Annotated in this window: 97 protein-coding genes and 5 pseudogenes (1 of these 102 running past the window's edge); 60 read left to right on the forward strand and 42 right to left on the reverse strand. The window is 67.0% G+C overall.

The features are described from left to right. A partial coding sequence (locus tag WS69_RS09095) for a transposase (RefSeq protein WP_147299358.1) occupies positions 1 to 123 on the forward strand: 123 nt, incomplete at its 5' end. Between the two features lie 195 nt (positions 124 to 318). On the opposite strand, the gene aceA is transcribed toward WS69_RS09095, so the two are convergent. The 3 genes from aceA to WS69_RS09110 form a co-directional block, all read right to left on the reverse strand. After that, positions 319 to 1,626: an isocitrate lyase gene (aceA, locus tag WS69_RS09100; RefSeq protein WP_059470460.1), complete on the reverse strand. Its 1,308-nt coding sequence runs from the start codon at positions 1,624 to 1,626 to the stop codon at positions 319 to 321. A gap of 394 nt (positions 1,627 to 2,020) precedes the next feature. Beyond that, positions 2,021 to 3,556, reverse strand: a complete 1,536-nt coding sequence (locus tag WS69_RS09105) for a DEAD/DEAH box helicase (protein WP_059470461.1) — start codon at positions 3,554 to 3,556, stop codon at positions 2,021 to 2,023. Positions 3,557 to 3,989: 433 nt separating this feature from the next. Beyond that, complete coding sequence (locus tag WS69_RS09110; protein ID WP_010104699.1) at positions 3,990 to 4,259, reverse strand: acyl-CoA-binding protein; 270 nt, start codon at positions 4,257 to 4,259, stop codon at positions 3,990 to 3,992. 158 nt (positions 4,260 to 4,417) lie between these two features. Here WS69_RS09110 and tsaB point away from each other — a divergent pair, with 158 nt between their 5' ends. From tsaB to WS69_RS09130, 4 genes are read left to right on the forward strand one after another with little or no spacing between them, the layout of a single operon-like run. Next, a complete protein-coding gene (tsaB, locus tag WS69_RS09115) occupies positions 4,418 to 5,188 on the forward strand; it encodes a tRNA (adenosine(37)-N6)-threonylcarbamoyltransferase complex dimerization subunit type 1 TsaB (RefSeq protein WP_059470462.1) in 771 nt (256 codons plus the stop codon). Then, the gene (gene rimI, locus WS69_RS09120) at positions 5,185 to 5,682 is read left to right on the forward strand and encodes a ribosomal protein S18-alanine N-acetyltransferase (protein ID WP_059470463.1); all 498 of its coding nucleotides are present in this window, start codon (positions 5,185 to 5,187) and stop codon (positions 5,680 to 5,682) included. The genes tsaB and rimI overlap by 4 nt, the downstream gene beginning before the upstream one ends. Further along, positions 5,669 to 6,952 (forward strand): uracil-DNA glycosylase, encoded by a 1,284-nt coding sequence (locus WS69_RS33140; protein ID WP_059470464.1) that lies wholly within the window; start codon positions 5,669 to 5,671, stop codon positions 6,950 to 6,952. Before rimI ends, WS69_RS33140 begins: the two co-directional genes overlap by 14 nt. Then, positions 6,949 to 7,926: a DUF1853 family protein gene (locus tag WS69_RS09130; RefSeq protein ID WP_059470465.1), complete on the forward strand. Its 978-nt coding sequence runs from the start codon at positions 6,949 to 6,951 to the stop codon at positions 7,924 to 7,926. The genes WS69_RS33140 and WS69_RS09130 overlap by 4 nt, the downstream gene beginning before the upstream one ends. A gap of 346 nt (positions 7,927 to 8,272) precedes the next feature. Here WS69_RS09130 and thiD read toward each other — a convergent pair whose 3' ends face one another. Both thiD and lplT read right to left on the reverse strand, forming a co-directional pair. Beyond that, complete coding sequence (thiD, locus tag WS69_RS09135) at positions 8,273 to 9,082, reverse strand: bifunctional hydroxymethylpyrimidine kinase/phosphomethylpyrimidine kinase (RefSeq protein WP_059470466.1); 810 nt, start codon at positions 9,080 to 9,082, stop codon at positions 8,273 to 8,275. A gap of 76 nt (positions 9,083 to 9,158) precedes the next feature. Beyond that, complete coding sequence (lplT, locus tag WS69_RS09140) at positions 9,159 to 10,466, reverse strand: lysophospholipid transporter LplT (protein ID WP_059470467.1); 1,308 nt, start codon at positions 10,464 to 10,466, stop codon at positions 9,159 to 9,161. A 211-nt stretch (positions 10,467 to 10,677) separates the two neighbouring features. Here lplT and alr point away from each other — a divergent pair, with 211 nt between their 5' ends. The 3 genes from alr to WS69_RS09155 all read left to right on the forward strand — a co-directional run bounded on the left by alr (position 10,678) and on the right by WS69_RS09155 (position 13,568). Next, positions 10,678 to 11,748, forward strand: a complete 1,071-nt coding sequence (gene alr, locus WS69_RS09145) for an alanine racemase (RefSeq protein WP_059470468.1) — start codon at positions 10,678 to 10,680, stop codon at positions 11,746 to 11,748. Positions 11,749 to 11,758: 10 nt separating this feature from the next. After that, positions 11,759 to 13,138, forward strand: a complete 1,380-nt coding sequence (gene radA / locus WS69_RS09150; RefSeq protein WP_059470469.1) for a DNA repair protein RadA — start codon at positions 11,759 to 11,761, stop codon at positions 13,136 to 13,138. Positions 13,139 to 13,301: 163 nt separating this feature from the next. Next, positions 13,302 to 13,568 carry a DUF2866 domain-containing protein gene (locus WS69_RS09155; RefSeq protein WP_059470470.1) on the forward strand — a complete coding sequence of 89 codons (267 nt, stop codon included), beginning with the start codon at positions 13,302 to 13,304 and terminating at the stop codon, positions 13,566 to 13,568. 50 nt (positions 13,569 to 13,618) lie between these two features. Here WS69_RS09155 and WS69_RS09160 read toward each other — a convergent pair whose 3' ends face one another. Beyond that, positions 13,619 to 15,556: an ATP-binding cassette domain-containing protein gene (locus tag WS69_RS09160; RefSeq protein WP_059470471.1), complete on the reverse strand. Its 1,938-nt coding sequence runs from the start codon at positions 15,554 to 15,556 to the stop codon at positions 13,619 to 13,621. 146 nt (positions 15,557 to 15,702) lie between these two features. Between WS69_RS09160 and WS69_RS09165 the strand changes: the two genes are divergently transcribed. Then, complete coding sequence (locus tag WS69_RS09165) at positions 15,703 to 16,182, forward strand: glutathione peroxidase (protein WP_059470472.1); 480 nt, start codon at positions 15,703 to 15,705, stop codon at positions 16,180 to 16,182. A 302-nt stretch (positions 16,183 to 16,484) separates the two neighbouring features. Here the strand turns inward: WS69_RS09165 and WS69_RS09170 are convergent, their stop codons facing one another. From WS69_RS09170 to dapC, 7 genes are all read right to left on the reverse strand, one after another. Then, a complete protein-coding gene (locus tag WS69_RS09170; RefSeq protein WP_059470473.1) occupies positions 16,485 to 16,751 on the reverse strand; it encodes a YciI family protein in 267 nt (88 codons plus the stop codon). A 96-nt stretch (positions 16,752 to 16,847) separates the two neighbouring features. Continuing rightward, positions 16,848 to 18,287: a cardiolipin synthase gene (cls, locus tag WS69_RS09175; protein WP_059470474.1), complete on the reverse strand. Its 1,440-nt coding sequence runs from the start codon at positions 18,285 to 18,287 to the stop codon at positions 16,848 to 16,850. Positions 18,288 to 18,424: 137 nt separating this feature from the next. Continuing rightward, the gene (prmB, locus tag WS69_RS09180) at positions 18,425 to 19,348 is read right to left on the reverse strand and encodes a 50S ribosomal protein L3 N(5)-glutamine methyltransferase (RefSeq protein WP_059470475.1); all 924 of its coding nucleotides are present in this window, start codon (positions 19,346 to 19,348) and stop codon (positions 18,425 to 18,427) included. A 13-nt stretch (positions 19,349 to 19,361) separates the two neighbouring features. Next, positions 19,362 to 20,501: a succinyl-diaminopimelate desuccinylase gene (gene dapE, locus WS69_RS09185; RefSeq protein ID WP_059470476.1), complete on the reverse strand. Its 1,140-nt coding sequence runs from the start codon at positions 20,499 to 20,501 to the stop codon at positions 19,362 to 19,364. Positions 20,502 to 20,583: 82 nt separating this feature from the next. Next, positions 20,584 to 20,952 carry an ArsC family reductase gene (locus WS69_RS09190; RefSeq protein WP_059470477.1) on the reverse strand — a complete coding sequence of 123 codons (369 nt, stop codon included), beginning with the start codon at positions 20,950 to 20,952 and terminating at the stop codon, positions 20,584 to 20,586. After that, the gene (dapD, locus tag WS69_RS09195; RefSeq protein WP_059470478.1) at positions 20,952 to 21,779 is read right to left on the reverse strand and encodes a 2,3,4,5-tetrahydropyridine-2,6-dicarboxylate N-succinyltransferase; all 828 of its coding nucleotides are present in this window, start codon (positions 21,777 to 21,779) and stop codon (positions 20,952 to 20,954) included. Before dapD ends, WS69_RS09190 begins: the two co-directional genes overlap by 1 nt. 56 nt (positions 21,780 to 21,835) lie before the next feature. After that, positions 21,836 to 23,074, reverse strand: coding sequence for a succinyldiaminopimelate transaminase (dapC, locus tag WS69_RS09200; RefSeq protein WP_059470479.1), 1,239 nt, complete (start codon positions 23,072 to 23,074; stop codon positions 21,836 to 21,838). Between the two features lie 261 nt (positions 23,075 to 23,335). On the opposite strand from dapC, the gene WS69_RS09205 reads away from it, so the two are divergent. From WS69_RS09205 to def, 5 genes are all read left to right on the forward strand, one after another. Continuing rightward, a complete protein-coding gene (locus tag WS69_RS09205; RefSeq protein ID WP_082716065.1) occupies positions 23,336 to 24,283 on the forward strand; it encodes a DMT family transporter in 948 nt (315 codons plus the stop codon). A gap of 148 nt (positions 24,284 to 24,431) precedes the next feature. Further along, positions 24,432 to 27,944 carry a chromosome segregation protein SMC gene (gene smc, locus WS69_RS09210; protein WP_059470481.1) on the forward strand — a complete coding sequence of 1,171 codons (3,513 nt, stop codon included), beginning with the start codon at positions 24,432 to 24,434 and terminating at the stop codon, positions 27,942 to 27,944. Between the two features lie 81 nt (positions 27,945 to 28,025). Further along, on the forward strand, positions 28,026 to 29,276 hold the full coding sequence (locus tag WS69_RS09215; protein WP_059470482.1) for a cell division protein ZipA C-terminal FtsZ-binding domain-containing protein: 1,251 nt from the start codon (positions 28,026 to 28,028) through the stop codon (positions 29,274 to 29,276). Positions 29,277 to 29,680: 404 nt separating this feature from the next. After that, positions 29,681 to 31,756: an NAD-dependent DNA ligase LigA gene (gene ligA / locus WS69_RS09220; RefSeq protein WP_059470483.1), complete on the forward strand. Its 2,076-nt coding sequence runs from the start codon at positions 29,681 to 29,683 to the stop codon at positions 31,754 to 31,756. Continuing rightward, entirely contained in the window at positions 31,753 to 32,286 is a 534-nt protein-coding gene (gene def, locus WS69_RS09225) for a peptide deformylase (RefSeq protein WP_059470484.1), read from the forward strand. Before ligA ends, def begins: the two co-directional genes overlap by 4 nt. Positions 32,287 to 32,545: 259 nt before the next feature. On the opposite strand, the gene WS69_RS33145 is transcribed toward def, so the two are convergent. The 3 genes from WS69_RS33145 to map form a co-directional block, all read right to left on the reverse strand. Then, complete coding sequence (locus WS69_RS33145) at positions 32,546 to 34,189, reverse strand: pseudouridine synthase (RefSeq protein ID WP_108033912.1); 1,644 nt, start codon at positions 34,187 to 34,189, stop codon at positions 32,546 to 32,548. Positions 34,190 to 34,205: 16 nt separating this feature from the next. Continuing rightward, a complete protein-coding gene (locus WS69_RS09235) occupies positions 34,206 to 36,782 on the reverse strand; it encodes a [protein-PII] uridylyltransferase (protein ID WP_059470485.1) in 2,577 nt (858 codons plus the stop codon). 111 nt (positions 36,783 to 36,893) lie between these two features. Continuing rightward, positions 36,894 to 37,709, reverse strand: a complete 816-nt coding sequence (map, locus tag WS69_RS09240; RefSeq protein WP_059470486.1) for a type I methionyl aminopeptidase — start codon at positions 37,707 to 37,709, stop codon at positions 36,894 to 36,896. A 460-nt stretch (positions 37,710 to 38,169) separates the two neighbouring features. Between map and rpsB the strand changes: the two genes are divergently transcribed. The 16 genes from rpsB to WS69_RS09320 all read left to right on the forward strand — a co-directional run bounded on the left by rpsB (position 38,170) and on the right by WS69_RS09320 (position 53,867). Then, positions 38,170 to 38,910 (forward strand): 30S ribosomal protein S2, encoded by a 741-nt coding sequence (gene rpsB / locus WS69_RS09245; protein WP_059470487.1) that lies wholly within the window; start codon positions 38,170 to 38,172, stop codon positions 38,908 to 38,910. Between the two features lie 181 nt (positions 38,911 to 39,091). Continuing rightward, positions 39,092 to 39,973, forward strand: coding sequence for a translation elongation factor Ts (gene tsf, locus WS69_RS09250; protein WP_059470488.1), 882 nt, complete (start codon positions 39,092 to 39,094; stop codon positions 39,971 to 39,973). Positions 39,974 to 40,151: 178 nt separating this feature from the next. Next, positions 40,152 to 40,865, forward strand: a complete 714-nt coding sequence (gene pyrH, locus WS69_RS09255) for a UMP kinase (protein ID WP_010104618.1) — start codon at positions 40,152 to 40,154, stop codon at positions 40,863 to 40,865. Positions 40,866 to 40,955: 90 nt separating this feature from the next. Beyond that, on the forward strand, positions 40,956 to 41,516 hold the full coding sequence (gene frr / locus WS69_RS09260) for a ribosome recycling factor (RefSeq protein WP_059470489.1): 561 nt from the start codon (positions 40,956 to 40,958) through the stop codon (positions 41,514 to 41,516). A gap of 45 nt (positions 41,517 to 41,561) precedes the next feature. Further along, positions 41,562 to 42,344, forward strand: coding sequence for an isoprenyl transferase (locus WS69_RS09265; RefSeq protein WP_059470490.1), 783 nt, complete (start codon positions 41,562 to 41,564; stop codon positions 42,342 to 42,344). Beyond that, positions 42,338 to 43,159 (forward strand): phosphatidate cytidylyltransferase, encoded by an 822-nt coding sequence (locus tag WS69_RS09270; RefSeq protein WP_059470491.1) that lies wholly within the window; start codon positions 42,338 to 42,340, stop codon positions 43,157 to 43,159. Before WS69_RS09265 ends, WS69_RS09270 begins: the two co-directional genes overlap by 7 nt. Before the next feature lie 14 nt (positions 43,160 to 43,173). Further along, positions 43,174 to 44,370, forward strand: a complete 1,197-nt coding sequence (locus tag WS69_RS09275) for a 1-deoxy-D-xylulose-5-phosphate reductoisomerase (RefSeq protein ID WP_059470492.1) — start codon at positions 43,174 to 43,176, stop codon at positions 44,368 to 44,370. A gap of 11 nt (positions 44,371 to 44,381) precedes the next feature. Further along, entirely contained in the window at positions 44,382 to 45,758 is a 1,377-nt protein-coding gene (gene rseP, locus WS69_RS09280; RefSeq protein ID WP_059470493.1) for an RIP metalloprotease RseP, read from the forward strand. A gap of 64 nt (positions 45,759 to 45,822) precedes the next feature. After that, entirely contained in the window at positions 45,823 to 48,132 is a 2,310-nt protein-coding gene (gene bamA / locus WS69_RS09285; protein WP_059470494.1) for an outer membrane protein assembly factor BamA, read from the forward strand. Positions 48,133 to 48,199: 67 nt separating this feature from the next. Beyond that, entirely contained in the window at positions 48,200 to 48,703 is a 504-nt protein-coding gene (locus WS69_RS09290; RefSeq protein WP_059470495.1) for an OmpH family outer membrane protein, read from the forward strand. A 16-nt stretch (positions 48,704 to 48,719) separates the two neighbouring features. Next, positions 48,720 to 49,805, forward strand: a complete 1,086-nt coding sequence (gene lpxD, locus WS69_RS09295; RefSeq protein ID WP_059470496.1) for a UDP-3-O-(3-hydroxymyristoyl)glucosamine N-acyltransferase — start codon at positions 48,720 to 48,722, stop codon at positions 49,803 to 49,805. Positions 49,806 to 49,949: 144 nt separating this feature from the next. Beyond that, positions 49,950 to 50,417 (forward strand): 3-hydroxyacyl-ACP dehydratase FabZ, encoded by a 468-nt coding sequence (fabZ, locus tag WS69_RS09300; RefSeq protein WP_006026072.1) that lies wholly within the window; start codon positions 49,950 to 49,952, stop codon positions 50,415 to 50,417. Positions 50,418 to 50,475: 58 nt separating this feature from the next. Next, a complete protein-coding gene (lpxA, locus tag WS69_RS09305; RefSeq protein WP_059470497.1) occupies positions 50,476 to 51,264 on the forward strand; it encodes an acyl-ACP--UDP-N-acetylglucosamine O-acyltransferase in 789 nt (262 codons plus the stop codon). Between the two features lie 4 nt (positions 51,265 to 51,268). Then, on the forward strand, positions 51,269 to 52,435 hold the full coding sequence (lpxB, locus tag WS69_RS09310; RefSeq protein ID WP_059470498.1) for a lipid-A-disaccharide synthase: 1,167 nt from the start codon (positions 51,269 to 51,271) through the stop codon (positions 52,433 to 52,435). Next, positions 52,435 to 53,082 (forward strand): ribonuclease HII, encoded by a 648-nt coding sequence (gene rnhB / locus WS69_RS09315; RefSeq protein ID WP_059470499.1) that lies wholly within the window; start codon positions 52,435 to 52,437, stop codon positions 53,080 to 53,082. Before lpxB ends, rnhB begins: the two co-directional genes overlap by 1 nt. Then, positions 53,079 to 53,867, forward strand: coding sequence for a TrmH family RNA methyltransferase (locus tag WS69_RS09320; protein ID WP_059470500.1), 789 nt, complete (start codon positions 53,079 to 53,081; stop codon positions 53,865 to 53,867). Before rnhB ends, WS69_RS09320 begins: the two co-directional genes overlap by 4 nt. A 131-nt stretch (positions 53,868 to 53,998) precedes the next feature. Here WS69_RS09320 and ppsR read toward each other — a convergent pair whose 3' ends face one another. Further along, complete coding sequence (ppsR, locus tag WS69_RS09325) at positions 53,999 to 54,814, reverse strand: posphoenolpyruvate synthetase regulatory kinase/phosphorylase PpsR (RefSeq protein WP_059470501.1); 816 nt, start codon at positions 54,812 to 54,814, stop codon at positions 53,999 to 54,001. Positions 54,815 to 55,343: 529 nt separating this feature from the next. Here ppsR and WS69_RS09330 point away from each other — a divergent pair. The 5 genes and pseudogenes from WS69_RS09330 (at position 55,344) to WS69_RS09350 (ending at position 62,667) form a co-directional block, all read left to right on the forward strand. Further along, positions 55,344 to 57,248: a S53 family peptidase gene (locus WS69_RS09330; RefSeq protein WP_059470502.1), complete on the forward strand. Its 1,905-nt coding sequence runs from the start codon at positions 55,344 to 55,346 to the stop codon at positions 57,246 to 57,248. A 106-nt stretch (positions 57,249 to 57,354) separates the two neighbouring features. Beyond that, a pseudogene (locus WS69_RS09335) lies at positions 57,355 to 58,166 on the forward strand (phytochelatin synthase family protein); the annotation flags it as partial. Between the two features lie 542 nt (positions 58,167 to 58,708). Then, positions 58,709 to 61,108 (forward strand): phosphoenolpyruvate synthase, encoded by a 2,400-nt coding sequence (gene ppsA / locus WS69_RS09340; protein ID WP_059470503.1) that lies wholly within the window; start codon positions 58,709 to 58,711, stop codon positions 61,106 to 61,108. A gap of 127 nt (positions 61,109 to 61,235) precedes the next feature. After that, a complete protein-coding gene (locus WS69_RS09345) occupies positions 61,236 to 61,670 on the forward strand; it encodes an NfeD family protein (RefSeq protein ID WP_059470504.1) in 435 nt (144 codons plus the stop codon). 49 nt (positions 61,671 to 61,719) lie between these two features. Further along, entirely contained in the window at positions 61,720 to 62,667 is a 948-nt protein-coding gene (locus WS69_RS09350) for an SPFH domain-containing protein (protein ID WP_059470505.1), read from the forward strand. Between the two features lie 117 nt (positions 62,668 to 62,784). Here the strand turns inward: WS69_RS09350 and smpB are convergent, their stop codons facing one another. After that, positions 62,785 to 63,231, reverse strand: a complete 447-nt coding sequence (gene smpB, locus WS69_RS09355) for an SsrA-binding protein SmpB (RefSeq protein ID WP_059470506.1) — start codon at positions 63,229 to 63,231, stop codon at positions 62,785 to 62,787. Between the two features lie 97 nt (positions 63,232 to 63,328). Here smpB and WS69_RS09360 point away from each other — a divergent pair, with 97 nt between their 5' ends. Both WS69_RS09360 and WS69_RS09365 read left to right on the forward strand, forming a co-directional pair. Next, on the forward strand, positions 63,329 to 63,766 hold the full coding sequence (locus WS69_RS09360) for a type II toxin-antitoxin system RatA family toxin (protein ID WP_059470507.1): 438 nt from the start codon (positions 63,329 to 63,331) through the stop codon (positions 63,764 to 63,766). A gap of 5 nt (positions 63,767 to 63,771) precedes the next feature. Beyond that, positions 63,772 to 64,095 (forward strand): RnfH family protein, encoded by a 324-nt coding sequence (locus WS69_RS09365; RefSeq protein ID WP_059470555.1) that lies wholly within the window; start codon positions 63,772 to 63,774, stop codon positions 64,093 to 64,095. 42 nt (positions 64,096 to 64,137) lie between these two features. On the opposite strand, the gene WS69_RS09370 is transcribed toward WS69_RS09365, so the two are convergent. The 3 genes from WS69_RS09370 to WS69_RS09380 all read right to left on the reverse strand — a co-directional run bounded on the left by WS69_RS09370 (position 64,138) and on the right by WS69_RS09380 (position 67,320). Then, the gene (locus tag WS69_RS09370; protein WP_059470508.1) at positions 64,138 to 65,109 is read right to left on the reverse strand and encodes a DMT family transporter; all 972 of its coding nucleotides are present in this window, start codon (positions 65,107 to 65,109) and stop codon (positions 64,138 to 64,140) included. A gap of 270 nt (positions 65,110 to 65,379) precedes the next feature. Continuing rightward, a complete protein-coding gene (locus tag WS69_RS09375) occupies positions 65,380 to 66,066 on the reverse strand; it encodes a Vgb family protein (RefSeq protein ID WP_059470509.1) in 687 nt (228 codons plus the stop codon). A 33-nt stretch (positions 66,067 to 66,099) separates the two neighbouring features. Beyond that, the gene (locus tag WS69_RS09380; protein WP_059470510.1) at positions 66,100 to 67,320 is read right to left on the reverse strand and encodes a hypothetical protein; all 1,221 of its coding nucleotides are present in this window, start codon (positions 67,318 to 67,320) and stop codon (positions 66,100 to 66,102) included. Positions 67,321 to 67,450: 130 nt separating this feature from the next. Between WS69_RS09380 and WS69_RS09385 the strand changes: the two genes are divergently transcribed. The 5 genes from WS69_RS09385 (at position 67,451) to guaA (ending at position 73,392) form a co-directional block, all read left to right on the forward strand. Continuing rightward, on the forward strand, positions 67,451 to 68,215 hold the full coding sequence (locus tag WS69_RS09385; protein ID WP_059470511.1) for a DUF899 domain-containing protein: 765 nt from the start codon (positions 67,451 to 67,453) through the stop codon (positions 68,213 to 68,215). A 94-nt stretch (positions 68,216 to 68,309) separates the two neighbouring features. Continuing rightward, entirely contained in the window at positions 68,310 to 69,059 is a 750-nt protein-coding gene (locus WS69_RS09390; RefSeq protein WP_059470556.1) for a DUF2182 domain-containing protein, read from the forward strand. Between the two features lie 462 nt (positions 69,060 to 69,521). Next, the gene (gene guaB, locus WS69_RS09395; RefSeq protein ID WP_059470512.1) at positions 69,522 to 70,982 is read left to right on the forward strand and encodes an IMP dehydrogenase; all 1,461 of its coding nucleotides are present in this window, start codon (positions 69,522 to 69,524) and stop codon (positions 70,980 to 70,982) included. Between the two features lie 6 nt (positions 70,983 to 70,988). Further along, complete coding sequence (locus WS69_RS09400) at positions 70,989 to 71,645, forward strand: hypothetical protein (protein WP_059470513.1); 657 nt, start codon at positions 70,989 to 70,991, stop codon at positions 71,643 to 71,645. A gap of 127 nt (positions 71,646 to 71,772) precedes the next feature. Further along, the gene (gene guaA, locus WS69_RS09405; RefSeq protein ID WP_059470514.1) at positions 71,773 to 73,392 is read left to right on the forward strand and encodes a glutamine-hydrolyzing GMP synthase; all 1,620 of its coding nucleotides are present in this window, start codon (positions 71,773 to 71,775) and stop codon (positions 73,390 to 73,392) included. 80 nt (positions 73,393 to 73,472) lie between these two features. Here guaA and WS69_RS33155 read toward each other — a convergent pair whose 3' ends face one another. Next, positions 73,473 to 73,700, reverse strand: a complete 228-nt coding sequence (locus WS69_RS33155; protein ID WP_156438037.1) for a hypothetical protein — start codon at positions 73,698 to 73,700, stop codon at positions 73,473 to 73,475. On the opposite strand from WS69_RS33155, the pseudogene WS69_RS09410 reads away from it, so the two are divergent. Next, positions 73,693 to 74,258: pseudogene (locus WS69_RS09410) on the forward strand (tyrosine-type recombinase/integrase); the annotation flags it as partial. The gene WS69_RS33155 and the pseudogene WS69_RS09410 sit on opposite strands and share 8 nt — an antisense overlap. Positions 74,259 to 74,813: 555 nt before the next feature. After that, a complete protein-coding gene (locus WS69_RS09415) occupies positions 74,814 to 77,291 on the forward strand; it encodes a DEAD/DEAH box helicase (protein ID WP_059470515.1) in 2,478 nt (825 codons plus the stop codon). 84 nt (positions 77,292 to 77,375) lie between these two features. Here WS69_RS09415 and WS69_RS09420 read toward each other — a convergent pair whose 3' ends face one another. The 6 genes and pseudogenes from WS69_RS09420 to WS69_RS09445 form a co-directional block, all read right to left on the reverse strand. Continuing rightward, positions 77,376 to 78,560 carry a Wadjet anti-phage system protein JetD domain-containing protein gene (locus tag WS69_RS09420; RefSeq protein ID WP_059470516.1) on the reverse strand — a complete coding sequence of 395 codons (1,185 nt, stop codon included), beginning with the start codon at positions 78,558 to 78,560 and terminating at the stop codon, positions 77,376 to 77,378. Then, positions 78,557 to 81,928, reverse strand: coding sequence for an ATP-binding protein (locus WS69_RS09425; RefSeq protein WP_059470517.1), 3,372 nt, complete (start codon positions 81,926 to 81,928; stop codon positions 78,557 to 78,559). The genes WS69_RS09420 and WS69_RS09425 overlap by 4 nt, the downstream gene beginning before the upstream one ends. Next, positions 81,921 to 82,574, reverse strand: a complete 654-nt coding sequence (locus WS69_RS09430; RefSeq protein WP_059470518.1) for a DUF4194 domain-containing protein — start codon at positions 82,572 to 82,574, stop codon at positions 81,921 to 81,923. The genes WS69_RS09425 and WS69_RS09430 overlap by 8 nt, the downstream gene beginning before the upstream one ends. Positions 82,575 to 82,576: 2 nt before the next feature. Continuing rightward, positions 82,577 to 84,037, reverse strand: a complete 1,461-nt coding sequence (locus WS69_RS09435; protein ID WP_059470519.1) for a DUF3375 domain-containing protein — start codon at positions 84,035 to 84,037, stop codon at positions 82,577 to 82,579. A 150-nt stretch (positions 84,038 to 84,187) separates the two neighbouring features. Further along, positions 84,188 to 84,340: a hypothetical protein gene (locus WS69_RS30600; RefSeq protein WP_231747104.1), complete on the reverse strand. Its 153-nt coding sequence runs from the start codon at positions 84,338 to 84,340 to the stop codon at positions 84,188 to 84,190. Between the two features lie 25 nt (positions 84,341 to 84,365). Further along, a pseudogene (locus tag WS69_RS09445) lies at positions 84,366 to 84,591 on the reverse strand (MFS transporter); the annotation flags it as partial. A 396-nt stretch (positions 84,592 to 84,987) separates the two neighbouring features. On the opposite strand from WS69_RS09445, the gene WS69_RS09450 reads away from it, so the two are divergent. The 10 genes and pseudogenes from WS69_RS09450 (at position 84,988) to WS69_RS09500 (ending at position 92,682) form a co-directional block, all read left to right on the forward strand. Beyond that, the gene (locus WS69_RS09450; protein WP_059470522.1) at positions 84,988 to 85,494 is read left to right on the forward strand and encodes a DUF1993 domain-containing protein; all 507 of its coding nucleotides are present in this window, start codon (positions 84,988 to 84,990) and stop codon (positions 85,492 to 85,494) included. Between the two features lie 904 nt (positions 85,495 to 86,398). Then, positions 86,399 to 86,800: a DnaJ family domain-containing protein gene (locus WS69_RS09460; RefSeq protein ID WP_059470524.1), complete on the forward strand. Its 402-nt coding sequence runs from the start codon at positions 86,399 to 86,401 to the stop codon at positions 86,798 to 86,800. Further along, positions 86,797 to 87,387, forward strand: a complete 591-nt coding sequence (gene tadA / locus WS69_RS09465; protein WP_059470525.1) for a tRNA adenosine(34) deaminase TadA — start codon at positions 86,797 to 86,799, stop codon at positions 87,385 to 87,387. The genes WS69_RS09460 and tadA overlap by 4 nt, the downstream gene beginning before the upstream one ends. A gap of 56 nt (positions 87,388 to 87,443) precedes the next feature. After that, positions 87,444 to 88,385, forward strand: a complete 942-nt coding sequence (ldcA, locus tag WS69_RS09470) for a muramoyltetrapeptide carboxypeptidase (protein ID WP_059470526.1) — start codon at positions 87,444 to 87,446, stop codon at positions 88,383 to 88,385. Positions 88,386 to 88,660: 275 nt separating this feature from the next. Continuing rightward, positions 88,661 to 88,753: pseudogene (locus WS69_RS34615) on the forward strand (reverse transcriptase domain-containing protein); the annotation flags it as partial. Between the two features lie 84 nt (positions 88,754 to 88,837). Beyond that, positions 88,838 to 89,302, forward strand: a pseudogene (locus WS69_RS09475) (aspartate/glutamate racemase family protein); the annotation flags it as partial. A 145-nt stretch (positions 89,303 to 89,447) separates the two neighbouring features. Beyond that, positions 89,448 to 90,398, forward strand: a complete 951-nt coding sequence (gene puuE / locus WS69_RS09480) for an allantoinase PuuE (protein ID WP_059470527.1) — start codon at positions 89,448 to 89,450, stop codon at positions 90,396 to 90,398. Beyond that, complete coding sequence (uraD, locus tag WS69_RS09485; RefSeq protein WP_082716069.1) at positions 90,395 to 90,919, forward strand: 2-oxo-4-hydroxy-4-carboxy-5-ureidoimidazoline decarboxylase; 525 nt, start codon at positions 90,395 to 90,397, stop codon at positions 90,917 to 90,919. Before puuE ends, uraD begins: the two co-directional genes overlap by 4 nt. A 240-nt stretch (positions 90,920 to 91,159) precedes the next feature. Further along, entirely contained in the window at positions 91,160 to 92,173 is a 1,014-nt protein-coding gene (gene alc / locus WS69_RS09495; protein WP_059470529.1) for an allantoicase, read from the forward strand. Then, complete coding sequence (locus tag WS69_RS09500; RefSeq protein ID WP_059470530.1) at positions 92,170 to 92,682, forward strand: ureidoglycolate lyase; 513 nt, start codon at positions 92,170 to 92,172, stop codon at positions 92,680 to 92,682. Before alc ends, WS69_RS09500 begins: the two co-directional genes overlap by 4 nt. A gap of 67 nt (positions 92,683 to 92,749) precedes the next feature. Here the strand turns inward: WS69_RS09500 and WS69_RS35640 are convergent, their stop codons facing one another. From WS69_RS35640 to uraH, 3 genes are all read right to left on the reverse strand, one after another. Beyond that, on the reverse strand, positions 92,750 to 93,091 hold the full coding sequence (locus tag WS69_RS35640; protein WP_156438039.1) for a hypothetical protein: 342 nt from the start codon (positions 93,089 to 93,091) through the stop codon (positions 92,750 to 92,752). 84 nt (positions 93,092 to 93,175) lie between these two features. Next, on the reverse strand, positions 93,176 to 94,369 hold the full coding sequence (locus WS69_RS09510; RefSeq protein ID WP_059470532.1) for a urate hydroxylase PuuD: 1,194 nt from the start codon (positions 94,367 to 94,369) through the stop codon (positions 93,176 to 93,178). A 49-nt stretch (positions 94,370 to 94,418) separates the two neighbouring features. Next, positions 94,419 to 94,772: a hydroxyisourate hydrolase gene (gene uraH / locus WS69_RS09515; protein WP_059470533.1), complete on the reverse strand. Its 354-nt coding sequence runs from the start codon at positions 94,770 to 94,772 to the stop codon at positions 94,419 to 94,421. A gap of 530 nt (positions 94,773 to 95,302) precedes the next feature. Here uraH and WS69_RS09520 point away from each other — a divergent pair. Then, positions 95,303 to 96,715: an 8-oxoguanine deaminase gene (locus WS69_RS09520; RefSeq protein WP_059470534.1), complete on the forward strand. Its 1,413-nt coding sequence runs from the start codon at positions 95,303 to 95,305 to the stop codon at positions 96,713 to 96,715. 186 nt (positions 96,716 to 96,901) lie between these two features. Here WS69_RS09520 and WS69_RS09525 read toward each other — a convergent pair whose 3' ends face one another. The 3 genes from WS69_RS09525 to WS69_RS09535 all read right to left on the reverse strand — a co-directional run bounded on the left by WS69_RS09525 (position 96,902) and on the right by WS69_RS09535 (position 98,697). Next, positions 96,902 to 97,831, reverse strand: coding sequence for a LysR substrate-binding domain-containing protein (locus WS69_RS09525; RefSeq protein ID WP_059470535.1), 930 nt, complete (start codon positions 97,829 to 97,831; stop codon positions 96,902 to 96,904). 55 nt (positions 97,832 to 97,886) lie between these two features. Then, a complete protein-coding gene (locus WS69_RS33170; RefSeq protein ID WP_156438043.1) occupies positions 97,887 to 98,267 on the reverse strand; it encodes a hypothetical protein in 381 nt (126 codons plus the stop codon). Positions 98,268 to 98,487: 220 nt separating this feature from the next. Next, positions 98,488 to 98,697, reverse strand: a complete 210-nt coding sequence (locus WS69_RS09535; protein WP_059470537.1) for a dodecin — start codon at positions 98,695 to 98,697, stop codon at positions 98,488 to 98,490. An 87-nt stretch (positions 98,698 to 98,784) separates the two neighbouring features. Between WS69_RS09535 and WS69_RS09540 the strand changes: the two genes are divergently transcribed. Beyond that, positions 98,785 to 99,723 carry an NAD(P)-dependent oxidoreductase gene (locus WS69_RS09540; protein ID WP_059470538.1) on the forward strand — a complete coding sequence of 313 codons (939 nt, stop codon included), beginning with the start codon at positions 98,785 to 98,787 and terminating at the stop codon, positions 99,721 to 99,723. A gap of 113 nt (positions 99,724 to 99,836) precedes the next feature. On the opposite strand, the gene WS69_RS09545 is transcribed toward WS69_RS09540, so the two are convergent. From WS69_RS09545 to WS69_RS09560, 4 genes are all read right to left on the reverse strand, one after another. Beyond that, positions 99,837 to 100,280, reverse strand: coding sequence for a hypothetical protein (locus WS69_RS09545; protein ID WP_059470539.1), 444 nt, complete (start codon positions 100,278 to 100,280; stop codon positions 99,837 to 99,839). A 385-nt stretch (positions 100,281 to 100,665) separates the two neighbouring features. Continuing rightward, positions 100,666 to 101,097 carry a large conductance mechanosensitive channel protein MscL gene (mscL, locus tag WS69_RS09550; protein WP_059470540.1) on the reverse strand — a complete coding sequence of 144 codons (432 nt, stop codon included), beginning with the start codon at positions 101,095 to 101,097 and terminating at the stop codon, positions 100,666 to 100,668. A gap of 184 nt (positions 101,098 to 101,281) precedes the next feature. Then, on the reverse strand, positions 101,282 to 102,472 hold the full coding sequence (locus tag WS69_RS09555) for a tetratricopeptide repeat protein (RefSeq protein WP_059470541.1): 1,191 nt from the start codon (positions 102,470 to 102,472) through the stop codon (positions 101,282 to 101,284). A gap of 112 nt (positions 102,473 to 102,584) precedes the next feature. Then, positions 102,585 to 103,265 carry a PspA/IM30 family protein gene (locus tag WS69_RS09560; protein WP_059470542.1) on the reverse strand — a complete coding sequence of 227 codons (681 nt, stop codon included), beginning with the start codon at positions 103,263 to 103,265 and terminating at the stop codon, positions 102,585 to 102,587. Between the two features lie 24 nt (positions 103,266 to 103,289). On the opposite strand from WS69_RS09560, the gene WS69_RS34060 reads away from it, so the two are divergent. Both WS69_RS34060 and WS69_RS09565 read left to right on the forward strand, forming a co-directional pair. Then, positions 103,290 to 103,628 carry a hypothetical protein gene (locus WS69_RS34060; protein WP_197419233.1) on the forward strand — a complete coding sequence of 113 codons (339 nt, stop codon included), beginning with the start codon at positions 103,290 to 103,292 and terminating at the stop codon, positions 103,626 to 103,628. 149 nt (positions 103,629 to 103,777) lie between these two features. Continuing rightward, the gene (locus tag WS69_RS09565; protein ID WP_059470558.1) at positions 103,778 to 106,300 is read left to right on the forward strand and encodes a penicillin-binding protein 1A; all 2,523 of its coding nucleotides are present in this window, start codon (positions 103,778 to 103,780) and stop codon (positions 106,298 to 106,300) included. A gap of 367 nt (positions 106,301 to 106,667) precedes the next feature. Here WS69_RS09565 and WS69_RS09570 read toward each other — a convergent pair whose 3' ends face one another. The 3 genes from WS69_RS09570 to argE all read right to left on the reverse strand — a co-directional run bounded on the left by WS69_RS09570 (position 106,668) and on the right by argE (position 109,932). Continuing rightward, entirely contained in the window at positions 106,668 to 107,114 is a 447-nt protein-coding gene (locus WS69_RS09570; protein ID WP_059470559.1) for a DUF3574 domain-containing protein, read from the reverse strand. Between the two features lie 500 nt (positions 107,115 to 107,614). Continuing rightward, a complete protein-coding gene (locus tag WS69_RS09575; protein ID WP_059470560.1) occupies positions 107,615 to 108,646 on the reverse strand; it encodes a threonine/serine dehydratase in 1,032 nt (343 codons plus the stop codon). A 68-nt stretch (positions 108,647 to 108,714) separates the two neighbouring features. Further along, positions 108,715 to 109,932, reverse strand: a complete 1,218-nt coding sequence (argE, locus tag WS69_RS09580; protein ID WP_059470543.1) for an acetylornithine deacetylase — start codon at positions 109,930 to 109,932, stop codon at positions 108,715 to 108,717. Positions 109,933 to 110,299: 367 nt separating this feature from the next. Here argE and WS69_RS09585 point away from each other — a divergent pair, with 367 nt between their 5' ends. Further along, positions 110,300 to 111,259, forward strand: coding sequence for an enoyl-CoA hydratase/isomerase family protein (locus tag WS69_RS09585; RefSeq protein ID WP_059470544.1), 960 nt, complete (start codon positions 110,300 to 110,302; stop codon positions 111,257 to 111,259). A gap of 27 nt (positions 111,260 to 111,286) precedes the next feature. Here WS69_RS09585 and mfd read toward each other — a convergent pair whose 3' ends face one another. Further along, positions 111,287 to 114,760, reverse strand: coding sequence for a transcription-repair coupling factor (gene mfd, locus WS69_RS09590; RefSeq protein WP_059470545.1), 3,474 nt, complete (start codon positions 114,758 to 114,760; stop codon positions 111,287 to 111,289). 115 nt (positions 114,761 to 114,875) lie between these two features. Between mfd and ispD the strand changes: the two genes are divergently transcribed. Then, positions 114,876 to 115,343: the 5' portion of a 2-C-methyl-D-erythritol 4-phosphate cytidylyltransferase gene (ispD, locus tag WS69_RS09595; RefSeq protein ID WP_059470546.1), read on the forward strand. The gene runs 243 nt beyond the window's last position; the window shows 468 of its 711 coding nt (coding positions 1-468); it begins with the start codon at positions 114,876 to 114,878; its stop codon lies off the right edge, out of view.

A 115,343-nucleotide genomic window follows, 5' to 3' on the forward strand; every position in this document is an offset into this window, starting at 1 on the left:
ACCAGCGTCGTCGAAGGCATCAACAACACCATCAAGGTCATCAAGCGTCGCGCTTACGGGTACCGCGACGAGGAATATTTCTTCCTCAAAATCCGCGCCGCGTTCCCCGGAATTCCTCGATGAGCCAAAAAATAGGCGCGCCGGGCAGGGACCGGCGCGCTTCAATGTCAGCGACGTCGCGAGACGCCGCGCACCCTGGGCAGGCATGGCGCAACCATGCGCGCGACGGGTGAATTCTCCCTGATATGGTCTTGGTCTTGCTGGATACGCGCCGCGGCGGCTCGTGGCCGCGCGCGGCGCGCCTGCGCCCGCCGGAGGTCAGGCGACTTTCTGGCCGTCGAAGAACTGTTCGTCTTCGGTCGAACCATGCAGCGCGGTCGTCGACGCTTCGCGTTCGACCGTCTGCGTCACTGCGTCGAAGTAGCCCGTACCGACTTCGCGCTGATGCTTGACCGCTGTGAAGCCCTTGTCGGCCGCCGCGAATTCCGCTTGCTGCAACTCGACGAACGCGCTCATCTGCGTGCGGGCATAGCCGTGCGCGAGGTTGAACATCGAGTAGTTGAGCGCGTGGAAGCCGGCCAGCGTGATGAACTGGAACTTGTAGCCCATCGCGCCGAGTTCCTTCTGGAACTTCGCGATCGTCGCGTCGTCGAGGTTCTTCTTCCAATTGAACGACGGCGAGCAGTTGTACGACAGCAGCTTGCCCGGGAACTGCTTGTGGATCGCTTCCGCGAACTTCTTCGCGTACTCGAGGTCCGGCTTGCCTGTTTCGCACCAGATCAGGTCGGCGTACGGCGCATACGCGAGGCCGCGCGAGATCGCCTGCTCGAGGCCCGGCTTCGTGCGGAAGAAGCCTTCCACCGTGCGCTCGCCCGTCAGGAACGGTTTGTCGTTGTCATCGACGTCGGACGTGATCAGGTCGGCTGCTTCCGCGTCGGTGCGGGCGACCAGCACGGTCGGCGTGCCCATCACGTCCGCCGCGAGACGCGCGGCCGAGAGCTTCGCGACCGCTTCGCGCGTCGGCACGAGCACCTTGCCGCCCATGTGGCCGCACTTCTTCACCGACGCGAGCTGATCTTCGAAGTGAACGCCCGACGCGCCCGCTTCGATCATCGCCTTCATCAGCTCGAACGCGTTCAGCACGCCGCCGAAGCCGGCTTCCGCATCAGCGACGATCGGCGCGAAGAAGTCGACGTAGCCTTCGTCGCCTTCGTTCTTGCCTTCAGACCACTGGATCTGGTCGGCGCGCGTCAGCGTGTTGTTGATGCGCTTGACGACGAGCGGCACCGAGTTCGCCGGGTACAGCGACTGGTCCGGGTACATTTCGCCCGCGACGTTCGCGTCGCCCGCGACTTGCCAGCCCGACAGATAGATCGCCTTGAGGCCGGCCTTCACCTGCTGCATCGCCTGGTTGCCCGTCAGCGCGCCGAGTGCGTTGACGAACGGCTCGTTGTTCACGAGGTTCCACAGCTTTTCCGCGCCGCGCTTCGCGAGCGTGTGCTCGATCTGGATCGAGCCGCGCAGGCGCACGACGTCTTCAGCCGCGTACGCGCGCTTGATGCCGTTCCAGCGCGGATCGGTTTCCCATTGCTTTTGCAGTTCCTGAGCCTGTTGTTGACGCGACATGATGCGTACTCCTTGAGTGGTCGTTGCCTGAAGAGATGAAATCTTTGACTTCACGAAACGCACGGCACGGTTCGGATTCGGCGATTCGGTTCGTGAAGTCTTGTATAAGAGTCTAGGCAAATCGACTGCATCAAAACAGGGGCTTTTTCACGAAACTGTAAAAAATATATCCTATAAAAATCAAATGCTTGTACTTTTAATTTCTCATTATGGAATGCGGTTTTCTATGCTGCAACGGCCTCGGTTGTGCCACGCAACATGTTTTTTTACGACGCAAAAGATTTTTTCACATCGTGAAATCTCGGGCGCAAACAAAAACCGGCGCAGATGCGCCGGTTCTCGATGAGGGGAAGGGGGCGATGCCCGCGTCGCGGGCATGCCTCCGGGCAGCCGCTTACGCTGCCGAATTGCCGCGTCGCGGGCCGCCGCGCTGGCCGTCACTGCGGCGCGCGCCGTAGCCTTCGCGGCTGCCGCCGCTCGGCTTGCCGCTCCAGCCGCCCGAGCGACCGCCGCCGTTGCCGCTGCCCGGCTTGCCGCCGAACCGGCGGCCGCCGTTACCGTTACCGCCCGGACGGCCGCGGCCGTTTCCATTGCCGCGATCGTTGCGCGGCGGCGCCTTGCGCGGCTCGAAGCCTTCGACGACGTTCACCGGCAGCGGTGCGCGCACGAAGCGCTCGATCCGCTTGAGCGCGCCTTGCTCGGCGTGATGGACGAGGCTCACTGCGGTGCCCGAGCGGCCCGCGCGGCCCGTGCGGCCGATCCGGTGCACGTAATCCTCGGCGAACTTCGGCAGGTCGTAATTGAACACGTGCGTGATGCCGGGGATGTCGATGCCGCGCGCGGCGACGTCGGTCGCGACGAGCACGCGCACGCGGCGCTCGCGCAGCGCACGGATCGTGCGGTTGCGCGCGCCTTGCGGCAGGTCGCCGTGCAGCGCGGCCGATTCGAAGCCCGCGTCCGCGAGGCGGCCGGCGAGCTGGTCGGCGTCGATCTTGGTTGCCGTGAAGATGATCGCCTGGTCGAGCGCGGTGTCGCGCAGCAGGTGATCGAGCAGACGATCCTTGTGATCGCGGTCGTCGACGTAGTGCACGGTTTGCGCGATGTTCGCGCGCGACTCGAGGCGCTGGGTGATTTCAATGCGCTCCGGGTCCTTCAGCAGACGGCTCGTCAGCGAGCCGATCTTGCCGTCGAGCGTCGCCGAGAACAGCATCGTCTGGCGCGTCGCGGGCGTCGCGGCGACGATCGTTTCGATGTCGTCGATGAAGCCCATGTCGAGCATGCGGTCGGCTTCGTCGAGGACGAGCATCTTCAGTTCGGACAAATCGATGCGGCCGCGCTCGAGGTGGTCGAGCAGGCGCCCCGGCGTCGCGACGAGGATCTCGGGGTTCTTCGCGAGCAGCATCAATTGCTGGCCGTACGCGACGCCGCCGAGGATGCTGACGGTGCGCAGGCGGCGCAGGTGCTTGCCGTACGTCGAGGCGGCCGTCGTCACCTGCATCGCGAGTTCGCGCGTCGGCGTGAGGACGAGGAGGCCGGGGCGCGCGACGGGCTGCGGACGGCGGCCGCGGCGCTCGCCTTCCTGCGGTTCGCGCGGCGGCCGCGCCTGCGTCTTTTGAAGCTGCGCGAAACGCTCGATCGCGGGCAGCATGAACGCGGCCGTCTTGCCCGAGCCCGTCGGGCTCGACACGAGAAGGTCGCGGCCCGCGATGCCGGCCGGAATCGCGCGTTGCTGGACGGGCGTCGGCTTCGCGTAGCCGGCCGCCTGCAGCGCCGAGACGATCTCGGGCGACAGGCCGAGCGATGCGAAGGTCGGCTCGTCCGAGGCGGGTTCGCGGCGGTCGTCGCCGGCAGGCTGCGGTGCGGCGTCGTCGAGGCCGAGCGCCTGGTCGGCGATCGCGGTGAGCGGGCTGAGGGAATTGCTCGAAGTCATGTCAATCCTTGAAACACAGTGGGTTGAACGCCGCGCCAATCGCGCATACCCAAGTCGACGGATTCATCGAGCAATTCGGGAAACGTGGCGATTGTCCGCATGTCGTGGACGTGCGGACAACAATTTCGTTAGAAGCTGTTTTGGGTGCGGCGTGCAATCGATGCACATGCCGCCAGCCTGAGACTTGACAGCCCGCAAGGGGCTACGCAGGAAGGGACAGGTTCTAAACTGGATTGGAGCGAAACGCTATGGAACGCTGGCGAAGAGGACTGCCGGCATGGACCGGAAAGACCGCCCGTCGCGACGCGCAGCGCGCATTGTACATTTTTTTGCTGCGCTGCGCCAGCATCGATTTCGCCCGTTGCGGACGATGCGCATCGCGTCCGCCGGCCGGGCGCGACCGGCGCGAACCGGCCCCGCCGCGTGCGCCGCGTCAGGACGCGGTGCCGTTTTTCAGCGATTCGACGAGCTCGACGTATTGCTTCTTCGCATCGTCCTTCGCCGTGCCCTTCAGCGCGTCCCATGCGTCGTACTTGTACTTGCCGACGATGTCGGTGAAGCCCGGCTTGTCGCCGTGCACGTCGCCGTCGGTCGCCTGCTTGAAGAGCGCGTAGAGGCGCAGCAGCGTCAGGTTGCCGGGGCGCTCGGTCAGCTGCTTCACGTCGATCTGCGCTTGCTCGAATTGGGCGGTGATGTCGCTCATGGGTGTCTCCGTAAGGTTTCCAGGCTGGCTTTTCCAGGCCGACGATCTTAGCAAGCGCGGGCGGGCGGCGGGTCGAGCGTTCCTTCCAAACTGATCCGCGCACGAAAGCGCGCGCGAATCGGACCGGATCGCCCGTGCGGGCTGGGCGTCGCATTACAATGTCGGCCATGACGCAAACAGTGCTCCTCGCCATCGACACGTCGACCGAGTTCTGCTCGGTCGCGCTGCTCGTCGCGGCCGCCGCGGCCGACGACGCTCCTTCCATCCGAACCTGGGTCCGCCACGAGCGGACGGGCGCCGTGTCGAGCACGCGCGTGCTGCCTGCCGTGCGCGAGGTGCTCGACGAAGCGGGACTCGCGTTCGTCGACTGCGACGCGATCGCGTTCGGCGCGGGACCGGGCTCGTTTACCGGGCTGCGCACCGCGACGGGCGTCGTGCAAGGGCTCGCGTTCGGGCGCGCGCTGCCCGTCGTGCCGGTCGGCACGCTCGTCGCGTGCGCGGAGGCGGCACGGCTCAACGCGGGCGGCGCGGCGGGCCGCGTGACGCGCGTGCTCGCCGCGCTCGATGCGCGGATGGACGAGGTCTATTGGGCCGACTATGCGTGGGACGAGGCGGCGGGCGAATGGCGCGAGATCGCGCCGGCGTCGCTCGCCGCGCCCGCCGACGTGCGGGTGCCTGACGCGCCGTTCGTGCTTGCCGGCAATGCGGCGCACGCGTTCGGCGATCGCCTGCCCGCCTGCGCGCGCGCGCAGGCGATCGATCCGGACGCGCTCCCGCATGCGCTGCCGATCGCGCACGTCGCGCTGCGCGCCTACCGCGCGGGCCGCGTCGTGCCGGCCGATCGCGCGGCGCCCGAATACGTGCGCGACAAGGTTGCGCAGACCACCGCCGAGCGGCTCGCCGCGCGCGCGGACGGAGGCAGCCGATGAGCGGCGTGCTGATGACCGATCGTTGTCTGACGCCGATGACGGACGCCGATCTCGACGAAGTCGTCGAGATCGAGCGCGCCGCGTACGAATTCCCGTGGTCGCGCGGCAACTTCGAGGACTCGCTGCGCAACGGCTACTTCGGCGTCTGCATGCGTCACGTGACGGGCGTGCTCGTCGGCTATTGCGTGCTGATGCCCGTCGTCGACGAGATGCATCTGCTGAATCTGTGCGTCGCGCCCGCCGCGCAGTGCTCGGGCGTCGGCCTCGCGCTGCTGCGCGAGGCGGTGCGGATCGCGCGCGCCGAGCGTCTCGACGGCGTGCTGCTCGAAGTGCGGCCGTCGAATCCGCGTGCGATTCATCTGTACGAGCGCTTCGGCTTCATGTCGATCGGGCGGCGCAGGAATTACTATCCGGCCAAGCATCGGAGCCGGGAGGACGCAATCGTGATGCGTCTCGCATTGACGAAGGAAGGAGGCGTGCATGGCGTTGGTTGAAGCGGCGCTCGAAGAGCTGGGGCTTGCGCCCGCATGGGTGCGGCGCGGGTTCGCGCGTGTCGAGGGCGTGCAGCAGGACGCGGCGACGGCGGAACACGGCGCGGCAGCGGCTACGCAAGCGGTGTCCGACGCCGCGCATGGCGCGGCCCGCGAAAGCGCGCCGCGTGAGAAGGCGCGCGACGTCGCGCGCGCCGCAGGTGCCGCGACGGTGCCTGCCGCCGAGCCGACGCGTGCCGCGGCGCACACATCGGATGCGGCCGAGCCGGCGTCGGCGGTCGGCGGTCGCTCGGTACGCGCGCCGCTGGCGGCCGATGCGCACGTGCAAGAGGTCGCGACCGATGCTGACGCGCGGGCGATGGCCGCGTCATCCGGGCAGAGTGCGCAGGGCGCACAAAATTCGATGGCCGAGCATGCAGCGCCGGTCGAGCAGCCGGCCGCGCGCGCCGCGCGTCGCGAGCCGACGCGCGGCGGCTCGCCCGATTCCGCCGGCTTCCCGCAAGACGCCGGCGCGCCGAGCGCAGCGGCGAACGCGAGCGCCGCATCGGCACACGCGCCGTCCGCGCGAGCCGATGGTCCGGGCGCGGCGGAACCCGACGACGACACGTCGTGGTTCGATCTCGAGCCGGTGTTCGAGCCCGCGCTGCCGGACGTGGCCGCGAAGCGCGCGGCTGCGCCTGCGCCGTCCGTCGCCGCCGAGCTCGGCTGGGACGAACTGCGCGCGCGCGTCGCCGACTGCCAGCGCTGCCGCCTCTGCGAGAAGCGCACGAACACGGTGTTCGGCGTCGGCGACGAAAACGCCGACTGGATGCTGGTCGGCGAGGCGCCGGGCGAGAACGAGGACAAGCAGGGCGAGCCGTTCGTCGGCCAGGCGGGCAAGCTGCTCGACAACATGCTGCGCGCGCTCGCGCTCAAACGCGGCGAGGATGTCTACATCGCGAACGTGATCAAGTGCCGCCCGCCTGGCAACCGTAATCCGGAGCCGGATGAAGTCGCGCGCTGCGAGCCGTATCTGCAGCGGCAGGTCGCGCTCGTGAAACCGAAGCTGATCGTCGCGCTCGGCCGCTTCGCCGCGCAGACGCTCCTCAAGACCGACGCGAGCATCGCGTCGATGCGCGGGCGCGTGCATCAGTACGAAGGCGTGCCCGTGATCGTCACGTACCATCCGGCGTATCTGCTGCGCAGCCTGCAGGACAAGGCGAAGGCCTGGTCCGATCTGTGCCTCGCGAACGATACCTACCGGAACGCCGCGCCCGCCGCCGACCCGCAATGAATGCCGCGGCGTCGCCCGTGCCGCTGAGCGCATTGCGCGATGCGGCCGTGCGCGATCTCGCATGGCTGCTGTCGAGCGCGAGCCTGCTCGCGCCGTCGGCGGGCGCGCCGCTTGCGCAGCCTTGGGCGAGCGTCGCCGATGCGGCGCAGACGGCGGCGTGGCTCGTCGCGCTCGACGCGCAGCCCGCGCCGCTGCACGACGCGCTTGCACAGATGCGGCCGGTGCGACTCGGCCGCTACGCCGAATGCCTGCTCGGCTATTTCGTCGGGCATGCGCCGTCGCTGCGCCTCGTCGCCGCGAATCTGCCGCTGCGCCTCAACGGCCGCACGCTCGGCGAGTGCGATTTCCTGATCGAGACCGCGCGCGGCGAGCGCCTGCATTGGGAGCTCGCGGTCAAGTGCTATCTATGCGTCGCGATGTCGGGTGCTGCGTCGCTTGCCGACTTCGTCGGACCAAATCTTGCCGACCGCTTCGATCTGAAGCGCGCGCGGCTCGTCGATCATCAACTGCTGCTGACGCGGCGCGACGAGTTCGCGTCGCTCGGTCACGCGGGGCCGTGGCGTGCGCAGATGCTCGTGAAAGGGTGGCTGTTCCATCGCGTGGGCGACGCGAAGGCAAACGGCGCGATCGCCGATCCGCCCGAAATCGACGTCGATCATCCGCGCGGCTTCTGGGTCACGCGCGACGCGTGGCCGGCGTTCGCCGACGCGCAGCGGGGGCGCGACGTCGCGTGGGCGGCGCTGCCGCGTCTCGCGTGGCTCGCGCCGCGCGCGATCGACGATGCGACGGCGACGCAGGGCCCTGGCGCGCTGCTCGCGGCGGATGCGGTTCTCGCGCAGGTCGCGGGGCAGCCGGGGCCGTCGCTCGTCGCGGCGCTCGCGCGCGATGACGACGCGGTGTGGCGCGAAACCGTGCGCGGCTTCATCGTGCCTGACGATTGGCCGGAACGTGCGGCGGCGTTTGCTGCGCGTTGATGCACGGTTCGGATGGCGAGGGTTTTGGGCTGCAGGAGCGTTTCATGCGGAATCCGCTTGCGCTTGTTGTCGGGTGCTAGATGCCCGACGCTCGTTCGCTTGTTTGTGCGCGTTGAAGCCGCGCTCGACGAGGCGCTCGTGCGTCGCGACGCACAGCGCACGCAATGCGCTCGCATCGGCGCACGAAGCAATCGATCCGGGCATGATGCCCGAGCGCGACACGCGCGTTATCGCGTCGGCACAGTGCGGCGCGTGAGAAGCGCGGGGTCGGCGAGAACCGGCGACCGGACGATGCGAAAGCCGTGCTTCCTGAGTCTCTCGAACCCCCGCACCGATCTCGGCCCGCTCACCACCATCGATAGAAATGATGGACCGGCCCGACGCCATGCCCGACGTCGAGTTGCCCGCTCGCGCCGATCGCACCCGTCAGATAGGTTTTCGCGTCGGCGATCGCATCCGCGAGTGTCGGCCGCTGCGGCAGCAGCGCGGCGATCGCCGACGACAGCGTGCACCCCGTGCCGTGCGTGTTCGCGACCGGCAGCCGCGTGCCCGGGAAGCGCTGCGCGCCGCCCGTGTGAATCAGCCAGTCCGGGCTCTCATGCTCGGTGCCGAGATGACCGCCCTTCATCAGCACCGCCTTCGCGCCGCGCGCGACGAGCGCTTTGCCCTGATGCACCATCTCGTCCTCGGTCGTCGCGATCGCGACGCCGAGCAGCTCGGCCGCTTCCGGCAGATTCGGCGTGACGAGATCGGCGAGCGGCAGCAACGCGTTGCGCAGCGCGTCGATCGCGTCGGGCGCGAGGAGCGCGTGCGAACTCTTCGAGATCATCACCGTGTCGAGCACGACGTGACGCGGCGCGTAGCGCGCGAGCGCCGCCGCGACCGCGCGCACGATCGACGCGTTCGCGAGCATGCCGATCTTCACCGCGTCGATGCGAATGTCGTCGAACACGGCATCAAGCTGCGCGGCGACGAAGCCAGCGTCGGGCGCGTGCACGTCCGTCACGCCGCGCGTGTTCTGCGCGGTGAGCGCGGTGATCACGCTCGCGCCGTACGCGCCGAGCGCGGAAAAGGTCTTCAGGTCGGCCTGAATGCCTGCGCCGCCGCTGGAGTCGGAGCCGGCGATCGTGAGCGCGTTGGGAATCGGTCGGGTCATGGGCGGGATGCGTCGATGAAAAACGCGGGGAGAAGGCGCGGGCGGCGGCGCGGCGAATGCGCGCCCGCACCGCGCATCAGTGTTTCGATTCGCCGATGAGGGCGACCGAATCGAAGCGGCGCTGATTCGCGACGTGCAGCCGCATCACGAGCCACATCGTCAGGCAGACGAACGTGCCGAACAGCACGATCACGACGCCGACCGGCACGTCGAGCCACACGAGCGCAGCGTACAGGCAGAGCATCACGAGTACGGATAGGTTCTCGTTGAAGTTCTGCACCGCGATCGAATGTCCGGCCGACAGCAGCACGTGGCCGCGATGCTGGAGGAGCGCGTTCATCGGCACGACGAAGAAGCCCGACAGCGCGCCGACGAACATCAGGAACACGTACGCGACGAGCAGGTAGACGGGCGTGTGCATGCGCCCGATGTGCAGCGCCCAGTGCGCGGGGAACAGGTCGCGCGTGTAGAACGCCATCAGCATCACCGCGATGCCCATGATGATGCCCACCGGCAGCACGGTCAGCGACTTGCGCAGCGGAATCCGGCTCGCCGCGATCATCGCGCCCGCCGCGACGCCGAGTGCGACCACCGCCTGCAGGATCGCGCCTTCGGACAGCGACATGCCGAGCGACACTTCCGCCCACTTGAGGACGATGAACTGCAGCGTCGCGCCCGCGCCCCAGAAGAGTGTCGTGACGGCGAGCGAGATCTGGCCGAGCTTGTCGCGCCAGAGCGCCGTGAAACAGTCGGCGAAATCGGTGACGAGCTTGAGCGGACCGTGCTGCTGCCTCGGATAGCGCGCGCCCGTGTCGGGGATGCGCAGATTGAAGAGCGCGGCCGTGACGTAGATCGCCATGATGACGAGCATCGCCGCTTCGGCGGGCGTGTTGATCGAAGGCGGCGTATGCGCGATCACGTGCGATGCGATCTTCGGGCTGATGAGCGCGCCGCCCAGCACCGTGCCGAGGATGATCGAGCCGACCGTCGTGCCTTCGATCCAGCCGTTCGCGGCGACGAGCCGCTCGGGCGGCAGGAGTTCGGTCAGAATGCCGTACTTCGCGGGCGAATAGGCGGCGGCGCCGAAGCCGACGATTCCGTACGCGACGAGCGGGTGCGCGCCGAACAGCATGATGAGGCAGCCGACGACCTTGATCGAATTGGTGATGAACATCACGCGCCCTTTCGGGCGAGAATCGGCGAATGCGCCGACGAAGGCGGCGAGCACCACGTACGACAGGACGAAGAACAGCTTCAGGAGCGGTATCATCCAGTTCGGCGCGTGGAGATCTTTGAGCAGGGCGATTGCGGCGATGAGAAGAGCGCTGTCGGCCAACGACGAGAAAAACTGCGCGGCCATGATGGAGTAAAAACCTTTTTTCATCTGAAGCGATGCTTTCCTCGCGGCGGCTCGGCCGCGCGGGCCGTGCAATCGGACTTATTCCGTTCGAAATGGGTTGTGCGCACGGCTTTATATCATGAAAATACGTCAATTCGGACTAGCAACATTCCCCGAACGTTCCGCGCATGGTTCGCGTCGCGCCCAAAAGGCGCGATAAGCTGATGATTCGCAAGCGTCTTTACTGAAATTTCCTATGCCGCGCCCGATTTCCGCCACGATCCACACCGCAGCCCTCGCGAACAATCTTACCGTCGTGCGCCGCCACGCCGCCCGCTCGAAGGTGTGGGCGATCGTCAAGGCGAACGCTTACGGGCACGGCCTCGCGCGGGTCTTTCCCGGGCTGCGCGGCACCGACGGTTTCGGCCTCCTCGACCTCGACGAGGCCGTGAAGCTGCGCGAGCTCGGCTGGGCGGGTCCGATCCTGCTGCTCGAAGGCTACTTCCGGTCGACCGACATCGACGTGATCGACCGCTACAGCCTGACGACGGCGGTGCACAACGACGAGCAGATGCGGATGCTCGAAACCGCGCGGCTGTCGAAGCCCGTTAACGTCCAGCTCAAGATGAACAGCGGGATGAACCGGCTCGGCTACACGCCGGAGAAGTTCCGCTCGGCGTGGGAGCGGGCGCGCGCATGCCCCGGCATCGGCCAGATCACGTTGATGACCCATTTTTCGGACGCCGACAGCGAACGCGGCGTGGCCGAGCAGATGGCCACGTTCGAGCGCGGCGCGGAAGGGATCGCCGGCGCGCGCAGCCTCGCGAACTCGGCCGCCGTGCTCTGGCACCCGTCGACGCACTTCGACTGGGTGCGGCCCGGCATCATGCTGTACGGCGCGTCGCCGTCCGGGCGCTCGGCGGACATTGCCGACAAGGGCCTGAAGCCGACGATGACGCTCTCGTCCGAGCTGATCGCCGTGCAGACGCTCGCGAAGGGACAGACGGTCGGCTACGGCTCCGTGTTCGCCGCGCAGGACACGATGCGAATCGGCGTCGTCGCGTGCGGCTACGCGGACGGCTATCCGCGAGTCGCGCCCGAGGGCACGCCCGTCGTCGTCGACGGCGTGCGCACTCGGCTCGTCGGCCGCGTGTCGATGGACATGATCACCGTCGATCTCACGCCCGTGCCGCAGGCGGGCGTCGGCTCGCGGGTCGAACTGTGGGGCGAGACGCTCCCCATCGACGACGTCGCCGCGCAATGCGGGACGGTCGGCTACGAGCTGATGTGCGCGGTCGCCCCGCGCGTGCCGGTGCGCGCTGAATAAGGGGGCGCGCGTGGCGAAGCAGAAGACGGTATTCGTCTGCGCCGAGTGCGGCGGGCAGACGCCGAAGTGGCAGGGGCAATGCCCGTCGTGCCAGGCATGGAACACCCTCGTCGAGTCGGTCGAGAGTTCGCCGTCCGCGCACCGCTTCCAGTCGCTCGCGAAGCAGGCGCCGGTGCAGCGGCTCGCGGACATCGAGGCGGCCGACGTGCCGCGCTTTTCGACCGGGATCGGCGAATTCGACCGGGTGCTGGGCGGCGGACTCGTCGCGGGCGGCGTCGTGCTGATCGGCGGCGATCCGGGGATCGGCAAGTCGACGCTGCTGTTGCAGTCGCTCGCGCAGATCGCGAACGAGCGGCCGGCACTTTATATCAGCGGTGAGGAATCGGGCGCGCAGATCGCACTGCGTGCTCAGCGGCTTGCGCTCCTCGACGGCAGCGGCGCGAGCGCGGCCGATCTGAAGCTCCTTGCCGAAATCCAGCTCGAGAAGATCCAGGCGACGATCGACGCCGAGCGGCCCGACGTCGCGGTCATCGACTCGATCCAGACGATCTATTCGGAAGCGCTGACGTCGGCGCCCGGCTCGGTCGCGCAGGTGCGCGAATGCGCGGCGCAATTGACGCGCATCGCGAAACAATCGGGCACCGCGATCATCATGGTCGGGCACGTGACGAAGGAGGGCAACCTCGCGGGCCCGCGCGTGCTCGAGCACATCGTCGACACCGTGCTGTATTTCGAAGGCGATACGCATTCGTCGTTCCGTCTCGTGCGCGCGTTCAAGAACCGCTTCGGCGCGGTCAACGAGCTTGGCGTGTTCGCGATGACGGAGCGCGGCCTGCGCGGCGTCGCGAATCCGTCCGCGCTGTTCCTGTCGCAGCACACGGCGGTCGTGCCGGGTTCGTGCGTGCTCGTCACGCAGGAAGGCACGCGGCCGCTCCTCGTCGAGGTCCAGGCGCTCGTCGACACCGCGAACGTGCCGAATCCGCGCCGGCTCGCGGTCGGCCTCGAGCAGAACCGGCTCGCGATGCTGCTCGCCGTGCTGCACCGGCACGCGGGGATCGCGTGCTTCGATCAGGACGTGTTCCTGAACGCCGTCGGCGGCGTCAAGATTACCGAGCCGGCCGCCGACCTCGCGGTGCTGCTCGCGATTCATTCGTCGATGCGTAACAAACCGTTGCCAAAGGGCCTGATCGTATTCGGCGAAGTCGGGCTCGCGGGCGAGATCCGGCCGTCGCCGCGCGGGCAGGAACGCCTGCGCGAAGCGGCGAAGCTCGGCTTCACGACCGCGCTGATTCCGAAGGCGAACGCGCCGAAACAACCGATTGACGGGCTTCGCGTGCATGCGGTCGAGCGGATCGAGCAGGCGATCGATCAGATTCGCGTGCTCGAATGAGCGCGGAGGTGAGCCGGCGGGTTCTGGCCCCGCGCCTTTTGCGCGCCGATCGGGGGTGTAAAACCATGTAACGTTTTGGTACGCTGATGTAACCCTTTTGCAGCCTGTTTTTTTCTATGCTTGCCCAGGTTGTCTACCGCATGATGCGGAAAAGGGAAGCGTGTTGAAACGATCTCATCATTCAGGTGCGCAAAAGCGCACGTACAACGTGCGGGGTTGCCGCGTGTCCGAGCCGATCGGCGCGCCGTGGGGCGGTGGTTGCCGGATCGTCGAATGGGTTGGCGGAGACGGGCGGATCGCCCGCCGCGTCGCCGCCGTCAACGTGACCGAGGCGGAAGTCTACGCGATGATCCGCCGGCCGCTCGAAGGCCGTCGCTATCTGATGGTCGACGACGAGCAGATGCCGCGCGATACGCTGCCGCGGCGCTGATTTCCCGCTACAGGGCGTCGGCGCGATCCGACATCGGCGCGCCGCTCGCGCTACCCGATTTTCTCCAGTTCGTCCTGCGTGCCGAGCCAGTCGGCTTCGAGCGCTTCGATGCGGCCATTGACGTCGCCCAGCTTGCGGATCGCATCGGTGAGTTGCACCTTCTGTTCCGCCGCGTAGCTCGCCGGATCGGCGACGAACGCATCGAGCTCCGCCTTTTCGGCGTGGAGCCGCTCCATTTCCTTCTCGATCTTCGCAATGCGCGTCTGCAGCGGCTTCTTCAATTGCGACAGCCGTTGGCGCGCTTCCGCTTCCTGGCGCTTCTGATCCCTGCGGTTGAACGCGGTCGCGCCGTTGTCGTCGCTCGCCGAGCCCGAATCGCCCTTTGCCGCCGCGCGCTGTTCGGCCGCGTGCTGCAGCAGCCAGTCGCGATAGTCGTCGAGATCGCCGTCGAACGGCTGCAGCCGGTGCTTTGCGACGAGCATGAACTGGTCGGTCGTCGCGCGCAGCAAGTGGCGGTCGTGCGACACGAGGATCAGCGTGCCTTCGAATTGCGCGAGCGCCATCGTGAGCGCGTGGCGCGTCTCGAGATCAAGGTGGTTGGTCGGCTCGTCGAGGAGCAGCAGGTTCGGCTTCTGCCAGATGATGAGCGCGAGCGCGAGTCGCGCCTTCTCGCCGCCCGAGAACGGCGCGATCGGCGCGGTCGCCATGTCGCCCGAGAAGTTGAATCCGCCGAGGAAATCGCGCAGTTCCTGCTCGCGCGTGTCGGGCGCGAGTCGCGCGAGATGCGCGAGCGCCGAATCGTCGGGACGCAGCGTCTCGAGCTGATGCTGCGCGAAATATCCGATCGTGAGGCCTTTTCCGGTGCGCATGTCGCCCGCGAGCGGCGCGAGCGTGCTCGCGAGCGTCTTGATGAGCGTCGACTTGCCCTGGCCGTTCGCGCCGAGGAGGCCGATCCGCTGGCCGTTCTGAATCGATAGCGCGACGCGCTCGACGATCGGAATCTCGCCGCCGTCGTCCGCACGATACCCGCAGCGCACGTCCTCCATCACGAGCATCGGGTTCGGCGCGGAGTTGGGCGTGCGGAACTCGAACGTGAACGGCGACGCGATGTGCGCCGGCGCGATCAACTCCATCTTCTCGAGCGCCTTCATCCGGCTTTGCGCTTGCTTTGCCTTCGTCGCCTTCGCCTTGAAGCGGTCGATGAAGCTCTGCAGGTGTTCGATCGTCTTCCGCTGCTTCTCGTAAGCGCTTTGCTGCAGCTCGAGCTGCAGCGCGCGCAGCACTTCGAATTGCGAGTAATTGCCGCCGTAGCGCTTCACCTGGCGATTCTCCAGGTGCAGCGTCACGCCGCAGACGGCGTCGAGGAATTCGCGGTCGTGCGAGATCACGACGAGCGTGCCCGGATAGCGATGCAGCCAGTCTTCGAGCCAGACGATCGCGTCGAGATCCAGGTGGTTCGTCGGTTCGTCGAGGAGCAGCAGGTCGGAGCGGCACATCAGCGCCTGCGCAAGATTGAGACGCATCCGCCAGCCGCCCGAGAAACTCGAGACGCTTTCGCGTGTCTGCGCGAGCGTGAAGCCGAGCCCGAGCAGCAGCGCTTCGGCGCGCGCGGGGGCGGTGTAGCCGTCGGCGTCGGCGAACGCCGCATGCGCTTCGGCTTCGGCTGCGCCGTCGTGCGCGGCGGACGCTTGCGCGATGCGCGCCTCGATCGCGCGCAGCGCGGCGTCGCCGTCGAGCGTGTAGTCGAGCGCGCTGCGGTCGACGGCGGGCGTCTCCTGCGATACATGCGCGATGCGCCACGACGGCGGCATCGCGAAGTCGCCCGCATCCGCGTGCAGCTCGCCGCGCAGCACCGCGAAGAGCGTCGATTTGCCGGCACCGTTCGCGCCGACGAGGCCCGCCTTCTCGCCTGGATTCAGCGTGAACGAGGTCGCGTCGAAGAGCGGCTTCGTGCCGCGGGCGAGGCTGAACTGATTGAAACGGATCACGGCGAAAAATGCTTGGAAAAATCGCTATTCTAGACTGCGAGCCGCAAGCGGGGGATCGTCCGGACGGTAGAGTGTGCGCATGGCGCCGAATTCGCCTAGACTTCCGCGGACGGCATGACCCTATCAAAACAGGGAGGAACGAACCGATGTCGGAACTTTATTCATTCAGCGCGCAGGCGCTCACGGGCGGCGAGGTGTCGCTCGAGCAGTACCGGGGCAAGGTGCTCCTCATCGTCAACACCGCGAGCGAGTGCGGGTTTACGCCGCAATACGGGGGGCTGCAGCAACTGTACGACCGCTTTCGCGAACGCGGGCTCGTCGTGCTCGGCTTTCCGTGCAACCAGTTCGGCAAGCAGGAGCCGGGCGACGCGTCGCAGATCGGCGCGTTCTGCGAGAAGAACTTCGGCGTCACGTTTCCGATGTTCGCGAAGATCGACGTGAACGGCGCGAATGCGCATCCGCTGTACCGCTATCTGACCGAAGAGGCGCCCGGCATTCTCGGCCTCAAGGCAATCAAGTGGAATTTCACAAAATTTCTCGTGAACCGCGAAGGCGAGATCGTGAAACGCTATGCGCCGTCGACGAAGCCCGACGATATCGCCGAAGACGTCGAGATGCTGCTCTGAGCCGGGCGGCGGCGCGCGTCGGATGCGCCGGGGTTGAAAGGGCGAGTGGCCGATTGGCTGATCGAAGGCCGGCTGCGTTTCCCGGCGCGCGGGCGTAGCGGTGCGGCGTCCGAGCGGGGCGCATGGTGAGCGCACCTTCGGCGGCGCGGCGTCGCGGACGTTGCGTCCGACGATGTCGCGCTCGATTGCTGCGAAGTGGGCGAGCGGCGCGGCGCGTCCATGATGGAACGCGTTCCGGTGCCGAGGCCCGAGCAGTCCTAGACGCGACGCGCGCCGGTGCATGTTCGACCCGCGGCGGGCGGCTACGTCAGCACTTCGTTCCAATCCTGAAGCGTCCAATTGCTCACGGCGCCGTCCGTCACGAACGGATCGCCGCTCGCGAATTCTTCCGCAGCTTCGCGGCTCGTGAAAATGCCGAGCGCGCCCTGCGCAGGATCGGCGAACGGTCCTGCCATCAGCAGCGCGCCGCGCGCGTGGAATTCGCGCAGCCGTGCGACGTGCGCGGCGCCGAGCGTGGCGGCCTTCGCGAGGCCGTCCGGCGCCATCTGATAGAACATCACGCATTTCATCGGGATGCCTCCGTCATTTGTCGGACCAGAATCGATTCGGCGAGGTAGGCTTCGGCTCGGGCCGACGGCGCGCGCGTGCGCGCGATGCGCCCGACGTCAGAGAATCGGTGCGAACAGCCGCGCGATATGCATCGCGACGCGCCGCCACGCGGGCGAGCGCCGGTACTCGCTCAGATCCACTTCGAACGCATCATTGAAGTCGCGTTCTAGCATCGCTTCGACTTCGGTCGCGAAACCTTCGTCGACGGTCAGCACCATGATCTCGAAATTCAGCCGGAACGACCGGTTGTCGAGGTTCGCGCTGCCGACGGCAGCCGCCGCGCGGTCGATCAGCACGACCTTCTGATGCAGGAAGCCGGGCCGGTAGCGAAAGATCCGCACGCCCGCGTCGACGAGATCGCGCGCATAGAGCTTCGACGCTTCGAACACGACGTAGTGATCGCGCCGGCTCGGGATCAGCACCCGCACGTCGACGCCGCGCATCACCGCGAGCTTCAGCGCGGAGATCACCGCCTCGTCGGGCACGAGGTAGGGCGTCGTGATCCACACGCGCTCGCGCGCCGCGTTGATCGCCTCCGCGAAGAAGAGCGAACCCGTCTCCTGCTTGTCGGCGGGACCCATCGGCACGACGAGGCAGTGCATGTCGGCGTCGGGAACGGGCGCGGGCGGCAGCGCCTGCGGCGGCAGCGACTGCGTCGCCCAGTGCCAGTCCTCGGCGAACACGTACTGAATGTTCGCGACGGCGGGACCGCGCACCTCGATGTGCGTGTCGCGCCATGGCGTAAGGCGCGGATTGCCGCCGAGATATTCGACGCCGACGTTGTGTCCGCCGACGAACGCGCGCTCGCCGTCGACCACGACGATCTTGCGGTGATTGCGGAAGTTGAGCTGGAAGCGGTTGACGAACTGCTTGTTGGTCGCGAACGGATGCACTTCGACGCCGCCTTCGCGCAGCGCATGCACGTAGCTCGACGGCAGATCGAAGCTGCCGATGCTGTCGTACAGCAGATAGCAGCGCACGCCCGCTTGCGCGCGCGCGATCAGCGTATCGCGCAGCATCGCGCCGAGCGCGTCGTCGCGGACGATGAAGAACTGGACGATCACGTAGCTGTGCGCGGCGTCGATCGCCGCGAGGATCGCGGAGAACGTCGCGTCGCCGTTGACGAGCGTGCGCACCGTGTTGCCGGCGACGAACGGCATCCCGACGAGGCGCGTGAGCGCGCGCACGCGCGCGAGGCCGAGCGCGTCCTTTGGCGCGCCGAGCGTCGAGCCCTCGGCGTCCCACGGCGCCGGATGCGCGCGGGTGCGCAGCGCCTCGGTCTCGTGACGGCGCGCGTCGACGTATCCGGAGAACTTGCTGCGGCCGAGGAACAGATACGGGATCAGCGTCAGGTACGGCATCGCCGTTAACGACACCGCCCATGCGATCGCGCCTTGCGACGTGCGCGTATTCAGGATCGCGTGGCAGGCCGCGATCACGCCGAGCACGTGTGCGAGGCCGATGAAGGTGCCGAGATGGAGCCAATCGAGGGTCATGAGCGCGTTGGATTCCTGAAGGAGGCCACGCGGCGCGCCGCGACCGGGCGCCGCTTACGCGCATCTTACCGAAGCGTGCGTGCGAGCGGCCACTCCGTACGAACCGGACGGGCCGCCCCCCACGGACGAGCGCGGCTTCAGCCGGCAACGGCAGGCAGGTCGCTCGCGTGGATCAGGAACACGCTGTCGTCGCCCGCGCTCGTCGGCAGCCACACGAGATCGAGGCCGCCGAACGCCGCCTCGACGTTCGCGCGCTCGTTGCCGATCTCGACGACGAGCACGCCTCCGTCTTTCAGCCACCGGCGCGCTTCGCCGATGATGCGGCGCACGATGTCCATCCCGTCCGCGCCGCCCTCGAGCGCCATCTCCGGCTCGTGCCGGTATTCGGCGGGCAGCTCGGCCATCGAATCCGCGTTCACGTACGGCGGATTCGTGATGATCACGTCGTAGCGCTGCTCGGGATCGATCCATTTGAACTGCGGCAGCGGCGCGTAGAGATCGCCGTGGTAGAGCGTGATCCGCTCGTCGAGCCCATAGTCGCCGCGATTGATCTTCGCCACTTCGAGCGCGTCGGCCGACAGGTCGACCGCGTCGACGCTCGCGTTCGGAAACGCGAGCGCCGCGAGGATCGCGAGGCAGCCGGAGCCCGTGCACAGCTCGAGCACCGAGCCGACGAACTCGGGGTCCTCGATGTACGGCTGCAGGCCGTCGTCGAGCAGCTCGCCGATGAACGAGCGCGGCACGATCGTGCGCTCGTCGACGTAGAAGCGATGGCCGTGCATCCACGCTTCGCGCGTGAGGTATGCGGCAGGCACGCGCTCGGCCGCGCGGCGCTCGATCACGGCGAGCACCGCGTCGATCTCGTCGGGCGCGAGGCGCGCGTCGAGGAACGGCTCGAGCGTGTCGAGCGGCAGGTGCAGCGTGTGCAGCACGAGATAGACGGCTTCGTCGAATGCGTTGTCCGAGCCGTGGCCGAACGCGAGCTTCGCCTGCGAGAAGCGCGACACCGCGTAGCGGACGAGGTCGCGGACGGTTTTGAACGGGGAGGGGGATGTCGTCATCGAGCGGCCTTCGTCAAGCGATCAGTTGTTCGAGTACGCGACGGTACACGTTCTTCAGCGGATCGACGAAACGCACTTCGATGTGCTCGTCGATCTTGTGGATGCTGCCGTTCGGCGGGCCGAACTCGATCACCTGCGGGCAGATGCGCGCGATGAAGCGGCCGTCGGACGTGCCGCCCGTCGTCGACAGCTCGGGCGACATGCCGGTTTCCGCGCGGATCGCTTCATCGAGCGCGGTCGACAGCTCGCCGCGCGGCGTGAGGAACGGCAGGCCGCTGATCGACCAGTTCAGATCGTAGTCGAGCTGATGCTTGTCGAGGATCGCGTGCACGCGCGCCTGCAGGCCTTCGACGGTGCTCGCCGTCGAGAAGCGGAAGTTGAACAGCAGATCCGCGTGGCCCGGGATCACGTTCGTCGCGCCGGTGCCCGCGCGCAGGTTCGACACCTGCCAGGTGGTCGGCGGGAAATACTCGTTGCCTTCGTCCCATTGCTCGGCCGCGAGCTCGGCGAGCGCTGGCGCGAGCAGGTGGATCGGATTCTTCGCGAGATGCGGATACGCGATGTGGCCTTGCACGCCCTTGACGACGAGCTCGCCCGACATCGAGCCGCGCCGGCCGTTCTTCACGGCGTCGCCGAGCGTTGCCGTCGACGTCGGCTCGCCGACGATGCAGTAATCGAGCCGCTCGCCGCGCGCCTGGAGCGCTTCGACGATCTTCACGGTGCCGTCCGTTGCCGGGCCTTCCTCGTCGCTCGTGATCAGGAAGCCGATCGAGCCGCGATGCTGCGGATGCGCGGCGACGAACTCCTCCGTCGCGACGACGAAGCCCGCCAGCGAGGTCTTCATGTCGGCCGCGCCGCGGCCGTACAGCTTGCCGTCGCGATGCGTCGGCACGAAGGGCGGCGAGCTCCACTGCTCGAGCGGGCCGGTCGGCACGACGTCGGTATGGCCCGCGAACGCGAGCAGCTTGCCTTTGCGGCCGGCCGCGCCGCGCTTGACGGCCCAGAAATTCGTCACGCCGTGCGACGCGATCGTTTCGCACTCGAAGCCGAGCGCGGTCAGGCGCTCGATCATCAGGTGCTGGCAGTGCTGATCGTCGGGCGTGACGGACGCGCGCGCGATCAGTTGTTCGGTAAGGGCAAGGGTGGCGGACATGGTTCGGACCACTTTCGATGAAAAATGCCGGCGCGGTGGCCGGCAGCGATGAGGCTTGTGGCGCGTTCAGCGCAGGCGGGCGCTACGCGGCAAACAGCGCCGTGTACTGGTCGGCCGCGAAGCCGAGCGACTTCACGCGGCCGTTGACGACCAGCACCGGACGCTTGATGACCGACGGCTTGTGGATCATCAGCGCGATCGCGCCGGCCGGCGTTTCGGCGGCCGCCTTCATGTCGTCGGCCAGGCCGCGCCACGTGGTGCCGCGCCGGTTCAGGAGCGCGTCGAGCGGCACGTCCTTCAGCCAGTCCTCGACTAGCGGCGCGCTGACGCCGGCTTTCTTGAAATCGTGAAATTCGAACTCGACACCGTGCTCGTCGAGCCACACGCGGGCCTTCTTCACGGTGTCGCAGTTCGGAATGCCGTACACGACCACGGTGCGAGGCTTCGCCATCAGTCGCCTCGGAGCAGTTCGTTCAGGCCGACCTTCGCGCGCGTCTTCGCATCGACCTTCTTCACGATCACCGCGCAGTACAGGCTGTGCGTGCCGTCCTTCGACGGCAGGTTGCCCGCGACGACGACCGAGCCGGCCGGAATGCGGCCATACGTCACTTCGCCCGTTTCGCGGTCGTAGATCTTCGTGCTCTGGCCGAGGTACACGCCCATCGAGATCACCGAGTTCTCCTCGACGATCACGCCTTCGACGACTTCCGAGCGTGCGCCGATGAAGCAGTTGTCCTCGATGATGACGGGGTTCGCCTGCAGCGGCTCGAGCACGCCGCCGATGCCGACGCCGCCCGACAGGTGCACGTTCTTGCCGATCTGCGCGCACGAGCCGACCGTCGCCCAGGTATCGACCATCGTGCCTTCGTCGACGTACGCGCCGATGTTCGTGTACGACGGCATCAGCACGACGTTTTTTGCGATGAACGAGCCGCGGCGCGCGATGGCGGGCGGCACGACGCGGAAGCCGCCCGCCGCGAAGTCTTCGGCCGTGTAGTTCGCGAACTTCGACGGCACCTTGTCGTAGAACTGCGAGTAGCCGCCCGCCGGCATCGGCGCGTTGTCTTCCAGGCGGAACGACAGCAGCACGGCCTTCTTCAGCCACTGGTGCACGGTCCATTCGCCGTCGATCTTCTCGGCGACGCGCAGCGCGCCTTTGTCGAGCTGCTCGATCGCGTGCGCGACGGCTTCGCGGATCTCCGCGGACGCGGCCTTCGGCGACAGTTCGGCGCGCTTTTCCCAGGCGTTATCGATGATTTGCTGAAGTTGTTGCGACATGTTCGTGGCTATGCTGGACGTGGATGATGGATGAATCGGGGGCGCTCGAAGCGCGTTCAGCTGGCGAAGCCGCGGCAGAAATCGACGATGCGCTGCGCGCCTTCGACGCATTCGGCCGTGCCGGCGACGAGCGCGATCCGGATGAAGCCGCGGCCGGGATTCGCGCCATGCGCGTCGCGGGCGAGATACGAGCCGGGCAGGACCGTCACATTATAGTCGGCGAAGAGACGCCGGGCGAACTCGGTATCCGACAGGCCGGTCCTCGCGACGTTCGCCCACAGGTAGAACGCGGCGTCGGGCGGGCGCACGTCGACGACGTCGGCGAGCATCGGCGTGACGGTCGCGAATTTCTGCGCGTAGAGCGCGCGGTTCTCGCGCACGTGCGCCTCGTCGCCCCAGGCGGCGATGCTCGCCTTCTGCCAGACGGGCGACAGCGCCGCGCCGTGGTACGTGCGGTACAGCAGGAAGCGCTTCAAGAGCGCCGCGTCGCCCGCGACGAAGCCCGAGCGCATGCCCGGCACGTTCGAGCGCTTCGACAGGCTCGACAGCATCACGAGGCGTTCGAAGCCGCGGCCGAGCCGGTGCGCGGCCTCGAGGCCGCCCATCGGCGGCTTCGACTCGTCGAAGTAGATCTCCGAATAGCATTCGTCGGACGCGATCACGAAGCCGTGCTCGTCCGATAGCGCGAACAGCTCGCGCCAGTCGTCGAGCGTCAGCACGGCGCCCGTCGGGTTGCCGGGCGAGCATGCGTAGACGAGCTGCGTGCGCGCCCACACGTCGTCCGGCACGACCGAGTAGTCGGGCGCGAAGTTGCGCGCCGGGTCGCTGTTGACGAAGTACGGCTCGGCGCCCGCGAGGAGCGCCGCGCCTTCGTAAATTTGATAGAAAGGATTCGGACAGAGTACGATCGGCCTTTCGCCGTTTTGGCCGGCGTTCTCGCCGCGCTTGCCGGCGGTCGGATCGATCACCGCCTGCGCGAGCGAGAAGAGCGCCTCGCGCGAGCCCGATGCGGCGAGCACCTGCGTCGCGGCGTCGATCGCGGGCAGCCCGTAGCGGCGCTCGAGCCAGCGGGCGACCGTCTCGCGGAGCGCGTCGGTGCCCGCTGTCGCCGGATACGACGCGAGGCCGTCCAGCGCGGCCGCGGCGGCGTCGCGGATCAGCGCGGGCGTCGCGTGCTTCGGCTCGCCGATGCCGAAGCTGATCGGCGGCAGATGCGCGGGCGGCGTCACGCCGGCAAAGAGCGCGCGGAGCTTTTCGAACGGATAGGGCTGAAGCGTATCGAGACGAGGATTCACGGGCTTGGACGGACGGAGCCGGTAGATGGCCGATCGGACAGGCCGGTTTAAGCGAAACGGGCGCGAAACAGGGGCGCGGCAGGCGCCGCCGGGCGCGGGCGAAGCGGGGCGCGGCGGATGGCGGCGCGGAATGCCGGCGTGCCGGCCCGTGCCTGCCCTGTTGGGCGCGGCGACGGCGCTCGATTATAGCGTGACATCGGACGGCGGAACGCGCGGCGAGCGCGCCGCGACGCTGTACGACGAAGGAAGAAGAGGTTCGGTTTGCAAATGAATGAACGAGGGAGCGCCGGCGGGCCGACGCTCGCGATTCTGATCGGCGCGTCGGTATGGGGCCTGATCTGGTATCCGCTGCGCCTCCTGGCGGCGCTCGGCGTGACGGGCACGGCGGCGAGCGCGCTGACGAGCGTCGTCGCCTGCGCGTTCGTGCTGATCGTGCGGCGCGGGTCGATCGCGACGGTGCGCTGGCACTGGCTGCTGCCCGCGCTCGGCATCGCGGCGGGCGTGACGAATCTCGGCTTCGTCTGGGGCACGATTCACGGCGAAGTGCTGCGCGTGATGCTGCTCTTTTATCTGACGCCCGCGTGGACCGCGATCTACGCGCACTTCATCCTGCGCGAGCGGCTCACGTTCGCGGGCGCGGCGCTCGCCGCGCTGTCGCTCGCCGGCGCGATGCTGATGCTGTGGTCGCCGCGGCTCGGCGTGCCGCTGCCGTCGAACCCGGCCGAATGGGCGGGGCTCGGGGCCGGGATGAGCTTCGCGATGAGCAACGTGCTCGTCGTCAAGGCGAGCCGTGAGCTGCCGCAGATGAAGCCCGAGATGCGCACGGCGACGCTCTTCGGCGGCGCGGCCGCGCTCGGCGTCGTCGCGTCGCTCGTCGAGGGCCTGCCGCCGGTGCCTGTGGGCGACGACTTAGGCTTCGCGGCGCTCCTCGTCGCCGGGATTGGCGTGACGGTCGCGGCGAACAACATGCTCGTCCAGCACGGCTTGGCGCGCGTGCCGGCGAACCGCGCATCGATCATCATGCTGTTCGAGATCGTCGTCACAGCGCTGTCGGCGTGGCTTTTTGCCAACGAAGTGCCGACCGCGCGCGAATGGGCGGGCGGCCTCTGCATCGTCGTCGCGACCCTGCTGTCGAGCCGCGTGCACCGCGCCCGGCCGGCTGACGGCGAACCGCGCAAGCCGCGGGACAGCGCGCGCGCGATGGTATGATTGGCCCCATTCGCGGGGCCGACTGCTTGACAGCACGGCCCCGTTTTTCGAATCTTGGGCGTGCGGCGCGCGCGCGGGCCTCGCGGTCGAATCGCGGCGCGCAACACACGTTCCCAACCGTTTCACACTCTTTACCACCGATACCGCCGTGCGTCTGAGCTCGATCAAACTCGCTGGCTTCAAATCTTTCGTCGATCCCACGCACTTCCAGGTCCCAGGTCAACTGGTCGGCGTGGTGGGACCGAACGGGTGCGGCAAATCCAACATCATCGACGCCGTGCGCTGGGTGCTCGGCGAATCGCGCGCGTCCGAGCTGCGCGGCGAGTCGATGCAGGACGTCATCTTCAACGGCTCGACGGCCCGCAAGCCCGGCAGCCGGGCGAGTGTCGAGCTCGTGTTCGACAACTCCGACGGCCGCGCGGCCGGCCAGTGGGGCCAGTACGGTGAGATCGCCGTGAAGCGCGTGCTGACGCGCGACGGCACGTCGAGCTATTACATCAACAACCTGCCCGCGCGCCGCCGCGACATCCAGGACATTTTCCTCGGCACGGGTCTCGGTCCGCGCGCGTACGCGATCATCGGCCAGGGGATGATCGCGCGGATCATCGAGGCGAAGCCCGAAGAGCTGCGCGTGTTCCTCGAAGAGGCGGCGGGCGTGTCGAAGTACAAGGAGCGCCGCCGCGAAACCGAGAACCGCCTGCACGACACGCGCGAAAACCTGACGCGCGTCGAGGACATCATCCGCGAGCTCGGCTCGAATCTCGAGAAGCTCGAAGCGCAGGCGGTCGTCGCGACGAGGTACAAGGAGCTCGTCGCCGACGGCGAGGAGAAGCAGCGCCTGCTGTGGCTGCTGCGCAAGAACGAGGCGGCGGCCGAGCAGGACAAGCAGCGCCGTGCGATCGGCGACGCGCAGATCGAGCTCGACGCGCAGACCGCGAGGCTGCGCGAAGTCGAGGCGCAACTGGAGACGCTGCGCGTCGCGCACTATTCGGCGAGCGACGCGATGCAGGGCGCGCAGGGGGCGCTCTACGAAGCGAACGCCGAGGTGAGCCGCCTCGAGGCCGAGATCAAGTTCATCGTCGAGTCGCGCAACCGCGTGCAGTCGCAGATCGCGGCGCTCGTCGCGCAGCAGGAGCAGTGGCGCGCGCAGGCCGGCAAGGCGCAGGGCGACCTCGAGGAAGCGGAAGAAGCGCGCGCGGTCGCCGACGAGAAGGCGGCGCTCGCCGAGGACGACGCGGCCGCGAAGCACGACGCGCTGCCCACGCTCGAGGCGCGCTGGCGCGACGCGCAGACCGGGCTGAACGACGAGCGCGGCCGGATCGCGCAGACCGAGCAGGCGCTCAAGCTCGAAGCCGCGCACCAGCGCAACGCCGATCAGCAGCTCCAGCAGCTCCAGCAGCGCCACGAGCGTCTGAAGACCGAGGCGGGCGGTCTCGACGCGCCCGACGAGGCGCAGCTCGAAGCGCTGCGGATGCAGCTCGCCGAGCACGAAGAGATGCTTGCCGAGGCGCAGGCGCGCTTGGCCGACGCGCAGGAGACGCTGCCGCGCCTCGACGCGGAGCGCCGTGCCGCGCACGAGCGCGTGCAGGCCGAGAGCGCGCAGATTCATCAGCTCGAAGCGCGCCTGGCCGCGCTCAAGCAGTTGCAGGAAAACGTGCAGACGGAAGGCAAGATTCAGCCGTGGCTCGACAAGCACGAGCTCGGCGCGCTGCCGCGTCTGTGGAAGAAGCTGCATGTCGAGGCCGGCTGGGAGACCGCGCTCGAAGCGGTGCTGCGCGAGCGGCTCGCGGCGCTCGAAGTGTCGAATCTCGACTGGGTGAAGGCGTTCGCGACCGACGCGCCGCCGGCGAAGCTCGCGTTCTACGCGCCGCCGCCCGCGGGCGAGCCGCTCGCCGCGCCGGGCGCGCAGCGGCCGCTCCTGTCGCTCGTGCGGATCGACGACGCGGGCCTGCGCGCGGTGCTCAACGACTGGCTCGGCACCGTATTCATCGCCGACGATCTCGCGCAGGCGCTCGCCGCGCGCACGCAGTTGCCGCAGGGCGGCGCGTTCGTCGTGAAGGCGGGCCACGTCGTCACGCGCTCGGGCGTGCAGCTGTATGCGGCCGATTCCGAGCAGGCGGGGATGCTCGCGCGCCAGCAGGAAATCGAGAACCTGGTGCGCCAGGTGCGCGCGCAGGCGCTCCTGGCGGACGAAGCGAAGGCGGCGGCGATCCGCGCGGAAGCGGCGCACACGCAGGCGTCGCAGGCGCTGACCGAAGTGCGCGCGCAGGCCGAGCGCGCGACGCAGCGCGTGCACGCGCTGCAGATGGACGTGCTGAAGCTCGCGCAGGCGCACGAGCGTTACTCGCAGCGCAGCACGCAGATTCGCGAGGAGCTGGAGGAGATCGGCGCGCAGATCGAAGAGCAGCGCGCGCTGCGCGCGGAGTCGGAGGCGAACTTCGAGCGTCACGACGCCGAGCTCGCCGAGCTGCAGGCGCGCTTCGAGGACAACCAGCTCGCGTTTGAGGCGCTCGACGAAGCGCTGACGAACGCGCGCCAGGAAGCGCGCGAGCTCGAGCGCGCGGCCACCGATGCGCGCTTCGCGGCGCGCCAGTCGGCGAACCGGATCGACGAGCTGAAGCGCACGATCCAGGTCGCGCACGATCAGAGCGAGCGCGTGGCTGCGTCGCTCGAGGACGCGCGCGCGGAGCTCGAGGCGATCAACGAGCAGACCGCGCACACCGGCCTGCAGGACGCGCTCGAAGTGCGCGCGGCGAAGGAGCAGGCGCTCGGCGCCGCGCGCGCGGAGCTCGACGACCTGACCGCGAAGCTGCGCGCGGCCGACGAGACGCGCTTGGCGGCCGAGCGCTCGCTGCAGCCGCTGCGCGAGCGCATCACCGAGCTGCAGCTGAAGGAACAGGCGGCGCGGATGACGGGCGAGCAGTTCGCCGAGCAGCTCGCGGCGGCCGAGGTCGACGAGGCCGCGCTGAAGGACAAGCTCACGCCGGACATGAAGCCGTCGTACCTGCAGGGCGAGGTCACGCGGATCAACAACGCGGTCGGCGCGCTCGGCCCCGTCAACATGGCGGCGCTCGAAGAGCTCGCGGCGGCGAGCGAGCGCAAGGTGTTCCTCGACGCGCAATCGGCCGACCTGACGAACGCGATCGAGACGCTCGAGGATGCGATCCGCAAGATCGACCAGGAAACCCGCACGCTGCTGCAGGCGACCTTCGACGAAGTGAACCGCCATTTCAGCGATCTGTTCCCGCGCCTCTTCGGCGGCGGCCAGGCGAAGCTCATCATGACGGGCGACGAGATCCTCGACGCCGGCGTGCAGGTGATGGCGCAGCCGCCCGGCAAGAAGAATGCGACGATTCACCTGCTGTCGGGCGGCGAGAAGGCGCTGACGGCGACCGCGCTCGTGTTCGCGATGTTCCAGCTGAACCCGGCGCCGTTCTGTTTGCTCGACGAGGTCGACGCGCCGCTCGACGACGCGAACACCGAGCGATTCGCGAACCTCGTGCGCGCGATGTCGGACAAGACGCAGTTCCTCTTCATCTCGCACAACAAGATCGCGATGGAGATGGCGCAGCAACTGATCGGCGTGACGATGCAGGAGCAGGGTGTGTCGCGGATCGTCGCGGTGGACATGGAAACCGCCGCGGGTTTTGCGCAGAATTGACGTTTGACGAATGGCCCGCGGGCGCGCGGCGCATGGGCGCCCGTCCGCGAGTCCAATGAAAAAGAATTTGATGGAGCGTGCATGGACGAGTTGACACTCGGGTTGATCGGCGCGGGCGCCGTCGTGGTGGGCGGCGTCGTGGTCTACAACGCATGGCAGGGGGCGAAGGTGCGTCGCAGGATGCCGCGCCCGATGCCGCCCGAGGCGGCCGAAGCCGCCGCGCGGCACGAGCGCGACGACGAGGCGCCCTTCATCGAACCGGTGCGGCAGCCGGCGCGCCGCGAGACCGCGGCGGGTGAGCAGGGCGACGGCGCGGCGCGCGTCGAGCCGACGTTCGGCGGCGCGGCGCCCGCCGACACGCCGGCCGACCTGCAGGCCGAGGCGACGATTGCGAACGGCGCGGTCGAGCCCGCCGTCGAGACGAGCGGCGGCGAAGCGGCCGCGCCCGCCCACGCGCACGACGAGCCGGTCGAGCCGGTGCTGCCCGCCGCGACGACGATCTCCGCGGCGACGCCCGCGATCGTCGATCGCCGGATCGACTGCATCGTGCCGATCCGCCTAGGGGGGGCGCTCGCGGGCGACAAGATCCTGCCCGCCGCGCAACGGCTGCGCCGCGCGGGCAGCAAGCCGGTGCACATCGAAGGCAAGCCGGAGGGCGGCGGCGCGTGGGAGCTGCTGCAGAACGGCGTGCGCTACGAAGAGCTGCGCGCGGCCGCGCAGCTCGCAAACCGCAGCGGCCCGCTCAACGAGCTCGAGTTCTCCGAATTCGTGACGGGCGTCCAGCAGTTCGCGGATGCGATCGACGGCGCGCCGGAATTCCCGGACATGATGGAAACGGTGTCGATGGCGCGCGAGCTCGACGGCTTCGCCGCGCAGTGCGACGCGCAACTGTCGGTCAACGTGATGTCGGACGGCGCGCCGTGGTCGGCGAACTACGTGCAGGCGGTCGCGTCGCAGGACGGACTCCTGCTGTCGCGCGACGGCACGCGCTTCGTGAAGCTCGACGCGAAGCAGAATCCCGTCTTCATGCTGCAGTTCGGCGACACGAATTTCCTGCGCGACGACCTCACGTACAAGGGCGGCAATCTGATCACGCTCGTCCTCGACGTGCCCGTTGCCGACGAGGACATCCTGCCGTTCAGGCTGATGTGCGACTACGCGAAGTCGCTGTCGGAGCGGATCGGCGCGCGCGTCGTCGACGACCAGCGCCGGCCGCTGCCGGAATCGACGCTGCTTGCGATCGAGCAGCAGTTGATGAAGCTGTATGCTCGGCTCGAGGAGGCGGGCATTCCGGCCGGCTCACCCGTCACGCGGCGGCTGTTCAGCCAGTAAGCGCAGCGTTTTTCTTCGCTGCGTTGCGGCGCGGGGCGGTTACGCTGGCCGCGATCGCAGCTTGCGGTCGCGTCGCCGCGTTGCGCTGCGTAGCCCGAATCGATCGGGCGCAAGGCGGTCGAATTGCGGCGCTTTCGCTTTGGGGCGTGAAGCGCCGTGACGTCGGCCGGCCGGATTTCGATTGCCGCCCCGCCACAGCCGATTCGATCGAGCTGCCGCCCATCCCCCAGCCCGCCTCGCCCGGTCGTCCCGCGAAGCCGCAAAGCGGCCGGCAAAGACAGCGGGACTCGACCTCCCGATCGCCGTTCGTGCACTGCGCTCGACAGGCCATTCAGCCGATGCCGAAAAGGGCTCGAACTGAGATAATCATCGCCTGATCATCCTCACGAGAAAGTGCCGCCAGCATGGCCCGATCCCCAGTTGAACCGCCCGCCAGCCAGCCGGCGAAGCGTGCCGCGTGGCTGCGCGCCGAGCTCGAGCGGGCGAACTACGCCTATTACGTGCTCGACCAGCCGGAGCTGCCCGACGCCGAGTACGATCGCCTCTTCGTCGAGCTGCAGCAAATCGAGGCCGAGCACCCCGATCTCGTCACGCCCGAATCGCCGACGCAGCGGGTCGGCGGCGAAGTCGCGAGCGGCTTCACGCCCGTCATGCACGACACGCCGATGCTCTCGCTCAACAACGGCTTTGCCGACGAAGACGTCGTCGCGTTCGACAAGCGCGTGGCCGACGGCCTCGACAAGGCGGCCGACCTCGCCGGCACCGTGACCGATCCCGTCGAGTACGCGTGCGAGTTGAAGTTCGACGGCCTCGCGGTCTCGCTGCGCTTCGAGGACGGCCGCTTCGTGCAAGCGTCGACGCGCGGCGACGGCACGACGGGCGAGGACGTCACCCGGAACATCCGCACGATCCGCTCGATCCCGCTGAAGCTGAAGGGCAAGCACGTGCCGCGCGTGCTCGACGTGCGCGGCGAAGTGCTGATGTTCAAGCGCGATTTCGCGCGCCTGAACGAACGTCAGCGCGCGGCGGGCCAGCGCGAGTTCGCGAACCCGCGCAACGCGGCGGCGGGAAGCCTCCGGCAGCTCGATTCGAAGATCACCGCGTCGCGGCCGCTGTCGTTCTTCGCTTACGGGATCGGCATGCTCGACGGCGTCGACATGCCCGACACGCACGGCGGCCTCCTCGACTGGTACGAGACGCTCGGGCTGCCGGTGAACCGCGAGCGCGCGGTCGTGCGCGGCGCGGCGGGTCTCCTCGAGTTTTTCCACGCGGTCGGCGCGCGGCGCGAGTCGCTGCCGTACGACATCGACGGCGTCGTCTACAAGGTGAACCGTCGCGATGAGCAGGAGCGGCTCGGCTTCGTGTCGCGCGCACCGCGTTTTGCGCTCGCGCACAAGTTCCCCGCGCAGGAGGCGCTGACGAAGCTCGTCGCGATCGACGTGCAGGTCGGCCGCACGGGTGCGATCACGCCGGTCGCGCGCCTCGAGCCCGTGTTCGTCGGCGGCGCGACCGTCACGAACGCGACGCTGCACAACGAAGACGAAGTGCGCCGCAAGGACATCCGGATCGGCGACACGGTGATCGTGCGCCGCGCGGGCGACGTGATTCCCGAGGTGGTGTCGGCTGTGCTCGAACGCCGACCGGCGGATGCACGCGAATTCGTGATGCCGACGGCATGTCCCGAATGCGGATCGCGGATCGAGCGGCTGCCGGACGAGGCGATCGCGCGCTGCACGGGCGGGCTCTTTTGTCCCGCGCAGCGCAAGCAGGCGCTGTGGCACTTCGCGCAGCGCCGCGCGCTCGACATCGACGGGCTCGGCGAGAGGATCATCGACCAGCTCGTCGAGCAGAACCTCGTGCGCACGCCGGCGGATCTGTTCAACCTCGGTTTCTCGACGCTCGTCGAGCTCGACCGCTTCGCGGAGAAGTCCGCGCAGAACCTGATCGATTCGCTCGACAAGGCGAAGCACACGACGCTCGCGCGCTTCGTCTACGCGCTCGGGATCCGGCACGTCGGCGAATCGACGGCGAAGGATCTCGCGAAGCATTTCGGCTCGCTCGATCCGATCATGGACGCGTCGATCGAAGCGTTGCTCGAGGTCAACGACGTCGGGCCGATCGTCGCCGAATCGATCCATCAGTTCTTCGCCGAGGAGCACAATCGCACGGTGATCGAGCAACTGCGCGCGCCGGGCCGCGTCACGTGGCCCGAAGGGCCGCCCGCGCCGCGCGCGCCGCAAGGCGTGCTCGCGGGCAAGACCGTCGTGCTGACGGGCACGCTGCCGACGCTCACGCGCGACGCGGCGAAGGAGATGCTCGAGGCGGCGGGCGCGAAGGTTGCGGGCTCGGTGTCGAAGAAAACCGATTACGTCGTCGCCGGCGCCGATGCGGGCAGCAAGCTCGCGAAGGCCGAGGAACTCGGCATTCCGGTGCTGGACGAAGAGGGCATGCACAAACTTCTGGAGGGCCACGCGCGATGATTCGCGAGATTCTGAAGATGGGCGATCAGCGTTTGCTGGAGGTCGCCAAGCCGGTCGAAGCATTCAACACGCCCGAGCTGCACGCGCTCGTCGCGGACATGTTCGAGACGATGCATCATGCGAACGGCGCGGGGCTCGCCGCGCCGCAGCTCGGTGTCGGGCTGCAGGTGATCATCTTCGGCTTTGGCAGCAGCGAGCGCTATCCGGAGGCGCCGCCCGTGCCGGAGACCGTGCTCGTCAATCCGACGGTCGAATATCTGCCGCCCGACATGGAAGAGGGCTGGGAGGGCTGCCTGTCGGTGCCGGGGCTGCGCGGCGTCGTGAGCCGCTACCGGCGCGTGCGCTACAGCGGCTTCGACCAGTTCGGCGCGAAGCTCGAGCGTATCGCGGAGGGCTTTCATGCACGGGTGGTCCAGCACGAGTACGACCACCTGATTGGGAAGCTTTATCCGATGCGGATCACCGATTTCTCGAAGTTCGGCTTCACCGACGTGCTGTTTCCGGGGCTCGACGCGCAGTCGGATGACTGAGGCTGCAAAGCGGCGCGCGCCGGGGCGTCGCGACGATGGCAGAGCGGAAACGAAAACGCCCGCGGTTGCGGTAATGCCGTTCAGTTAAGCGTGGTTCGCAGTGGCCTAGCCTTGCAGAACCACGGAAAAAGGCCGCTCCGGTATCAATCGGAGCGGCCTTTTTGATCTCAACTGAACGGCATTGCTGCGGTTGCGGGCGTTTTCTCGTGGCGAAAGCCGGGCAACTACCGCGCGGCCGCCCGCCGCGCGGCCGCTTCGTTCAGAACGACTCGTCCGGCCCGAGGTAGCGCCACTCGCCCTGCGGCAGCGCTCCCAGCATCACGCGGCCCATCCGCACGCGCTTCAGGCCGATCACTTCGAGGCCGACGAGCTCGCACATCCGGCGAATCTGGCGCTTCTTGCCTTCTCGCAGCACGAAGCGCAACTGCTCGCCGTTCTGCCAACTGACCATCGCGGGCTTGAGCGGCGCGCCGTCGAGCTCGAGGCCGTGGCGCAGCTTCGCGAGCGACTCGGCGGGGAAGTGCTGGTCGACGTCGGCCATGCGTTCGCCAAAGCGCACGCGCACCAGATATTCCTTGTCGATGTCGGATTGCTCGCCGATCAGCTGCTTCGCGACACGGCCGTTTTGCGTCAGCACGAGCAGGCCCGTCGAATCGATGTCGAGCCGGCCTGCGGGCGCGAGCGCGCGCAGGTGCAGCGGCGAGAAGCGCAGCGGGGAGCGGTCGCCGCTCCAGTGGTTCTCGCGCGTGACGAGCGTCGCGGCGGGCGCGTAGCCGTCTTCCGCCTGGCCCGACACATAGCCGACCGGTTTATGCAGCAGGATCGTCACTTGCGCCGCCTGCGCGGCGCGCGCGTTCGAGTCGATCTCGATGCGCTGGTCGGCGCGCACCTTCGAGCCGAGCGTGTCGATGCGCTCGCCGTCGACGAGCACCCAGCCTTTCTCGATCCATTCGTCCGCCTCGCGGCGCGAGCAGAGGCCGAGCTCCGACATGCGCTTCGACAGGCGCACGAGGCCCGTTTCGTCGCCGCGGTCGACGTGTGCCGCGGATTCGCCGGAGCTGGTCGCGCGACGCTTGATCGGCTGAGCGACTTTGAGCGCGGGACCCGTCGTTGCCCGGGCGGCGGGGCGGCGATCGTCGGCTGTGCGCTCGCGTGGCGCCTTGCGTTCGTCGGAGTGCGCGGCGCGCGAAGGCGCGCGTTTGGCGGGGGCGCCGTAGCGATCGTCGGCGCGCTGCGGCGCACGCTTGCCGCCTGCCGCGCCTTTGCCCGCGAACGACGAGGGTGCGGCATCGCGCGCGGTGCGGCCGTTCGCGCGTGGCGCGCGGTCGTCGGACTGGCGCGGTGGGGGCCGGGACGCGCCGCCGAACTTGGCGTCGGCCGCGCCGCGCGTGCCGGCGGGTTTCGTCGTGTCGCGCTCCGCGCGGCCTTTGCCGCGCGCGCCCGGATCGAACGAACGTGCGTCCGTGCTGCGCGACGGTCGTTCGTCGCGTTGCCCGCCGCGATCGGCGGGGCGGCGCTCGGACTTCGTGTCCGTACGGCGGGCGCGTCCGCCGGCTGCGGCACCGGGAGCGCCGGCGCGCTTCGCCGACGTACGCTCGCCGCTCGGGCGGGCCGCGCCATCCGCAGTGCGCGGCTTCGTGACGCGTTTGCCTTCGGACGCCGCAGTCGGACGCGACGGCGCGCCCGCGCGCTTCGGCGCGGCGGTCGCGGCGCCTCGCGGTGCCGACGGCTTCGCGGCGGGCTTCCCGGCGGATTTGGCCGCGGACTTCGGCGCCATGGGTTTCTCGCCCGCCGCTTTCGCGTCGGGCCGCGCGACCTTGCGCGCGGTGAGGCTGCCGGAGCGGACGGGGGCGCGGCCGGGTGTCGCCGGCCGCGGATTCTTGACGGTCAATTTTGTGCGCATAAACGCTGGAACACACTCACACTGCGATCGCGCGCAGCAACTCGGTTTCGACTTGGATCTGCAGACGATTGTCGGACAAACCGGTACCGTCGAGCATGAAGACGTCCTCGACGCGTTCGCCGAGCGTATTGATCCGCGCCGCATGGACGCCGACCCGGTGCTCAGCCAGCACGCGCGCGATCGAATAAAGAAGACCCGGCCGGTCGTTGGCGGACACGGACAGAATGTAGTATTGGCCGCGCTCGTCGGCCCGCAGGTCGACGCGCGGCGTGATCGGGAACGTGCGCGACAGCCGAGACAGCCGGCCCTTCGACGGCTCGGGCAGCGGCGCCGATTCGGCGAGGCGCGCGGCGAGCTGCTGCTCGACGAGGTTCGCGATGTCTCGGTACTGCACGTCGTGCTCGGTCTGCGTGACGATGAAGTTGTCGAGCGCGTAGCCGTGGCGCGTCGTGTTCACGCGCGCGTCGAGCACCGACAGCCCGTTGCGGTCGAAGTACGCGCAGATTCCCGCGAACAGGTCCGAGCGGTCCTTTACGTAGACGAGCACCTGCAGCGCGTCGCCGACGGGCGACGGCCGCGCGCGGACGATCGCCGTGTCGGCTTCGACGTGCCGGTACAGCACGCGGGTCTGCCACGCGATGTCGGCCGCGTCGTGGCGCAGGAAGTAGCCGACGTCGAGTTGATCCCACAGCGCGCGGTGCGCATCGGGCGCCACGGTTTCGAGGCGCAGCAGCGCGAGCGCCTCTTCCTGCCGCGTCTTCAGCTCGGAATGCGCGTCGGGCTGCGCGCCGCCCAGCACCGCGAGCGTCGAGCGATAGAGATCCTCGAGCAGCTTGCCTTTCCACGTATTCCACACCTTCGGACTCGTGCCGCGGATGTCGGCGACGGTCAGCAGGTAGAGCGCGGTCAGGCGCCGCTCGCTGCCGACGAGATCGGCGAAGCGCTTGATCACATCCGGATCGCTCGTGTCCTGCTTTTGCGCGACCTGGCTCATCGTCAGGTGATGCTGGACGAGCCACGCGACGAGCGCCGCGTCGTCGCCAGCGATCCCATGCTCGCGGCAGAAGCGCCGCGCATCGGCCATCCCGAGCGTCGAGTGGTCGCCGCCGCGGCCTTTCGCGATGTCGTGGAAGAGGGCGGCGACGTACAGCACCCACGGCCGCTCGAAGTTCACGATCAGCTGACTGCAGAACGGATATTCGTGCGCATGCTCGGCGACCGCGAAGCGGCGGATGTTGCGCAGCACCATCAGGATGTGCTGATCGACCGTATACACGTGGTACAGGTCGTGCTGCATCTGGCCGACGATTCGCCGGAAGTTCAGCAGATAGCGGCCGAGCACGCTCGTCTGGTTCATCAGGCGGAACGCGTGCGTGATGCCTTCCGGCTGCTGAAGGATCTGCATGAACGTGCGGCGGTTGCGCGGATCGCGCCGCCACGCGTTGTTCATCACGTCGCGCGAGTTGTAGAGCGCGCGCAGCGTGCGTGCGGACAGGCCCTTCACGCCACGCGTCGCCTCGTACAGCAGGAACGCTTCGAGGATCGCGTCCGGGTGGCGCTCGAACACGTCGTCCGCGGCGATCTCGAGCATCCCCTGCTTCTCGACGAAGCGCCCGGGCGACAGCACGCGCGTGACGCCGCTCGTCGCCGGGAAGAGCTGCGCCTCGATGTTCTGGATCAGGATCGTCGCGAGCTGCGTGACCGCCTTCGCGGCCCAGTAATAGCGCCGCATCAGCTGCTCGCTCGCGCGCTTCGCGTGCGTCGGCCGGTAGCCGAAGCTCTCGGCCGCCTGCGTTTGCAGATCGAACACGAGGATGTCCTGCCGGCGCCCGGCGATCACGTGCAGCCGGGCGCGCAGCGTCTTCAGGAAACCTTCGTTGCGGCGCAGCTCGCGCGCCTCGCGATCGGTGATGAGCCCGCGCGTGTCGAGCTCGCGCCAACTGCTGCCGAAGCCCGCCGCGCGGGCGATCCAGAGGATCGTCTGCAGATCGCGCAGGCCGCCGGGGCTTTCCTTCACGTTCGGCTCGAGGCTGTACGGCGTGTCCTGGAACTTCGCGTGGCGCTGGCGCATCTCGAGCACCTTCGCCTGGAAGAACGCGCGCGCGTCGAGCGCCTCGCGATAGCGCAGCGTGAAGCGCTCGAAGAGCGCGGTGCTGCCGACGATGCGGCGCGCTTCCAGCAGCGACGTCTGCACGGTGACGTCCTGCGACGCTTCTTCGATGCATTGATCGACGGTGCGCACGCTGCTGCCGATCTCGAGCCCGAGATCCCACGCCATCCCGATGAAGCGCTCGATCCGCTCGTCGAGCTCGCTCGCGTGCGAGTCGGGCAGGAGCACGAGAATGTCGACGTCCGAATGCGGCGACAGCTCGCCGCGCCCGTAGCCGCCGACCGCGACGAGCGCGAGCGTCGCGGGCAGCCCGCACGCTTGCCAGAGGTGGCGCAGCGCGTCGTCGGTCGCGCGCGACAGCGCATGCATCAGCGGCGTGACGTTGGCCGCGGTCTTGAAGCGCGCGAGCAACCCGGCCTTCGCGGCCTTGAATTCGGCTTTGCGCGACAGCGCGGGAGGCGGCGCGGCGACGGAGGCGCTCATGGACGGCGATCAGATTGGGCGGTTGAACGGGGGGCGCGCGGCGACGCGGGCGGCTACCTGGCTAATTAATTGGGCGAAGCGGACGGAACGGGACGCGGCGCGCGGCGGCGCTCAGACCGCGGCGGCCGGCGCAGCGAACGTCGGCCGCGCGGGCGTGCCGGCCGACACCGTCAGCACGTCGTAGCCCGTGTCCGTCACGAGGATCGTATGCTCCCACTGCGCGGACAGGCTGCGGTCGCGGGTCTTGACGGTCCACTGGTCGGGCATCGTGCGGATGTCGCGCTTGCCGGCGTTGATCATCGGCTCGATCGTGAAGATCATGCCGGGCTTCAGTTCGATGCCGGTGCCCGGCCGCCCGTAGTGGACGACCTGCGGATCCTCGTGGAACACCGTGCCGATCCCGTGGCCGCAGTATTCGCGCACGACGCTGTAGCCCTGCGCCTCCGCGTGCTTCTGGATCGCGTGGCCGATGTCGCCGAGATGCGCGCCGGGCTTCACCTGATCGATGCCGAGCCACATGCATTCGTAGGTGGTCTGCACGAGGCGCTTCGCGAGGATCGAGCCTTCGCCGATGATGAACATCCGGCTCGTGTCGCCGAAATAGCCGTTCTTGATGACGGTGACGTCGATGTTGAGCGCGTCGCCGTTCTTGAGCGTCTTGTCGCCCGGGATGCCATGGCAGATCACGTCGTTGACCGACGTGCAGACCGCCTTCGGGAACGGCGGGTAGCCGGGCGGCTGGTAGTTGAGCGGCGCGGGGACCGTGCCTTGCACGTTCACCATGTACTCGTGGCAGAGGCGATCGAGCTCGCCCGTCGTCACGCCCGCGACGACGAGCGGCGTGATGTAGTCGAGCACTTCGCTCGCGAGACGGCAGGCGATGCGCATCTGTGCGATGTCGTGTTCGTTTTTGAGCGTAATGGCCATGAGTCGGTGCCTGAAATGCGGTGAATTTGATAATTATCGCACCTTATTCCTGCTGTCGCAGCCTTTTGCGGGCGGGCGCGGCGCGAAATCCGGCACGGTGGCGCGGGCCGCGCGGAAGTCGTTGCGTGGCGGGCCGTGCGGGCGTCCGCGGGCGATAGGCGGCGGGCGACTTGAGAGCCGTCATACCCGCGTGCTATACTTATTGGCTAAGTCGGCGCTGAAATCGCTATTTTTGCCTGGCACGGAAACGGTTGGAGTTCGTTGGCGTTTTCGTTCGAGGCGCGGCGGTTGCGGCGAAGGCTGGCGGCGCGAAGCTTTCGAGTGGTTTTCGAGGCGCGCGCCGAATCGCAAGCCGGCGCACCCAGGGTGTCGCGGCGCGAACGGAGCGGGACAGTGCCCGCCGTCGCGCCATGATACGGCAGCCGGCTTAAGACCCAAACCCTCGTGGAGAAATATACAAATGGCAATCACGATGCGCCAAATGCTGGAAGCCGGTGTCCACTTCGGTCACCAAACGCGCTTCTGGAACCCGAAGATGGCCCCCTTCATCTTCGGTCACCGCAACAAGATTCACATCATCAACCTCGAAAAGACGCTGCCGATGTACAACGACGCGCTGAAGTACGTGCGTCAGCTCGCAGCGAATCGGGGTACGATCCTCTTCGTCGGCACGAAGCGCCAATCGCGCGACACGATCGCCCAGGAAGCGCTGCGCGCGGGCATGCCGTACGTGAACGCACGCTGGCTCGGCGGCATGCTGACCAACTTCAAGACGCTGAAGGTATCGATCAAGCGCCTGAAGGACATGGAAGCGTCGGTCGAGGCGGGCGAGCTCGAGAAGATGAGCAAGAAGGAAGCGCTCTTGTTCGAACGCGAAATCGCGAAGCTGCAGAAGTCGATCGGCGGCGTGAAGGACATGGGCGGCATTCCGGATGCGATCTTCGTCGTCGACGTCGGCTACCACAAGATCGCCGTGACCGAAGCGAACAAGCTCGGCGTGCCGGTCATCGCCGTGGTCGATACGAACCACTCGCCGGAAGGCGTGGATTACGTGATCCCGGGTAACGACGACTCGAGCAAGGCTGTCGCGCTGTACGCCGAAGGCGTGGCCGACGCGATCCTCGAAGGCCGTGCGAACGCGGTCAACGAAGTGGTCCAGGCGGCGCGCGGCGACGACGAATACGTCGAGGAAAACGCGTAACCGGCCCCGAGCCGGCGCAAAAAGGGGGCTCTCAACAGGCCCCCTTTTTTTAAGCCGCTTTTTTCGGGTGGCCGATCCGGGCCGACGCCGAGCGAAAAATGCGCGAATGCCCGGAAACGAATGCCTGCCGCCTGCGTCGAAGTGCGGGCGGCGTTGTGAATACAGACTCAAGGAGCGAATGATGGCGGCAATTACCGCAAGCATGGTGGCAGAACTGCGCGCGAAGACCGACGCACCGATGATGGAATGCAAGAAGGCGCTGACGGAAGCCGACGGCGACATGGGCAAGGCTGAAGAGCTGCTGCGCGTGAAGCTCGGCAACAAGGCCAGCAAGGCCGCGTCACGCGTGACGGCGGAAGGCATCGTCGCATCGTTCGTCGGCGCCCATGCGGGCGCGCTCGTCGAACTGAACTGCGAAACCGACTTCGTCGCGAAGAACGACGACTTCAACGCGTTCGCGAAGACCATCGCCGAACTCGTCGCGACGCAGAACCCGGCCGACGTCGCCGCGTTGTCGGCGCTGCCGCTCGACGGCAAGACGGTCGACGAAGTGCGCCTCGCACTCGTCGGCAAGATCGGCGAGAACATCTCGATCCGCCGCTTCGTGCGCGTCGAGACGTCGAACAAGCTCGCGACGTACCTGCACGGCAGCCGCATCGGCGTGATCGTCGAGTACACGGGCGCGGAAGAGCAGGTCGGCAAGGACGTCGCGATGCACGTCGCGGCAATGAAGCCAGTCTCGCTGTCGGCTGACGAAGTCCCCGCCGAGCTGATCGAGAAGGAGCGCCGCGTCGCCGAGCAGAAGGCCGCGGAATCGGGCAAGCCGGCCGAGATCGTCGCGAAGATGGTTGACGGCAGCGTCCAGAAGTTCCTGAAGGAAGTATCGCTGCTGAACCAGCCGTTCGTGAAGAACGACAAGCAGACGATCGAGCAGATGCTGAAGGCCGCGAATGCGGCGGTGCAGAAGTTCGCCCTCTTCGTCGTCGGCGAAGGCATCGAGAAGCGTCAGGACGACTTCGCGGCGGAAGTGGCCGCGCAGGTCGCCGCGGCCAAGCAGCAGTAACCAGTCGTAAAAGCGGTAACCAGCAGTACGCTTGACCCGCGGCGGACGACCGTTCCGCTGCGGCCGGCAGCGCCGCCGGACGGGGCTTTCAGCCAGCCCGGCCCGGCGGCGCTTGCTCGAATCAGCATTTCGCCCCTACAGTTCGTGCTTGTCATCCTCTCGTCGCTCGGAAGTCCCTATGCCCAATGCCTATAAACGCGTCCTCCTCAAACTTTCCGGCGAAGCGCTGATGGGCGACGATGCCTTCGGCATCAATCGTGCGACGATCGAGCGGATGGTTGCCGACATCGCGGAAGTCGTGCGTCTCGGCACGCAACTCGCGGTCGTGATCGGCGGCGGCAACATCTTCCGCGGCGTCGCGGGCGGTGCGGCCGGCATGGATCGCGCGACCGCGGACTACATGGGGATGCTCGCGACGATGATGAACGCGCTCGCGCTGCAGGACGCGATGCGCCACGCGGGCATCGAGGCGCGCGTGCAGTCGGCGCTGCGGATGGACCAGGTGGTCGAGCCGTACATCCGCCCGCGCGCGATCCGCCAGCTCGAGGAGGGCAAGGTGGTGATCTTCGCGGCGGGCACGGGCAACCCGTTTTTCACGACGGACACGGCGGCCGCGCTGCGCGGCTCGGAAGTCGGCGCCGAAGTGGTGCTGAAGGCGACGAAGGTCGACGGCGTCTATTCGGCCGATCCGAAAAAGGATTCGTCCGCGACGCGCTACTCGTCGATCAGCTTCGACGAAGCGATCGGCCGCAACCTGCAGGTGATGGACGCGACGGCGTTCGCGCTCTGCCGCGACCAGAAGCTGCCGATTCGCGTGTTTTCGATCAACAAGCCGGGTGCGCTCAAACGTATCGTGCAAGGTGAGGACGAGGGCACGCTCGTCCACGTGTAAACTCTCGCCGATGCGGGAAGCGGCGGCGCCGTGCGCCGCCTTTGGCCATTGCCCGCATCGTTTTGAAGTTCGGAAGGTTCGGAGGTTGAAATGAGTGTCGCTGATATCAAGAAGGGCGTCGAGCAGAAGATGCAGCGCTCGATCGAAGCGTTCAAGAACGATCTGGCGAAGATCCGCACGGGCCGTGCGCATACCGGTCTGCTCGATCACGTGCAGGTCGACTACTACGGTTCGATGGTGCCGATCTCGCAGGTCGCGAACCTGACGCTCGTCGACGCGCGCACGATCGGTGTGCAGCCGTGGGAAAAGAACATGGTCGCGAAGGTCGAGAAGGCGATCCGCGAAGCCGACCTGGGCCTGAACCCGGCGACGGCGGGCGACCTGATCCGCGTGCCGATGCCGGCGCTGACGGAAGAGCGCCGCCGCGAGCTGACGAAGGTCGTCAAGAGCGAAGGCGAGACCGCGAAGGTCGCGATCCGCAATCTGCGCCGCGACGCGAACGAAGCGCTCAAGAAGCTCGTGAAGGACAAGGAAATCTCCGAGGACGACGAGCGCCGCGCGGGCGACGACGTGCAGAAGCTGACCGACAAGCACGTCGCGGAGATCGACAAGCTCGTCCAGAGCAAGGAAGCGGAGATCATGACGGTCTGACGCCGCCTTGTCGCACTTTTTCCTGCAGCCACAGTCTCAGCGGCCATGACTTATACCAGCTCTACCGTTCGCGTGCCTGACGCCGCCGCCGTGCCGCGTCACATCGCGATCATCATGGACGGCAACGGCCGTTGGGCGACCGAGCGCCGCCTGCCGCGCGTCGCAGGGCACACGCGCGGCGTCGACGCCGTGCGCTCGGTCGTCGAAGGATGCGCGCGGGCGGGCGTCGAATACCTGACGCTCTTCGCGTTCAGCTCCGAGAACTGGCGCCGGCCGAACGACGAGGTGTCGTTCCTGATGCGCCTGTTCATCACCGCGCTCGAGCGCGAGGTCGGCAAACTGCACGCGAACGGCATCCGGCTGCGCGTCATCGGCGATCTGTCGAAGTTCGAACCGCGCATCCAGGCGCTGATCCGGCGCGCGGAAACGAAGACCGCGCGCAACACGCGCCTCACGCTGACGATCGCCGCGAACTACGGCGGCCGTTGGGACATCCTGCAGGCGACGCAGAAGCTCGTCGACGAGGCGGCGCGAGAAGGGCGCGCGGCCGAAGTCGACGAGGACGCGTTCGCCCGCCATCTGGCGATGGCCTATGCGCCGGAGCCGGATCTCTTCATCCGCACGGGCGGCGAACAGCGGATCAGCAATTTCCTGCTCTGGCAGCTCGCGTACACCGAGTTCTACTTCACCGACAAATTCTGGCCGGATTTCGACGCAAACGCGCTCGCCGAGGCGCTCGCGTCGTACACGCACCGCGAACGCCGCTTCGGCCGCACGAGCGCGCAGCTCGAACCCCAGGCTCAGGACGCCGACTCTCTTTCATGCTGAAGACCCGTGTCATCACGGCGCTCGTGCTGCTGGCAGTGCTGCTGCCCGTGACGCTGTACGCGCCGCTTTCCGCGTTCGGCGCGCTGATCGCACTCGTGCTCGTGTTCGCCGCGTGGGAATGGGGGCGGTTGCTGAAGCTGGGCGGAGTCGGCTCGGTCGTCTATGCGATCGTCGCGGCGCTCGCGCTCGCGGCGAGCACGCGGCTCGGCATCGGCGCGCAGGCCGCGCGGCCGCTCTTCGAGGCGGCGGGCGTGTTCTGGCTGCTGGCCGGCCCGTATGCGCTCTGGCGCAAGCCGGCGCTCGCCGAACGCGCGTGGAAGCCGTTCCTGCTCGTGGCGGGCCTCGTCGTCTTTGCCGCATGCTGGCATGCACTCGTCGCGGCGCGCGCGGAAGGCGTACCCTTCGTATTGTCGCTGCTGCTGGTGGTGTGGCTCGCCGATATCGGCGCATACTTCGCCGGCAAGGGGTTCGGCAAGCACAAGCTCGCGCCGTCCGTCAGCCCCGGCAAGACCTGGGAAGGCGCGGCGGGCGGCTGGCTCGCGGTGATGATCGTCGCTGGCGCGGCCGTCGCGGCGCACGCCTTTGAACCGACCCTTTATTCGGCGTTCGTCGCGCATTACGGCGCGGCGGGCGCATTTGCGGCGCTGACGCTCCTCGTCGCGTTCAGCGTGATCGGCGACTTGTTCGAGTCGCTGCTGAAGCGCCAGGCGGGCGTGAAGGACTCGAGCGGCCTGCTGCCGGGCCACGGCGGCGTGCTCGACCGCGTCGATGCGCTGCTGCCCGTGCTGCCGCTCGCACTGCTGCTGCTCGGTTAAAACTAGACACCATTATGCAAAAACGTCTGACATTGCTCGGTTCGACGGGCTCGATCGGAGACAGCACGCTCGACGTTGTCGCGCGTCATCCGGAGCGCTTCGCGGTTCACGCGCTCACGGCTCACCGCAACGGCGACAAGCTCGTCGCCCAGTGTCTGCGCTTTGCGCCCGACGTCGCGGTGGTCGGCGACGCCGAAACCGCTGCACGGGTCGAAGCGCAATTGCGCGCCGCGGGCAGCAAGACGCAGGTCGCGCACGGCAGGCAGGCGCTCGTCGACGTGTCGAAGAGCGACGGCTGCGACACGGTCGTCGCGGCGATCGTCGGCGCGGCGGGGCTCGCGCCGAGCCTCGCCGCCGCACGCGCGGGCAAGCGCGTCCTGCTCGCGAACAAGGAATCGCTCGTGATGTCGGGCGCGATCTTCATGGACGCGGTGCGCGACCATGGCGCGATCCTGCTGCCCGTCGACAGCGAGCACAACGCGATCTTCCAGTGCATGCCGCGCGACGCGGCCGAGCACGGCGGGATCGCGAAGATCATCGTGACCGCGTCGGGCGGCCCGTTCCGCACGCGCGAGCCCGCGACGCTCGCCGACGTGACGCCCGACGAGGCATGCAAGCATCCGAACTGGGTGATGGGCCGGAAGATTTCGGTCGACTCGGCGACGATGATGAACAAGGGCCTCGAGGTGATCGAGGCGCATTGGTTGTTCGGCCTGCCGGGCGAGCGCATCGACGTGCTGATCCATCCGCAGAGCGTGATCCACTCGCTCGTGTCGTATCGCGACGGCTCGGTGCTCGCGCAGCTCGGCAATCCCGACATGCGCACGCCGATCGCGCACGCGCTCGCATTTCCCGAGCGCGTCGACGCGGGCGTCGCGCAGCTCGATCTCGCGCAGATCGCGTCGCTCACGTTCGAGAAGCCCGACTACGCTCGCTTCCCGTGTCTCGCGCTCGCGATCCAGGCGCTCGAGGCGGGCGGCGTCGCGAGCGCGGCGCTCAATGCGGCGAACGAGATCGCGGTCGACGCATTCCTGTCGTGCCGCATCCGCTTCACGGCGATCGCGCAGACGGTCGAGGCCGTGCTGAGCGGACTCTCCAACCGCACGCCGAGCGGCCTCGACGATGTCGTCGAGGCCGACGCCGACGCACGCCGCGCGGCGATGGCGTTCATCGAAAAGCTGAGCGCGCCCGGCGTGGAGCGCACCGTCTGAATGGGGCTGTCATGAACGTGCTGGTCGAACTGATCGCATTCGCAGTGGCGATCGGCGTGCTGGTCGTCGTGCATGAGTACGGGCATTACCGCGTCGCGCGCTGGTGCGGCGTCAAGGTGCTGCGCTTCTCGATCGGCTTCGGCGCGCCCGTCGCGCGCTGGGTCAGCAAGAAGACGGGCACCGAGTGGACGCTGTCCGCGCTGCCCTTGGGCGGCTACGTGAAGATGCTCGACGAGCGCGATCCCGGCGACGGCATTCGCGCGGATGAGCTGCCGCGCGCATTCAACCGGCAATCGGTCGGCAAGCGCATCGCGATCGTCGCGGCAGGGCCGATCGCGAATTTCCTGCTTGCGATCGCGCTCTTTTCGCTCGTGTTCGCGACCGGCGTGACGGAGCCCGCGGCGATCGTCGCGCCGCCCGCGGCCGGCACGCCCGCTGCGGTCGCGGGCCTCGACGGCGGCGAAACGATCGTGTCGATCCGCGACGCGCGTGGCGGCGAGGCGGAGCCGGTGCGCTCATGGTCCGAGCTGCGCTGGAAGCTGCTCGGCGCCGCATTCGACCATAAGGACATCGTGCTCGGCGCGCGCAATCGCGCCGACGGCGCGACGTACGATTTCCGCGTCGATCTGCGCGGCATCGCCGATCGCGAGGTCGACGACGATTTCATGGCGCATCTCGGCTTCGAGCCGGGCGGCGGTTCGCTGACGGTGACGTCGGTGCTGCCGGGCGGTGCCGCGCAGCAAGCGGGGCTGCAGCCGGGCGACAAGCTCGTCGCGCTGGACGGCGCGCGCATCGGCGGCTCGACGCGCTTCATCGACGACGTGAAGGCGCACGCGGGCCGCACGCTGTCGCTGCGGATCGAGCGCGCGGGCGTCGAGCGCACGGTGTCGATCGTTCCGCAAGCGAAGCGCGACGACGAAACGGGCAAGGAAGTGGGCCGCATCGGCGCGGCGCTCGCATTGAGGACGCCATCCGTCGACGTGCGCTACGGCGCGCTCGAGAGCGTGGAGCTCGGCGCACGGCGCACGTGGGACATCGCGGTGTACTCGCTGAAGATGTTCGGCAGGATGGTGACGGGCGAAGCGTCGCTGAAGAATCTGTCCGGGCCGGTGACGATCGCGGACTATGCAGGCAAGAGCGCGCGGCTCGGATGGTCGGCGTTCCTATCGTTTCTCGCCCTTGTCAGCATTAGCCTCGGCGTGCTGAACTTGCTGCCGATTCCCGTTTTGGACGGGGGGCATCTGTTATATTATCTGGTTGAAGCCGCGACCGGCAAGGCTGTATCGGAGCGCTGGCAACTGATTCTGCAAAGAGCGGGATTGATCTGCATCGTCGCATTGTCGGCGATCGCGCTGTTCAACGATCTGGCTCGGTTAATTCATTTTTGACGCGTCGGGCGGCAGCCGCAAGGGCGGCCGCCTGATCTGATGCAAGCTTAAACACTGGGGATGCATGTTGTTCAAACCTCATCGCTTCGTACCTAAGACGGTTGCTGCCGCGGCGCTCGCCGCGCATGGTCTCGCGGCACACGCAACGGCGCCCTTCGTGGTGCAGGACATCAAGATCGAAGGCTTGCAGCGCGTCGAAGCGGGTTCCGTGTTCGCGTACCTGCCGATCAAGCAGGGTGACACGTTCACCGACGACAAGGCATCCGAAGCGATTCGCGCGCTGTACGCGACGGGTTTCTTCAACGACGTGCGGATCGCGACGCAGGGCGGCGTCGTGATCGTCCAGGTGCAGGAGCGTCCTGCGATCGCCTCGATCGATTTCACCGGCATCAAGGAATTCGACAAGGACAACCTGAACAAGGCGCTGAGGGCCGTGGGCCTGTCGCAGGGCCGCTACTACGACAAGGCGCTCGTCGACAAGGCGGAGCAGGAGCTGAAGCGCCAGTACCTGACGCGCGGCTTCTACGCGGCGGAAGTGTCGACGACGGTCACGCCGGTCGACGCGAACCGCGTGTCAATTCTGTTCGCGGTCGCCGAAGGCCCGAGCGCGAAGATCCGCCAGATCAACTTCATCGGCAACAAGACGTTCAGCACGGGTACGCTGCGCGACGAGATGCAGCTGTCGACGCCGAACTGGTTTTCGTGGTACACGAAGAACGATCTGTACTCGAAGGAAAAGCTGACGGGCGACCTCGAGAACGTGCGCTCGTACTACCTGAACCGCGGGTATCTGGAGTTCAACATCGAGTCGACTCAGGTGTCGATCTCGCCGGACAAGAAGGACATGTACCTGACGGTGACGCTGCACGAAGGCGAGCCGTACACGGTATCGAGCGTGAAGCTCGCGGGCAATCTGCTGGACCGCCAGGCGGAGCTCGAGAAGCTCGTCAAGGTCAAGCCGGGCGACCGCTTCTCGGCGGAGAAACTGCAGCAGACGACGAAGGCGATCGTCGACAAGCTCGGTCAATACGGCTATGCGTTCGCGACAGTGAACGCGCAGCCGGAGATCGACCAGGCGACGCACAAGGTGGGCCTCACGCTCGTCGTCGATCCGAGCCGGCGCGTGTACGTGCGCCGGATCAACATCGTCGGCAACACGCGCACGCGCGACGAAGTGGTGCGCCGCGAAATGCGTCAGCTCGAGAGCTCGTGGTTCGATTCGGGCCGCCTCGCGCTGTCGAAGGACCGGATCAATCGTCTTGGCTACTTCACCGACGTCGACGTGACGACGGTGCCCGTCGAAGGCACGAACGACCAGGTCGACGTGAACGTGAAGGTCGCCGAAAAGCCGACAGGTGCGATCACGCTCGGCGCGGGCTTCTCGTCGACGGACAAGGTCGTGCTGTCGGCCGGCATCTCGCAGGACAACGTGTTCGGCTCGGGCACGAGCCTCTCGGTGAACGTGAACACCGCGAAGAGCTACCGCACGCTGACCGTCACGCAGGTCGACCCGTACTTCACGGTCGACGGCATCAAGCGGATCACCGATGTGTTCTACCGCACGTACCAGCCGCTCTATTACTCGACGAATTCGAGCTTCCGGATCATCACGGCGGGCGGCAACCTGAAGTTCGGCATCCCGTTCTCGGAAACCGACACCGTGTACTTCGGCGCGGGCTTCGAGCAGAACCGTCTCGATGTCGATTCGAACACGCCGCAGTCGTATCAGGACTACGTGCAGCAGTTCGGCCGCGTGTCGAACACGGTGCCGCTGACCGTCGCGTGGTCGCGCGACGCGCGCGACAGCGCGCTGATCCCGAGCCGCGGCTACTTCACGCAGGCGAACATCGAATATGGCGTGCCGGTCGGCAAGATCCAGTACTACAAAGCGGACGTGCAGGCGCAGTACTACTATTCGTTCGCGCGCGGCTTCATCCTGGGCCTGAACCTGCAAGGCGGTTACGGCAACGGCATCGGCAATCCGTACCCGATCTTCAAGAACTACTACGCGGGCGGTATCGGCTCCGTGCGCGGCTACGAGCCGAGCTCGCTCGGCCCGCGCGACACCAAGACGAACGATCCGATCGGCGGCTCGAAGATGATCGTCGGCAACATCGAGCTGACGTTCCCGCTGCCGGGCACGGGCTACGACCGTACGCTGCGCGTGTTCACGTTCCTCGACGGCGGCAACGTCTGGGGCAATGCCCCGGGCGGCACGAGCACGGGCGCGAACGGCCTGCGCTACGGCTACGGTATCGGTCTCGCGTGGATTTCGCCGATCGGGCCGCTCAAGCTGAGCTTGGGTTTCCCGCTGCAGAAGCACGAAGGCGATCAATATCAAAAATTCCAGTTCCAGATCGGGACGGCGTTCTGATCGATCAGGCACTGACTACAGCATCGAGAGGGTAATCTTGCTAACCGGTAAGTTTTCGAAACGAGTGATGTGCGCGCTGGCGCTTGCCACCGCGCTCGGCGCGACGGTCGCGCATGCGCAGGACGTCGCGCGCATCGCGGCCGTCAATTCGGACCGGATCCTGCGCGAGTCGGCGCCCGCGAAGGCCGCGCAAACGAAACTCGAGGCCGAGTTCGCGAAGCGCGACAAGGATCTGCAGGACATGGCCGCGCGCCTGAAGTCGTTGTCCGATTCGCTCGACAAGAACGGCCAGACGATGTCGGCCGCCGACCGCGCACAGAAGCAGCGCGATCTCTCGCAGCTCGACACTGATTTCCAGCGCAAGCAGCGCGAGTTTCGCGAGGATCTGAACCAGCGCCGCAACGAAGAGCTCGCGGCGGTGCTCGACAAGGCGAACAAGGTGATCAAGCAGATCGCCGAGCAGCAGAACTACGATCTGATCGTGCAGGAAGCAGTGTACGTGAGTCCGCGCATCGACATCACCGACAAGGTGCTGAAGGCGCTCGCATCGCCTTCCAGCCTGTCGAACTGAACGGAGCGAACGTCGAATGGCATTGACGCTTGAGGCGCTCGTCGCGCGGTTCGGCGGCGAGATCGTCGGCGACGGCCGGCGCGAGGTCGGCGGTCTCGCGCCGCTCGATCAGGCGGGCCCGCAGCAGCTCGCGTTCCTTGCGAATCCGAAGTATCTGGCGCAGGTCGAGACGACGCGCGCCGCCGCGGTGCTGATCGCGCCGCGCGATCTCGAGAAGCTCGGCGCGGCCGCAAACGGCCGCCATTTCATCGTCACGCCGAATCCCTACGCTTATTTCGCGCGCGTCGCGCAGATGTTCATCGATCTCGCCGCGCCGCAGCGCGCCGCGGGCGTGCATCCGAGCGCGACGATCGATCCCGCCGCGCAAATCGCGGCGAGCGCCGTGATCGGCCCGCACGTGACCGTCGAGGCGGGCGCCGTGATCGGCGAACGCGTGCAGCTCGACGCGAACGCGTTCGTCGGCCGCGGCACGCGGATCGGCGACGACTCGCACCTGTATCCGAACGTCACGATCTATTACGGCTGCACGCTCGGGCCGCGCGCGATCGTCCATTCGGGCGCCGTGATCGGCTCCGACGGCTTCGGCTTCGCGCCGGATTTCGTCGGCGAAGGCGACGCGCGCACGGGCGCCTGGGTCAAGATTCCGCAGGTCGGCGGCGTGAAGGTCGGTCCCGACGTCGAGATCGGCGCGAACACGACGATCGACCGCGGCGCGATGGCGGACACCGTCATCGAGGAATGCGTGAAGATCGACAACCTCGTGCAGATCGGCCACAACTGCCGGATCGGCGCGTACACCGTGATCGCTGGCTGCGCGGGCATCGCGGGCAGCACGACGATCGGCAGGCATTGCATGATCGGCGGCGCGGTCGGCATCGCCGGGCACGTGACGCTCGGCGATGACGTGATCGTCACCGCGAAGTCGGGCGTATCGAAGTCGTTGCCGAAGGCGGGTATCTATACGAGCGCGTTTCCGGCCGTCGAGCACGGCGACTGGAACAGGAGCGCGGCGCTCGTGCGCAACCTCGACAAGTTGCGCGATCGGATCAAGGCGCTCGAAACTGCGCTGACCGCACGGGAAGGCGACGCCGACGGCGCATGATTTCACGTCGACCGGGCAGCGCCGGGCAGCGCTCGCAGGCTGCCCGGCGCGCCGATCGACCGAACCGCGCGCCGCTTTCCCCGATGCGGCCCGCATCAGCATTTGCAGTCATCACCGCGCAGCCATTGCGTGAGACGAACCATCATGAGCACTGAAAAAATCAACTTCGACATCCACAAGATCCTCACGCTGCTGCCGCATCGCTACCCGATTCTGCTTGTCGATCGCGTGCTCGAACTCGAACCGCACAAGTCCATCAAAGCGTTGAAGAACGTGACGGTCAACGAGCCGTTCTTCACGGGCCACTTTCCGAAGCGGCCGGTGATGCCGGGCGTGCTGATCATCGAGGCGCTCGCGCAGGCGGCCGCGCTCCTCACGTTCGCCGAGGCGGAACCGAAGGATCCGGAGAACACGCTGTATTACTTCGTCGGCATCGACAACGCGCGCTTCAAGCGCGTCGTCGAGCCGGGCGACCAGCTGATCCTGAACGTGACGTTCGAGCGTTACATTCGCGGCATCTGGAAGTTCAAGGCCGTCGCGGAAGTGGACGGCAAGGTCGCGGCGGAAGCCGAGCTGATGTGCACGGTCAAGACGGCCGACGCGGCGCCCTGAGCGTGCGCGGCACGCAACGGCTACGCAACGCGACACACACATTGAGAGGCAACGGCGCATGAGCAGGATTCACCCCACGGCGGTCATCGAGCCGGGCGCGCAGCTCCACGAGACGGCCGAGATCGGCCCGTATGCGGTCGTCGGTCCGAACGTGACGATCGGCGCGCGGACCACGGTCGGTTCGCACAGCGTGATCGAAGGCCATACGACGATCGGCGAAGACAATCGCATCGGCCATTACGCGTCGGTGGGCGGCCGCCCGCAGGACATGAAGTACCAGGGCGAGCCGACGAAGCTCGTGATCGGCGATCGCAACACGATTCGCGAATTCACGACGATCCACACGGGCACCGTGCAGGACGCGGGCGTCACGACGCTCGGCGACGACAACTGGATCATGGCGTACGTCCACATCGGCCACGACTGCCGCGTGGGCAGCCACGTGATCCTGTCGAGCAACGCGCAGATGGCGGGCCACGTCGAAATCGGCGACTGGGCGATCGTCGGCGGGATGTCGGGGGTCCATCAGTTCGTGCGGATCGGCGCGCATTCGATGCTGGGGGGCGCGTCGGCGCTCGTGCAGGACATTCCGCCGTTCGTGATCGCTGCGGGCAACAAGGCCGAGCCGCACGGGATCAACGTCGAGGGGCTGCGCCGCCGCGGCTTCTCGCCGGATGCGATTTCCGCGCTGCGCAGTGCGTATCGGATCCTGTACAAGAACAGTCTGTCGCTCGAAGAGGCGAAGGTCCAGTTGCGCGAGCTCGCACAAGCGGGCGGCGACGGCGATGTGGCCGTCAAGGCGCTCGTCGACTTCGTCGAAACGTCGCAGCGCGGCATCATTCGCTGACGCGATGGCGTTCCAACCCACACCGCTGCGCGTCGCGCTCGTCGCGGGCGAGCCGTCGGGCGATCTGCTCGGCGCGTCGCTCCTCGGCGGGCTGCACGCGCAGCTGCCCGCATCGTCCCGCTATTACGGGATCGGCGGGCCGCGCATGACCGCCGTCGAGTTCGACGCGCACTGGCCGATGGAAAAACTCGCGGTGCGCGGCTACGTCGAGGCGCTCAAGCACATCCCCGAGATCCTGCGCATTCGCGGCGAGCTGAAGCGCCAACTGCTCGCGGAGCCGCCCGACGCGTTCGTCGGCATCGACGCGCCCGATTTCAACTTCGGTCTCGAACAGGCGCTGCGCGGCGCCGGCATTCCGACGATCCACTTCGTGTGCCCGTCGATCTGGGCGTGGCGCGGCGGACGCATCAAGAAGATCGTCAAGGCCGTCGACCACATGCTGTGCCTGTTCCCGTTCGAGCCCGAGTTGCTCGAGAAGGCCGGCGTCGCGGCGACGTTCGTCGGTCATCCACTCGCCGACGAGATTCCGCTCGAACCCGACATGCACGGCGCGCGGATCGCGCTCGGCCTGCCGGAAAGCGGCTCCGTGATCGCGGTGCTGCCGGGCAGCCGCCGCTCGGAGATCGAGCTGATCGGCCCGACGTTCTTCGCGGCGATGGAGCTGATGCAGCAGCGCGAGCCAGGCGTGCGCTTCATCGTGCCGGCCGCGACGCCCGCGCTGCGCGAGCTGCTGCAGCCGCTCGTCGATGCGCATCCGAAACTGTCGGTCACGCTGACCGAGGGCCGCGCGCAAGTCGCGATGACTGCGGCCGATGCGATTCTCGTGAAGAGCGGCACCGTGACGCTCGAGGCGGCGCTCCTCAAGAAGCCGATGGTGATCTCGTACAAGGTGCCCTGGCTGACGGGGCAGATCATGCGCCGCCAGGGCTATCTGCCGTACGTCGGACTACCGAACATTCTCGCGGGCCGCTTCGTCGTGCCCGAGCTGCTGCAGCATTTCGCGACGCCCGACGCACTCGCTGACGCGACGCTCACCCAGCTGCGCGACGATGCGAACCGCCGTACGCTCACCGAAATCTTCACCGACATGCATCTTGCGTTGCGCCAGAACACCGCGCAGCGCGCGGCCGAGGCCGTTGCGCGCGTGATCGAAGCCAGGAAGCCGCGCTGATGGCCGCGACTCGCAAGCCACGTGAGGCCGCGGCCGGTGCGACGGCCCAGCCGGCGCTCGATTTCGACGCGCCGGGCGAGATCGTCTGCGGCGTCGACGAAGCCGGGCGCGGCCCGCTTGCCGGGCCGGTCGTCGCGGCGGCGGTCGTGCTCGATCCGGCGGCGCCGATCGAAGGGCTCGACGATTCGAAGGCGCTGTCAGCGAAGAAGCGCGAGCGGCTCTTCGACGAGATCGTCGCGCATTCGCTCGCGTACTGCGTCGCATCGGCGAGCGTCGACGAGATCGATACGCTCAACATCCTGCACGCGACGATGCTCGCGATGAAGCGCGCGGTCGAAGGACTCGCGGTGCGGCCGACGCTCGCGAAGATCGACGGCAACCGCTGCCCGACGCTGTCGATTCGCAGCGAGGCGATCGTCGGCGGCGACGCGCTCGTGCCGAGCATCTCGGCCGCGTCGATTCTCGCGAAGGTCACGCGCGACCGGATGCTCGTCGATCTGCATGAACTATTCCCGATGTACGGGTTCAACGTGCACGCCGGCTACGGCACGCCGCGACATCTCGCGGCGCTGCGCGAGCACGGTCCGTGCGAGCATCACCGCCGTTCGTTCGCGCCGGTGCGCGAGGCACTCGATCTGATTCGATGAAAGCGATCACGTCCCGTGACAATCCGCTGTACAAGCGTCTGAAGGCGCTCGCGGGCTCGACCCATCAGCAGCGCCGCGGCGGCCAGGCGCTCCTCGAGGGGCTTCATCTCGCGAGCGCGTACCTCGATGCGGCCGGGCAGCCTGAGCTGTGCGTCGTCACCGACGGCGCGCTCGCGCACGCGGAGGCGCGCGAGATCGTCGGGCGCGTCGAGCCGGCGCGGCTCGTCACGCTGCCCGATGCGTTGTTCGGACAACTGTCGAACGTCGTCAACGGCGTCGGCCTGCTGCTGCTCGTCGAGCGGCCGGCGCCCGCGCTGCCCGAGCGCGTCGCGGACACGTCGGTCGTGCTCGATGGCGTGCAGGATGCGGGCAACGTCGGTTCGATCCTGCGCAGCGCGGCCGCGGCGGGCGTGCAGCAGGTGTTCTGCGCGCCGGGGACCGCGTACGCGTGGTCGTCGAAGGTGTTGCGCTCGGCGATGGGCGCGCATTTCCTGCTCGACATCCACGAGAACGTCGACGCCGATACGCTAATCGAGCGGCTCGCGGTTCCGGTCGCGCTGACCGATTCGCATGGCGCGCGCGCAATCTACGAATGCGACCTTTCCGGGCCGGTCGTGTGGGTGTTCGGCAACGAAGGGGCGGGCGTGTCCGCGCGCTGGCGCGACGCGGCGACGCATCGCGTGACGATTCCGCAGCCGGGCGGGATGGAATCGTTGAACGTGGCTGCTGCGGCGGCAATTTGTCTTTTCGAGCAGTGCCGGCAGCAACGCGTGCACGGCGCGTGACGCTCGCACGCTTCATTTTCCTTCTTTGTTTCGAGTGGGCGCGGCGCACGGCTCGGGGCGCAATGCCAGGTGAAGTCGGTGTCGCGCTTTTGATCGGCTGTGCGGCGGGTGACGCGCATCGCGGTCCGGCGTCAATACGACTGCCGCTCGAGCTTGATTTCCTGCAGGATCGTCGTCGCGATCTCCTCGATCGACTTGTGCGTCGACGACAGCCATTTGATTCCTTCGCGCCGCATCATCGCTTCTGCCTCGTTGATTTCGTAGCGGCAGTTCTCCGGCGCCGCATATTTGCTGCCGGGGCGGCGCTCGTTGCGGATCTCGGAGAGCCGTAGTGGATCGATCGACAGCCCGAACAGCTTGTCGCGATGCGGGTGCAGCGGCGTCGGCAGCTTGCCGCGCTCGAAGTCTTCCGGAATCAGCGGATAGTTCGCCGCCTTCACGCCGTACTGCATCGCGAGGTAGAGGCTCGTCGGCGTCTTGCCGCTGCGCGACACGCCGATCAGGATCACGTCGGCGTCGGCGAGATTGCGGTTCGATTGACCGTCGTCGTGCGCGAGCGAGAAGTTGATCGCTTCGATCCGCGTCTTGTATTCCTCGGTGTCCGCGTTCTGGTGGACGCGCCCCATCGCATGGCTCGACTTCAACTGTAGTTCCTGCTCGAGCGGTTCGACGAAACGCTGGAACATGTCGAGCACGAGCGCATCCGAGCGTTTGACGATCTCGTTCGATTCGCCGTCGACGAGCGTCGTGAACACGATCGGCCGGCGGCCGTCGTGCTGCGCGGCGTCGTTGATCTTCTGGACGGTGCCGTACGCCTTCTCGAGCGAATCGATGAACGGCACGCGCACGAGCCGGAATTTCTGGTCGAACTGGGACAGGATCGAATGCGCGAAGGTTTCGGCGGTGATCCCGGTGCCGTCGGAGACGATGAATACGGTTGGAAGCATGAATCGAAGCGTCGAGCGTGTGCGTGGCGGCCGCGCGCGGCCGAAGCGGCCATTCTAGCAGGCGCGGGCGCGCCGTTCGGCGCGATGACGGCGCGGGGCGGCCGATGACGAAACGTCCTGCCGTCGGCGCTCGCGGCGAACGATTAATCCGGATTGAACGATAAGCATTTGCGGATTAAGCAATAGTCGATGCGCGCATTCATTGAAATGATCTGTAATATTCCGTAATGTTGTTCGAAAGACGGCGGCGCTGACCGGATTCGTATCGTCAAGCGATTGTTCTCGTATCGGTGTTCAGTGAAACGAATCGTTTCAATTGCGTTAATCGATTCGGAATCCTTCTTAATGAGCGAATCGACGGATCGGTCCGGAGCGAGTGCCGAGGGTCGGGCGCGTGCGTTCGCTTGCCGTCGCGCAGGCAGGGCCGGGAGAGCGGGCCTTCCTGCGTGCGGACAGCAGTCGTGGCGGCAGTGATGCTCGGGCAGTTCGGCGGTTCGATTTCATTGTGTTTTGACTTTATTCAAATCAAATGAGGAACGACGAAATGACGTCAAGAAGATGGGCCAATCCTCGCGCTTCGCAATCGAAGCATGCGATTTACGCGGCGACGTTTTTAGCCGCGACGACGCTGACGGCGCACGCCGCGGCGTCGGCGTGGGTCGACACGCAGACCCGCGCGTATCCGGCTTTTCCGCAGCAGGCGCTCGCCGCTTCGCAGGCGTTCGCGGCAACGTCCGCGGCCGGAAAGGCGATCGATACGGCGCCCGGCCAGCCGGTGCGGGTCGTCGTCAGTCTCAATCTCAACGACGAGGCGAAGCTCGACCGCTTTCTGCGCGATCTGCATACGCCCAGCAGCGCTGCGTACGGCAAGCATCTGACGCCGGCCGAATTCGCCGCGCAGTATGCACCGACGCAACGGCAGGTCGCGCTCGTCGAAGCGCATTTGCGCAAATCCGGGTTTCGCGACATCCAGGTGTCGCCGAATCGGCTGCTGATCTCGGCGACGGGAACCGCCGAGGCGGTCCGGACGGCGTTCAACACGCGGCTCAAGAGTTTCACGCTCGAAGGCCGGCGCGTGTATGCGAACCAGGACGCGGCTCAGGTGCCGGCCGAACTCGGCGGCATCGTCGGCGCCGTGCTCGGGCTCGACAGCGCGACGCTCGCACACACGTACAACCGCCAGGCGGCCGTGACGGGCGCCGTCGGCGGCGCGAAGGCGTCGCTCGCCGCGCGCGCGAGCGAAGCGACCGCCGCTGCGAGCGGCACGCCCGTCTTGACGGGCCACGATCCGCTCGAGTTCTCGCGGATCTATCGCGCGGGCTCGACGCCGACGGCGTCGCAGACGACGGTCGGCGTCATCATGGCGGGCGACGCGAGGCCCGTGGTGCGAGATCTGGATGCGTTCACGGCGAAAGCGGGGCTCGCGCGCGTGGCGGCGACCGTCACGCGCACCGGGCCCCCCGGCAGCGACTACAGCGACAACGCGGGCCTGAGCGAGTGGGACATGGACAGCCAGGCGATCGTCGGCGCGGCGGGCGGCGAAGTGAAGGGGCTCGTGTTCTACGCGGCGCCGTCGATGCTGTTGACCGACATCACCGAGGCGTACAACCGCGCGGTCGTCGACAACGTCGCGAAGGTGATCAACGTGTCGCTCGGCGTATGCGAGGCGGGTGCGCGCTCGTCCGGCACGCAGGCGGCCGATGACCGGATCTTCAAGAGCGCCGTCGCGCAGGGGCAGACGTTCGTCGTCGCGGCGGGCGACGCCGGTGCGTACGAGTGCAGCGTGAGCCGCATTTCCGGTGGGCAGGGCGTGCCGGCGCGGTCGGACTATTCGGTGAGCGAGCCTGCGACGTCGCCGTACGTCGTCGCGGTTGGCGGCACGACGCTGTCGACAGACAAGTCGACGGGCGCGTACGCCGGCGAAGTCGCGTGGAATGAGGGCTTGCAGCCGATCGGCGTGTACGACCCGTATGGCAGCTACGACGGCACGCAGCGCCTGTGGGCGACGGGCGGTGGCTACAGCAAGAACGAAGCGGTGCCGGCCTGGCAGCGAGGCGTGCTCGGCACGTCGAGCAAGACGCGCGCGGTGCCCGACGTCGCGTTCGATGCGGACGGCCGCAGCGGCGCGCACGTCTACGTGAACGGCGAGACCGAGCAGTGGGGCGGCACGAGCCTCGCGGCGCCGATCTTCGCCGGCATCTGGGCGCGCATGCAATCCGACAACGGCAACCGGCTCGGCTTTCCGCTCGCGAGTCTCTATCGCTACGTTCCGTCCAACGGTGCACTGGTGCACGACGTGAAATCCGGCAACAACGGCTCGGGCGGCTACGGCTACAAGGCGGGTGCCGGCTGGGATCCGGTAGCGGGCTTCGGCAGCTTCGACATCGGGAATCTGGCCGCATTCGTCAAGAAAACGGCGGACTTCGCCCGTTGAGTCGCGGCGAGTGGGCGGCGGCGCGACGCGCGCGTCGTAGGGCGGCGGCGCGGGCGGGACGTGCCTCTTCGTGCCGCCTCGCGCACCTCGTTCGCGTCGTTCACCTCGCGCGGCGTCGCCGCCGGCTTCGCGCTATGCTCGTGCGGGCGCCCGCACGCGGCGCTCCGCTCGTCAAACGACCAAGGAACGATCGTGACAAAAAGACTCGTTGGCGTCGTGCTCGTCGCGCTCGCGCTGATCGGCCGCGCGGCCGCGCAAAGCCTGCCGTTGCCCGGCAGCCTGATCGACCTCGGCAGCGGCGCCGGCGAACGCATGCTCGCCGAGAGCGGCGCGTACAGCGCATACGTGCCGCTCGGCAGTCATTTCGTCACGCAGAAGACCGAGAGCTATTGCGGCGTCGCGTCGCTCGTGATGGTGCTGAACGCGCTGCGCGTGCCGGCGCCCGCCGCCGCGCAATATCCGCCGTTCCACTATTTCACGCAGGACAACGTGCTCAACGACACGACCGAGCAGATTCGCCCGCGGGCGCAGATCGAGCAGCGCGGAATGACGCTCGATCAGCTCGGCGCGCTCGCGAACGCGCTCGGCGCGAGCGGAGACGTGCGCCATGCGTCGGACGTGTCGGTCGACGCGTTTCGCGCGGACGCGGCCGCGCATCTCGGCCGTCCGGGGCGCTACGTGCTCGTCAACTACCTGCGCAGCCGGCTCGGCCAGCAGACGGGCGGCCACATCTCGCCGCTCGGCGCGTACGACGCCGCGGCCGACAGCTTCCTGATCCTCGACGTGTCCCGTTACAAATATCCGCCTGTCTGGGTGAAGACGGCCGATCTGTACGCGGCGATGAACACGGCCGACGCGGACAACGGCGGCCGCAGCCGCGGCTACGTGCTGATCGACGGGCCGGCGGGAGGGCGCTGACGCGCGGGGCATCGGCATTCCGGCCCGGCGCGGGCCTGCGTGCCCGGCATGCGTTCACGAAGACGCCGGACCGACGACGCGAGATCGCGCGGCAGGATAGCCGCCGGACGCTCGGGGCGCCGCGGGAGTGTCGGAGTGCCGGAACGCCCCGGCAGAAAGCGACAGATCGGCAAGCCCGTACGGGCAAGGCATCACGGCCCGCCCACCGCGTCGAAACCGCGCGCTAGAGCCCCATTGCGAGCGGGTTGCGCCACATCCGCTGGCCGGCACGGTAGAATAGCGGCAACCTGTTGGATAAGCCCTTGCGGCAGAAGCGCGGCGCGGCCGCGCCTTTGATCGCGATGCGCTACGGATTCCCGGCAAGTTCGGCGATTTGTCTGCTTTATTCGCCTTTCTGCCGGGATTTTTGCAAGCGCGCCGGAATCGTCCGGCTCCCGCGAAGGCTTATCCGACAGGTTGTGCAATGCGCGCCCGCTTTTTGCAAGCGGCCGCGCTCGAGCCCGTTGCACGATCGAGCATTTTTTTCACACTTAGGGGCTTGTATGACTAACGCAGCAAACGTCGCAAAGGATCAGGCGTATGTAATTCCGTTCGAGCAGTTGCGAATGAGCGATGTCGAAATCGTCGGCGGCAAGAATGCGTCGCTTGGCGAAATGATTAGTCAGCTGGCTGAGGCAGGCGTACGCGTGCCCACCGGTTTCGCGACGACTGCGCTTGCCTTCCGCGACTTCCTCCAACACAACAAGCTCACCGAACGCATCGCGCAGCGTCTCGAGTCGCTCGACATCGACGACGTGAAGGCGCTCGCCGAAGCCGGCGCCGAGATCCGCCAGTGGATCGTCGACGCGCCGATGCAGTCGCGCCTCGAGCAGGAAATCCGCGCGCAGTTCGAGATCCTGAAGAACGGCTCGCCCGGCGAGCTGTCGTTCGCCGTGCGCTCGTCGGCGACCGCCGAAGACTTGCCCGACGCATCGTTCGCCGGCCAGCAGGAGTCGTATCTGAACGTCGTCGGCATCGAAGAGGTGCTCGACCGGATGAAGCACGTGTTCGCGTCGCTCTACAACGATCGCGCGATATCGTACCGCGTGCACAAGGGCTTCACGCACGCCGAAGTCGCGCTGTCGGCCGGCGTGCAGCGGATGGTCCGCTCGGACGTCGGCGCGGCCGGCGTGATGTTCACGATCGACACCGAATCGGGCTTCAAGGACGCCGTCTTCATCACGGCGAGCTACGGCCTGGGTGAAACGGTCGTGCAGGGCGCCGTGAACCCCGACGAGTTCTACGTGTTCAAGACGACGCTCGCGCAGGACAAGTACCCGATCATCCGCCGCTCAATCGGCTCGAAGCTGATCAAGATGGAGTTCACGCAGCCGGGCGAGCCGGGCCGCGTGAAGACGGTCGACGTGCCGCACGAGCAGCGCAACCGCTACTCGATCACCGACGAAGACGCGATCGAGCTCGCGAAGTACGCGGTCATCATCGAGAAGCACTACCAGCGTCCGATGGACATCGAATGGGGCAAGGACGGCCGCGACGGCAAGATCTTCATCCTGCAGGCGCGTCCCGAGACGGTGAAGAGCCAGGCGCACGGCAAGGTCGAGCAGCGCTTCAAGCTGAAGGGCCAGTCGCAGGTGCTCGCGACCGGCCGCGCGATCGGCCAGAAGATCGGCGCGGGCCCCGTGCGCGTGATCCACGACCCGTCGGAAATGGAACGCGTGCAGCCGGGCGACGTGCTCGTCGCCGACATGACCGATCCGAACTGGGAGCCGGTGATGAAGCGCGCGTCCGCGATCGTCACGAACCGCGGCGGCCGCACCTGCCACGCGGCGATCATCGCGCGCGAGCTCGGCGTGCCGGCCGTCGTCGGCTGCGGCGACGCGACCGACGTGCTGAAGGACGGCGCGCTCGTCACCGTGTCGTGCGCGGAAGGCGACGAAGGCAAGATCTACGACGGCCTGCTCGAGACCGAAGTGTCCGAGGTGCAGCGCGGCGAGCTGCCGCCCGTGCCGGTCAAGATCATGATGAACGTCGGCAACCCGCAGCTCGCATTCGACTTCTCGCAGCTGCCGAACGCGGGCGTCGGTCTCGCGCGCCTCGAGTTCATCATCAACAACAACATCGGCGTGCATCCGAAGGCGATCCTCGAGTATCCGAACGTCGATCCGGATCTGAAGAAGGCGGTCGAGAGCGTCGCGCGCGGCCACGCGTCGCCGCGAGCGTTCTACGTCGACAAGCTGACGGAAGGCATCGCGACGATCGCGGCGGCGTTCTATCCGAAGCCCGTGATCGTGCGTCTGTCCGACTTCAAGTCGAACGAGTACAAGAAGCTGATCGGCGGTTCGCGCTACGAGCCGGACGAGGAAAATCCGATGCTCGGCTTCCGTGGCGCGTCGCGCTACATCGCCGAGGACTTCGCTCAGGCGTTCGAGATGGAGTGCATCGCGCTCAAGCGCGTGCGCGACGAGATGGGTCTCACGAACGTCGAGATCATGGTGCCGTTCGTGCGCACCGTGAAGCAGGCGGAGCGTGTCGTCGGCCTGCTCGCGAAGTTCGGACTGAAGCGCGGCGACAACGACCTGCGCCTCATCATGATGTGCGAAGTGCCGTCGAACGCGATCCTCGCCGAAGAATTTCTGCAGCACTTCGACGGCTTCTCGATCGGCTCGAACGACCTGACGCAGCTGACGCTCGGCCTCGACCGCGACTCGGGCATGGAACTGCTCGCCGTCGATTTCGACGAGCGCGATCCGGCCGTGAAGTTCATGCTGAAGCGTGCGATCGACACCTGCCGCAAGCTCGACAAGTATGTCGGCATCTGCGGCCAGGGCCCGTCCGATCACCCGGACTTCGCGAAGTGGCTCGCCGACGAAGGCATCGCGTCGATCTCGCTGAACCCGGACACGGTCATCGCCACGTGGCAGGCGCTCGCGTCGAAGCAGTAATCGGCGGTAATCGCCCGTTCGGACGGCGGTCGTCGAATCGCCGTCCAAATGAAGGCAAATTGCAAGGTTCGTGCTATAAACACCCCGGTAACGCCGGGGTGTTTTTCTTTGTGCAACGGGAGGGGCGATGGTGTCAGGGCAGTTTTTCTGGTGGATCGGCGTCGGCGTGTTCGTCGTCGCGGAACTGCTGACGGGGACGTTCTACCTGCTGATGATCGCGCTCGGCTTCCTCGCGGGCGGCCTCGTGCATCTCGCGGGCGCGCCCGCCGCCTGGCAGTTTGCCGCTGCCGCGCTCGTCGCGATCGTCGCCGTGATCGCGCTCAGGCGCTCGGGGCTCGGCCGCAAGCAGAAACGCGACGCGTCGGCGAATCCCGACATCAACCTCGACATCGGCGCGACGATCGCGGTCAAGCATTGGCACGACCGCCGGGCGCGCGCGCAGTATCGCGGCGCGCAGTGGGACGTCGAGCTCGCCGCCGGCGAGCGCGAGGACGCGCATCTGTACGAAGTGCGTGCGGTGCGCGGCAATTGTCTCGTCGTCGCGGCGAAATCCGCGAAGTGACCGCCCTCGGCGCGTTTGTCTTCAAATTCCAACCAAGAGGACCAGCTTCATGGATTCATTGATCGTCTGGGCGGTGCTGCTCATCATCGTGTTCGTGCTCGTGTCGCAGACCGTGAAGATCGTGCCGCAGCAGCATGCGTGGGTGCTCGAGCGGTTCGGCCGCTATCACGCGACGCTGTCGCCGGGCTTGAACATCGTGCTGCCGTTCATCGACCGGATCGCGTACCGGCACGTGCTGAAGGAGATTCCGCTCGACGTGCCGAGCCAGATCTGCATCACGCGTGACAATACGCAGTTGCAGGTGGACGGCGTGCTGTACTTCCAGGTGATGGACCCGATGAAGGCGTCGTACGGCTCGAGCAACTTCGTGCTCGCGATTACCCAACTCTCGCAGACGATGCTGCGTTCGGTGATCGGCAAGCTCGAGCTCGACAAGACCTTCGAGGAGCGCGACTTCATCAACCACAGCATCGTGTCGGCGCTCGACGAAGCGGCCGCGAACTGGGGTGTCAAGGTGCTGCGCTACGAGATCAAGGATCTGACGCCGCCGAAGGAAATCCTGCATGCGATGCAGGCGCAGATCACCGCGGAGCGGGAGAAGCGGGCGCTCATCGCCGCATCGGAAGGCCGCAAGCAGGAGCAGATCAACCTCGCGTCGGGCGCGCGTGAGGCGGCGATCCAGAAGTCGGAAGGCGAGCGACAGGCGGCGATCAACCAGGCGCAGGGCGAGGCGGCCGCGATCCTCGCGGTGGCCGAGGCGAACGCGCAGGCAATCCAGAAGATCGCGCAGGCGATCCAGTCGCAGGGCGGGATGGATGCGGTGAACCTGAAGGTGGCCGAGCAGTACGTCGGCGCGTTCGGCAATCTCGCGAAGGCGGGCAACACGCTGATCGTGCCGTCGAACATGTCGGACTTGAGCACCGCGATCGCGTCGGCCCTGACGATCGTCAACCGCGCCGCGCCGGGGGGCGTCGCCTCGGGCGCGAGCAAGGGCTGAGCGTCACGCGTCGCCCGATGAAGAAACGGCCCGCTCCGAATCGTTCGAAGCGGGCCGTTTCGATTGCGGCGCATCGGGCGCGGCATGCGCTGACGGCGTGCGGCAAAGCGCCGCGCGTTATGTTGCAGAACGCATGATTCGCGCTTTCTCGCGTTCCCAATCGCGCTTCTTTTCGGTTTCGCGCTTGTCGTGGAGCTTCTTGCCTTTCGCGAGACCGATCTCGCATTTCACGCGACCGCCCTTGTAGTGGAAGTTCAGCGGCACGAGCGTATAGCCGCGCTGCTCGACCTTGCCGATCAGTTTCTTGATTTCGTCGCGGTGCAGCAGCAGCTTGCGGGTGCGGACCGGATCGGGCTTGATGTGCGTCGAGGCTTCGGGCAGCGGGCTGATGTGCGTGCCGATCAGGTAGATCTCCGCGTTCTTCACGACGACGTAGCCTTCCTTGATCTGTCCGCGCCCGGCGCGCAGCGCCTTGACCTCCCACCCCTCGAGCACGAGCCCCGCTTCGTAGCGTTCTTCGATGTGGTAATCGAAGAACGCTTTTCTATTGTCGATGATGCTCATGAAGGGAAATGGCCAACTCGTTTAAAATCACAATTTTAGCAAAGCGGGGCGGCGTTGGCCCGGCTTGCTCGTTTACCTTTGCGATGCCGCGCGATTTATGGCAGATGTCCAGAAAACCGTATTGATCCGCCACTCGGCGGAACAGATGTTCGACCTCGTCACCGACGTGGCCGATTACCCGAACTTCCTGCCGTGGTGCGGCGGCGTCGAGATTCGCCGTCGCGACGAAACCGGGATGGAGGCGCGGATCGACATCAACTTCAAGGGCATCAGGCAGCATTTCGCGACCCGCAACACGCAGCAGCGCCCGACCCGGATCGACATGGAGTTCACCGATGGGCCGTTTCGCAAGTTTACCGGCTACTGGCGCTTCACGCCGCTGCGCGCGGACGCGTGCAAGATCGAATTTGCGCTGCACTACGAGTTCTCGAGCGTGATCCTCGAGAAGATCATCGGGCCCGTATTCACGCACATCGCGAACACGTTCGTCGAATCGTTCGTGAAGCGCGCCGACCAGCGCTACGGCAAGGGGTGATGCACATGCCGAAGGTCCAGGTCTGCTATGCGCTGCCGGAGCGGCAGACGCTCGTCGCCGTCGACGTGCCGGCTGGCGCGACCGTGCGCGACGCGATCGACGCGAGCGGCGTGCTCGCGCTTTATCCGGACATCGACCTCGCGAAGCTCAAGACGGGCATCTTCGGCAAGCTCGCGGCGCTCGACGCGGCCGTCGCCGACGGCGATCGCGTCGAGATCTACCGTCCGCTCATCGTCGATCCGAAGGTCGCGCGGCAACGCCGCGTCGACAAGACCCGCCGCGAGGGCTCGATCGAAGGCCGCAAGTGGCTGCCGAAGGATTCGCGCTGAGCGGCGCGGGCCGCGCACGATTCATCCGACGAAACGCCGCGCTCAGTGCGCGCCGAGGTTCGCGTTGAGCGGATCGTCGGCCGCGCGCTTGTCGCCACCGTGCCGGCGCACCGATCCGTACACGCCAGCAAGCAGCAGCACGAGCGCCGCGATCTCGAGCGCGCGCGGCAGCCGATGATCGAAGACGAAGCCGTACAGCAGCGCGAACACGGTTTCGAACACGATCAACTGGCCCGACAGCGTGAGCGGCAGCCGCTTCGACGCCGCGTTCCACAGCCCGTTGCCGAGCCACGACGCGCCGATCGCGAGGCCGAGATTCAGCAGCCAGAACAACTGCCAGCGCGACGCGGGCAGCGCCGGCTGCAGCGTGCCTGCCGGGAGCGCGGCGATGCCGATCCAGCACAGCCCGCCGATCAGGCCCGTGACGACGCCCCACAGCACCGACCATTCGTTGCCGTCGAACCGGTGATGGCGCTGCAGGTAGCGGGCGTTCGCGACCGCGTACCACGTCCAGCTCGCGAGCGCGGCCGTCGCGCACGCGATGCCGACGAGCTTCTGGGCGAGCGTCGTCGCATGCGCGGCCTCGGACGTGAACAGATCGACGTTGATGCATGCGATGCCGGCGACGACGAGCGCGAGCGGGCCCGCGAGCCGCTTGAGCGGCACCGCGCCGTGATCGCCGAGGCCGGCGAGCGTGACCGTGACGGGCAGTACGCCGACGATCAGCGAGCTGGGCGCGATGCCGATCAGGTGCACCGCGCTCGACAGCAGCATGTAGTAGGCGACGTTGCCGACGAGCGCGAGCTTGACGAGCGCGACGAGATCTTCGCGCGTGAGGCGCGCGGCGAGCGAGCGGGCGGCCGGCAACGCGGCCGCGAGCGACACGAGGCCGTACATCGCATAGCGGCCGACGCTCAGCAACAACGGCGAGAAGTCGGTCAGAACCCGCGGCACGAGAAACACCATGCCCCATAGGGCGCCTGCCAACACTCCGTACGCTACACCGCGCTGCATCGCGTTCTCCGACCGTTTATTTCACTGACGAGCGCGCATCTTAGCGACGTACGGCGGCGTTTGTCTTGTTCATTCCTGCACTGGGTCGGAAAGGGGCGCGGGCGGCGGCAAATGCACGGCCGGCACGCGCGTCGAGCTTGTTCGGCAGGGCGGGTGCTCGTTTCGTATCGATGCTGCGGCGCCGTCGTTCGACGGCGGGCGGCGCGGAGCGTCTTCGCGTCCTCGCGCAACGCGCCGCGGGTCCTTTCGGCGGGCGCGGGCCGCCCGCGGCTACTCGTCGGAGGAACCGGCTGCGCGCCCGATGCCGTCTTGCGCCGCGGCGCTTCGCGCGGGGCGGCGGACGGTTCTCACTTTCCCGCTGTTTCCGCCGCCGCAGAAGAACCGGTCGCCGCCGTCGGACTCGAGCCCCGACACGCCGACGCCGGCCGGCATCGCGAGCGCCTCCAGCACGTCGCCCGTCCGGGGATCGATGCGGCGCAATTCGCTCTCGTCGCTTTCCCAGGTGCCGTGCCAGAGTTCGCCGTCGACCCACGTGACGCCGGTGACGAAGCGATTCGACTCGATCGTCCGAAGAATCGCGCCCGTTTCGGGATCGACCTGACGGATCTTGCGGTCGCGATACTGTCCGACCCACAGCGTGCCCTCGGCCCACGCGAGCCCGGAGTCCGCGCCGCCGCCGGGCGCCGGGATGGTCGACAGCACGCGGCCCGTGTCCGGGTCGATCTTGTGGATGCGGTTCTCGGCGATCTGATACAGATGTCGGCCGTCATAGGCGGTTCCCGCGTGCGCGGCGATGTCGATCGACCGCAGTGTCGTCCCGCTCGCCGGATCGAGCGCGTTCAGCTTGTCGCCCGAGGCGAACCATACTTGCCGGCCGTCGTACGTGACGCCGTGCACGCCGTCGACGCCCGGAAACGGGCCGTATTCCTGAATGATGTCGGCTGCGGTTCGTTTCATGTCTTCGTCTCCCGGTGGCTCGATGGTGCCATCCTAATCGCCCGGCAGCGGGGCCGGGAGTAACAAGGTCGTCGCGAATCCGGGGACGGGCGGGCTCGTCCAGCGCCGCGCGCGCCCGCGGCCGAACGACTGCGCCTTGCCCGCGGTCGAGAGCGCGTCGAGCGAGCGCTGCACGGTGCGCTGGCTCGCGCCGAGCGCGAGCGCCAGCGCCGAGCTCGACCACGACTCGCCGTCGGCGAGGAGGGCGAGCACCGCCGCATGCGCGTCCTCGACCGGGCGCGCGAGCACGGCCACGTCGCGTGCGTGGCGCGGCGTCAGCGCGAAACCGCGCTTCGTCGCGTGGATATCGACAAGCGTTCCGAGCATCGCGCGCAGCCGCCCGATTTCGACGCGCAGGCGCGCGCGATGCGATTCGTCGGCATGCTTCGCGCGAAACGCACGCGCGACGAGCGCGTCGCGCGGCACGTCGTCCGGCCACGCTTCGCCGAGCGCGCGCGCAAGGGCGAACAGCACCGGGCGCTTCGCGAGCGAGACCGCCGTGCGCGCGTCGCGCACGACGTGGCGGCACGCATCGACGACGAGCGATTCCGACGCGCGCCATGCTTCGACGTCGTCGAGCCGCAGCAGCCGTTCTTGGCTGCGCGCGATCAGGCGCGCCGCAGGCGCGTCGAGGATGCGGGACGCGTGTTCGACTTCGGCCGTCAGCGCGGGGATGCCGGCCGCGCGCGCGGCGCGTTCGGCGCGCGCGAGCGACGCGCGTGCGGTCTGCGTCCGGAGGCGCCGCAGCGCGATCCCCGCGACGATCAGCTCGTGCGCGGCCTGCAATGCGGGCGGGAGCGCGTCGGGGTCGAGCGCGGGGAGCGCGCGCTCGGCTTCGTCGAGGCGGCCGATCAGCAGCAGGCGCCGTACTTCGAGATATCGCGCATGCGCGGCGTTGATGCGGTCGCCGTGCGCTTCGAGCGTCGTGCGCGCGGCGTCGAGCGCCTTTTCGGGCCAGCCGAGTTCGCGCGACGCGAGCGCGATCTCGGCCTCGGCGACGACGCATCGCGCGCGGGCGACGGCTTCCTTCGCACCGAACGCGCGCGCGGCGCGCCTCACGAGCGCCTTCGCGCGGACGAAATCGCCGAGCTGCGCCATCGCGATGCCGCGCAGCGCGAGCGCGGGCGCGTCGTCGCGCAGCGCGACCCGGTTCAGCGCGCCGAGCGGATCACCTGCCGCGAGCGCGCGCGCCGCGGCGGTGATCAGCGAGTCCATCGGAATCCCGCCACACTTGTCACTCCCACCGTTCGAAACCCGGCACTAATCTACCACCACGATCACGCAACCCGCGCGCGGGATCGGAGATCGAGCGACCGGCGTGCGACACGGAAAGGAGGGACGGGCGATGGCGACACATATGACCGGGACGCGCGAAGAATGGCTCGCTGCGCGGCTCGAACTGCTCGATGCGGAGAAAGCGCACACGCGGCGCGGCGACGAGCTCGCGCGGCGACGTCAGGCGCTGCCTTGGGTGCGCGTCGACAAGGCGTATCGATTCGAGATGGACGAAGGAAGCGCGTCGCTCGCGGACCTTTTCCGCGGCCGCTCGCAACTGCTCGTCTACCACTTCATGTTCGGACCCGACTACACGGCGGGATGCCCGTCGTGCTCGGCGATCGCGGACGGCTTCGACGGCTTCGTCGTTCATCTCGCGCATCACGACGCCACGCTGTCGGCGGTGTCGCGCGCGCCGCTCGCGAAGCTGCAGACGTACAGGAAGCGGATGGGATGGACGTTTCCGTGGGCATCGTCGCTCGACAGCGATTTCAACTACGACTTCAACGTGTCGTTCACCGACGCGCAGCAGCGCGACGGGAGCGTCGAATACAACTACCGGCGCAGCGGCCATGCGATGGACTTGACGTCCGCGCCTGCACCCGTCGCCGAGTTCGCTGCCGCTTGCGGGACCGACGCACGTACGTACGTACGCGATCGGCCGGGCATGAGCGCGTTCGTGCTCGAGGACGGTGTCGTCTATCACACGTATTCGACGTACGCGCGCGGGCTCGATGGGCTCTGGGGCATGTACCAGTGGCTCGATCGCGCGCCGAAGGGGCGCAACGAAACGGGCGTCTGGTGGCGCCGCCATGACGAGTACGGCGGGCGCTGAGCCTGCGCGCGGCCGGCGCCGGCGCGGCCACGAACGCGGGATCGCGCTGCATGCGATTTCCGCGCGCGGTGCGCGGGGAGCCCTTGGGGGCGCGTTGGCGCTCGTCTTCGCGGCCGGTGCCGCGGTGGCGGTCGCATGGCTTGCGTCGATGCCCGCGATGGGCGAGATGCCGATGCCGGGCGGCTGGACGATGTCGGCGGTGTGGACGCGGATGTGCGGGCGGACGTGGGCCGGCGCGGCGGCGTCGTTCGTCGGCATGTGGATCGCGATGATGACGGCGATGATGCTGCCGTCGGTCGCGCCGATGCTGTGGCGCTGCGCGCGGGCGGCCGGCTGGATGCGCGAAGCGCGCGCCTGGCCGCGGGCCGCGTCGGTCGCGGCCGGGTATGGCTTCGTGTGGACCGCGGCGGGCATCGTCGTCTACGCGATCGGCGCCGCATTGGCGGCGGTCGTGATGCGCGCGCCGGCGCTTTCGCGCGCCGTTCCGGTCGCGGCCGGTGCGGTCGTGCTGAGCGCCGGTGCGTTTCAGTTCACCGCGTGGAAGGCCCGCCATCTGGCGTGCTGTCGCGCGGCGCCGGGGCGCTGCGGCGCGTTGCCTGAGCGCGTCGGCGCGGCGTGGCGACAGGGTGCGCGTTTGGGTTTTCACTGCTGCTGCAGCAGCGCGGGTCTCACCGCGAGCCTGCTCGTCATCGGGATCATGGATTTGCGTGCGATGGCCGCCGTGACGGCTGCCATCGCCGTCGAACGTCTCGCGCCGGCCGGCGAGCGTGCTGCGCGAGCCGCCGGGAGCGTCATCGTCGGGGCGGGGGTGATCTTGATTGCGCGAGCGGTCGGGATCGGATGACGCCATGCGATGTGGGCGGCGCCGGGCGAGGGCGGGCAGGGCGCTTGCGCGGCGCGTTGCCGGCGGGGCTGACGCGGACGAGGCTCGGGAGTCGGCAGAGGTTGCGGGGGCAACGGGGCGCGGAGGCTGCAAGGACTAGGACTGCAGGACCACCGAGTCATCGGGCCACACGACGGGCTTGCGAGCGCCCGGCAACAGCATGGCGAGGACGCGCCGCCCGCCCGCCGACACGGACACTCGCGCCGCATCGCGCGCCGCCCGCCGTGCCGCTGTCCCCGCGTGGCCGGGCCCGGCGCGAACGGACGCGCGCCCGCGCGAAACGAAACCGGATCGAAAAGGACTCGAACCGGGATCCGAACGATTCGGGGCCCCAACTGCCCGAAAACGCCTAAGCTGTTGTTCGTGTTGTGAAAATTAACCGAGCTTCGCGTATAATTCGCTTTTGCGCCTATAGGATTTGCCATGCGTCTGATCCAAAAAGCACTCACGTTCGATGACGTGCTCCTCGTCCCGGCGTTCTCCGACGTTCTGCCGCGCGACACCAGCCTCAAGACCCAACTGACCCGCAACATCTCCCTGAACATGCCGCTCGTGTCCGCCGCGATGGACACGGTCACCGAAGGTCGCCTCGCGATCGCGATGGCGCAGCAAGGCGGCGTCGGCATCGTCCACAAGAATCTCACCCCCGTCGAGCAGGCCCGCGAAGTCGCGAAGGTCAAGCGCTTCGAATCCGGCGTCGTGCGCGATCCGATCACGGTTCCGCCGAGCATGAAGGTGCGCGACGTGATCGCGCTGTCGCGCCAGCATGGCATCTCGGGCTTCCCGGTTGTCGAGGGGCCGAAGCTCGTCGGCATCGTGACGAACCGCGACCTGCGCTTCGAAACCCGCCTCGACGAGCCGGTCAAGTCGATCATGACGCCGCGCGAGCGCCTCGTGACGGTCGCCGAAGGCACGCCGCTCGCGGACGCGAAGGCGCTGATGCACAGCCACCGCCTCGAGCGCGTGCTCGTCGTCAACGCGGCGTTCGAGCTGCGCGGCCTGATGACGGTCAAGGACATCACGAAGCAGACCGAGCACCCGGAAGCATGCAAGGACGAACACGGCAAGCTGCGCGTCGGCGCGGCGGTCGGCGTCGGTCCGGACAACGAAGAGCGCGTCGAGCTGCTCGTGCAGGCGGGCGTCGACGTGATCGTCGTCGACACCGCGCACGGCCACAGCAAGGGCGTGCTCGAGCGTGTGCGCTGGGTCAAGCAGAATTTCCCGAAGGTCGAGGTGATCGGCGGCAACATCGCGACGGCATCCGCCGCGAAGGCGCTCGTCGAATACGGCGCGGATGCGGTGAAGGTCGGCATCGGCCCGGGCTCGATCTGCACGACGCGGATCGTCGCGGGTGTCGGCGTGCCGCAGATCAGCGCGATCGCGAATGTGTCGGACGCGCTGCGCGGCACGGGCGTGCCGTGCGTCGCCGACGGCGGCGTCCGCTTCTCGGGCGACGTGTCGAAGGCGCTCGCCGCCGGCGCGAACGCCGTGATGATGGGCAGCATGTTCGCCGGCACCGAAGAAGCGCCGGGCGACGTGTTCCTGTATCAGGGCCGCCAGTACAAGTCGTACCGCGGCATGGGTTCCGTCGGCGCGATGAAGGACGGCGCGGCGGACCGCTACTTCCAGGACAACTCCGCGAACATCGACAAGCTTGTGCCGGAGGGCATCGAAGGCCGCGTCGCGTACAAGGGCTCGGTCAACGCGATCATCTTCCAACTGATCGGCGGCGTGCGCGCGAGCATGGGCTACTGCGGCTGCAAGACGATCGCCGAGCTGCACGACAAGGCCGAATTCGTCCAGATCACCGCAGCCGGCATGCGCGAGTCGCACGTGCACGACGTGCAGATCACGAAGGAAGCCCCCAACTATCACGTGGACTGATCGCCGATGAAACCGTTGCTGCGCGCCGTTCTTCTCATCGATGCCGTACTGCTTGCCGGCTTCGGCCTCCTGTTCGTGCTGACGCCGTGGAAAGCGCTGTACGACGCGCTGCAACTCGTCACCGTCGATCCCGCGATGGTCGGGCAGGCGTTCGGCATCGCGCTCCTCGGGCTCGCGTGGCTGTCGATGCACGCGGCCTTCAACGGCGATCTGACCGCGGGCGTCGCGCGCGCGGTCGGGCACGTGAACTGGCTGACGGGCGTCGTGACGCTCGTCTGGCTGCTCGCGATCCGTTCGCCGCAGTTGTCGGCGTTCGGGCAATTCGTGTCGGTGGTCGCGGGCGCCGTGCTGCTCGTGATCGGTTTCGGCGGCGTGCGGCTCGCGGCCGTGGTGCGGCGGCGCGAGAAGGCGCAGGCGGCCGATGCGCGCGTCGCGTCGAAGCGCGCCGCGGAACCGGCCGTGACGCCGTCCGCCGCCGCGCGAATCGAGCCGAGCGTGTCGCGCGCAGGCGTTGCGACCGGAGCGACGAGCGCCGCATCGGCAACGGCCGCGAGCGCGCCGCCGCCGGCGGGAGCGGGCGCGGCGAGCGCGGTGTCGGCCGAGCGCGCAGGCGCCGTGACGAGCGACGTCGGCGACGCGGCGCGACCGCCGTCGCAACCGTGAGCGGCCCGGTCCTCCCGACTGTCAGGCCGCCGCGCTTCGCGGCCGCACGATCGCCCGAATACGTATTCGATGCAGCGCCTTGGGCGCTGCTTTTGTTATTCAATTGTTCTTTTTCCCGTCCGCTGCCATGCACGACAAAATCCTGATTCTCGACTTCGGTTCGCAAGTCACCCAACTGATCGCGCGGCGCGTCCGCGAAGCGCACGTCTACTGCGAGATCCACCCGAACGACGTCACCGACGACTTCGTCCGCGAATTCGCACCGAAGGGCGTGATCCTGTCCGGCAGCTACGCGAGCACCTATGAGGACCAGCAGCTTCGCGCGCCGCAGGCGGTGTGGGACCTCGGCGTGCCGGTGCTCGGCATTTGCTACGGGATGCAGACGATGGCCGTGCAGCTCGGCGGCAAGGTCGAGTGGAGCGACCATCGCGAATTCGGCTACGCGGAAGTGCGCGCGCAGGGCCACACGCGCCTGCTCGACGGCATCCGGGATTTCACGACGCCGGAAGGCCACGGGATGCTGAAGGTGTGGATGAGCCACGGCGACAAGGTCGCCGAGCTGCCGCCCGGCTTCGCGCTGATGGCGTCGACGCCGAGCTGCCCGATCGCCGGCATGGCCGACGAGGCGCGCGGTTACTACGCAGTGCAGTTCCACCCGGAAGTCACGCACACGCTGCAGGGCCGCAAGCTGCTCGAGCGCTTCGTGCTCGACATCGCGGGCGCCGCGCCCGACTGGATCATGCGCGATCATATCGAAGAGGCGGTCGCGCGCATTCGTGAACAGGTCGGCGACGAGGAAGTGATCCTCGGCCTGTCGGGCGGCGTCGATTCGAGCGTCGCGGCTGCGCTGATCCACCGCGCGATCGGCGATCAGCTGACCTGCGTGTTCGTCGATCATGGCCTGTTGCGCCTGAACGAAGGCAAGATGGTGCTCGATATGTTCGAAGGCCGCCTGCATGCGAAGGTCGTGCACGTCGACGCGTCCGAGCAGTTCCTCGGCCATCTCGCGGGCGTCACCGATCCGGAGGCCAAGCGCAAGATCATCGGCCGCGAATTCGTCGAGGTGTTCCAGGCCGAGGCGAAGAAGCTGACGAACGCGAAATGGCTCGCGCAAGGGACGATCTACCCGGACGTGATCGAATCGGGCGGCGCGAAGACGAAGAAGGCGACGACGATCAAGAGCCACCACAACGTCGGCGGCCTGCCGGAGACGCTCGGCCTGAAGCTGCTCGAGCCGCTGCGCGACTTGTTCAAGGATGAGGTGCGCGAACTGGGCGTCGCGCTCGGCTTGCCGGCGGAGATGGTGTATCGCCATCCGTTCCCGGGCCCGGGCCTCGGCGTGCGGATCCTCGGCGAAGTGAAGCGCGACTATGCGGAACTGCTGCGCCGCGCCGACGCGATCTTCATCGAAGAACTCCGCGCGACGAGCGCGACCGGGCAGGATGCGGCGGCGGGCCTCTGCGAGCCGTCGCAGGTCGGCAAGAGCTGGTACGACCTGACGAGCCAGGCGTTCGCGGTGTTCCTGCCGGTGAAGTCGGTAGGCGTGATGGGCGACGGCCGCACGTACGACTACGTGACCGCACTGCGCGCCGTGCAGACCACCGACTTCATGACCGCGCACTGGGCGCATCTGCCGTATGCGCTGCTCGGCCGCGTGTCGAATCGGATCATCAATGAAGTGCGCGGAATCAACCGGGTCGTGTACGACGTGTCGGGCAAGCCGCCGGCGACGATCGAGTGGGAGTGAAATTAGATCCTTCGGGAACTATCGCTAGCTATTGAAAAACTAACGTAACGTATTGATTTGTAAAAAATGCGTCGCGATGGCTATCGGTGGCTATCGCCGGCCAACAGAACAAGTTGGCGGTAGAGCTGGCGGTAAGAACCGACGGCCGGATTAAGACCCTCCCGATCACTATCCAGACCAAAGCCGTCTTTGACGGTAAAAGTCTTCTCGGGAAAGCTGGTTTTATGCGGCTTTCCGAGCATCAGCAGGTCTCCTGACCCCTGACGGTAAAAGCCGTTGCGAAGCGGAGAAAAAACCTCGATGCTCACCGACACTGCACTGCGTAACCTCAAGCCTAAGTCCAAGACTTACAAGGCTTTTGACCGAGACGGAATGTATGTGACGGTATCGCCCGTCGGTACCGTCACCTTCCGCTACGATTACCGTCTCAACGGCCGCCGCGAGACGTTGACCATCGGCCGCTACGGGCCGGCTGGCGTCTCGTTGGCCTTGGCCCGCGAAAAGCTGATCGACGCCAAGAAGACCGTCACCCAGGGCCAGTCCCCCGCGCTGGAGAAGCAACGCGAGAAGCGCCGGCTGACCGCCGCCAAGACCTTCGGCGACATGACTGAGAAATGGCTGGCCGGGGCTCGGATGGCCGACAGCACGAAGGCGATGCGCAAGAGCATCGTCGATCGGGACATCCTTCGGCCTTCCAGAACCGGCAGCTCAACGAAATCACCGCCGATGACTTGCACGCTCTCTGCAACAAAGTGAAGGCCCGCGGTGCGCCCGCCACCGCGGTACACATCCGCGACATCGTGAAGCAGGTCTATGCCTTCGCCATCCTGCACGGCGAGAAGGTGGACAACCCCTCCGAAGACGTGTGAGCTTGCCCGAAAAAAATGGATCCCTTGCTGAGTGTGTAAAGCCCACGCAAGGAGGAAGGAAAGATGGGTAATCCGCTGCGCTCGCCTTTGCATCGGATCGCCTGAGGTCGCAAGAACGCCGGGGAGTTACCGATTACGACGCCACGGACGACGCGCTCCAGCTTACCCGCCGCAACGAGCCGGCTGAGTACCATGGTCGGCAGGCCTTGTTTGACCAGATCGCGGGCGCGCCGCAACGTTTGGCGATCGATCGGCACAGCCTTCTGGGGGAAGTCGGTGAATGAATGGGCCAGTCATATTCACTGTACAACGAATCCCGCCGTCGCCAGGCGGAGGACCGAATCTGTGGCGATGGAGGACGGGGTCCGGGTATACTGTGAGCGCTCTCCGTTCTACCGAGCCGGTAGGTAATCAAGGACGCGTTACGGACTCCGGTGGCGGATCCAGCCGTTGGGCGGATTGATCTGGAGCTGTCCGCGTGGGAGGCAATCCGAGACCCGCTGGACTTCGCGTTGATAGAGTGGGTCGGTCGCGCGAACATCACACCAAGTCATGACCAGCAAACGCTCTTCCACCAAGTCACATCGATCCCCGAAGCTTTCCCGCACCCACGCCCCCGATCACATGTCGCCCGCCGACTGGCAGCGCGCCTTGCGTCGGAAATTCGGGCAAGAACAGACGTTCTCGCTGGAGAATCTCGGGACGGAGACGTATTTCTCGGAATTCCGCGTCGGCAATCCGGCGTCGAACTCCAGCTATCGCGTGTCGATTCGTGGAGCCCGCCCGGGCGACAACTTCTGCGCCTGTGCCGATTACGCCACCAACGAACTCGGCACCTGCAAGCACATTGAATTCGCCTTGTCGCGACTACTGCGCAAGCGCGGCGCAAAGGCGGCCTTCGCCCGTGGTTATCAGCCCGCATTCTCGGAGCTATATTTACGCAACGAGGGAGGGCGAGCGGTCCATTTTCGCGCCGGCACGGATTGTCCGGCAAAGGTGGCCAAAGCGGCTGCCGCTTTGTTCGACGAGTCTCGGCGATGGCATTTGCCGGAGGACCGTTTCGAAGATCTCGGGCGCTTTCTTTCCAGTGTGGCGAAGGCCGGGCACGAATTGCGCGCCCACGACGACGCTCTCGATTTCATCGCCGGCCGTAACGACGCGGCGCGCCGTGCCATGATGCTCGATGGGCAGTTTCCGCAAGGAGCGGCGACGCCCTCGCTGAGGAAGCTGCTCAAGGTGCCGCTCTACCCTTACCAGGCCGAAGGCGCATTGTTCGCCGTGCGTGCCGGGCGCGCCTTGATCGGCGACGAAATGGGCCTCGGCAAGACGGTGCAGGCCGTCGCGGCGGCGGAAATCCTGATCCGGCATTTTGGCGTGTCGAAAGTGCTGGTGATTTGCCCGACTTCGCTCAAGTATCAGTGGCAGAGCGAAATCATGCGGTTCTCCGGCCACGCATCGAGGGTGATCACGGGCGGCCTTGCCCAGAGGCGGGGCGAATATGCGGGCCAGGATCTCTACAAGATCACCAACTATGAGAAGCTGAAATCGGACCTCGACATGATTTCCGCGTGGGCGCCGGAACTGATCATCGTCGACGAGGCGCAGCGTATCAAGAACTGGAACACCATTGCGGCGAAAGCTCTCAAGCGAATCGACAGCCCCTATGCCGTCGTGCTAACGGGTACGCCTCTCGAGAACAAGCTGGAGGAACTCGTTTCCATCGTTCAGTTCGTCGACCAGCACCGTCTCGGGCCCACGTGGAAGCTGCTGCACGAACATCAGGTCAAGGACGAGGCGGGACGCGTGACGGGATACACGGGCCTCGACGAGATCGGCCAGACCCTGGCGCCGATCATGATACGGCGCCGCAAGTCCGAGGTGCTGCTGCAGTTGCCCGGGCGCACCGACCAGAATCTGCTGGTGCCGATGACCGAGATGCAGATGGCGTATCACATGGAAAACGCGGACATCGTGGCCAAGATCGTCCGGCGCTGGCGTAATACGAGGTTTCTGTCAGATCAAGACCAGCGGCGCCTCACCTGTGCTTTGCAGAACATGCGCATGTCGTGCAACAGCACCTATCTGCTGGACCAGGAAACCGATCATGGCGTGAAGGCCGACGAGCTGGTGACGCTGTTCGAGTCGCTTTTCACGCAGCCGGACGAGAAAGTCGTGGTGTTCAGTCAATGGACGCGCACGCATGAGATCGTCATTCGCCGGCTCGAGAAGCTCGGCATCGGTTACGTCAGCTTCCATGGCGGCGTGCCGTCGGAAAATCGGCCCGCGCTGGTGCAGCGCTTTCGGGACGATTCGGACTGTCGGGTGTTTCTGTCGACGGACGCAGGCAGCACAGGGCTCAACCTTCAGCACGCGTCGACGCTCGTGAACATGGATCTGCCGTGGAACCCGGCGGTGCTGGAGCAGCGCATCGCGCGCATCTATCGGTTGGGCCAGAAAAAGCCGGTACGAGTCGTCAATTACGTCGCGAAGGGAACGATCGAGGAGGGCATGCTGTCGGTGCTCGCTTTCAAGCGCTCGCTGGCGAAGGGCATCCTCGACGGCGGCGCCAGCGAAATTCTGCTCGGCGGGTCGCGCCTGACCCGTTTCATGAAGGACGTCGAAAATGTCACGGGGCGCATGGGGGAGAGCGGGGTCATGGCCGCGGCAGAGGAAGCTGCGAGCGGCGCCGCCGTGTCCGGCATCGTGGCGCGTGACGCGAGCGTCGTGGAAACCGAGCTCGCCGGTGCCGGAGAGCGGCCTCAAGCTTCGACCGTCGATACTGCACAACGAGGCGCGTCCTTCGAGCCGTGGTCAGGGTTGCTGCAGTTCGGCGCGGTGCTGGCGTCGGCGTTGAGTGAGCCAGGTGATGGCGCGGTTGCCGCACACCCGTGGGTCGAGCGCGATGCCGTGACGGGCGAGCGAAGTCTCAGGTTGCCGCTGCCATCGGCCGAGACGGCAAGACGGCTGACCGAGATGCTGTCGACGATCTCGGATGCTTTGCTCAACGGCAGCGCAAACCGAAGTCGCTGAACCTGGGAGTTGGGGGCAGGTATCGTCGAGGCGGCTTCTTCGGGGCGCATTCGAGTCGTGCGTGGCGGTGAGATTGGGTAAGAGCTAAGCGCAAGCCCGTTCCTCTAGCGCCGCCCTGACCCACCCGAATCCCACGCGCTCTTGCTCGAGCCGCAATCCATGACGAATCCGGTTGTCACGCAGGTCGTCAAAGAGTTCGCGCTCTTGCGCCGTGAGTCGCGGCAGATCGCGTATGACCTGATCGCCTTCGTCTCCCCAGAACGCTTCATGCGCCATCAGTGTCGCGCGGTCCATCAAGAACGAGCCGACGTGCCTGAATCGGCGGCGCAATTGATCGAGAATGGCAAAGCCGTGCGTGTCGATGTCGCCCCAGTAGTGGAGCGCACAGTCCGTGAGCCATCGCGCCGACTCTAGCGCTTCCCAACCGTAGCCCGCCCCGAAAAGCACGATCGACTGCGGAACGTCGGGAAACGCCAAAAAATTTATCTCGTTTTCGGTAATGAACACATGGCGGCACGGCAGCGCGAGGCGCGCGAAGCTGTCGGCGTCGAGTGCGATGTCGGGCCGGCCCATGCCGGGCAGAACGGCGAGCCTCTCATCGAGCACGCGAAAGCGAATCCGAGGCGGCTTCTCGCGGAACCCGTAGCGAGCAGCGAATTGGGCGGCGCCTGTCCGGCTGCTGTCGATTGCCTCGGACGGCAGCACGAGATCGAGCCATTGGGCGAGGACGCCGCGCCGCGCCTCGATGAATTTCGTGTCGACGTCGGCGATTTCGGCTTGGCGAAGATAGACGCCCGGCTGCGGATGGGCTTGCAGCCAATCGACGACTGCCAGCAGCCGTTCCCAATCGCCGGCGAATTCGAGCGCTTGCAACGGGCGCTGCGCAAGCCACGTGGTGAGCTTCGGCTGGCGGGAGCGTGTGATTTCGAGCAGCCGCTCGAACTGCGCTGCGTCGCGGCGCTTGCCGGCGACAGCGAGCGCATCGTCCAGACCGTCGACCCAAGCTGCTTGTGGCACGCGCTGCAGGCCGAGAATTCGATGATTGATTTCTCGCCATTCGATGCGTACGCGCGGTGTCGCGGCAATCTCCGTGATCCATGCGCGTACCGCGTCGAAGCGTTCGGCCAATTCGGACGAGCTCGGGCCTTTTATCGGCAGACGTAGCGGAAATAGCCCCTCGGTGCCGTCCACGAGGCTTCGCAGCCATTCGCCGCGCTCCCACAGGCGTTGGAGTCGGACGCGCAGTTCGGCGGCCGTTGTCCAATTCATTGCTCGAACTCCGCCTTGCGCGCGCGGTACTCCTCGATCGACAGGTTGCGCAGCCTCGACGCGCGTCCGCCCTCGTTCTGAACGAATCCGACGCTCGAAACGAACGGCTCGATGATGTGAATCTTCTGCAGTGGCGTGACGATCAGCAGTTGCAGGTTCAGCTTCTGAAACAATGTGAGACCATACTGCGCCGATTCGTCGGAGCCTCGGCCAAACGCTTCGTCGATGACGACGAAGCGGAACGATCGAGAACGCACGGCGCCCCATTCGAGGCCGAACTGATAGGCGAGGCTCGCGGCAAGGATCGTATAGGCGAGCTTTTCCTTCTGGCCACCCGATTTACCGCCGGAGTCCGAGTAGTGCTCGTATTCGCTGTCGTCTTCGCGCCAACGCTCGCTGGCGGCGAACAGAAACCAGTTGCGCACGTCGGTCACTTTGGCGCGCCATCGCCGGTCCTGCTCGGTCAACCCTTCGCGGCCGCGGAAGCGGTCAATGATCCGTTTGACTTGCAGGAACTTGGCTTCCGAGTATTGGCTATCGTCCGAGCCGGTGAGTTCGCCCTCGGTGCAAGCGCGCAGGTCGCCCTGGAATTCGCGGATCTCGGCGTCGGGGCTGGGCTGACTCTCGAGGACGATGTATCGGCCCGCGTTGTAGTCGATTTGTCGCAACGATTCGTTGATGCGCTCGATGCGTGCCTTGATCGTCTCCCGTTCGCGCGCGAGCTGGGCGTGGAAGTTGGCGATCTCGTTGATCGTATTGACGTTGAGCAGCTCTTTGAAACGCGCCTCGAAGCGCGGCAGATCGTCCGCTTGCAGCCGCGCGAGCATGTCACGGTACTCTGAGCTCGCGTCGAGGCTCGCATCGAAGTCGGCAGTTTCGAGCTTGTAGGCATCCTTGAAGGCCGCCATGGCCTTGACGATTCGTTCGGCAAGGCGGCCGAGCGACTTCGTTTCGTTGTCGATGCGGGTTGTCAATGCCTCGCGCACGTCCCGCTCGCGGTTGTCGCACGACTCGACGGAAAGCTGGTGTTCGCCGAGAATCTCCGCTCGCAAGGCCTCGATTCGCCCTGCAAGTTCGGCATTGACTTGCTCAACGAGCGCGTGCGTCTCGCTGAGCAACGCTTGGGCTGCCTCCCGCTTGGCCAGTATGCCGCCCAGTTCCGAGTCGGTTTCCGAGATCGCCGCTTCACTTCCCTTCAACGCCAATTGCGCCGAGTCCAATTGAGCCGTTAGCTCCGCGAGGGCGTCGCTTGCCGATTCGAGGCGCGCTTTTTCGTCTGCAAGGCGCGCGATTGCAGCGGCGCAACTCGGCCAATCGATTTCTCGAAACTCGACGAACTCGCCGGCACGCGCGAGTGCTTCGAGTTGCTCTCGCACCTTGGCGTGCTCGCTTTGGGCCTCTCCCAGTCGTTGCCCGATCTCGCCGAGCCGAACCTCGAGCGCTCGCCGTTGTGCTTCGAGAGCCGCAATTTTGGCCGTGTTGCTCCAACCGAGCACGTAGCGGCTGCGATCGTCAAGCGCGTGGCGATCGTCTTTTTCGTGGCGCTCCCCCGGCGCTTTCGCTTGGCCAGCGTGCGTGATCGCGCGCGTCTCGCGCCGGAACTGTTCCTGCGTATCGCAGCATGCATAGTCGAAACGGCGGCCGATTTCGCGCTCGAGCCAGCTATAGAACAGCGAATCGGGCTTGATCGCGAGCTTGTGCGCGAGCGAGTCGCGGTGTAACTCCATGGCCTCGACTACGCGCGCGGCGCGTTCGGCGCGCACGCGAAAGTAGACGAGCCGCCCCCGGAGATGAGTGTGATCGACCCACGCCGCGACGTTCGCATAATGTTCGTCGGGCACGAGCAGCGACAGGCCGAAGTTGCGTAGTACGCGCTCGGCGGCGCCCTCCCAATCGCGCGCGTCCTTACGCACCTGAATGAGTTCGCCCGCGAACGGCAGGACATCTTCCTCCAGACCGAGCGCCGAGCATAGGCTCGATCGCATCGCGACTTGTTCCTTCGGGATGTTGTTGCGTCGGGCTTTCAGGCTCGCTATTTCGTCCTCTAGCAGATCACGCCGCGCTTTCCCTTCGCGGAATGCCACGCTCCATTCGGTAATCGCATTTTGCTTTTGCGCTTCGTCGTCGACGAGCGAGCCGCGCTGCTCGGCCAGACGCTGGCGCTGGGAAACGAATGCAGCCTCATCCGTGGCCTCGGTTTCGCCGAGCAACGTAACGATGGCGGCATAGCGTTGCGCGCGTTCGCGGCGCCGCGCACTTTCTCGCTCCTGCTCGCGCATTTCGACATTGAGCTGTGCGATACGATCGCCTCCTTGTTCGGCCACGGCGCGGCGCAAATCGTCCACGCGCTGACGCGTCTGGTCTCGCGCTTCTTCGTGCCGGGCCTTTCGCGAGGTCGCCCGCGCATGATCCTCATCGAGCAATTGAAGGCGGCGCTCGATGAGGCCGAGCTTGAGTCCAGCGAAGTAGGGCTTCAATGCTTCACGGCACGCTCGCCAGCCGTCGAGAGCATGTCCTTGCTCGCTGTGGCGGTCACAGTCGTCTACGAGCGGTGTCAGCAGTTCCACTTGGCGTTTGGCTTTCAGTACCGCCTCGTGCGCGCGATTCAGATCGTCGAAGTGAGTGATCAATGCGTCGACGCGCGGTGCGATCTCGAACGGCTCGAGCATGTGGCTGCGTACGAAGTCGGTGAGATTGCCCACCGATTTCATCGATACCGTTTGATGAAAGAGCTCGAGCGCCTGCTCGCTTTCGATCCCGAAGCGCCGCCGGAACCAGGCACTGTATTTCGGAAACGTGTCCTCGATTTCGGCACCCAATCCTCGCAGCTTTTTGCGCAGTTGTGCGATGTCGGTGCCGAAGCGCGAGAAGTCGGCTGCGATCGAGAGATTGCGCTCGGCACAGACGAAGAATCGCGCGGGTTGAGCCTGCGCGTCTTTCATCCAGAACACCTGTGCGAGTGTGACCGTGGCATCGTATCCGGCGTTACGAAATACCCCCAAGATCACCGAATAGTTGTTGTGATCTCGCAGACTCACGGGCTTGGCGGTCCCAGTGACCTCGTTGCGCTCCGACTTGTAGTAGCCGAGCACATACGAGCGCAGCGTGCGTTCCTTGCTGTCCGCGCCCGCCGCCTTGTTGTAGGCGATGCGCTGCGCGGGCACGAGGAGCGTGGTGACGGCGTCGACGAGCGTCGACTTGCCGGAACCGATGTCTCCTGTCAGCAGGCCGTTGCGGCCATCGGCCCGCAGCACCCAGACCCGCTCGTCGAAAGTTCCCCAGTTGAAAACTTCGAGCCGCTCGAGGCGAAAGCCCGTCAGGATGTCGTCGGCGGCAAAATCGAAGCTGAGCGCGCGCGGTTCATTCATCGCGACTCTCCCGTTGGTCCGAAACCGTCGAATCTTGAAGGTGCGCCCGATAGCCCGCGAGCCGCGCGTCGAAATCGAGCAGCCATTGCGCATCGACGAATGCTTTGAGAATACGCCGTACCTCGAATGTCGGTGGCCCGCTCGTGGCCTTCATCCGGCGCAGGAAGCCCAGTTCGACGATCTTGTTCACGTGTGTATCGATCTGATCGACCAGGCGTGCCTCGTTAGTACTCGCGGGAAGGAATACGCGTGCGAGTTCGACGATGTCCTCGCGTGCAAGAACGAGCCGTGTGTCGCCGCCGCCGGCATCCCATTCCGCCAGTTTCTTTCGAAGCAGTGCGAGCAACAGGCTCACGGGGAACGAGAGTGGGCGCCGGACAACGAGCCGGGGTAGCTTGGTCTGGTCGACGCCGGCTTCGGCGTCGTGCTCGGCGCGGCTTTTTACGAAGGCGTAGCCTTCCGCCTCGTCCACGACCAGTTCGAGGCCGAGCACGGCGACGTAGTCGCGCACGTGTGTCTGCAATTCGAGCAGCGCGGCCCAGAGGCGCTCGTTTCCATCGCGATAAACCACGCCCTTGAGCAACGCGATGGCAACCGCCGGCAAATCACCTCGACCAAGCGACGAGGCTTGCTGTTCTTCCGTCATCTCTACCTTGTGAAAATCACGCGCGGCATGGTCGCACGCTTGACGATTACTGTTCCGTTGGCGTCGTTCGCCTGCCATTCGATGGTATCGGAGATGGTTTCGTCGACAGTCGCCCGAAATGATCCCGCTTCGGCGCCCAGTTGCATATAGGCGACGAGCTCGGCGAGCCCATGCGCGAGCGGCTGTGACGCGGCCAATTCGGCAAGCGTCACTTGCGGCCGATCTTGGAGGCATCGGCGGATGTGGCCTGCGAGGCGCGCGCGATCGACGACGATCTGCGTGTAGAGTGCAGAGGGATCGAGGTCCGTCTCGCCGGTCTCGAGTGCGACGTTGGTGATGAGAGGGCGCAGCGCCGGCACGTAAAGCGGGCGCTCCATTGGCAGTTCGATATCAGCGGATGCGGTCTCGATCTCCGTGACGGCGCCTGGTGGAGGCGCTTCGCGCAGCGCAAGCGCTTTCGTTTCGATACCACGCAGAATGTCCATGATGCGGCGGTTTTCTAGCCACGCTTGATCGTCGAGGAAGCGTCGAAGCTGCTGCGAGAGCTGAGCAACGGTGCGTTGCGTATGTTCGCCCGCTTCCAGCCAGTCATAGTGAACGCGCCGCATGCGCGCGTCGGGCCGCATTTCCATGATCGCGGGCAACTCGAGCACGCGCTCGAGCCGTTCCGAGAGTTCCTCTTGACGGCGGCTCGACATCAGGAAGTCCCAAAACGCCCGGAAGCTGCTGCCCTGATCCGAATCGGCGATCGCGTCGCGCTCGCCCATGATTTCCTCGATGAGCGCGCCCTTCGATCCTTCCCAGAGCGCGATTCGCTCGCGTACATGCCGGTCCAGCAGCCGAAAATTTTGTTCGACTTCGCGGAAGTCAGTGAGCAGTTCGCGCGCCATCTGCATGAATTGCTGAAAGCGATCCTTGAGCGCGGCATCGTCGAGCAGCCGGACGTCACCCGCCTCCACACGAGCGATTTCTTCGTCGATCTGGCCGCGCCGCGCGTGGAGCTCGGCAAGACGCTTTTCCGGATCCGCCTCGCTGCCTTCGCCCATCTGCCGCAGCAGCTCGAAAAGTGTCAGGAGCCGCGATTCCGTGCCGACAAAGCTGCGTTCCGTCAGCGTGCCGAGCCACGCGATCGCTTTCTCCGCAGCGGGGGTCAGGTCGAACTGCGGTTCATCGGAACCTGGGCGATAGAACTTGCGCAACCATCCCTTTTCGGGGCCAGCCCAGTCGTTCAGATATTCGAGCGCGGGCTTCGGGAAAGCGCCTTCGCCGAGCAGTTCGCGCAACCCATAAAGCTCGTCCTCGAGTGCTTCGGCAAGAACAGGAGCCGCCACGACGCGTACGTTTGGTGCGACGAACACTCGATGCAGGAAACTGACCGCGAGCGGCGCATGATCGGAGCGTAACAGGCGCCAGGCGGGGTGCCGCGTGCGTAGCGCATCGAGGGTAGGGTAGTCGAGGGGCATCGGTACAAGATGATGGGTGCGGCACCCATGGGAAGATCGCCGACTGTGGTGGCTCGAAAAGCCATTATCCTACCAGGGCTTCCGCATGAAGACGTGCGTCAGGCAAGGCCGAGGATGGCGTCGCGCATGACGGTGTCCCAAGCCGCGAGGTTACGGATGTTCTTCAAGCTGAGCTTTTTTCGGCTGGCGGTTCTGAGCCAGCCGGGCAAGATTGAGCGTGATCTTGCGTAGGCTGGCCATGTTACGGGTGGCCAGCAGCTCCAGAATCGCCGTAATTTCGTTGCTCTTATCGGCTGTACCCACCTGCCCAAGGCTGAGGCCGTTGTTCGAGAACCAGGCCGATATTGGCCGCATGGGAGCCTTGCTCGGCGGAGAGCGCGTCGAGGAGCGGCTGCGCGTAATAGACGTTGGCGACGCTCAGGCCGCCCGCGCAAGCGAACAGCGCGGCAGCGCCGCGCGGCAGCGTCGCAGACGCCGCCGGGGAATCGATCGTGCGAATCGAAGAGGCGGCAGGCGCCGCTCGGGGAGCTTGCATGCAGGCGTTCCGTTTTTATGGTTGCAAAATGAAACTATTTAGTAGAGTAAATCTGATGGTTTTAAAATGCAACTAGATGATGCAAGATGTTGGTGCAAGGCTCGATGCGGAGGCGGGATCGTGAACGCGGCGAACGGCGCGTCAGCAGGAAAGCGGGTTCGAAGCCGTGAGTCTTCCAAGTCGTCCCGTGCGTATCGCACGCCGCGCGACCCGCAACCCCGCGCACCCCGCGTGCCGCCGAATGCCGCCGAATGCCGCCGAATGCCGCCGAATGCCGCCGAATGCCGCCGAATGCCGCCGAATGCCGCCGTGCGACGGCGAGCGTGGGCGGGCCGATCCGGTCTATGCTACGGAGCCGATGTCGGCCGTAGCCGGCCGTCCCGCGAACGATCAACGAACCCGTCAAGGAGAAGCCATGGCACTGTCGATGTACGACGTCTCGATTCCCGCGCTGATTCGCGGCTTGAACAACCTATCGGCCGTGCTCGACAAGGGCGATGCGCACGCGCGCTCGCAGGGCATCGATCCGGCCGAACTGGTTCGTGCGCGGCTTCGCGACGACATGTACTCGCTCGATGCGCAGGTCCAGCGGGCGAGCGATACCGCGAAGGGATGCGGCGCGCGGCTCGCGGGCATTGCGGTGCCGTCGTTCGCCGATACGGAAACGACGTTTGCCGAACTGCGCGCGCGCGTGGGCAAAACGATCGATTTCCTGAAGACGATCCAGCCGGTGCAGCTCGACGGCAGCGAAACGCGCACGATCGAGCTGCCGCTGCGGGACGGCGTGATGACGTTCGACGGCAAATCGTACCTGCTCGGTTTCGCGCTGCCGAATTTCTATTTTCATACGACGACCGCGTACGACATCCTGCGCTACAAGGGCGTGCCGCTCGGCAAGATGGATTATCTCGGCGGGCGCTGACGCGCGGCCGGCGCGCAGACGCTGTCGTCGGCGGCGTCTGTGGGCGGTGATTCTGGGGCGATTCGGTGACCCGGCGACTCACTGACCGGGAATGAGGGTGATGCCAGAACAGGGAAAAACTTGCTGGGGCAGAGTCCGGAAGGCGCTAGTGTAGGGTTTCGCTCTCGATGGAACTTAAAATCGCTATGAAAACCTTGTGCGCATTGGGCTTCGTACGTTTCAAATAGCGTAAAACACTATACCAGGGCTATGTTCGTCGACGATGAGGCGACGGGCATGTCGTCGGCGTATCTGGCCCGAAAGATGGGGTTGACCGAGCCGGTCGCGAAGCGCGTATGTATGGCGAAGCGTCGGCTGTCGGATTGCGGCGCACGAAACGAGCCGGGGCACCGGCGAGGCGCAAGAAGCAGGTAGCGGAAGGCAAGGACGAGCGATGGCGACCGCTAGTCTAGTCTTCGCAAGCCGAACGAGCGAAAAACCGTCATTGACAGCCGCCCGTCGTCGGCCATACCGCGAGCGGCCGGTGTCTCGCCGCCCGAATCCGCTTTTGCCGCGGGTTCCGTTGCGCCTGAAACCTTAGAACCTCACTCCGGTCGCACACCCGCCCGCAAACCCGCCATTGCCGCCGACGCCTCCGCACATCGCGCCGCAGCCCGACGACAGCCCGGCGGCGACGAGCGAAGCGGCAAAAACGAGGGCGCGAACACGGCGCCGAGCGGCGATCGACATTGCTTCGTTGCCCTGAGCGAGCGCGGAGCGGCAAGCGCCGCGCGGTTGGAGAGGCCGCAGCAAGAATAGCGCCTTTCCCCGCGTCCGGGTCCGGATATCGAGCATTTGCTCGGACGGGCTGGACCTCGGCGCGCCGCCTGCTAAAATCCGCATGCCGCATTGTTATGAAACCCCGATGAAACTGCTTGACGCTCTAGTCGAACAACGCATTGCCGCTGCCGCCGCGCGGGGGGCGTTCGACGATTTGCCGGGCGCCGGCGCGCCGATGGAACTGGACGACGATCTGCTCGTTCCGGAAGAGGTGCGCGTCGCGAATCGGATCCTGAAGAACGCGGGCTTCGTGCCGCCCGCGGTCGAGCAACTGCGGGCGCTGCGCAACCTGCAGGACGAACTGCGCGCGGTCAGCGATCGCGCGACGCGTTGTCGTCTGCAGGCGAAGATGCTCGCCCTCGACATGGCGCTGGAGTCGCTGCGCGGCGGCCCGATGGTCGTGCCGCGCGAATACTGCCGCCGCATCGCCGAGCGTCTGTCCGAGCGCGTGCTCGGCGACGCGCAGGGCGAAGCGGGGCCGATGTGAGGCCCGCCGACGCGCCAGCAGTCGGCGTTCTGCCGGTTCCGCCCGACGAACCGCAATCGCCGCTCGCGTCGGCCGACGCCGAGCGCGATCGCCGCTACATGCGCCTGGCGCTCGAAGCCGCCGAGGAAGCGCGCTCGGCAGGCGAAGTGCCGGTCGGCGCGGTGATCGTGCGCGGCGACGAGGTAATCGCCCGCGGCTTCAACCACCCGATCGGCGGCCACGATCCGTCCGCTCATGCCGAGATGGCCGCGCTGCGCGCCGCCGCGCGCGCGCTGCGCAATTACCGGATGCCGGGCTGCGAACTGTACGTGACGCTCGAGCCTTGCCTGATGTGCTCGGGCGCGATCATGCACGCGCGGATCGCGCGCGTCGTGTACGGTGCGACCGATCCGAAGACGGGCGCGTGCGGCAGCGTCGTCGACGCGTTCGCCGATGCGCGCCTGAACCATCACACGACGGTGGAAGGCGGCGTGCTCGCCGACGAATGCGGCGCGGCGCTCAGATCGTTTTTCGCGGAGCGGCGGCAGGCGATCCGCGAGGCCCGCCGCGCGCAGCAGGCGCCCGACGCGCCGCCGCGCGACGAATGAACCGAGCGGCGCGGGGCGCCTCTAAATACGTCTGATCGATTCTTCCCAGCGAATTCATGATTTCCACGTCCCGCACGCCGCGCACCATCCGTCTCCTCGCTCCCTCCGGTTATCCGCACGACCCCGCCGCCATCGACCGTGCGCTCGAACGTCTGAGCGTCGGGCAGCATCGCATCGAGAATCTCGATGCAACGCAGCGTCGCTATCAGCGCTTCGCCGGCACCGACGGCGAGCGCGCGGGCGATCTGAACCGGCTCGCCGACCCGTCGCTGCCGCTGCCCGACATCGGCCTCGCGGTGCGCGGCGGCTACGGTGCCGCGCGGATCCTGCACGGGCTCGATTACCGCGGGCTTGAAAGCCGGCTGCGCGACAGGCCGATCGCGCTCGTCGGCCACAGCGACTTCACTGCCATCCAGCTCGCGCTCTACGCGAAGGCGCGCGTGAAGACGTTCGGCGGGCCGATGCTGTCCGCCGATTTCGGTGCGGAGGCGCCGAGCGAGTTCACGCTCGCGCATTTCTGGCAGACGCTCACGCAGCCGTCGACGACGATCGTCTCCGACGTGCCGCAGACGCAAGTCGTCAACGCGTCGGGCACGCTGTGGGGCGGCAATCTGGCGATCGTCTCGTCGCTTGTCGGCACGCCGTACATGCCGCAGATCGAAGGCGGGATCCTGTTCGTCGAGGACGTCAACGAGCAGCCGTTTCGGATCGAGCGGATGATCTACCAGCTTCATCTCGCGGGCATCCTCGCGCGCCAGCAGGCGCTCGTGCTCGGCCAGTTCACGGGCGCGCGCCCGTTCGAGTACGACAACGGCTACGACATGCAGACGATGATCGATCAGGTGCGCGGCGTGATCGGCATTCCGGTCGTCACGGGGCTGCAGTTCGGCCACGTGCCCGATCTGTTGACGCTGCCGTTCGGCGCGCGCGCGGAGCTTGTCGCGAACGAGCACGGCTTCAGACTCACGATGTCTGACTATCCGTGCCTCGCGGCGTGAACGTCGCGTCGTGCGCATGCGGATGCGGAACGAAAAGGCGCCTTCGGGCGCTAATGCCGTTCAGTTAAGCGCGGTTCGCAGCGGCCTAGCCTTGCAGAACCAAGGAAAAAGGCCGCTCCGGTATTAATCGGAGCAGCCTTTTTGATCTTAACTGAACGGCATTAGCCTTCGGGCGCCTTTTTTCATGTGCGCCCAGCATGGGCGCACTTATATGGACGAAAGTCCCGCCGCGAGCTGACCACAGCGAGCGAAGTGAGGCGCAACTGCGGAAGGGTGCCCGCCGGGTGGCCGCGAACAGTCGGCGATGGTGGCGCAACAGCCGCCTGCTGATGAACCGCGTCATGCCGATCGCCTACTTCGACCGCCTGCGGGCTATATGGTGTGGCGCGCGGGCTGGCGCAACATCGGCCTCAATCTCGGCGGCGTCAGGTATCACGGCGCCGAAGTGATTCCGGTACGGGATGAAGCGCTTTTGCCGCAACGTGCGCGCGACCGACGTCGCGGTGCTCGATCTCGACAAGCCCGGCTCGGCCGCGCGCCGCGTGATCGTCGACGAATGCCGGTGCGCGCTCGCCGAGGACGGCGCGGATGCGATCGTGCTCGGCTGCGCGGGGATGGCGGAATTCGCGCACGAGATCGAGGCGGCGATCGGCGCGCCTGTGGTCGAGGGCGTGACGGCCGCCGTCAAATGGGCAGAGGCGCTGATTGCGCTCAAGCTCTCGACCGCGAAGCGCGGCGACTTCGCGCGGCCGCTCACGAAACGCTACGACGGCGAGTTCGCGCGCTTCAGCCCCGGCGGCGCGCCCGCGCATGCCGCGTCTGTGTCTGCGTCCGCAGGCGCTGCGACGCCCGCCGCGGTGGAACCCACCGCGGCGACCTCCGACGTTTTTCCGCAACCGCACATACATTCCGTCTGACATGCACTATCCGTGCGCCCGTATGGGCGGTCCCGGGCGTTTTCGCTACACTGGGCCATCCTTCGCACCGGCCGAGCAGCGCCAGTTTCCAGGCGCGGCGCGGCCGGCGCGAACTTGCTGACGGGGCATCACTTCGCATCCAATCATGGCATTCGATCCCAACTATCCACGCGATCTGATCGGCTACGGCCGACATCCGGTGCAGGCGAACTGGCCGGGCCGCGCGCGCGTCGCGGTGCAGTTCGTGCTCAACTACGAGGAAGGTGGCGAAAACTGCGTGCTGCACGGCGATCCCGCATCCGAGCAGTTCCTGTCCGAGATCGTCGGCGCGGCCGCGTATCCGGCGCGCCACATGAGCATGGAGTCGATCTACGAATACGGCGCGCGCGCGGGCGTGTGGCGCATCCTGCGCGAGTTCGAGAAGCGCGGGCTGCCGCTCACCGTGTTCGGCGTCGGCATGGCGATCGAGCGGCATCCGGAGCTCGCGCGCGCGTTCGTCGAGCTCGGCCACGAGATCGCGTGCCACGGCTGGCGCTGGATCCATTATCAGGACATGACGCCCGAGCGCGAGGCCGAGCACATGAAGCTCGGGATGGAAGCGATCGAGCGCGTGACGGGCGTGCGCCCGCTCGGTTGGTATACGGGCCGCGACAGCCCGAACACGCATCGGCTCGTCGCCGAATACGGCGGCTTCCTGTACGACTCCGATTACTACGGCGACGACTTGCCGTTCTGGATGGACGTCGAGATGCCGGGCGGCGCGACGGCGCCGCAACTGATCGTCCCGTATACGCTCGACACGAACGACATGCGCTTCGCGACGCCGCAAGGCTTCAATACCGCCGATCATTTCTTCCACTATCTGCGCGACGCTTTCGACGTGCTGTACGAGGAGGGCGACGAAGCGCCGAAGATGATGTCGATCGGCATGCACTGCCGGCTGCTCGGCCGCCCCGGCCGTTTTCGCGCGCTGCAGCGCTTCCTCGATCACGTCGAGCGGCACGATCGCGTGTGGGTGACGCGCCGCGTCGACATCGCGCGGCACTGGCGCGAGCATCATCCGTATCAGCCCGCTCGACACGAGGGGAACGCATGATAAAGGCGATGCGCTACACGCTCGATCAATTGAATGCGATGTTGACGGATGCGTTCGTCGCGGCGCTGTCCGGCATCTTCGAGCATTCGCCGTGGGTCGCCGAGGCGGCCGCGCAGGCGCGCCCGTTCGACAGCATCGACACGCTGCATCGGACGATGAGGCGCGCGGTCGAGACCGCGGGCGATGCGCGGCAGCTCGCGCTCGTCAACGCGCACCCGGAGCTCGCCGGCAAGGCGGCGGTGCACGGCGAACTGACCGCCGAATCGACGCGCGAGCAGAGCGGCGCGGGCCTCGATCGCTGCACGCAGGAGGAGTTCGACAAGCTGCAGCGGCTGAACCGCGCGTATCGCGAGAAGTTCGGCTTTCCGTTCGTCCTCGCGGTGCGCGGCTACGACCGGCACGGGATCATCGCGAACTTCGAGGCGCGCATCGATCATTCGCGCGACGAGGAATTGCGCGCGAACCTCGAGCAGATCTATCGGATCGCGCGCTTCAGGCTCGACGATCTGATCGACGCATGAGCGGCGGCTGAACGCCGCGGCCGGCGCGGCGCGGGGCGATGCCGCCACGCGCGGCGAAGCGGCTTTCGGCGAAGCAAAAACGAATCAGGCGATGCGCGGCGCGGCACGTTCGCCGCGACGACATCCGCCGCGGTGCGCACGGCGCGCCGCGTTTCCCGCCGCGCACGCACGCGACGACGTGCGGCGACGGCTTTCCACTCATCCGCATCACGCATCACGCTTCACGACAAGGACAATACGATGGCACTTCCGCTTTCCGATCCGAACGCACCCGAGTTCACGCGGCGCTACGTGAATCTGGCCGATCCGCGTCTCGGTGCGCAGGCGCTCGAGGCGAGCGACGATTTCTTCGCGCCGAAGGAGCGCATGCTGAATCCGGAGCCGGCCGTCTTCATTCCGGGCAAGTACGACGATCACGGCAAATGGATGGACGGCTGGGAGACGCGCCGCAAGCGTACGACAGGCTACGACTGGTGCATCGTGAAGCTCGCGCGTCCCGGCGTGATCAAGGGCTTCGACATCGACACGAGCCACTTCACCGGCAATTTCCCGCCCGCCGCGTCGATCGAAGCCGCGCACGTTTCCGAAGGCGCGCCGAACGAAGCGACCAAGTGGGTCGACGTCGTCCCGTCGACGACGCTGCAGGGCAACAGCCATCACTACGTCGAAGCGCGCGATGCGAACGCGTACACGCATCTGCGCGTGAACATCTATCCGGACGGCGGCATCGCGCGGCTGCGCGTGTACGGCCAGCCGCAGCTCGATTGGGCAGGCGCGAGCAAGTCCGAGCGGTTCGATCTCGCGGCGATGGAGAACGGCGGCTACGTCGTCGCGGCGAACAACCAGCACTTCGGCCTCGCGTCGAGCCTGCTTTTGCCGGGCCGCGGCGTGAACATGGGCGACGGCTGGGAGACGCGCCGTCGCCGCGAGCCGGGCAACGACTGGGCGATCATCGCGCTCGCGCAGCCGGGCGTGATCCGCAAGATCGAAATCGACACCGCGCACTTCAAGGGCAATTATCCGGATCGCTGCTCGATCCAGGCCGCATACGTGACGGGCGGCACCGACAGCTCGCTCGTCACGCAGGCGATGTTCTGGCCGGTGCTGCTCGGCGAGCAGAAGCTGCAGATGGACAAGCAGCACTATTTCGAAACGGAGCTCGCCGCGCTCGGGCCCGTCACGCACGTGCGCCTGAACATCGTTCCGGATGGCGGCGTGTCGCGCCTGCGCGTGTGGGGCACGCTCGACCAATGAAGACGCTCGCGATCGAACCGTTGACCCGCGCCGCATTCGCGCCGTTCGGCGACGTCATCGAGACGGACGGCGCGAAGCAGATCCCGATCAACCTCGGCACGACGATGCGCTTTCACGATCTCGCGCGCGTCGACGTGGCCGATGAACGCGGGCGGCCGCTCGTGAACCTGTTTCGCGGACAGCCGCGCACGCTGCCGTTCGAGGTGACGATGCTCGAGCGGCATCCGCTCGGCAGCCAGGCGTTCGTGCCGCTCGCCGACGCGCCGTATCTCGTCGTCGTCGCGCCCGCGGGCGAGCTCGATCCGGCGAAGATCCGCGCGTTCGTCACGCGCGGCTGGCAAGGCGTCAACTACGCGAAGGGCGTCTGGCACCATCCGCTCATCGCGCTTCAGGGCGTCAGCGATTTCATCGTCGTCGATCGCGGCGGCGACGGGCTCAATCTGAACGAGCAGCGGCTGCCAGAGTCGCTGTGGCTGACGGAGGATGCGCTGCGCTTGGTGTCGGCTTGAGGCTGCGCGTCGCGATGCGTGGCGCGGAGTCGCCGATGCGGCGCGATGCGATGTGCAGTACGTTGCGTCACATCGTTTGCATCGGGCTTCCGCCGCGCATCACGATCACATCTTCGTGCCGCTCGAAGACGGCGAGCGCGCGCTCGTCGCACTGCAACGGGAAGCGCTTGCCGCCGCGCGCGATTGAGCGCGGCGCAAGCGTGGAACGGCGCTCAACGTTGAGGATTCGAATTCGTGCATGACCCAAGCGGGTCGCGATCGCGCGGAAACGGTCCGAGCTTGCCGGACGGTTTGCACTGAACGATCGGAGCGCGATCGCTTCAACATCGCGCCGCATCGACGCGGTTCCGGTTCGAAAAGAGGGATGCCCGTCAAAAAAACAGGCTCGCAAAACGAGCCTGAAAAGCATGGCGATCGTTGGTCCGAACCACGGAACTGCCGAACCGTCAGGCGGCCGGCACGATCCAGTGCTCCGTCAAACGTCTTCACACGTCTATTTCATCGCGCCGCTCTCGAACCATGCGGCGATCCGCATGCGCTCGCCGTCGGTCATGTGCGTGACATTGCCGATCGGCATCGCCTTCAGCTGCACCGCCTGCTGATAGATCCGCGGCGCGTTTTGCGCGATCTCGTCGGACGTGTCGAACATCACGCCGGCGGGCGCGCTGCCCATCAGCGTCGGCTTTGCCGAGTGGCACGCGACGCAGCGCTGCTGCAGGATCGGCGCGATGTCCTTGATCGCCACCTTCGGCGCATTCGCGGCGTGCGCCTCGGGCGCGATCGGCTTCGGCATCGTCGCGACGAGCGCGACCACCATCAGCGCGACGCCGCCGAGCGGCAGAAACCAGAGCTGCTGGCCGCGATGGCGCATCACGAAGAACTGACGAATCAGCGCGCCCGCGAGCATGATGATGACGAGCACGATCCAGTTGTACTGGTTCGCATACGTCATCGCGTAGTGGTTCGACAGCATCGCGAACACGACGGGCAGCGTGAAGTACGTGTTGTGCACGGAGCGCTGCTTGCCGCGCTTGCCGTAGATCGGATCGGGCGTTTCGCCCTTGAGCAGCTTGTCGACCATCTTGCGCTGGCCGGGGATGATCACGAAGAACACGTTGGCCGTCATGATCGTCGCGAGCATCGCGCCGACGATCAGATACGCGGCGCGGCCCGAGAACACGTGGCACGCGAGATACGCGGCCGCGACCACGTAGACGCCGACGAACACGCCGAGCAGCTCGTCGCGGTTGCCGAGCAGGCGGCACGCGGAGTCGTAGACGATCCAGCCCGCGAGCAGGAAGCCGAGCGCGGCCGAGACCGCGACGACGGGGCCCATGTCGAGCACGTTCCTGTCGATCAGATACGTGTTCGGTGCGAGCAGGTACAGCACGAAGAAGAGGCCGAAGCCGGACATCCACGTCGTGTAAGACGGCCATTTCGACCAGTGCAGGTCTTCCGGCATCTCGGGCGGCGCGACGAGATATTTCTGCATGTTGTAGAAGCCGCCGCCGTGCACGTGCCATAGCTCGCCGAACACGCCGCGCGCTTTCAGCTGCGCGTCCTTCGGCGGCTTCAGGCTGTTGTCGAGCGCGACGAAGTAGAACGACTCGCCGATCCATGCGATCGCGGCGACGACGTGCAGCCAGCGGATCGCGAGATTCAGCCAGTCGGTGATGAAGCCTTCCATGAAACGTCTCCTGAGTCGATCGTTGTCGTATGTGGGCAGCGATACGTGGTCAGCTGCCGCGATAGGTGCTGTACGACCACGGCGACACGAGAAGCGGCACGTGATAGTGCGCGGCGGGATCGGCGATGCCGAAGCGCAGCACGACGAGATCGACGAAGCGCGGCTCGGGCAGCGCGACGCCCTGCGCGGCGAAGTAGTCGCCCGCGTGGAACACGAGTTCGTAGGTGCCGGCCGTGAGCGCGTCGCCTTCGAGGAGCGGCGCATCGCAACGGCCGTCGTCATTGGTGAGCACGGTCTTCAGCAGGCGGTATCCGTTGCCCGAAAGCGTATGGAGTTCGATCTTGATCGCGGCGCCCGGACGGCCGTGCGCGGTGTCGAGTACGTGGGTAGTGAGCTTTCCCATTCGCAATGTCCTTGTGTAGTTGCGAGGATCGGCGGCGGCTCGATCCGATGAGGCTATGGCGGATCGAGGCTCCACGTCAGTGGCTACATACCCGTCGGCGGATCGAAGCGAGCGCCGTGCAGCCATTGTAAAAAGGTTCGGACAGGAAACCGTGAGCGATAACGAAGATAATGCGCGCCGCATGACGGCGCGTCCATGCGCGCCGGAGCGAGCGCGGACGGCGCTCGGACGATACGGCGCGTCTTTGCGTGGTCCCGTGATCGAGGGTAGACGAACATATTGGCTGCGTGAAGACGGACATGCGCGCGGCCCGCTTGCGCCGCGCGCCGCGTTGCGCGATGCTCGGCTGGTGCGCAGGCGCCCGGCGGTCCGACGAGGATCGCGGCGGCCGCGCACCCCGAAGACGGCGGGTACGCCGGGTAACCGGGCCAGGGCGTTCGAACGGACGCGGCGGCGCGGTGCGTGCCGCGCGTCGCGTTCGAGCAGGACGCACCGCCTCGACGGCGGAACGATACGGAGATCGAACGACGATGGAACGACACCCGAGCGTGCGCGACGGCGCACAATCCCTTACCCCGACCCGTCCGAAGACGCTGCTCGTCGAGCACGCCGACGTGCTCGTGACGATGGACGGCGCGCGCCGCGAGCTGCGCGACGCGGGCCTTTACGTCGAAGACAACCGGATCGTCGCGGTCGGGCCGAGCGCCGAGTTGCCCGCGCACGCGGACGAGGTGCTCGACCTGCGCGGCCATCTCGTGATCCCAGGGCTCGTCAACACGCACCACCACATGTACCAGAGCCTCACGCGCGCGATTCCCGCCGCGCAGAACGCCGAGCTGTTCGGCTGGCTCACGAGCCTGTATCGGATCTGGGCGCACCTGACGCCGGAGATGATCGAGGTGTCGGCATTGACCGCGATGGCCGAGCTGCTGCTGTCCGGCTGCACGACGTCGAGCGATCATCTGTACATCTATCCGAACGGCAGCCGGCTCGACGACAGCATCGCGGCCGCGCGGCGCATCGGCATGCGCTTTCACGCGAGCCGCGGCAGCATGAGCGTCGGCCAGCGCGACGGCGGGCTGCCGCCCGACTCGGTCGTCGAGCGGGAGCCGGACATCCTGCGCGACACGCAGCGCGTCATCGAGGCCTATCACGACGACGGCCGCTACGCGATGTTGCGCGTCGTCGTTGCGCCGTGCTCGCCGTTCTCGGTGAGCCGTGGGCTGATGCGCGATGCGGCGGCGCTCGCGCGCGAGTATGGCGTGTCGCTGCACACGCATCTCGCTGAGAACGTCAACGACGTCGCGTACAGCCGCGAGAAGTTCGGGATGACGCCCGCCGAATACGCGGAGGATCTCGGCTGGGTCGGGCGCGACGTGTGGCATGCGCACTGCGTGCAGCTCGACGAGCCGGGCATCGCGCTCTTCGCGCGCACCGGCACGGGCGTCGCGCATTGCCCGTGCTCGAACATGCGACTTGCGTCCGGCATCGCGCCCGTGCAACGGATGCGTGTCGCGGGCGTGCCGGTCGGACTCGGCGTCGACGGCTCCGCGTCGAACGACGGCGCGCAGATGGTCGCCGAGGTGAGGCAGGCGCTGTTGCTGCAGCGCGTCGGCTTCGGGGCCGATGCGATGACGGCGCGCGATGCGCTCGAGATCGCGACGCTGGGCGGCGCGCGCGTGCTGAACCGCGATGATATCGGCGCGCTTGCGCCCGGCATGGCGGCGGATTTCGTCGCGTTCGACTTGCGCGCGACGCAGTTTGCGGGCGCGTTGCATGATCCCGTCGCGGCGCTCGTGTTCTGCGCGCCGTCGCAGGCGGCGTACAGCGTCGTCAACGGGCGCGTCGTCGTGCGGGAAGGGCGCTTGACGACGCTCGAGATCGAGCCGCTCGTCGCGCGGCACAACGCGCTTGCGCGCACACTCTATGAAGCCGCACGCTGAGCGGCGTATTCTGCCGCTCCTCGGGTGCGCAATCGACAGTGCAATCGACGGCGCAATCTGCCGCACATTCGGCCGCACAGTCGGCAGCGCATTCGGCTGAGCAATCGACGGCGCGCTGCGCAAACGACTTCGCCGTCGATTGCGCGATGCGCGCCGCTTGCGCCGCGGATCGCGCAGCCTGCGCGCTCACATGTCGATCAGCGTGCGGGTCGCCTCGGCGACGAGTCCGCGCAGCCAGCGCACTTCGTCCGAGTAATGACAGCGCTCGTGCCAGAGCTGGTAGTACTGCATCGGCGGGAAGTCGAGTGGCGCGGGCACGACCGACAACGGCAGGAACTTCGCGTAGTGATCGGCGAAGAGCCGCGTCGTCGTGAAGATCAGATCCGACTTCACGAGCACGTACGGCGCGAGATTGAAGTACGGCAGCGTGACGACGACGTGGCGCTTCAGGCGCTCGCGCGCGAGATGAACGTCGATCGCGCCGCGCTGGCCGACCGAGTACGGCGTCGGCGCGAGATGAGGCGCATTCAGGTACTGGTCGAGCGTGAGACCGCCGCGCTTCGCGAACGGATGCGTGTTGCTCATCAGGCAGACGATCTCGTCGACGAACAGGTTCGACAGGTGCAGTTGCTCGGGCGGCTCCGGCCAGTTGCCGACGACGATGTCGAGCTTGCCGTCCTCGAGCGCGAGTTCGTAGTCGAACGCGGGGCCGAGCGAATGGAATTCGAGCGTCGCGTTCGGCGCGGCCTGCCGGAAGCGTTCGACGACGGTTGGCACGAACAGCACGTTCAGATAGTCGGGGCAGCCGATCCGGTAGCAGCGAATCGACGTCGCCGGATCGAAATTGTGCTGCTGAAACTTGATCCGCTCGATCTCGCGCAACGCGTTCTGCACGGGCTCGAGGAGGCGCAGGCCGTACTCGGTCGGCACCATGCCGGACTTGCCGCGCACGAGGAGCGGGTCGCCCGTGATGTCGCGCAGGCGGCGCAGCGCGGCGCTGATCGCCGGCTGCGACTGGTTCAGTTTGACGGCCGTGCGCGTCACGCTGCGCTCCATCAATAAGGTATGCAGGACGCGCAAAAGATACGTGTCGATCGCCTCGCGTTGCTGGCTCATGCTCTCTCCATTTATATGTGTAGGCTGATCGATTGGGGATGGGGGTATATGGTTTTTAATATGGACATAAAGGAGCGTCAAGCGCGGCTTTTTCGAATCGCTTCGCGCGGCGTGCGTGATCGGCGGGGCGCGAACGTTGCGCGCGGCGGGCGGTGTGCTTGCGGCCTTGGCGCGTAAAGGCGATGAAGGCGGGCGACGAAGACAGCGAAAAAAGGGACGGCGTGACGGGGCGTGAAGGACGCCGAAAGGACGACGAAGAGTCGGGCACGTCGCGCGATGCGCTTCGCGCGTGGCGTGCGCCTTGTCTGGGGCGCCCGCCGCCCGCCGGCGACTGCCGACTGCCGACTGCCGACTGCCGGTTGCGGATTGCCGACAGAGGCGTTCTCGAATTGCCGCCGACCTCGATGATCGGCACGACGTCGAACACGTCGAACACGTCGAACGAGCGAATCGCGCTCGCGCGTCACGCTTCTCCGCGACGCCGGCCGGCAGACGAGCCGAACGCATGACGCCCAACGCAAGCGGCTCGCCGAGCACGCGCCGCATGAAAGCGGCAAAAGCGCGCTCGACGCGCGTCGCGCGTTTGCGATGCGCCGTCCGTGCGCACGGTGCGAGCGTTCCAAACGACCGTTCGACGCCGCACCCGGCGTAGCCGTTCAGTCTTCGATGCGCAGTCCGACCTTGAGCGTCACTTGCCAGTGAATCACCTGGTCGCCTTCGATGTGTCCGCGCATGTCGGTCACTTCGAACCAGTGCAGATTGCGCACGGTCTTCGCGGCCTTTGTGATCGCGTTGCGGATCGCGTCGTCGCTCGATTGGCGTGACGAGCCGGTGAGCTCGATCAGTTTGTAGACGTGGTCGTTCATGACGTTCTCCAATGAAGCGTTCGACGTTCGGTCCAGCCGCGGTGCGCGCATCTGTCGTTCTCGCGCATGCCTTCCTGAGTGATAGGTATGATGGGCGGCAACTTCAATCGGTATTCGAACGAGAGGAAAGGGGAAGACGTGGACGTGGGATTTTGCGGACCGGGCTTGATGGGCGCGCCGATGATTCGGCATTTGCTGTTGGCCGGCCATCGGGTGCACGTATGGAACCGCACGCGCGAGAAGGCCGACGCGCTCGCCGGACACGGCGCGCAGGTTGTCGATACGCCGGTCGAGCTTGCCGCGTGTGCGGAGACGGTGGTGCTTTGCGTGCTCGACGCGCCTGCGGTCGGCGACGTCGTGTTCGGCGCGTTTGGCGTGCTCGCGGGCGATGCCGCCACGCGCCGCGTGCGGCGTATCGTCGATCATTCGAGCATTCCGCCCGCGGCGACGCGCGCGTATGCGGCGCGTGCGGCGGCGCTCGGCGTGAGCTGGGTCGACGCGCCGGTATCGGGCGGCGTGCCGGGCGCGGAAGCGGGCACGCTCGCGGTGATGGCGGGCGGCCCGCTCGCGGACGTCGACGCGGTGCGCGAGCTGATCGGCGCGTATGCGTCGCGCGTCACGCATCTCGGCGACGCGGGCGCGGGGCAGACGGCGAAGCTGTGCAATCAGGCGATCGTGACGGCGACCGTCACCGCGATCGCGGAGGCGGTGGGGCTCGCGCAGGCGAGCGGCATCGACGCGGCGCGCCTCGCCGAAGCGCTCGCGGGCGGCTGGGCGGATTCGGTGCTGCTGCAGACGTTCGTGCCGAGGATGACGAGCGGCGGCCATCCGCCGATCGGCGCGCTGAAGACGTTCCAGAAGGATGTCGATGCGATTGCCGACGCGGCGCGCGACGCGGGTGCGGTGATGCCCGTCGCGGCGACGGTGCAGCAAGTGCTGCGACTCGGTGCGGCGATGGGGCTCGCGCAAGCCGATTTCGCGGCGTTCATCGACATCGTGCGTCCGCGGACGAGACGGAGCGAGTAGCCGACGCGCAAGCGACACGCGCACGTCGACAACATACCCCGCCGCACGATCGCGAGGCGGCGTCCCGATGAAGAAACGGGCCGTTTCAAACGGCCCGTGTCATGTGGCGATGACTACAGCGAGCGAGGCGTCGTGTCGCCGGCGTTCGGCTGTCCGATTCCGCTTCGCAGCCCGGCTTTCACGCCCGCACCAAATTCGGGCAGAATGCGCGCGCGGGCGCGACTCGCGAACACGAGGAAGCCGAATCCGTTCGCTTCGTACCAGTAGCCGCCGTTCTCGAGTCCGTCGAGCGGCTGCTCGAGCGCGTTGGCGATCGATTCGATGCAGCGCTTGCGCAGTTCGGCGATCGCGGGATACGGCGGTTGCGCGCCGCGTACGCTGCAGAGCAGGACGTCGAGGCCGGGCAGCACGTGCGCGTAGAGCACGGGCTCGTCCTGCGCACGGGCGCGCGCGATCTTCGTGTCGAGCTGAGCGAACGGCTTCGCATGGCGCAGCACCGCGAGGAACGATTCCTGGCCGTCCGGTTGCGTGCGTCGGCGTTTTTTCGGGAAGGACATAAACACTCGCCTCAAAAACAATTGCAAGAAATGCGGCATCCTCATGCGACCCACTCCCGGCTATGCGCGCCGCATGTCGATCTTTTATAGCATACGAAAATGCCGGCTTCACGAAGTTCGCCGATGCCACATTGCCGTGCGTCGACCGAACCGGGTGAGAGCCTACGATCGCCAAAGCCAGCGCTTTTGCGCCTGCACTGTCGTTGAGTTTCCATGATAGACCCGGTAGCGCCGCGCGTGCGACCGAACGTCGCAAAAAAATGATTCGGGTATTCTCTGCCCCCGCGCGCGGCGCCGCATCGCGCGTGGCGCCCGAGATCATCCGGACGACCAAAAAAAAAGCCCGCGCAAAGCGGGCTTGGTTGCGATCGTGCGTTGCATGCGTTCAGCGCTGCTTCAGCGAATCGCGGATCTCGCGCAGCAGCAGCACGTCTTCCGGCGTCGCGGCGGGGGCGGCCTCGGCCGGCTTGCGCAGCTTGTTGATGAACTTGACCATCAGGAAGATGATGAACGCAAGGATGACGAAGTTGATCAGCACGGTGATGAACGAGCCGTAGCCGAACGCGGCGACGCCCGCCGCCTGCAGATCCTTGAATGATTCCGGATTGCCCTTGAACGACGGCGGAATCTGCCCGAGCAGCACGAACTTGTTCGAGAAATCCAGGCCGCCCGTCAGCACGCCGATGACGGGCATGATGAGGTCTTTCACCACCGAGTCGACGATCTTCGAAAACGCTCCGCCGATGATCACGCCGATGGCGAGATCCATGACGTTGCCCTTGACGGCGAATTCCTTGAATTCCTGGATGATGCTCATGGGCGGTTTGCTCCTGTCGAAAATGAAATGGGGCGCAGCGCAACGATTCGTTACGGCACGTTGATGGCCGTCATCATAACGAACCCGATCCTTTATCGGTAGTTCATCTGAGAAATCTTAACAAAGGGAATCGATAAGAAAATGGGCCGTTTCCGGCCCATTTCGTCGTTCTAACGGTGCATCGTCAACCGTTGTTGCTCCAATCGTCGCCACTGCTGCCGAGATCGACGCCGCCGCCGTCGGAGCCGCCGCTGTCCCAACTGTTTCCCTGGCCGAAGTCGACGCCCGGATCGGCCGCGCGGCGCCGCCCTTCGTCGTCGACGATCACATCGCGCTCGATCACTCGGTCGCGGCCGTGCGACATCGCCTGGCCGAGCAGCACGCCCGTCAGCAGGCCGCCCATGCCGCCGCCGAAACCGCCGCCCTGCTGGATCACGACGGGCGGCTGCTGCGGTTGCGGCGGATACGGCGAGTAGGGCGGCTGGCCTGGCGCGCCCGTCAGTCGATCGGCCTCCTGAGCAAATACCGAGCCCGAGTTGCCGGGCGCGCCCGCCGCGGTCGCGTTCGGATCGGGGCGGCCTTCGACGCGCGCCTTCAGGCTCGCGAATTGTTTCTCCAATTCTTCGAGTCGGTACGGCGGCGCCGGATTCTTGCCGTTCGACAACGTCTCGACGAGCTCGCGCGCCTGCGCTTCGAGCGCTTCGATCTCGCCGTTGAGCGCGGTGGCGCCGGGCGCCGTCGACAGCCGGGCGTCGAGCTTGAGCGGGCGCACGTCGTTGAGGACGTCGGTCGCGCGCTTCAATTGCGCGCGGCGCTCTTCATCGGCGCGCTTGTCGTCCGTCGAGCGCGCGCGGCGCAGCGTCCAGCGCAGCACGAGTGCGATCGCGCCGATCAGCACCGCGATGCCGATCCACATGCCCGTCGACGGTCCGCGATGCACGGGCGCGGCGGGCGCCGCGGCGAACTGCGACTGCGCCTGCGCTTGCGTCTGCGGTGCAACGAGCATGCCGCCCGACGTCGCCGACCGCGGCGACTGCGCGGCCACGCGGCGCGCATCGGCGCGCACGCGCGCTTCCGTTTGCGCGAAGCGCGACGGATCGGTGAAGCGCAACTGAGGATCGAGCGACTTCGCGCGTTCGATCTGCGCGAGCGCCTCGGTGGAGCGGCCTTCGCGGTCGAGCACCTGGCCGTACAGATAGCGGGCGCGCGCGTTGTCCGGATACGCGTCGATCACTTGCGAGAGCTGCGCGTCGGCGCGTTGCCAGTTGCCTTGCGCGATCGATTGCTGGATTTGCTGCAGCGACGGCACCGCCGCGCTGGCGGCGGCCGACGCGAGGATCAGCGACAATCCGACGGCTGCGAGAAACTTTTTCATGATCGGTTCGGGCGCTCGGCCCGTCTCCTTGCGGATTTTCGCGCGCGGCGGCGGGCGCGTTCGATGCGCACCGCCGCCGCGTCGCGAAGCGCCGGCGGGCGACGTGCCGCCGTTACTGCGCCGGCGTGTTCAGTTGCTTTTTCAGCGCTTCGAGGCGGTCCTCGACGGACGGGCCCTTGTTCAGCGCGGCGAGCTTGTCTTCGAGCGCACGGCCGCTGTTCGTGTCGGCCGAATTCAGGCGCGCGTCGGAGCGCGCGTTCGACAGCGCGACCTTGTCCTCGAGCTTCTGGAAGTCCTCGGACAGGTTCTTGCCGCCGATCCCACCGAGCGCGGTGGCCGCGACGTCCTTCGCCTGCGCGATTTCCTGCTTCGCCTGCAGGATGTTCGAGCGCGCGTTCAGGTCGTTGCGGCGCCCGCGCATGTCGGCGATCTGGCCTTTGAGCTTGTCGACCGACGGCTCGAGCGTCTCGAGTTCGCGTGCGAGCGCGTCGCGCTCGGCCTCGGCGTTCGCCTGCGCGGCGAGCGCTTCGCGTGCGAGGCCTTCGTCGCCCGATTGCAGCGCGCGCTTCGCGCCGTCTTCGTACTTCTTCGCGCGCTCGTCGGCGGTGTCGCGCTTGCTGCGTTGCGTCGCGACCTGCGCTTCGATCTCGATCAGCGAGTTTTCCGCGCGGCCGATGCTGTCGTCGAGCTCCCGCACGATCTGCCGCGCGTCGCGCGACGGATCCTGCACCGAGTCCGCCGCGTCGTTCAGCAGACCTTTGATCGTGCGCGAAATAGAGTCGAAAAGCGACATGGATTCCTCCGTAAGTAATGAACGATGCGCGCGTCGCGCATCGCGTGCGAGGCTTCGCAGCGGCGCGAGGCGGTTGGCGTCGGCGGATATTACACCACCGGTTCGCTTAAACACCGCTTAAACGCGGGCTCCAATGGGCGGCGCGAACGCCGCTGGCCGGAACCGAAAATGCGGACGGGCGACGGAAATTTCCAGTGCATCGAACGCAATATTTTCGCGCGAGCGCCTTTCAAAACGAAAGCGAAAGGCGCTCGGCGTTCCGCCTTCATCATAGGAGCGTTCGCGGCGCGCGACGGTGCGCGCCGCAACGAATTCGAGGATTTTTTACAAAAAATCCTGAAGGGCGCCCGTCGATTTCATTAAAATGCGCTGTCACGCTGCGGACCGGACGCCGTATGGACCGACGCGCGCCGGGATCCGTCGACGTGATACGCTCCACGACGCTACGTCTATCGTTCCGCGCACGCGCCTCGCATGCGTTCGAGGCGCGCCTCGTGCGCCGCCAATCCGACATGCCTATTATCAAACGACCGTCTTCCTCCCGCGCCACGAACGAGCACCATTATTCGCTACGACGTTCGCCCGCCGGCGCCTACTACACCGATGACGATGACGACGACCGCGCGGAGCGCCGCACGGGCGGCGGCGACGGCGGTTCGCGCACGTTCGGCTCGCGCGTCGCGCTGTGGTTCGCCGGGCTGTTCGCGACGCTCCTCGTTGTCGGCGCGCTGATCGTCGGCTACGCGCTCGTCGTGATGGGGCCGCAGCTGCCGTCGCTCGACGCGCTCACGAACTATCAGCCGAAGGTGCCGCTGCGCGTCTACAGCGCGGACCACGTGCTGCTCGGCGAGTTCGGCGAGGAGCGCCGCAGCCTCGTGCGTTTCCAGGACATCCCCGACGTGATGAAGAAGGCGGTGCTCGCGATCGAGGACTACCGCTTCTACGAGCACGGCGGCGTCGACTTCCTCGGCATCCTGCGCGCGGGCGTCGCCGACATCCTGCACGGCGGCGCGCGGCAGGGCGCGAGCACGATCACGATGCAGGTCGCGCGCAATTTCTTCCTGTCGAGCGAGAAGACGTACACGCGCAAGATCTATGAAATGCTGCTCGCCTACAAGATCGAGAAGGCGCTGACGAAAGACCAGATCCTCGAGCTGTACATGAACCAGATCTATCTGGGCCAGCGCGCGTACGGCTTCGCGGCCGCCGCGCGCGTGTACTTCGGCAAGGACCTGAAGGACATCACGCTCGCCGAGGCGGCGATGCTCGCGGGCCTGCCGAAGGCGCCATCCGCATACAACCCGGTCGTCAATCCGAAGCGCGCGAAGGTGCGCCAGGAATACATCCTGAAGCGGATGCGCGAGATCGGCTACATCACGCAGCAGCAGTACGATCAGGCGGTGAAGGAAGAGATCCACACGCGCACGCCGGGCAATCAGTACGCGGTGCACGGCGAGTACGTCGCCGAGATGGTGCGGCAGATGATGTACGCGCAGTACAAGGACGAAACCTACACGCGCGGCCTGACCGTCACGACGACGATCAACGCGGCTGACCAGGAAGCCGCGTACCAGGCGGTGCGCCGCGGGATCATGGACTACGAGCGCCGCCACGGCTATCGCGGCCCGGAAGGCTTCGTCGCGCTGCCGCCCGCGGGCGACGAACGCGACGAGGCGATCGACGACGCGCTCGCCGATCATCCGGACAACGGCGATCTCCAGTCGGCCGTCGTGCTCGCCGCGTCGCCGACGGTGGTCGAGGTGCAGTTCGTCGGCGGCGCGACGACGACGATCAACGGCGCCGGGCTGCGCTTCGCGGCGGGGGCGCTGAGCTCGCGCGCGTCGGCCGCGCTGAAGATCAAGCCGGGCTCGATCGTGCGCGCGATGAAGGACGCGAAGGGCGCATGGCAGATCGTGCAACTGCCGCAGGTCGAAGGCGCGCTCGTCGCGATCGCGCCGCAGGACGGCGCGATCCGCTCGCTCGTCGGCGGCTTCGACTTCAACAAGAGCAAGTTCAACCACGTGACGCAGGCGTGGCGGCAGCCGGGCTCGAGCTTCAAGCCGTTCATCTATTCGGCGTCGCTCGAAAAGGGCCTCGGGCCCGCGACGATCATCGACGATGCGCCGCTATACTTCCCGCCGAGCGTGCCGGGCGGCCAGCCGTGGGAGCCGAAGGACGACGATCAGCCGGATGGTCCGATGTCGATGCGCACCGCGCTGCAGCGCTCGAAGAACCTCGTGTCGATCCGGATCCTCGCGTCGATCGGCACGTCGTATGCGCAGGACTACGTGACGCAGCGCTTCGGCTTCGATCCCGCGAAGACGCCGCCGTATCTGCCGATGGCGCTCGGCGCGGGCCTCGTCACGCCGCTGCAGCTCGCGTCCGGCTACGCGGTGTTCGCGAACGGCGGCTACAAGGTCGACCCGTACCTGATCGCCGAGGTCGACGACGCGCGCGGGCAGACGCTGCAAAAGTCGCAGCCCGTCGTCGCGGGCTCGACCGCGACGCGCACGGTCGACCCGCGCAACGCGTACGTGATGAACAGCCTGCTGCATACGGTCGCGACGGCCGGCACCGGTGCGGGCACGAACGCACTCGGGCGCGGCGACCTGCAAGGCAAGACCGGGACGACGAACGACGCGAAGGACGGGTGGTTCGCCGGTTATCAGCAATCTCTCGTCGCGGTCGCGTGGATGGGCTTCGACCAGCCGAAGAGTTTGGGCAGCCGCGAATTCGGCGCGCAGCTCGCGCTGCCGATCTGGGTGAACTACATGCGCACCGCGCTTTCCGGCGTGCCGGAGCAGCAGATGGCGATGCCGGACGGGCTGACGACGATCGACGGCGAGCTGTACTACGCAGACCGCACGCCGGGCGCGGGCTTCGTCGCGAACGTCGACTTCAACCCGGCCGCGAGCCCGACCGTGAACGCGAACGATGCGCTCGGCTCGGCTGGCGCGGCAGGTCTGACGCCGCCGCCGGTGACGCCGGAGGAGAAGCGGCAGATCATCGACATGTTCGAAGGCAACAAGCCTTGACCTCCCGATGAAGACGGGCGCCGGCGGCGCCCGTTTTTTTCGTCGACGCGATCGGGAATCGGCCGCTTCTTCGGTGACGGCGCCGCGCGGCCGCGTTTGCGGGCGGCGCGCGCGGGCCTTCTTTCGTGAAGCGTCGAACCGGCGCCGCCGCGTATGCGGCTTCAGGTCGACGTGCCCGGGTGACGCACGTCGTGCGACACGCTCGATGCAGCGCCGCTGCGAGGCCGTGCGTTCGGGGCGCTTCGAGTCGCTTCGGGTCGCTTCGGGTCGCTTCGGGTCGCTTTGAGTCGCTTTGAGTCGTTTCGAGCCGCATCGATCGCGCTGGCGGAAGCGACGCGATCGGTGCGGCGCCGTCGGCTCGGTACGCTCAAAACGATGCGCACACGCGAGCCAGCACCAGCCCGACCGATTGCTGATGGAAGCGCTCGACGTAAGCGCGCCGGATCGCGGCGAGACTGTCGAGCGTCGCGGGCGAGTCGGCGGCAACGATACGGATCACGAAGCTTTCCTCGCGCGCGATGTCGCCCGTCGCGCGATTGCGCCATTGGCCATGCGTATCCCATGTCGTGAGGCCGTCAGGGAAGCGCGGCGTGACGACGTCGGCGACGAAGCGCTCGCGCTCCGCGCCGGTGACGGGCCCGCGACCTGCTACGTCGCGGCCGAATAGCAAGTCCGCCTGCAATTCGCGCGTGCCGCCCGCGTGCGCGCAAAGCGGATCGCTTGCGGCCGAGGGCGGCGCGCTCGCGCATCCCGGCAGCGACGCGATGGCCGCGCAGAGCGCGATGCCGATCCAAATCGAACGCGAAGAACGCATCGGATGATCCTCGTCGATGATCGTGGTCGACCGGCCTTGCAGCCGCCCAGCCGCGAGTGCGCGTGCGTGCGCCGCGCGATCTCGCAAAGCTCGATGCCCGCGCGCCGCGCACGCAACGCCGCGTACGCGAGCGCCGGTGCAAAGCGCTGCACGCTCAAGCACTTGCGCAGTTGTTCGGCCGCTTATCAACAAGCCTGTCAACACGATCTGTGGAAAACATGGCGCCCGGCGCGACGTGCAGCCGGTGCGACTCGATCGTGCAACGCGCTGCACCGGGGCGGGCGATCCGAATCGGATCAAGCAGTTAGCGTGGCTGCCCCATGCTTATCAACAGCCCTTTCAACAAAAACTGGGGATAACCGCGTCGTATCGCCGGGCTGCCCGGCCGGCCGGCGACGCATTTCGCGGCGCTTCCCGAAAACGCCGCGCGAACAACGCGTTAGCGTGCTTGTCCGCGGCTTTTCAACATGCTCTTCAACATGAACTGGGGATAACTGGCATCACGGCCGCGGCGTTCGATGCAGCCGCGCATGCTCGAGATGCGCGGCGAGCGCTGTCGAATCGATGTTGGTCCCCGACAGCAGCACGCCGACCCGCTTGCCTTGCAGCGTCTCGCGCAGCGGCCCGAGGAGGGCGGCCGTCGCGGCCGCGCACGCAGGCTCGACCGCCACTTTCAGATGCGTGAACAAATAGAGCATCGCCGCACGCAGCGCGTCATCCGATACCGTGACGATCCGGTCGACATGGCGGCGGCACAGCTCGTAGCTGTACTCCTCGGTGTGCGGCGCCATCAGCGAATCGGCGATGGTGTGCATCGCGCCCATCCGGATCGGGTGATTCGCGGCGAAGCTGCGGCTCATCGCGTCCGCGCCTTCGGGCTCGACGCCGTACACGTGCACGCGCGGATTCGCGAGCCGCAGCGCGGTCGACGTGCCGGCCGCGAGGCCGCCGCCGCCGATCGGCACGATCACCGCGTCGAGGTCGGGCGTTTGCGTCGCCCATTCGTAGCCGAGCGTCGCGGTGCCGAGGATCGTGTGATAGCCGTTGAACGGATGCACGAAGAAGCGGCCTTCCTCGGCCTCGATTCGCCGCACGATCTCGAACGCCTCGGCGGGGCTCGACGCCATCACGACTTCCGCTTGGTACTGGCGGCACAGCGCGATGCGCGCCGGGCTCGCCGTGTCGAACATCACGACCTTCGCGCTCGCGCCGAGCCGCATCGCCGCATAGGCGACGGCCGCCGCATGGTTGCCCGCCGACACGCAGGTGACGCCCGCGCTCTTCCTGTCCTCGCCGAGCGCGAGCAGATTCGTGAACGCGCCGCGCGCCTTGAAGCTGCCGCTCGCCTGCAGAAGCTCGAACTTGAAGTTCACGTGCGTGTTGTCGAGCGACGGCAGATCGGCGCGCTCGAACACCGGTGTGCGCGTCAGCCATGGCGTGAGCGCGAAGTGCTGCGCGGCGATCTCGTCGAGTGTCGGAATCGGCTCGCCGTTGATCGTCAGGTGAGCGGGGCGGTGAGTTGAAGTCGGCATGTGCGTGCGCGTATCGATGACGGAGGCCGATCGCCCGGCCGGAACGAAGCTCGCGGCGGCGCGCCGCATCAAGCGAGCGTCATGCCGTGCACGAGCTTGCGCAAGAAGCGCTCGCACGACGCGAGCTGATCGAGTTCGACGAACTCGTTCGGCTTGTGCGCCTGCTCGATGTAGCCGGGCCCGCAGATGACGCTCGGAATGCCCGCGCGCTGGAACAGGCCCGCTTCGGTGCCGTACGCGACCTTGCGCTTCTCCTGATCGGCGGTGAGCGAGCGCACGAGCTGCGTGATCGCCGCCTGCTCGGCCGCGTCGAGGCCGGGCGCCGCGGCGACCTTCGAGAACTCGATCGCCGCGTTCGGATGCTCGCGGCGCATCCGCGGCAGCAGCGTGTCGCGCGCGTATGCGTCGATGCGCGCGAAGATCGCGTCGGGATCGAGCGTCGGCAGGTTGCGGAACTCGAACGAGAACTGGCATTCGGCGGGCACCGTGTTGACCGCGTTGCCGCCCTGGATGAGGCTCGTTTGCGCGGTCGTGAACGGCACGTCGTACCGCTCGTCGAACGGACCCTGCGCGCGGAATTCGTCGGCGAGATCGCGAATGTGGCAGATGAGGCGCGCCGCGTATTCGATCGCGTTCAAGCCCTTCGGCGTCAGCGACGAATGCGCCGCGTGGCCGCGCACGCAGCAACGGTAGACGTTGATGCCCTTGTGCGCGATCACGGGGCGCATGCCGGTCGGCTCGCCGACGATGCAGCCGGCGGGCGCGATTCCGCGCGCCTTCAGGTCGGCGAGCATCAGCGGCGCGCCGACGCAGCCGATCTCTTCGTCGAACGACAGCGCGAAATGGATCGGCTGCGCGAGCCTGGCCGCCTGCATCTCGGGCAGGAGCGCGAGCGCCGCGCCGATGAAACCCTTCATGTCGCAGGTGCCGCGCCCGTAGAGCTTGCCGTCGCGGACTTCCGGCTTGAACGGATCGCTGTCCCACTGCTGGCCGTCGACCGGCACGACGTCGGTGTGGCCCGACAGCACGATGCCGCCGTCGGTCGCGCCGTCGTGGGCGGGGAGGGTGGCGAACAAGTTCGCCCAGCCGTCGCGGGCGTCGTGCGTGAGCGTCGACGCGACGCCGGCCGCGGCGAGGGTGTCGCGGACCATTTCGATGAGACCGAGATTCGGCACGCGGCTCGTGGTGTCGATCGACACGAGTCTTTTTACCCAAGACAGGCTGAGCGGTTCGGTGGACGACGTGGAAGCGGACGCGGACGGTGCCGTTGCGTCGAGAACGGACATGGCGGAACTCCGGCAGGGAGGCAGAGGAATGCAAAGATCATACTCAAAAACGACAGGGGGCGCGCTCACACGCCGCTTTGCGGCGCAGCATCGCGCGTCGTCCGCCTGCGCGGATGTGGGCGCTTGCGCGCCGCCGACGTTTGCGTATTGGCGGGGACGTCATCGTATCGATGAAAAGGCTTGATTTAGTTCTATATTGGAACTTAATATGGCCGGGCATGACGCGAACGTGCGTGAGCCGTGAGCCGCGGCGGCCGGCGCGGCGTCCGCCGCGGGAAACAGCGGCGCGCGGCGCTCGCGACGGCGCGCCGGGAAGGGCGCGGCCGGTCGCGTCGCAATCGACGCGTGGCAGGAAAGGGAGAGAAAAATGAAATATCTGCGTATCGAGCGCAAGGATCGCGTATTGACGATCACGTTCGATCATCCGCCGTTCAATTTTCTGACGACCGCGATGATGCGCGAGCTGAAGGGCGTGCTCGACGGGCTCGAGCACGACGCAGGCGTCGGCGCGGTCATCCTCGCGAGCGCGGTGCCCGATGCGTTCCTCACGCATTTCGACGTCGGCGAGATCAGGGCGGCCGCCGAGGGAATGGCGGTGCCGCTGCCGGCCGCCGTCACGGACGCCGCGATGCGCGTCGAATCCGCGTTGAGCCGCGTGCCGGGCGCACGCCGTTGCGTCGAGCGTACGCCGATGGCGGGCGTCGCGCAGATGAACCTGTTCCACGAGGTGACCGCGCAGATGCGCGCGATGGACAAGGTGTTCGTCGCGGCCGTCAACGGGCGTGCGATGGGCGGCGGCTGCGAGATGGTGCAGGCGTGCGACCTGCGCGTGATGGCGGACGGCGACGCCGACCGCGGCCACGTTCTTGGGCAGCCGGAAATCTACATCGGGCTGCTGCCGGGCGGCGGCGGCACGCAGATGCTCGCGCGCACGGTCGGCGTCGCGCGCGCGATCGAGCTTTGCCTCGACGGCCGGCTGCTGTCGCCGCGCGAGGCGCTCGCGCTCGGGCTCGTGAACCGCGTCGTGCCGGGCGAGCAATTGCGCGCGGAGGCCGAGGCGCTTGCCGAGCGCATGGCGCGCCGGCCGAGCCACTCGATTCGCGCGGTCAAGCGGGCGATCTACGAGGGCGGCTCGCTGCCGCTCGAGCGCGGCATGGCGATCGAGAAGGCCGAATTCCTGTCGGCCGCGACGCAGCCGAGCGCGCGGCGCGCGATGATCGCGTACGCGGACGAGATCGGCCGGCTCGTCGACAGCGGCGGCGAGATCGGCATCGACGAGCTGCGCGCGTGGATCGACGGCGTCGCCGTCGATTTCGCTCGGCAATAGCGCCGCCGGACCGGCGCGCCTCGGCCGCTAGCGCGCGGCCGCCTGCGCGCGCGGCTGGGTCGGCTGGCCGAGCGCGCGCAGCGTTTCCTTGACCGTCGACACGCGCACCGCGAGATCCGGCGTGCGCGTCTCGATCCGCAGCTTGTCCTGGCCGGCGAGCTTGATGTGCCGGTGCTTCTGCACCATGTCGATAATGCGCATCGGATCGATCGGCGGATTCGGCACGAACTGCAGCCCGATCGCCGCCTCGCTCGCATCGATCTTCACGATCCCGAGCGGCTTCGCGGCAAGCCGCAGCCGGTGCGTCTCGACGAGCGCGTGCGCCTGCGGCGGCAGCTTGCCGAAGCGGTCGATCAGCTCCTCCTGGATGCCGTCGATCGAATCGCCGTGCTCGCAGTTCGCGAGCCGCTTGTACAGCGACAGCCGCTCCTGCACGTCGCCGCAATAGTCGGCGGGCAGGATCGCGGGCGCGTGCAGGTTGATCTCGGTCGTCGCGGCGAGCGGCGCGGTGAGGTCGGGCTCCTTGCCGTTCTTCAGCGCCTTCACCGCGTCGTTCAGCATCTCGGTGTAGAGCTGGAAGCCGATCTCGTGGATCTCGCCCGACTGCTTGTCGCCGAGCACCTCGCCCGTGCCGCGGATCTCGAGATCGTGCATCGCGAGATAGAAGCCCGAGCCGAGCTCTTCCATCTGCTGGATCGCTTCGAGCCGTCGCTGCGCCTGTTTCGTCAGCGCCTGCGGATCGTGGACGAGCAGGTACGCGTATGCCTGGTGATGCGAGCGGCCGACGCGCCCGCGCAACTGGTGAAGCTGCGCGAGGCCGAACTTGTCCGCGCGGTGCATGATGATCGTGTTCGCGCTCGGCACGTCGATGCCGGTCTCGATGATCGTCGTGCAGAGCAGCACGTTCGCGCGCTGCGCGACGAAATCGCGCATCACGCGTTCGAGCTCGCGCTCGTGCATCTGGCCGTGCGCGATCACGATCCGCGCTTCGGGCACGAGCGCCTCCAGCATCGCCTGACGATTCTCGATCGTCTCGACCTCGTTGTGCAGGAAATACACCTGGCCGCCGCGCTTCAGCTCGCGCAGCATCGCCTCGCGGATCACGCTTTCTTCCTCGCGCCGCACGAAGGTCTTGATCGCGAGCCGCTTCTGCGGCGCGGTCGCGATCACCGAGAAATCGCGCAGCCCCTCGAGCGCCATCCCGAGCGTGCGCGGGATCGGCGTCGCGGTCAGCGTCAGCACGTCGACCTCCGCGCGCAGTGCCTTCAGCGTTTCCTTCTGGCGCACGCCGAAGCGGTGCTCCTCGTCGATGATCACGAGGCCGAGCCGCTTGAACTGCACGTCCGACGACAGCAGCTTGTGCGTGCCGATCACGATGTCGACGCTGCCTTCGTTGATCTGCGCGATCGCCGCGTTCACTTCCTTCGTCGACTTGAAGCGCGACAGCTCGGCGACCCGTACCGGCCAGTCGGCGAAGCGGTCGATGAAGGTCTGCGTGTGCTGCTCGGCGAGCAGCGTGGTCGGCGACAGGAGCGCGACCTGCTTGCCGCCCATCACCGCGATGAACGCTGCGCGCAGCGCGACTTCGGTCTTGCCGAAGCCGACGTCGCCGCACACGAGGCGGTCCATCGGCTTGCCGCTCGTCATGTCGCCGATCACGGCCGCGATCGCCGCGGCCTGGTCGGGCGTCTCCTCGAAGCCGAAGCTCTCGGCGAATTTCACGTAATCGCGCGGCTCGAGCGCGAATGCGTGGCCCTCACGGGCCGCGCGGCGCGCATACAGGTTCAGCAGTTCGGCCGCGGTGTCGCGGATCTGCTGCGCGGCGCGGCGCTTCGCGCGCTCCCACTGGCCGGAGCCGAGCGCGTGCAGCGGCGCGCTGTCCGGGTCCGCGCCGCTGTAGCGCGAGATCACGTGCAGTTGCGCGACGGGCACGTACAGCTTGCTGTCGCCCGCATATTCGAGATGCAGGAACTCGGTGTCGCCTTCGCCGAGATCCATCGACACGAGGCCCATGTAGCGGCCGATGCCGTGCTGCGCATGAACGACCGGGTCGCCGACCTTCAGCTCGGACAGGTCGCGCACCATCGCATCGACGTTGCTTGCTTGCTCTTGGCGGCGGCGCCCCGCGCGGCGGCCGAGCGCGCCGTACAGCTCGGTCTCGGTGACGATCGCGTAGCCTTCGCCCGGCACCGCGAAGCCGTTGGCGAGCGGCGCGACGCCGAGCGCGAAGCGTTCGTCGCTTTCGAGCCACGCGGCGAAGCTGTCGCTGCCCGCGGGCCGCAGACGGTGCTCGGCGAACAGTTGTGCGATCGTCTCGCGGCGGCCTGCCGATTCGACGGTGAAGAGCACGCGGTTTTCCGTCGTGTCGAGATACGCGGCGAGCGCGGCGAGCGGCGCGTCCGAGTGACGGTCGAGCGCGAGGCTCGGCAGCGGAGCGGCCCAGCCGCCCGACGGCTGCGCGGGCAGCGCGATGCGCGCGAACGGCTTCGCGAACGCGTAGAAATCCTGGTCGGACAGGAAAAGGCGCTGCGGCTCGAGGATCGGCCGCTCGCGGTCGTGCGACAGGAACGCGTAGCGCTGCTTCGTGTCGTTCGTGAAGCGCTTGATCGCCGCGTCGAGATCGCCCGCGAACACGAGATGCGCGCCGTCGGGCAGATAGTGGAAGAGCGTCGCCGTCTCGTCGAAGAAGAGCGGCAGATAGTATTCGATCCCGGCCGACGGCACGCCGTTGCCGATGTCCTTGTAGATCGGCGCGCGGCTCGGGTCGCCTTCGAACGTCTCGCGCCAGCGGCTTCTGAACGCGGTGCGCGCGGCCTCGTCGAACGGGAACTCGCGGCCGGGCAGGAGGCGCACGTCGCGCACCGGGTAGAGACTTCGCTGCGTGTCCGGATCGAACGCGCGGATCGAGTCGACCTGATCGTCGAACAGGTCGATCCGGTACGGCAGCGGCGAGCCCATCGGGTACAGGTCGATCAGCGAGCCGCGCACGCAGTATTCGCCGGGCCGCACGACCTGGCTCACGTGCTCGTAGCCCGCGAGCGTCAACTGCGCCTTCAGCTTCGCCTCGTCGAGCCGCTCGCCCTGCGTGAACGCGAACGTATAGGCGGCCATGAACGACGCGGGCGGCATCCGGTAGAGCGCCGTCGTCGCGGGCACGAGCAGGATGTCGCAACGGCCTTCGCCGAGGTCGTGCAGCGTCGCGAGGCGCTCGGACACGAGATCCTGGTGCGGCGAAAACGTGTCGTACGGCAGCGTCTCCCAGTCGGGAAGCACGCGCACGCGCGTGTCGGGCGCGAAGTAGCCGAGCTCTTGCGCGAGCCGCTGCGCGTCGACTGCGTTCGCGCAGATCACGGCGAGAAGCGGCACCTGCGCGCGATGCACGGCGAGGTAGCGGGCGATGACGAGCGCGTCGGCGGAGCCGTGCGCACCGTCGAACGCGAAGCGCTGGCCCGCTTTGACGAGCGCGACGGGGGACTGCGATGGGGAGGCGTTGTCTGACATAACGAGCGGCTGGTTGGCGGACGCCGGATGGGGACGAGCTCGGCGCGGCTCATCACGGCGAAAGACGTATTATAAAATCCGTCCTTCGATTTCATCTTTTCCTGCGTTTTTTCCCGTGACCTCCCGACTATTCGCCCTGATTCCGTGCGCCGGCACCGGCAGCCGTTCCGGCTCCGCGCTGCCGAAGCAATACCGCACGCTCGCCGGACGCGCGCTGCTGCACTACACGCTCGCCGCGTTCGACGCGTGCAGCGAGTTCGCGCAGACGCTCGTCGTGATCTCGCCCGACGATCCTCATTTCGACGCGCGCCGCTTCGCCGGCCTGCGCTTCGCGGTGCGGCGCTGCGGCGGCGCGTCGCGGCAGGCGTCGGTGATGAACGGGCTGATCCAGCTCGCCGAATTCGGCGCGACGGACGCCGACTGGGTGCTCGTGCACGACGCCGCGCGCCCCGGCATCACGCCTGCGCTGATCCGCACGCTGATCGGCACGCTGAAGGACGATCCCGTCGGCGGCATTGTCGCGCTGCCGGTCGCCGATACGTTGAAGCGCGTGCCGGCGGGCACCGACGCGATCGAGCGCACC

It is taken from the genome of Burkholderia sp. BDU5 (assembly GCF_001522845.1).
Lineage (GTDB): Bacteria > Pseudomonadota > Gammaproteobacteria > Burkholderiales > Burkholderiaceae > Burkholderia > Burkholderia mayonis.

Coding starts and splice junctions, on each gene's coding strand:
- aceA (WP_059470460.1), bottom strand. CDS start 1,626: ATGTCGCGTCAACAACAGGCTCAGGAACTGCAAAAGCAATGGGAAACC.
- WS69_RS09105 (WP_059470461.1), bottom strand. CDS start 3,556: ATGACTTCGAGCAATTCCCTCAGCCCGCTCACCGCGATCGCCGACCAG.
- WS69_RS09110 (WP_010104699.1), bottom strand. CDS start 4,259: ATGAGCGACATCACCGCCCAATTCGAGCAAGCGCAGATCGACGTGAAG.
- tsaB (WP_059470462.1), top strand. CDS start 4,418: ATGTCGGCCATGACGCAAACAGTGCTCCTCGCCATCGACACGTCGACC.
- rimI (WP_059470463.1), top strand. CDS start 5,185: ATGAGCGGCGTGCTGATGACCGATCGTTGTCTGACGCCGATGACGGAC.
- WS69_RS33140 (WP_059470464.1), top strand. CDS start 5,669: ATGGCGTTGGTTGAAGCGGCGCTCGAAGAGCTGGGGCTTGCGCCCGCA.
- WS69_RS09130 (WP_059470465.1), top strand. CDS start 6,949: ATGAATGCCGCGGCGTCGCCCGTGCCGCTGAGCGCATTGCGCGATGCG.
- thiD (WP_059470466.1), bottom strand. CDS start 9,082: ATGACCCGACCGATTCCCAACGCGCTCACGATCGCCGGCTCCGACTCC.
- lplT (WP_059470467.1), bottom strand. CDS start 10,466: ATGAAAAAAGGTTTTTACTCCATCATGGCCGCGCAGTTTTTCTCGTCG.
- alr (WP_059470468.1), top strand. CDS start 10,678: ATGCCGCGCCCGATTTCCGCCACGATCCACACCGCAGCCCTCGCGAAC.
- WS69_RS09165 (WP_059470472.1), top strand. CDS start 15,703: ATGTCGGAACTTTATTCATTCAGCGCGCAGGCGCTCACGGGCGGCGAG.
- WS69_RS09170 (WP_059470473.1), bottom strand. CDS start 16,751: ATGAAATGCGTGATGTTCTATCAGATGGCGCCGGACGGCCTCGCGAAG.
- cls (WP_059470474.1), bottom strand. CDS start 18,287: ATGACCCTCGATTGGCTCCATCTCGGCACCTTCATCGGCCTCGCACAC.
- prmB (WP_059470475.1), bottom strand. CDS start 19,348: ATGACGACATCCCCCTCCCCGTTCAAAACCGTCCGCGACCTCGTCCGC.
- dapE (WP_059470476.1), bottom strand. CDS start 20,501: ATGTCCGCCACCCTTGCCCTTACCGAACAACTGATCGCGCGCGCGTCC.
- WS69_RS09190 (WP_059470477.1), bottom strand. CDS start 20,952: ATGGCGAAGCCTCGCACCGTGGTCGTGTACGGCATTCCGAACTGCGAC.
- dapD (WP_059470478.1), bottom strand. CDS start 21,779: ATGTCGCAACAACTTCAGCAAATCATCGATAACGCCTGGGAAAAGCGC.
- WS69_RS09215 (WP_059470482.1), top strand. CDS start 28,026: ATGGACGAGTTGACACTCGGGTTGATCGGCGCGGGCGCCGTCGTGGTG.
- ligA (WP_059470483.1), top strand. CDS start 29,681: ATGGCCCGATCCCCAGTTGAACCGCCCGCCAGCCAGCCGGCGAAGCGT.
- def (WP_059470484.1), top strand. CDS start 31,753: ATGATTCGCGAGATTCTGAAGATGGGCGATCAGCGTTTGCTGGAGGTC.
- WS69_RS33145 (WP_108033912.1), bottom strand. CDS start 34,189: ATGCGCACAAAATTGACCGTCAAGAATCCGCGGCCGGCGACACCCGGC.
- WS69_RS09235 (WP_059470485.1), bottom strand. CDS start 36,782: ATGAGCGCCTCCGTCGCCGCGCCGCCTCCCGCGCTGTCGCGCAAAGCC.
- map (WP_059470486.1), bottom strand. CDS start 37,709: ATGGCCATTACGCTCAAAAACGAACACGACATCGCACAGATGCGCATC.
- rpsB (WP_059470487.1), top strand. CDS start 38,170: ATGGCAATCACGATGCGCCAAATGCTGGAAGCCGGTGTCCACTTCGGT.
- tsf (WP_059470488.1), top strand. CDS start 39,092: ATGGCGGCAATTACCGCAAGCATGGTGGCAGAACTGCGCGCGAAGACC.
- pyrH (WP_010104618.1), top strand. CDS start 40,152: ATGCCCAATGCCTATAAACGCGTCCTCCTCAAACTTTCCGGCGAAGCG.
- frr (WP_059470489.1), top strand. CDS start 40,956: ATGAGTGTCGCTGATATCAAGAAGGGCGTCGAGCAGAAGATGCAGCGC.
- WS69_RS09265 (WP_059470490.1), top strand. CDS start 41,562: ATGACTTATACCAGCTCTACCGTTCGCGTGCCTGACGCCGCCGCCGTG.
- WS69_RS09270 (WP_059470491.1), top strand. CDS start 42,338: ATGCTGAAGACCCGTGTCATCACGGCGCTCGTGCTGCTGGCAGTGCTG.
- WS69_RS09275 (WP_059470492.1), top strand. CDS start 43,174: ATGCAAAAACGTCTGACATTGCTCGGTTCGACGGGCTCGATCGGAGAC.
- rseP (WP_059470493.1), top strand. CDS start 44,382: ATGAACGTGCTGGTCGAACTGATCGCATTCGCAGTGGCGATCGGCGTG.
- bamA (WP_059470494.1), top strand. CDS start 45,823: ATGTTGTTCAAACCTCATCGCTTCGTACCTAAGACGGTTGCTGCCGCG.
- WS69_RS09290 (WP_059470495.1), top strand. CDS start 48,200: ATGTGCGCGCTGGCGCTTGCCACCGCGCTCGGCGCGACGGTCGCGCAT.
- lpxD (WP_059470496.1), top strand. CDS start 48,720: ATGGCATTGACGCTTGAGGCGCTCGTCGCGCGGTTCGGCGGCGAGATC.
- fabZ (WP_006026072.1), top strand. CDS start 49,950: ATGAGCACTGAAAAAATCAACTTCGACATCCACAAGATCCTCACGCTG.
- lpxA (WP_059470497.1), top strand. CDS start 50,476: ATGAGCAGGATTCACCCCACGGCGGTCATCGAGCCGGGCGCGCAGCTC.
- lpxB (WP_059470498.1), top strand. CDS start 51,269: ATGGCGTTCCAACCCACACCGCTGCGCGTCGCGCTCGTCGCGGGCGAG.
- rnhB (WP_059470499.1), top strand. CDS start 52,435: ATGGCCGCGACTCGCAAGCCACGTGAGGCCGCGGCCGGTGCGACGGCC.
- WS69_RS09320 (WP_059470500.1), top strand. CDS start 53,079: ATGAAAGCGATCACGTCCCGTGACAATCCGCTGTACAAGCGTCTGAAG.
- ppsR (WP_059470501.1), bottom strand. CDS start 54,814: ATGCTTCCAACCGTATTCATCGTCTCCGACGGCACCGGGATCACCGCC.
- WS69_RS09330 (WP_059470502.1), top strand. CDS start 55,344: ATGAGGAACGACGAAATGACGTCAAGAAGATGGGCCAATCCTCGCGCT.
- ppsA (WP_059470503.1), top strand. CDS start 58,709: ATGACTAACGCAGCAAACGTCGCAAAGGATCAGGCGTATGTAATTCCG.
- WS69_RS09345 (WP_059470504.1), top strand. CDS start 61,236: ATGGTGTCAGGGCAGTTTTTCTGGTGGATCGGCGTCGGCGTGTTCGTC.
- WS69_RS09350 (WP_059470505.1), top strand. CDS start 61,720: ATGGATTCATTGATCGTCTGGGCGGTGCTGCTCATCATCGTGTTCGTG.
- smpB (WP_059470506.1), bottom strand. CDS start 63,231: ATGAGCATCATCGACAATAGAAAAGCGTTCTTCGATTACCACATCGAA.
- WS69_RS09360 (WP_059470507.1), top strand. CDS start 63,329: ATGGCAGATGTCCAGAAAACCGTATTGATCCGCCACTCGGCGGAACAG.
- WS69_RS09365 (WP_059470555.1), top strand. CDS start 63,772: ATGCCGAAGGTCCAGGTCTGCTATGCGCTGCCGGAGCGGCAGACGCTC.
- WS69_RS09370 (WP_059470508.1), bottom strand. CDS start 65,109: ATGCAGCGCGGTGTAGCGTACGGAGTGTTGGCAGGCGCCCTATGGGGC.
- WS69_RS09375 (WP_059470509.1), bottom strand. CDS start 66,066: ATGAAACGAACCGCAGCCGACATCATTCAGGAATACGGCCCGTTTCCG.
- WS69_RS09380 (WP_059470510.1), bottom strand. CDS start 67,320: ATGGACTCGCTGATCACCGCCGCGGCGCGCGCGCTCGCGGCAGGTGAT.
- WS69_RS09385 (WP_059470511.1), top strand. CDS start 67,451: ATGGCGACACATATGACCGGGACGCGCGAAGAATGGCTCGCTGCGCGG.
- guaB (WP_059470512.1), top strand. CDS start 69,522: ATGCGTCTGATCCAAAAAGCACTCACGTTCGATGACGTGCTCCTCGTC.
- WS69_RS09400 (WP_059470513.1), top strand. CDS start 70,989: ATGAAACCGTTGCTGCGCGCCGTTCTTCTCATCGATGCCGTACTGCTT.
- guaA (WP_059470514.1), top strand. CDS start 71,773: ATGCACGACAAAATCCTGATTCTCGACTTCGGTTCGCAAGTCACCCAA.
- WS69_RS09415 (WP_059470515.1), top strand. CDS start 74,814: ATGACCAGCAAACGCTCTTCCACCAAGTCACATCGATCCCCGAAGCTT.
- WS69_RS09420 (WP_059470516.1), bottom strand. CDS start 78,560: ATGAATTGGACAACGGCCGCCGAACTGCGCGTCCGACTCCAACGCCTG.
- WS69_RS09425 (WP_059470517.1), bottom strand. CDS start 81,928: ATGAATGAACCGCGCGCGCTCAGCTTCGATTTTGCCGCCGACGACATC.
- WS69_RS09430 (WP_059470518.1), bottom strand. CDS start 82,574: ATGACGGAAGAACAGCAAGCCTCGTCGCTTGGTCGAGGTGATTTGCCG.
- WS69_RS09435 (WP_059470519.1), bottom strand. CDS start 84,037: ATGCCCCTCGACTACCCTACCCTCGATGCGCTACGCACGCGGCACCCC.
- WS69_RS09450 (WP_059470522.1), top strand. CDS start 84,988: ATGGCACTGTCGATGTACGACGTCTCGATTCCCGCGCTGATTCGCGGC.
- WS69_RS09460 (WP_059470524.1), top strand. CDS start 86,399: ATGAAACTGCTTGACGCTCTAGTCGAACAACGCATTGCCGCTGCCGCC.
- ldcA (WP_059470526.1), top strand. CDS start 87,444: ATGATTTCCACGTCCCGCACGCCGCGCACCATCCGTCTCCTCGCTCCC.
- puuE (WP_059470527.1), top strand. CDS start 89,448: ATGGCATTCGATCCCAACTATCCACGCGATCTGATCGGCTACGGCCGA.
- uraD (WP_082716069.1), top strand. CDS start 90,395: ATGATAAAGGCGATGCGCTACACGCTCGATCAATTGAATGCGATGTTG.
- alc (WP_059470529.1), top strand. CDS start 91,160: ATGGCACTTCCGCTTTCCGATCCGAACGCACCCGAGTTCACGCGGCGC.
- WS69_RS09500 (WP_059470530.1), top strand. CDS start 92,170: ATGAAGACGCTCGCGATCGAACCGTTGACCCGCGCCGCATTCGCGCCG.
- WS69_RS35640 (WP_156438039.1), bottom strand. CDS start 93,091: ATGCTTTTCAGGCTCGTTTTGCGAGCCTGTTTTTTTGACGGGCATCCC.
- WS69_RS09510 (WP_059470532.1), bottom strand. CDS start 94,369: ATGGAAGGCTTCATCACCGACTGGCTGAATCTCGCGATCCGCTGGCTG.
- uraH (WP_059470533.1), bottom strand. CDS start 94,772: ATGGGAAAGCTCACTACCCACGTACTCGACACCGCGCACGGCCGTCCG.
- WS69_RS09520 (WP_059470534.1), top strand. CDS start 95,303: ATGGAACGACACCCGAGCGTGCGCGACGGCGCACAATCCCTTACCCCG.
- WS69_RS09525 (WP_059470535.1), bottom strand. CDS start 97,831: ATGAGCCAGCAACGCGAGGCGATCGACACGTATCTTTTGCGCGTCCTG.
- WS69_RS09535 (WP_059470537.1), bottom strand. CDS start 98,697: ATGAACGACCACGTCTACAAACTGATCGAGCTCACCGGCTCGTCACGC.
- WS69_RS09540 (WP_059470538.1), top strand. CDS start 98,785: ATGATGGGCGGCAACTTCAATCGGTATTCGAACGAGAGGAAAGGGGAA.
- WS69_RS09545 (WP_059470539.1), bottom strand. CDS start 100,280: ATGTCCTTCCCGAAAAAACGCCGACGCACGCAACCGGACGGCCAGGAA.
- mscL (WP_059470540.1), bottom strand. CDS start 101,097: ATGAGCATCATCCAGGAATTCAAGGAATTCGCCGTCAAGGGCAACGTC.
- WS69_RS09555 (WP_059470541.1), bottom strand. CDS start 102,472: ATGAAAAAGTTTCTCGCAGCCGTCGGATTGTCGCTGATCCTCGCGTCG.
- WS69_RS09560 (WP_059470542.1), bottom strand. CDS start 103,265: ATGTCGCTTTTCGACTCTATTTCGCGCACGATCAAAGGTCTGCTGAAC.
- WS69_RS34060 (WP_197419233.1), top strand. CDS start 103,290: ATGCGCGCGTCGCGCATCGCGTGCGAGGCTTCGCAGCGGCGCGAGGCG.
- WS69_RS09565 (WP_059470558.1), top strand. CDS start 103,778: ATGCCTATTATCAAACGACCGTCTTCCTCCCGCGCCACGAACGAGCAC.
- WS69_RS09570 (WP_059470559.1), bottom strand. CDS start 107,114: ATGCGTTCTTCGCGTTCGATTTGGATCGGCATCGCGCTCTGCGCGGCC.
- WS69_RS09575 (WP_059470560.1), bottom strand. CDS start 108,646: ATGCCGACTTCAACTCACCGCCCCGCTCACCTGACGATCAACGGCGAG.
- argE (WP_059470543.1), bottom strand. CDS start 109,932: ATGTCCGTTCTCGACGCAACGGCACCGTCCGCGTCCGCTTCCACGTCG.
- WS69_RS09585 (WP_059470544.1), top strand. CDS start 110,300: ATGAAATATCTGCGTATCGAGCGCAAGGATCGCGTATTGACGATCACG.
- mfd (WP_059470545.1), bottom strand. CDS start 114,760: ATGTCAGACAACGCCTCCCCATCGCAGTCCCCCGTCGCGCTCGTCAAA.